Origin of the sequence: Hathewaya histolytica, assembly GCF_901482605.1 — a bacterium.
GTDB classification, from domain to species: domain Bacteria; phylum Bacillota; class Clostridia; order Clostridiales; family Clostridiaceae; genus Hathewaya; species Hathewaya histolytica.
Genome location: NZ_LR590481.1, coordinates 1,038,087 through 1,153,429, shown reverse-complemented (window position 1 = coordinate 1,153,429; position 115,343 = coordinate 1,038,087). Strand labels below are relative to the sequence as shown.

At 29.0% G+C, this 115,343-nt stretch carries 127 protein-coding genes, 1 tRNA gene and 1 other RNA gene (2 of these 129 cut by a window edge); 6 read left to right on the top strand and 123 right to left on the bottom strand.

What is annotated here, in order from left to right; translation table 11 throughout:
• The 47 genes from FGL08_RS05480 to murG all read right to left on the bottom strand — a co-directional run.
• On the bottom strand, positions 1–1,135 hold the 5' portion of the coding sequence (locus FGL08_RS05480) for a fused FliR family export protein/FlhB family type III secretion system protein (protein ID WP_138209823.1). It extends 695 nt beyond the left edge of the window; the window shows 1,135 of its 1,830 coding nt (coding positions 1–1,135); the start codon lies at positions 1,133–1,135; its stop codon lies off the left edge, out of view.
• An 11-nt stretch (positions 1,136–1,146) separates the two neighbouring features.
• The gene (gene fliQ / locus FGL08_RS05475) at positions 1,147–1,416 is read right to left on the bottom strand and encodes a flagellar biosynthesis protein FliQ (protein ID WP_138209822.1); all 270 of its coding nucleotides are present in this window, start codon (positions 1,414–1,416) and stop codon (positions 1,147–1,149) included.
• Positions 1,417–1,425: 9 nt separating this feature from the next.
• Entirely contained in the window at positions 1,426–2,262 is an 837-nt protein-coding gene (fliP, locus tag FGL08_RS05470; RefSeq protein WP_138209821.1) for a flagellar type III secretion system pore protein FliP, read from the bottom strand.
• Between the two features lies 1 nt (position 2,263).
• Positions 2,264–2,611, bottom strand: coding sequence for a flagellar biosynthetic protein FliO (locus tag FGL08_RS05465; protein WP_138209820.1), 348 nt, complete (start codon positions 2,609–2,611; stop codon positions 2,264–2,266).
• Positions 2,612–2,620: 9 nt separating this feature from the next.
• The gene (locus tag FGL08_RS05460; RefSeq protein ID WP_138209819.1) at positions 2,621–3,112 is read right to left on the bottom strand and encodes a flagellar basal body-associated FliL family protein; all 492 of its coding nucleotides are present in this window, start codon (positions 3,110–3,112) and stop codon (positions 2,621–2,623) included.
• A gap of 4 nt (positions 3,113–3,116) precedes the next feature.
• Complete coding sequence (locus FGL08_RS05455) at positions 3,117–3,857, bottom strand: OmpA family protein (protein WP_138209818.1); 741 nt, start codon at positions 3,855–3,857, stop codon at positions 3,117–3,119.
• On the bottom strand, positions 3,850–4,659 hold the full coding sequence (locus FGL08_RS05450) for a motility protein A (RefSeq protein ID WP_138209817.1): 810 nt from the start codon (positions 4,657–4,659) through the stop codon (positions 3,850–3,852). Before FGL08_RS05450 ends, FGL08_RS05455 begins: the two co-directional genes overlap by 8 nt.
• Positions 4,660–4,698: 39 nt before the next feature.
• Positions 4,699–4,893 carry a flagellar FlbD family protein gene (locus FGL08_RS05445; protein ID WP_138209816.1) on the bottom strand — a complete coding sequence of 65 codons (195 nt, stop codon included), beginning with the start codon at positions 4,891–4,893 and terminating at the stop codon, positions 4,699–4,701.
• Between the two features lie 56 nt (positions 4,894–4,949).
• Complete coding sequence (locus tag FGL08_RS05440) at positions 4,950–6,323, bottom strand: flagellar hook protein FlgE (RefSeq protein ID WP_138209815.1); 1,374 nt, start codon at positions 6,321–6,323, stop codon at positions 4,950–4,952.
• Between the two features lie 24 nt (positions 6,324–6,347).
• Complete coding sequence (locus FGL08_RS05435; RefSeq protein WP_171011985.1) at positions 6,348–7,295, bottom strand: flagellar hook assembly protein FlgD; 948 nt, start codon at positions 7,293–7,295, stop codon at positions 6,348–6,350.
• A gap of 11 nt (positions 7,296–7,306) precedes the next feature.
• Complete coding sequence (locus FGL08_RS05430; protein ID WP_138209814.1) at positions 7,307–8,659, bottom strand: flagellar hook-length control protein FliK; 1,353 nt, start codon at positions 8,657–8,659, stop codon at positions 7,307–7,309.
• Complete coding sequence (gene fliJ, locus FGL08_RS05425; RefSeq protein ID WP_171011984.1) at positions 8,656–9,102, bottom strand: flagellar export protein FliJ; 447 nt, start codon at positions 9,100–9,102, stop codon at positions 8,656–8,658. The genes FGL08_RS05430 and fliJ overlap by 4 nt, the downstream gene beginning before the upstream one ends.
• Positions 9,103–9,135: 33 nt before the next feature.
• A complete protein-coding gene (gene fliI, locus FGL08_RS05420) occupies positions 9,136–10,479 on the bottom strand; it encodes a flagellar protein export ATPase FliI (protein WP_138209812.1) in 1,344 nt (447 codons plus the stop codon).
• A gap of 14 nt (positions 10,480–10,493) precedes the next feature.
• Complete coding sequence (locus FGL08_RS05415; RefSeq protein WP_138209811.1) at positions 10,494–11,240, bottom strand: FliH/SctL family protein; 747 nt, start codon at positions 11,238–11,240, stop codon at positions 10,494–10,496.
• Positions 11,224–12,237 (bottom strand): flagellar motor switch protein FliG, encoded by a 1,014-nt coding sequence (gene fliG / locus FGL08_RS05410; RefSeq protein ID WP_138209810.1) that lies wholly within the window; start codon positions 12,235–12,237, stop codon positions 11,224–11,226. The genes FGL08_RS05415 and fliG overlap by 17 nt, the downstream gene beginning before the upstream one ends.
• A 6-nt stretch (positions 12,238–12,243) precedes the next feature.
• Positions 12,244–13,806, bottom strand: a complete 1,563-nt coding sequence (gene fliF, locus FGL08_RS05405) for a flagellar basal-body MS-ring/collar protein FliF (RefSeq protein ID WP_138209809.1) — start codon at positions 13,804–13,806, stop codon at positions 12,244–12,246.
• A gap of 25 nt (positions 13,807–13,831) precedes the next feature.
• Positions 13,832–14,131, bottom strand: coding sequence for a flagellar hook-basal body complex protein FliE (gene fliE, locus FGL08_RS05400; protein WP_138209808.1), 300 nt, complete (start codon positions 14,129–14,131; stop codon positions 13,832–13,834).
• A 10-nt stretch (positions 14,132–14,141) separates the two neighbouring features.
• On the bottom strand, positions 14,142–14,573 hold the full coding sequence (gene flgC, locus FGL08_RS05395) for a flagellar basal body rod protein FlgC (protein WP_138209807.1): 432 nt from the start codon (positions 14,571–14,573) through the stop codon (positions 14,142–14,144).
• Between the two features lies 1 nt (position 14,574).
• Positions 14,575–14,985: a flagellar basal body rod protein FlgB gene (gene flgB / locus FGL08_RS05390; protein WP_138209806.1), complete on the bottom strand. Its 411-nt coding sequence runs from the start codon at positions 14,983–14,985 to the stop codon at positions 14,575–14,577.
• Between the two features lie 348 nt (positions 14,986–15,333).
• Positions 15,334–16,179 carry a flagellin gene (locus FGL08_RS05385; RefSeq protein WP_138209805.1) on the bottom strand — a complete coding sequence of 282 codons (846 nt, stop codon included), beginning with the start codon at positions 16,177–16,179 and terminating at the stop codon, positions 15,334–15,336.
• A 17-nt stretch (positions 16,180–16,196) separates the two neighbouring features.
• Entirely contained in the window at positions 16,197–16,571 is a 375-nt protein-coding gene (locus FGL08_RS05380; protein WP_138209804.1) for a hypothetical protein, read from the bottom strand.
• Between the two features lies 1 nt (position 16,572).
• On the bottom strand, positions 16,573–18,189 hold the full coding sequence (gene fliD, locus FGL08_RS05375; RefSeq protein WP_138209803.1) for a flagellar filament capping protein FliD: 1,617 nt from the start codon (positions 18,187–18,189) through the stop codon (positions 16,573–16,575).
• A gap of 14 nt (positions 18,190–18,203) precedes the next feature.
• Positions 18,204–18,590, bottom strand: a complete 387-nt coding sequence (fliS, locus tag FGL08_RS05370) for a flagellar export chaperone FliS (protein WP_138209802.1) — start codon at positions 18,588–18,590, stop codon at positions 18,204–18,206.
• 34 nt (positions 18,591–18,624) lie between these two features.
• Positions 18,625–18,963, bottom strand: coding sequence for a flagellar protein FlaG (locus tag FGL08_RS05365; protein WP_138209801.1), 339 nt, complete (start codon positions 18,961–18,963; stop codon positions 18,625–18,627).
• A gap of 9 nt (positions 18,964–18,972) precedes the next feature.
• Positions 18,973–19,200: a carbon storage regulator CsrA gene (csrA, locus tag FGL08_RS05360; RefSeq protein ID WP_138209800.1), complete on the bottom strand. Its 228-nt coding sequence runs from the start codon at positions 19,198–19,200 to the stop codon at positions 18,973–18,975.
• Entirely contained in the window at positions 19,200–19,631 is a 432-nt protein-coding gene (gene fliW, locus FGL08_RS05355; RefSeq protein WP_138209799.1) for a flagellar assembly protein FliW, read from the bottom strand. The genes csrA and fliW overlap by 1 nt, the downstream gene beginning before the upstream one ends.
• A 20-nt stretch (positions 19,632–19,651) precedes the next feature.
• Positions 19,652–20,656, bottom strand: a complete 1,005-nt coding sequence (gene flgL, locus FGL08_RS05350) for a flagellar hook-associated protein FlgL (protein ID WP_138209798.1) — start codon at positions 20,654–20,656, stop codon at positions 19,652–19,654.
• A 16-nt stretch (positions 20,657–20,672) separates the two neighbouring features.
• Positions 20,673–22,589: a flagellar hook-associated protein FlgK gene (gene flgK / locus FGL08_RS05345; protein ID WP_138209797.1), complete on the bottom strand. Its 1,917-nt coding sequence runs from the start codon at positions 22,587–22,589 to the stop codon at positions 20,673–20,675.
• 4 nt (positions 22,590–22,593) lie between these two features.
• Positions 22,594–23,007, bottom strand: coding sequence for a flagellar protein FlgN (locus tag FGL08_RS05340; protein WP_138209796.1), 414 nt, complete (start codon positions 23,005–23,007; stop codon positions 22,594–22,596).
• 13 nt (positions 23,008–23,020) lie between these two features.
• The gene (locus FGL08_RS05335; RefSeq protein WP_138209795.1) at positions 23,021–23,299 is read right to left on the bottom strand and encodes a flagellar biosynthesis anti-sigma factor FlgM; all 279 of its coding nucleotides are present in this window, start codon (positions 23,297–23,299) and stop codon (positions 23,021–23,023) included.
• A 158-nt stretch (positions 23,300–23,457) separates the two neighbouring features.
• Complete coding sequence (gene fliY, locus FGL08_RS05330) at positions 23,458–24,633, bottom strand: flagellar motor switch phosphatase FliY (protein WP_138209794.1); 1,176 nt, start codon at positions 24,631–24,633, stop codon at positions 23,458–23,460.
• The gene (gene fliM, locus FGL08_RS05325; RefSeq protein ID WP_138209793.1) at positions 24,626–25,621 is read right to left on the bottom strand and encodes a flagellar motor switch protein FliM; all 996 of its coding nucleotides are present in this window, start codon (positions 25,619–25,621) and stop codon (positions 24,626–24,628) included. Before fliM ends, fliY begins: the two co-directional genes overlap by 8 nt.
• Positions 25,622–25,655: 34 nt before the next feature.
• Positions 25,656–26,060 (bottom strand): chemotaxis protein CheW, encoded by a 405-nt coding sequence (locus FGL08_RS05320; protein ID WP_138209792.1) that lies wholly within the window; start codon positions 26,058–26,060, stop codon positions 25,656–25,658.
• A gap of 10 nt (positions 26,061–26,070) precedes the next feature.
• Positions 26,071–26,433 carry a response regulator gene (locus FGL08_RS05315; RefSeq protein ID WP_138209791.1) on the bottom strand — a complete coding sequence of 121 codons (363 nt, stop codon included), beginning with the start codon at positions 26,431–26,433 and terminating at the stop codon, positions 26,071–26,073.
• Between the two features lie 14 nt (positions 26,434–26,447).
• On the bottom strand, positions 26,448–27,047 hold the full coding sequence (locus FGL08_RS05310) for a chemotaxis protein CheC (RefSeq protein WP_138209790.1): 600 nt from the start codon (positions 27,045–27,047) through the stop codon (positions 26,448–26,450).
• A gap of 11 nt (positions 27,048–27,058) precedes the next feature.
• Positions 27,059–29,074: a chemotaxis protein CheA gene (locus FGL08_RS05305; protein ID WP_138209789.1), complete on the bottom strand. Its 2,016-nt coding sequence runs from the start codon at positions 29,072–29,074 to the stop codon at positions 27,059–27,061.
• Positions 29,075–29,086: 12 nt separating this feature from the next.
• On the bottom strand, positions 29,087–29,854 hold the full coding sequence (locus FGL08_RS05300; protein ID WP_138209788.1) for a CheR family methyltransferase: 768 nt from the start codon (positions 29,852–29,854) through the stop codon (positions 29,087–29,089).
• 2 nt (positions 29,855–29,856) lie between these two features.
• Positions 29,857–30,930 carry a protein-glutamate methylesterase/protein-glutamine glutaminase gene (locus FGL08_RS05295; RefSeq protein ID WP_138209787.1) on the bottom strand — a complete coding sequence of 358 codons (1,074 nt, stop codon included), beginning with the start codon at positions 30,928–30,930 and terminating at the stop codon, positions 29,857–29,859.
• A 19-nt stretch (positions 30,931–30,949) separates the two neighbouring features.
• Positions 30,950–31,438: a chemotaxis protein CheD gene (locus FGL08_RS05290; RefSeq protein ID WP_138209786.1), complete on the bottom strand. Its 489-nt coding sequence runs from the start codon at positions 31,436–31,438 to the stop codon at positions 30,950–30,952.
• Between the two features lie 9 nt (positions 31,439–31,447).
• On the bottom strand, positions 31,448–31,897 hold the full coding sequence (locus tag FGL08_RS05285; RefSeq protein ID WP_415578638.1) for a chemotaxis protein CheW: 450 nt from the start codon (positions 31,895–31,897) through the stop codon (positions 31,448–31,450).
• Between the two features lie 36 nt (positions 31,898–31,933).
• Complete coding sequence (locus tag FGL08_RS05280; protein WP_138209784.1) at positions 31,934–33,691, bottom strand: flagellar assembly protein A; 1,758 nt, start codon at positions 33,689–33,691, stop codon at positions 31,934–31,936.
• A gap of 130 nt (positions 33,692–33,821) precedes the next feature.
• On the bottom strand, positions 33,822–34,652 hold the full coding sequence (locus FGL08_RS05275) for an aminotransferase class IV (RefSeq protein ID WP_138209783.1): 831 nt from the start codon (positions 34,650–34,652) through the stop codon (positions 33,822–33,824).
• Positions 34,653–34,682: 30 nt separating this feature from the next.
• Positions 34,683–35,324: an HAD-IB family hydrolase gene (locus FGL08_RS05270; RefSeq protein WP_138209782.1), complete on the bottom strand. Its 642-nt coding sequence runs from the start codon at positions 35,322–35,324 to the stop codon at positions 34,683–34,685.
• A 70-nt stretch (positions 35,325–35,394) separates the two neighbouring features.
• Positions 35,395–35,781 (bottom strand): DUF1292 domain-containing protein, encoded by a 387-nt coding sequence (locus tag FGL08_RS05265; protein ID WP_138211277.1) that lies wholly within the window; start codon positions 35,779–35,781, stop codon positions 35,395–35,397.
• Between the two features lie 252 nt (positions 35,782–36,033).
• Positions 36,034–39,573 (bottom strand): pyruvate:ferredoxin (flavodoxin) oxidoreductase, encoded by a 3,540-nt coding sequence (gene nifJ / locus FGL08_RS05260; RefSeq protein WP_138209781.1) that lies wholly within the window; start codon positions 39,571–39,573, stop codon positions 36,034–36,036.
• Between the two features lie 493 nt (positions 39,574–40,066).
• On the bottom strand, positions 40,067–41,581 hold the full coding sequence (locus FGL08_RS05255; RefSeq protein ID WP_138209780.1) for an MBL fold metallo-hydrolase RNA specificity domain-containing protein: 1,515 nt from the start codon (positions 41,579–41,581) through the stop codon (positions 40,067–40,069).
• A gap of 24 nt (positions 41,582–41,605) precedes the next feature.
• Positions 41,606–42,682 carry an undecaprenyldiphospho-muramoylpentapeptide beta-N-acetylglucosaminyltransferase gene (gene murG / locus FGL08_RS05250; protein ID WP_138209779.1) on the bottom strand — a complete coding sequence of 359 codons (1,077 nt, stop codon included), beginning with the start codon at positions 42,680–42,682 and terminating at the stop codon, positions 41,606–41,608.
• A gap of 240 nt (positions 42,683–42,922) precedes the next feature.
• Between murG and FGL08_RS05245 the strand changes: the two genes are divergently transcribed.
• Both FGL08_RS05245 and FGL08_RS05240 read left to right on the top strand, forming a co-directional pair.
• Entirely contained in the window at positions 42,923–43,120 is a 198-nt protein-coding gene (locus FGL08_RS05245; protein WP_138209778.1) for an alpha/beta-type small acid-soluble spore protein, read from the top strand.
• Between the two features lie 132 nt (positions 43,121–43,252).
• The gene (locus FGL08_RS05240; protein WP_138209777.1) at positions 43,253–43,438 is read left to right on the top strand and encodes an alpha/beta-type small acid-soluble spore protein; all 186 of its coding nucleotides are present in this window, start codon (positions 43,253–43,255) and stop codon (positions 43,436–43,438) included.
• A 108-nt stretch (positions 43,439–43,546) separates the two neighbouring features.
• Here the strand turns inward: FGL08_RS05240 and recJ are convergent, their stop codons facing one another.
• Positions 43,547–45,319, bottom strand: coding sequence for a single-stranded-DNA-specific exonuclease RecJ (gene recJ, locus FGL08_RS05235; protein ID WP_138209776.1), 1,773 nt, complete (start codon positions 45,317–45,319; stop codon positions 43,547–43,549).
• A 143-nt stretch (positions 45,320–45,462) separates the two neighbouring features.
• Here recJ and FGL08_RS05230 point away from each other — a divergent pair, with 143 nt between their 5' ends.
• Positions 45,463–46,281, top strand: coding sequence for a TIM barrel protein (locus FGL08_RS05230; protein WP_138209775.1), 819 nt, complete (start codon positions 45,463–45,465; stop codon positions 46,279–46,281).
• A gap of 140 nt (positions 46,282–46,421) precedes the next feature.
• On the opposite strand, the gene FGL08_RS05225 is transcribed toward FGL08_RS05230, so the two are convergent.
• The 12 genes from FGL08_RS05225 to FGL08_RS13665 all read right to left on the bottom strand — a co-directional run bounded on the left by FGL08_RS05225 (position 46,422) and on the right by FGL08_RS13665 (position 55,778).
• The gene (locus FGL08_RS05225) at positions 46,422–47,702 is read right to left on the bottom strand and encodes a M16 family metallopeptidase (protein WP_138209774.1); all 1,281 of its coding nucleotides are present in this window, start codon (positions 47,700–47,702) and stop codon (positions 46,422–46,424) included.
• Positions 47,703–47,711: 9 nt separating this feature from the next.
• On the bottom strand, positions 47,712–48,737 hold the full coding sequence (gene mnmH, locus FGL08_RS05220; protein WP_138209773.1) for a tRNA 2-selenouridine(34) synthase MnmH: 1,026 nt from the start codon (positions 48,735–48,737) through the stop codon (positions 47,712–47,714).
• A gap of 133 nt (positions 48,738–48,870) precedes the next feature.
• Entirely contained in the window at positions 48,871–49,284 is a 414-nt protein-coding gene (locus tag FGL08_RS05215; RefSeq protein WP_138209772.1) for a hypothetical protein, read from the bottom strand.
• A gap of 184 nt (positions 49,285–49,468) precedes the next feature.
• On the bottom strand, positions 49,469–49,906 hold the full coding sequence (locus tag FGL08_RS05210; RefSeq protein ID WP_138209771.1) for an endonuclease NucS domain-containing protein: 438 nt from the start codon (positions 49,904–49,906) through the stop codon (positions 49,469–49,471).
• A 198-nt stretch (positions 49,907–50,104) separates the two neighbouring features.
• Positions 50,105–50,191, bottom strand: a tRNA-Leu gene (locus FGL08_RS05205).
• Positions 50,192–50,257: 66 nt separating this feature from the next.
• Positions 50,258–50,833 (bottom strand): lytic transglycosylase domain-containing protein, encoded by a 576-nt coding sequence (locus tag FGL08_RS05200; RefSeq protein ID WP_138209770.1) that lies wholly within the window; start codon positions 50,831–50,833, stop codon positions 50,258–50,260.
• Positions 50,830–51,456 carry a dephospho-CoA kinase gene (coaE, locus tag FGL08_RS05195; RefSeq protein WP_138209769.1) on the bottom strand — a complete coding sequence of 209 codons (627 nt, stop codon included), beginning with the start codon at positions 51,454–51,456 and terminating at the stop codon, positions 50,830–50,832. Before coaE ends, FGL08_RS05200 begins: the two co-directional genes overlap by 4 nt.
• Positions 51,457–51,473: 17 nt before the next feature.
• Entirely contained in the window at positions 51,474–54,128 is a 2,655-nt protein-coding gene (polA, locus tag FGL08_RS05190) for a DNA polymerase I (RefSeq protein ID WP_138209768.1), read from the bottom strand.
• A 148-nt stretch (positions 54,129–54,276) separates the two neighbouring features.
• A complete protein-coding gene (gene glsA / locus FGL08_RS05185; RefSeq protein WP_138209767.1) occupies positions 54,277–55,194 on the bottom strand; it encodes a glutaminase A in 918 nt (305 codons plus the stop codon).
• 142 nt (positions 55,195–55,336) lie between these two features.
• Positions 55,337–55,477 carry a hypothetical protein gene (locus FGL08_RS13345; protein WP_171011983.1) on the bottom strand — a complete coding sequence of 47 codons (141 nt, stop codon included), beginning with the start codon at positions 55,475–55,477 and terminating at the stop codon, positions 55,337–55,339.
• A gap of 13 nt (positions 55,478–55,490) precedes the next feature.
• Positions 55,491–55,619, bottom strand: a complete 129-nt coding sequence (locus tag FGL08_RS13670) for a hypothetical protein (RefSeq protein ID WP_279232941.1) — start codon at positions 55,617–55,619, stop codon at positions 55,491–55,493.
• Positions 55,620–55,643: 24 nt separating this feature from the next.
• Entirely contained in the window at positions 55,644–55,778 is a 135-nt protein-coding gene (locus tag FGL08_RS13665) for a CPC_1213 family protein (RefSeq protein WP_279232940.1), read from the bottom strand.
• Positions 55,779–55,909: 131 nt separating this feature from the next.
• Between FGL08_RS13665 and FGL08_RS05180 the strand changes: the two genes are divergently transcribed.
• Positions 55,910–56,392: a DUF4883 family protein gene (locus FGL08_RS05180; RefSeq protein ID WP_138209766.1), complete on the top strand. Its 483-nt coding sequence runs from the start codon at positions 55,910–55,912 to the stop codon at positions 56,390–56,392.
• A 44-nt stretch (positions 56,393–56,436) separates the two neighbouring features.
• Here FGL08_RS05180 and folK read toward each other — a convergent pair whose 3' ends face one another.
• The 6 genes from folK to FGL08_RS05150 are packed head-to-tail and all read right to left on the bottom strand — an operon-like array spanning position 56,437 to position 61,416.
• The gene (folK, locus tag FGL08_RS05175) at positions 56,437–57,255 is read right to left on the bottom strand and encodes a 2-amino-4-hydroxy-6-hydroxymethyldihydropteridine diphosphokinase (protein ID WP_138209765.1); all 819 of its coding nucleotides are present in this window, start codon (positions 57,253–57,255) and stop codon (positions 56,437–56,439) included.
• A 10-nt stretch (positions 57,256–57,265) separates the two neighbouring features.
• Positions 57,266–58,075: a dihydropteroate synthase gene (gene folP / locus FGL08_RS05170; protein WP_138211276.1), complete on the bottom strand. Its 810-nt coding sequence runs from the start codon at positions 58,073–58,075 to the stop codon at positions 57,266–57,268.
• A 43-nt stretch (positions 58,076–58,118) separates the two neighbouring features.
• Positions 58,119–58,670, bottom strand: coding sequence for a GTP cyclohydrolase I FolE (gene folE / locus FGL08_RS05165; RefSeq protein ID WP_138209764.1), 552 nt, complete (start codon positions 58,668–58,670; stop codon positions 58,119–58,121).
• 14 nt (positions 58,671–58,684) lie between these two features.
• Positions 58,685–59,452 (bottom strand): aminotransferase class IV, encoded by a 768-nt coding sequence (locus FGL08_RS05160; RefSeq protein WP_138209763.1) that lies wholly within the window; start codon positions 59,450–59,452, stop codon positions 58,685–58,687.
• 11 nt (positions 59,453–59,463) lie between these two features.
• Positions 59,464–60,819 carry an aminodeoxychorismate synthase component I gene (gene pabB / locus FGL08_RS05155; protein WP_138209762.1) on the bottom strand — a complete coding sequence of 452 codons (1,356 nt, stop codon included), beginning with the start codon at positions 60,817–60,819 and terminating at the stop codon, positions 59,464–59,466.
• The gene (locus tag FGL08_RS05150) at positions 60,820–61,416 is read right to left on the bottom strand and encodes an anthranilate synthase component II (RefSeq protein WP_138209761.1); all 597 of its coding nucleotides are present in this window, start codon (positions 61,414–61,416) and stop codon (positions 60,820–60,822) included.
• A 169-nt stretch (positions 61,417–61,585) separates the two neighbouring features.
• On the opposite strand from FGL08_RS05150, the gene FGL08_RS05145 reads away from it, so the two are divergent.
• Positions 61,586–62,413, top strand: a complete 828-nt coding sequence (locus FGL08_RS05145; protein ID WP_138209760.1) for a PHP domain-containing protein — start codon at positions 61,586–61,588, stop codon at positions 62,411–62,413.
• 76 nt (positions 62,414–62,489) lie between these two features.
• Here the strand turns inward: FGL08_RS05145 and FGL08_RS05140 are convergent, their stop codons facing one another.
• The 28 genes from FGL08_RS05140 to FGL08_RS05005 form a co-directional block, all read right to left on the bottom strand.
• The gene (locus tag FGL08_RS05140) at positions 62,490–63,905 is read right to left on the bottom strand and encodes an aminopeptidase (RefSeq protein WP_138209759.1); all 1,416 of its coding nucleotides are present in this window, start codon (positions 63,903–63,905) and stop codon (positions 62,490–62,492) included.
• 681 nt (positions 63,906–64,586) lie between these two features.
• A non-coding RNA gene (gene ssrS, locus FGL08_RS05135) (6S RNA) lies at positions 64,587–64,778 on the bottom strand.
• A gap of 58 nt (positions 64,779–64,836) precedes the next feature.
• A complete protein-coding gene (locus FGL08_RS05130; RefSeq protein ID WP_243117944.1) occupies positions 64,837–65,232 on the bottom strand; it encodes a hypothetical protein in 396 nt (131 codons plus the stop codon).
• Positions 65,233–65,365: 133 nt separating this feature from the next.
• A complete protein-coding gene (locus FGL08_RS05125) occupies positions 65,366–66,538 on the bottom strand; it encodes an FprA family A-type flavoprotein (RefSeq protein ID WP_138209757.1) in 1,173 nt (390 codons plus the stop codon).
• A 330-nt stretch (positions 66,539–66,868) separates the two neighbouring features.
• A complete protein-coding gene (locus FGL08_RS05120; protein WP_138209756.1) occupies positions 66,869–68,290 on the bottom strand; it encodes a lipopolysaccharide biosynthesis protein in 1,422 nt (473 codons plus the stop codon).
• A 1-nt stretch (position 68,291) separates the two neighbouring features.
• Positions 68,292–68,984 carry an acylneuraminate cytidylyltransferase family protein gene (locus FGL08_RS05115; RefSeq protein WP_138209755.1) on the bottom strand — a complete coding sequence of 231 codons (693 nt, stop codon included), beginning with the start codon at positions 68,982–68,984 and terminating at the stop codon, positions 68,292–68,294.
• Between the two features lie 10 nt (positions 68,985–68,994).
• Positions 68,995–70,128, bottom strand: coding sequence for a UDP-N-acetylglucosamine 2-epimerase (gene neuC, locus FGL08_RS05110; protein WP_138209754.1), 1,134 nt, complete (start codon positions 70,126–70,128; stop codon positions 68,995–68,997).
• Between the two features lie 101 nt (positions 70,129–70,229).
• A complete protein-coding gene (locus tag FGL08_RS05105) occupies positions 70,230–71,273 on the bottom strand; it encodes an N-acetylneuraminate synthase family protein (RefSeq protein WP_138209753.1) in 1,044 nt (347 codons plus the stop codon).
• Between the two features lie 29 nt (positions 71,274–71,302).
• Positions 71,303–72,400: a polysialyltransferase family glycosyltransferase gene (locus tag FGL08_RS05100; RefSeq protein WP_138209752.1), complete on the bottom strand. Its 1,098-nt coding sequence runs from the start codon at positions 72,398–72,400 to the stop codon at positions 71,303–71,305.
• Positions 72,401–72,412: 12 nt separating this feature from the next.
• Positions 72,413–73,021 (bottom strand): O-antigen ligase family protein, encoded by a 609-nt coding sequence (locus FGL08_RS13340; protein ID WP_171011982.1) that lies wholly within the window; start codon positions 73,019–73,021, stop codon positions 72,413–72,415.
• 626 nt (positions 73,022–73,647) lie between these two features.
• On the bottom strand, positions 73,648–74,595 hold the full coding sequence (locus FGL08_RS05090) for a glycosyltransferase family 2 protein (protein WP_138209750.1): 948 nt from the start codon (positions 74,593–74,595) through the stop codon (positions 73,648–73,650).
• A gap of 75 nt (positions 74,596–74,670) precedes the next feature.
• A complete protein-coding gene (locus tag FGL08_RS05085) occupies positions 74,671–75,258 on the bottom strand; it encodes a phosphoribosyltransferase (protein WP_171011981.1) in 588 nt (195 codons plus the stop codon).
• Positions 75,185–75,931: a PHP domain-containing protein gene (locus FGL08_RS05080; protein ID WP_279232939.1), complete on the bottom strand. Its 747-nt coding sequence runs from the start codon at positions 75,929–75,931 to the stop codon at positions 75,185–75,187. The genes FGL08_RS05085 and FGL08_RS05080 overlap by 74 nt, the downstream gene beginning before the upstream one ends.
• Positions 75,932–76,104: 173 nt before the next feature.
• Positions 76,105–76,578 (bottom strand): peptide deformylase, encoded by a 474-nt coding sequence (def, locus tag FGL08_RS05075; RefSeq protein WP_138209747.1) that lies wholly within the window; start codon positions 76,576–76,578, stop codon positions 76,105–76,107.
• A gap of 46 nt (positions 76,579–76,624) precedes the next feature.
• Positions 76,625–76,981, bottom strand: coding sequence for a hypothetical protein (locus tag FGL08_RS05070; protein ID WP_138209746.1), 357 nt, complete (start codon positions 76,979–76,981; stop codon positions 76,625–76,627).
• A 93-nt stretch (positions 76,982–77,074) separates the two neighbouring features.
• Entirely contained in the window at positions 77,075–77,716 is a 642-nt protein-coding gene (locus tag FGL08_RS05065) for a V-type ATP synthase subunit D (protein ID WP_138209745.1), read from the bottom strand.
• A gap of 2 nt (positions 77,717–77,718) precedes the next feature.
• The gene (locus tag FGL08_RS05060; RefSeq protein ID WP_138209744.1) at positions 77,719–79,101 is read right to left on the bottom strand and encodes a V-type ATP synthase subunit B; all 1,383 of its coding nucleotides are present in this window, start codon (positions 79,099–79,101) and stop codon (positions 77,719–77,721) included.
• Entirely contained in the window at positions 79,094–80,869 is a 1,776-nt protein-coding gene (locus FGL08_RS05055; RefSeq protein ID WP_138209743.1) for a V-type ATP synthase subunit A, read from the bottom strand. Before FGL08_RS05055 ends, FGL08_RS05060 begins: the two co-directional genes overlap by 8 nt.
• An 18-nt stretch (positions 80,870–80,887) precedes the next feature.
• The gene (locus FGL08_RS05050; RefSeq protein ID WP_171012079.1) at positions 80,888–81,202 is read right to left on the bottom strand and encodes a V-type ATP synthase subunit F; all 315 of its coding nucleotides are present in this window, start codon (positions 81,200–81,202) and stop codon (positions 80,888–80,890) included.
• The gene (locus FGL08_RS05045; protein WP_138209741.1) at positions 81,189–82,190 is read right to left on the bottom strand and encodes a V-type ATP synthase subunit C; all 1,002 of its coding nucleotides are present in this window, start codon (positions 82,188–82,190) and stop codon (positions 81,189–81,191) included. The genes FGL08_RS05050 and FGL08_RS05045 overlap by 14 nt, the downstream gene beginning before the upstream one ends.
• A gap of 19 nt (positions 82,191–82,209) precedes the next feature.
• Positions 82,210–82,776, bottom strand: coding sequence for a V-type ATP synthase subunit E (locus FGL08_RS05040; protein ID WP_138209740.1), 567 nt, complete (start codon positions 82,774–82,776; stop codon positions 82,210–82,212).
• 39 nt (positions 82,777–82,815) lie between these two features.
• A complete protein-coding gene (locus tag FGL08_RS05035) occupies positions 82,816–83,295 on the bottom strand; it encodes a V-type ATP synthase subunit K (protein WP_138209739.1) in 480 nt (159 codons plus the stop codon).
• Between the two features lie 12 nt (positions 83,296–83,307).
• Positions 83,308–85,257: a V-type ATP synthase subunit I gene (locus tag FGL08_RS05030; RefSeq protein ID WP_138209738.1), complete on the bottom strand. Its 1,950-nt coding sequence runs from the start codon at positions 85,255–85,257 to the stop codon at positions 83,308–83,310.
• Positions 85,244–85,564, bottom strand: a complete 321-nt coding sequence (locus tag FGL08_RS05025) for an ATPase (RefSeq protein ID WP_243118003.1) — start codon at positions 85,562–85,564, stop codon at positions 85,244–85,246. The genes FGL08_RS05030 and FGL08_RS05025 overlap by 14 nt, the downstream gene beginning before the upstream one ends.
• A gap of 220 nt (positions 85,565–85,784) precedes the next feature.
• Positions 85,785–87,473 (bottom strand): B12-binding domain-containing radical SAM protein, encoded by a 1,689-nt coding sequence (locus tag FGL08_RS05020; RefSeq protein ID WP_138209736.1) that lies wholly within the window; start codon positions 87,471–87,473, stop codon positions 85,785–85,787.
• A gap of 3 nt (positions 87,474–87,476) precedes the next feature.
• Positions 87,477–87,980, bottom strand: coding sequence for a hypothetical protein (locus FGL08_RS05015; protein WP_138209735.1), 504 nt, complete (start codon positions 87,978–87,980; stop codon positions 87,477–87,479).
• Positions 87,981–88,058: 78 nt separating this feature from the next.
• Positions 88,059–88,793 carry a zinc dependent phospholipase C family protein gene (locus FGL08_RS05010; protein WP_138209734.1) on the bottom strand — a complete coding sequence of 245 codons (735 nt, stop codon included), beginning with the start codon at positions 88,791–88,793 and terminating at the stop codon, positions 88,059–88,061.
• Between the two features lie 11 nt (positions 88,794–88,804).
• Positions 88,805–90,013, bottom strand: coding sequence for a PQQ-dependent sugar dehydrogenase family protein (locus FGL08_RS05005; RefSeq protein WP_138209733.1), 1,209 nt, complete (start codon positions 90,011–90,013; stop codon positions 88,805–88,807).
• A 162-nt stretch (positions 90,014–90,175) separates the two neighbouring features.
• Between FGL08_RS05005 and spoVB the strand changes: the two genes are divergently transcribed.
• On the top strand, positions 90,176–91,681 hold the full coding sequence (gene spoVB, locus FGL08_RS05000) for a stage V sporulation protein B (protein WP_138209732.1): 1,506 nt from the start codon (positions 90,176–90,178) through the stop codon (positions 91,679–91,681).
• 119 nt (positions 91,682–91,800) lie between these two features.
• Here spoVB and FGL08_RS04995 read toward each other — a convergent pair whose 3' ends face one another.
• The 29 genes from FGL08_RS04995 to FGL08_RS04860 all read right to left on the bottom strand — a co-directional run.
• A complete protein-coding gene (locus tag FGL08_RS04995; RefSeq protein WP_138209731.1) occupies positions 91,801–93,432 on the bottom strand; it encodes a putative polysaccharide biosynthesis protein in 1,632 nt (543 codons plus the stop codon).
• A gap of 19 nt (positions 93,433–93,451) precedes the next feature.
• The gene (locus FGL08_RS04990; RefSeq protein WP_138209730.1) at positions 93,452–94,408 is read right to left on the bottom strand and encodes an RluA family pseudouridine synthase; all 957 of its coding nucleotides are present in this window, start codon (positions 94,406–94,408) and stop codon (positions 93,452–93,454) included.
• 122 nt (positions 94,409–94,530) lie between these two features.
• A complete protein-coding gene (locus FGL08_RS04985) occupies positions 94,531–95,694 on the bottom strand; it encodes a M20 metallopeptidase family protein (protein WP_138209729.1) in 1,164 nt (387 codons plus the stop codon).
• Positions 95,695–95,835: 141 nt separating this feature from the next.
• The gene (locus tag FGL08_RS04980; RefSeq protein ID WP_138209728.1) at positions 95,836–96,132 is read right to left on the bottom strand and encodes a hypothetical protein; all 297 of its coding nucleotides are present in this window, start codon (positions 96,130–96,132) and stop codon (positions 95,836–95,838) included.
• A 147-nt stretch (positions 96,133–96,279) separates the two neighbouring features.
• A complete protein-coding gene (locus FGL08_RS04975) occupies positions 96,280–96,717 on the bottom strand; it encodes a 3'-5' exonuclease (RefSeq protein ID WP_138209727.1) in 438 nt (145 codons plus the stop codon).
• A 1,060-nt stretch (positions 96,718–97,777) separates the two neighbouring features.
• Positions 97,778–97,963 carry a hypothetical protein gene (locus tag FGL08_RS04970; protein WP_138209726.1) on the bottom strand — a complete coding sequence of 62 codons (186 nt, stop codon included), beginning with the start codon at positions 97,961–97,963 and terminating at the stop codon, positions 97,778–97,780.
• An 11-nt stretch (positions 97,964–97,974) separates the two neighbouring features.
• Complete coding sequence (locus tag FGL08_RS04965; protein WP_138209725.1) at positions 97,975–98,727, bottom strand: N-acetylmuramoyl-L-alanine amidase; 753 nt, start codon at positions 98,725–98,727, stop codon at positions 97,975–97,977.
• The gene (locus FGL08_RS04960; protein ID WP_138209724.1) at positions 98,728–99,042 is read right to left on the bottom strand and encodes a hypothetical protein; all 315 of its coding nucleotides are present in this window, start codon (positions 99,040–99,042) and stop codon (positions 98,728–98,730) included.
• An 82-nt stretch (positions 99,043–99,124) separates the two neighbouring features.
• Positions 99,125–99,691 carry a type III toxin-antitoxin system ToxN/AbiQ family toxin gene (locus tag FGL08_RS04955; RefSeq protein ID WP_138209723.1) on the bottom strand — a complete coding sequence of 189 codons (567 nt, stop codon included), beginning with the start codon at positions 99,689–99,691 and terminating at the stop codon, positions 99,125–99,127.
• A gap of 270 nt (positions 99,692–99,961) precedes the next feature.
• Positions 99,962–101,458: a hypothetical protein gene (locus FGL08_RS04950; RefSeq protein WP_138209722.1), complete on the bottom strand. Its 1,497-nt coding sequence runs from the start codon at positions 101,456–101,458 to the stop codon at positions 99,962–99,964.
• Positions 101,459–101,460: 2 nt separating this feature from the next.
• On the bottom strand, positions 101,461–101,613 hold the full coding sequence (locus tag FGL08_RS13335; protein ID WP_171011979.1) for a hypothetical protein: 153 nt from the start codon (positions 101,611–101,613) through the stop codon (positions 101,461–101,463).
• Positions 101,603–101,977 (bottom strand): YomQ N-terminal domain-containing protein, encoded by a 375-nt coding sequence (locus FGL08_RS04945; RefSeq protein WP_138209721.1) that lies wholly within the window; start codon positions 101,975–101,977, stop codon positions 101,603–101,605. The genes FGL08_RS13335 and FGL08_RS04945 overlap by 11 nt, the downstream gene beginning before the upstream one ends.
• An 11-nt stretch (positions 101,978–101,988) precedes the next feature.
• Positions 101,989–104,169, bottom strand: a complete 2,181-nt coding sequence (locus FGL08_RS04940) for a phage tail spike protein (protein ID WP_138209720.1) — start codon at positions 104,167–104,169, stop codon at positions 101,989–101,991.
• A gap of 48 nt (positions 104,170–104,217) precedes the next feature.
• Entirely contained in the window at positions 104,218–105,018 is an 801-nt protein-coding gene (locus FGL08_RS04935) for a distal tail protein Dit (RefSeq protein ID WP_138209719.1), read from the bottom strand.
• Positions 105,018–107,480 carry a phage tail tape measure protein gene (locus FGL08_RS04930; RefSeq protein WP_138209718.1) on the bottom strand — a complete coding sequence of 821 codons (2,463 nt, stop codon included), beginning with the start codon at positions 107,478–107,480 and terminating at the stop codon, positions 105,018–105,020. The genes FGL08_RS04935 and FGL08_RS04930 overlap by 1 nt, the downstream gene beginning before the upstream one ends.
• A 51-nt stretch (positions 107,481–107,531) precedes the next feature.
• The gene (locus FGL08_RS04925) at positions 107,532–107,666 is read right to left on the bottom strand and encodes a Com family DNA-binding transcriptional regulator (protein ID WP_341472373.1); all 135 of its coding nucleotides are present in this window, start codon (positions 107,664–107,666) and stop codon (positions 107,532–107,534) included.
• Positions 107,667–107,732: 66 nt separating this feature from the next.
• Positions 107,733–107,969 carry a hypothetical protein gene (locus FGL08_RS04920; RefSeq protein WP_138209717.1) on the bottom strand — a complete coding sequence of 79 codons (237 nt, stop codon included), beginning with the start codon at positions 107,967–107,969 and terminating at the stop codon, positions 107,733–107,735.
• Between the two features lie 54 nt (positions 107,970–108,023).
• Positions 108,024–108,626 (bottom strand): bacteriophage Gp15 family protein, encoded by a 603-nt coding sequence (locus tag FGL08_RS04915; protein WP_138209716.1) that lies wholly within the window; start codon positions 108,624–108,626, stop codon positions 108,024–108,026.
• Complete coding sequence (locus FGL08_RS04910) at positions 108,626–108,970, bottom strand: DUF6673 family protein (RefSeq protein ID WP_138209715.1); 345 nt, start codon at positions 108,968–108,970, stop codon at positions 108,626–108,628. Before FGL08_RS04910 ends, FGL08_RS04915 begins: the two co-directional genes overlap by 1 nt.
• A gap of 18 nt (positions 108,971–108,988) precedes the next feature.
• The gene (locus tag FGL08_RS04905; RefSeq protein ID WP_138209714.1) at positions 108,989–109,474 is read right to left on the bottom strand and encodes a hypothetical protein; all 486 of its coding nucleotides are present in this window, start codon (positions 109,472–109,474) and stop codon (positions 108,989–108,991) included.
• 22 nt (positions 109,475–109,496) lie between these two features.
• Positions 109,497–109,928 carry a chloramphenicol resistance protein gene (locus FGL08_RS04900; RefSeq protein ID WP_138209713.1) on the bottom strand — a complete coding sequence of 144 codons (432 nt, stop codon included), beginning with the start codon at positions 109,926–109,928 and terminating at the stop codon, positions 109,497–109,499.
• Positions 109,925–110,302, bottom strand: coding sequence for a minor capsid protein (locus tag FGL08_RS04895; protein WP_138209712.1), 378 nt, complete (start codon positions 110,300–110,302; stop codon positions 109,925–109,927). The genes FGL08_RS04900 and FGL08_RS04895 overlap by 4 nt, the downstream gene beginning before the upstream one ends.
• Positions 110,303–110,713, bottom strand: coding sequence for a DUF6751 family protein (locus tag FGL08_RS04890; protein ID WP_138209711.1), 411 nt, complete (start codon positions 110,711–110,713; stop codon positions 110,303–110,305).
• Between the two features lie 11 nt (positions 110,714–110,724).
• The gene (locus FGL08_RS04885) at positions 110,725–110,991 is read right to left on the bottom strand and encodes a hypothetical protein (protein ID WP_138209710.1); all 267 of its coding nucleotides are present in this window, start codon (positions 110,989–110,991) and stop codon (positions 110,725–110,727) included.
• Between the two features lie 50 nt (positions 110,992–111,041).
• On the bottom strand, positions 111,042–111,872 hold the full coding sequence (locus FGL08_RS04880) for a major capsid protein (RefSeq protein ID WP_138209709.1): 831 nt from the start codon (positions 111,870–111,872) through the stop codon (positions 111,042–111,044).
• A 122-nt stretch (positions 111,873–111,994) separates the two neighbouring features.
• Positions 111,995–112,585, bottom strand: a complete 591-nt coding sequence (locus FGL08_RS04875) for a DUF4355 domain-containing protein (protein WP_138209708.1) — start codon at positions 112,583–112,585, stop codon at positions 111,995–111,997.
• 121 nt (positions 112,586–112,706) lie between these two features.
• Positions 112,707–113,420, bottom strand: a complete 714-nt coding sequence (locus FGL08_RS04870) for a minor capsid protein (RefSeq protein WP_138209707.1) — start codon at positions 113,418–113,420, stop codon at positions 112,707–112,709.
• Positions 113,420–114,694, bottom strand: coding sequence for a phage portal protein (locus tag FGL08_RS04865; RefSeq protein ID WP_243117943.1), 1,275 nt, complete (start codon positions 114,692–114,694; stop codon positions 113,420–113,422). Before FGL08_RS04865 ends, FGL08_RS04870 begins: the two co-directional genes overlap by 1 nt.
• A 16-nt stretch (positions 114,695–114,710) precedes the next feature.
• Positions 114,711–115,343, bottom strand: partial view of a terminase gene (locus tag FGL08_RS04860; RefSeq protein WP_138209705.1) — the end only. It continues 1,089 nt past the right edge of the window; only the last 633 of its 1,722 coding nucleotides appear in the window; its start codon lies beyond the right edge, outside the window — the gene reads right to left on this strand; the stop codon is at positions 114,711–114,713.

Below are 115,343 nucleotides of genomic sequence, written 5' to 3'. Positions count from 1 at the left end.
TTATAGTTTCTCCTGTAAATAAAAAACCTGACTGCAATATATTACTAACTATACCTATTACCATAATGGGTAACGCTATAGGCATAATTCCCATAAGTAATCTTTTTAAAGAAATAACAGTTATTGCATCTAAGCTATTATAGGTAATTTCAGTATTTAGATAATTATTTAAGAATATATTTAAAGTATTTTTCATTTGCTTAATGAAACTTTCTCCAAAAGTAACTATTATAAAGGATATACATATTAAAGATGAAGTCATATTAAGGTCCTTACTCTTAGGTATTTGTCCCTTTTTTCTACTATCCCTTTTTTTCTTTTCAGTAGCCTCCTCAGTTTTATCGCCACTATCTGCAAATATAAAAATAACAGGGCCTATCTTAAGTAAATTTGTTAAGATTTTAGGTATTTCATTAAAACCTGAATTAAACATTTTAATTATTATAGGCAAAGTTATTATTATTCCTGCTATTCCTGCCAAAATTTTAATAGGCATACCTAATATCATGACATTTAACTGAGGTACTGTTCTTGATGCCAATCCTAAAATAAGGTTTATAACTAAAATTATTAAAGTTATAGGTAAAGATATACGAATACCTGTAGTGAAGAAATATGTAAAGGCTTTTAGAATAATTGAGAACTTTTCAGTAAATATTATTGATTGCCCTATATTAACTGATTTATAACTAAAAACTAATGATTTTATTAATATGTGATGACCATTTATTAAAAAGTATAAAAGTACTGAAATCATATAAAATAACTTTTGTATTAATGTAATATTTTCATTTGAATATGGATCAAATAGAGTGTTCATCGCAAATCCTATATGAACATCTAAATATTGCCCCCCCATTTTTATGAAATTAAAACATAAGTTTGTTATATAACCCATCATAAGTCCTATGACTATTTCATTAGCCCCGTAATAAAATATAGAAAACATATTGTTAAACTGTATACTCGAAATACCTTTTACTGTAGGTAATATTAAATACGCTATTAAGGAGGAAAATAATAGTTTTGCATATTTAGGAGTCCCCTGTGGAAATAACACAGGCAGCACACCAAAGAAAGCTGTTATTCTTAGCAATACCATTATAAAAATTAGTATAAGATCTAAATTTAACAAGGTATGTCCTCCTATTTTGTAATATTTGCTATTATTTCAAATATTCTTTTAGTAAAATCTAAAGACTTATGTAACATCCATCCACTACATAAAAGTCCAACTAAAGCTGCCACAAGTATTTTAGGAACAAAAGTCAAGGTTTGCTCTTGTATTTGAGTGGTAGCCTGCAAAATAGCAATTATAAGTCCAACTACAGTGGCTGTAATTAGTATTGGTGCGGAAATTAGAATTCCCGTAGTAAGTGCATCTTTTAAAATCGAAATAATCATATTTTCAGACATTTAACCACCTCATCTAAAACTTAATATAAGAGCTCTTACAAGTAAGTGCCATCCGTCTACCATAACAAATAAAAGCAATTTAAATGGTAAAGAAATCATAACTGGAGGAACCATAAACATCCCCATGGACATTAATATACTTCCAGTAACTATATCTATAATCAAGAATGGTATAAACAATAAGAAACCTATTTCAAAGGCTATCTTAAGTTCACTTATAATAAAAGCAGGTATAATAGCATAGGTTGGAACATCACTATAATCATAAACCTTTCCTCCACTATCGCTTATCTCTTTTCCTTTATCATCTACCTTTACTTTTACTTTATCTTCAAGATTTCCAATTTCTAAAAACAACTTCAAATCTTTTACTTTTGTTTGTTTAAGCATAAACTCCCTTAAAGGTTCTGTTCCCTTGCTCCATGCTTGTTCATTTGTAAGTTTATTATCTAAATATGGTTTAATAGCTTCATCATTTATTTTATTATAAGTAGGTGCCATTATGAAAAATGTTAAAAATAAAGCAAGTCCTATTAATACTTCTCTAGGAATAGATTGTTGAGCACCTATGGCATTCTTGAAAAGCGACAATACTACAATTATTCTTATAAAAGAAGTAGTCATAATAACTATAGAAGGTAAAAGTGCTAGTACTGTCATAAGAACAAGTATTTTTATATTATCTACATATTCTTTAGGAGTATTTGCCTTATCTACAGAAAAATTTATTTTAGGTATTGGTAATGTATTGCTTGTATTAGGTTCAGCCATTACTGTTTTTGAACCTAATATAACTATAAATAAGGCAAAGAAGATAAAAATTAAGTATTTAATTTTCTTTTTCATTTCACTCTTCCTTTTTAGGTAAAATTTTAACTAATATATTATTTATATATGCATTTTCCTTGTTACTTTTTTCTTGTAATAGATGTTCTACCCTTTCTCTATCTATCTCCTGTAATATTTCATTTTTACTATTAGTAGTAGATATTAAATAGTATTTATCTACTATCTTTGCTACAACTAAAAAACCTTCCTTAGAAATTTGTGTTCGTTCTATTATGTTTATAACCCTTCCGTTATTAAAACTCTGCATCTTGTTGCTACCATATTTTACTATAGTATAAATAAGAAACAATGTAACAGGCAAAAAGATTACAATCTGAATTATCATTTTAAACACACTATAATTCATAAATATCACCTATTGGATCAATATTTCACTAAAATACACATTGTCTACTAAACCCTCATTTAAATAAGTATTAATTTTAGTGTTTATTTCTTTCTTTATAGAATCTATACCAATTCCATTAAAATTATCTGCAGTTTTATTTCTAACAACACTTACTATACTATCTGATATTATGTCTTTCTTTTTATCTAGTTCTTCCTTTAACTTATCATTTTTTTTATAGCCTAATGCAACTTTTATTTTTACGTATCTTTTAGAATCTTTATCAGCTAAATTTGAAGTCATATCTGAAAGTGAGTAGACTTCTTGTCTTTTTATATCTACGGTTCCACTAGCCTGTTCATTTTTAACTTTATTATTATTTGGACCTTTGTATAAAAACATATATGTTCCAAAAGCTATCATTCCAATTAATATTAGACTAAGTAAGGCTACATTTACTATTTGAAGTTTATTTTCACCTTTTTCATTATTAAGTTTTTCATTTTTATTTTGTGCCATAAACTTACTTCCTCTCTTTCTTTGAATTACTTACAATAAGAACATTAACTCTTCTATTTTTTGCTTTATTTCCATCAGAATCATTAGGCACTATAGGGTGATATTCTCCGAGCCCCATAGATTTAAGTCTTTTAGGGTTTATATTTTTATTTTGTATAAAATACCTAGTAACATTGTTTGCCCTGTCAGAAGAAAGGTCTAGATTATCGTTATATTTATAATTTTTTATAGGAATATTATCCGTATGCCCCTCCACCATTATCTCATTATCAATGTTAGCTATATATTTGCTGATGAAATTTAAAATAGGCATACTTTCTGACTTTAAATCGGCTTTGCCAGTCTCAAATAATATCTTATCTTTTATTTCAAATATATATCCTCTAGAATCTACTTTTACTTGTAGGTATTCGTCTAATTTTTCATCTTTTATTTGTTTTTTTAGATTTTCATAATTTTCTTTAACATCTTCTTTGGGTTTCATGTTTTTTCCATTAACATTGTTTTCTAAACCCACTATAGGATTCTCACCTTCACTTATATTAAAATCTAAAATTTTATCTGAACTCTTACCTGTAAAAGCTCCCTGTAATGCATTAGATAATTGTTTAAATTTTTGTGCATCTACATTTGAATAAGAATATAATAGAACAAAGAAAGTCAAAAGTAAGGTTATAGTATCGGCATAGGTACCAAGCCAACTATTTGTATCTACACTATCTTCTTTAACCTTTTTTCTAGACATTCTCTATCACCTCATTGTAATTAGATACTTTTTTATAATCTAATTTTTCATTAGGTGATAAATAAGAGGTAAGCTTTTCTTCAATTATTCTTGGATTTACACCTGATTGTATGGCTAAAATACCCTCTAGCATCATTTCCTTATTAACTGCTTCCAAATCAGATTTATAAGTTAAATTTGATGCTAGTGGAATTAAAAATAAATTCGCTAAGACAGAACCATAAAAAGTAGTAATTAAAGCTACAGCCATACCACTTGCAAGTGTTGATTGATCTGAAAGATTAGCAAGCATTTGTACAAGTCCTATTAAAGTACCAATCATACCAAATGATGGAGCATAAGCTGCCCAAGATTTTAAAACCGTTGCCGAATTAGAATGCCTTCTTTCCATTTCTCCTATTTCTAATTCCATTATGTTTTCTATAACCTCTGGCTCTATACCATCCACTACCATTTGTAATCCTTTTTTCATGAAATTATCTTCTATATCACTTATTTCATCCTCCAAAGAAAGGAGTCCTTCCCTCCTCGCCTTTCTAGATAAAGTTATAAAATTTTCTATTATTTCTATTCCTGATTTTGATTTATTCTTAAAACTTTGAGCTATTACTTTGAACATATTTTTTATTTGACTTATTGGATAATTTATAAGTAGTGCTGAAAATGATCCCCCCATAGTAATTGCTAAACTAGGTGCATGCCAAAATATACCTAGTCCACTTTTTCCTGAACTCATCCCCCATATAGTAAGTCCTATTCCAAATAGTAGTCCTAATGAGGTTGTAATATCATTTTTTTTCATGAAAATTCCTCCTGTATAAAGAGAAAGTTTGAACTCTCTTTACTCAATATTCCCTGTATAAATGTTTTTCTTGAAATCTTTTATTTTTTTTAATATTTCATTAATACTTTCCTTCACCAAGTATCTCTTATCATTTATAAGAGTTATAACTGTTTGCGGTACTTCTTCCATCTTTTCTATATTATCTTCATTTAAATAAAACTTTTTATTATTTAATCCATGTAATTCTATCACTAAATCACCTCTTTATAAGATATAGAGTATATTTCATATACTCTATATCTTCCTAATTATCTTTTTAAATTTATAATATCTTGAAGAACTTCATCTCCTGTAGATATCATTTTAGAACTAGCTTGAAATGCTCTATTTGCAACAATCATTTCTGTAAACTGTTCTGCTAGATCTACATTAGACATCTCTAACATACCTTGTATGCAATCCCCAAAACCATCTTCGTTACTTATATCTGATCCAATACCACTCCTTATCACAGCTTCTCCAGAGTTAGGAGAATTTCCATATAAGTTTTTACCCATTCTTTCAAGTCCTTCTGAATTCTTAAAGGATGCTAGAGCTAATTGTCCAAGTACTCCAACCTTACCGTCTTCTAAAACTGCCTTTAGTACTCCATTTTTTTCTACCATAAATGTTCTAACCCTTTTATTTCCTTCTGCTGAAATATCTGTACTCCATGAGTATTTAATTTTTTCATCATCGCTTACACTAGTATTTAGACTAGGTGCTGAAGCATTTAATGTACTATTTACAGTAGTAAATCCAAGTGCTTTAAGATCTATATTTTCACCTGTCTTACCAGCATGCTCACCATTTACATAAACTCTCCAAGCTAAGGTTGTATCCGTATCAGTTTTACCATACTTAACTTCAACTTTTATATCATTATCCCCTAAGTATTGATTGTTAGGAGCATTTATAGTTATCTTTGGTGTACCATTATTATTTATATATCCTCTATCGCCTTTTCCAACAAAAGACATAGCTTCTCCATTTACTATAGAAGCCTTTACATGCATACTATCAGGTATCCTAAGTGGTACCAAAGTAGAACCTGCTTTTATACCATATTTACTATTTGCATCTACAAAAGAGCAAAGTCCATTTTTATTGTAATCAATACTTAATGTCTCAGCGTTATATCCACCCTTTTCATTTACTGCATATCCTAAAATTCTATATCCATCAGAAGTTAACAAATTGCCCTGCTCATCTAGTGCTAATGCGCCATCTCTTGAATAATTAATTGACATACCATTGGTAGATTTAATAGTAAAATTTGAACCATCTATAGAAACTCCTTCAGCGTTACTTTGTGGAAGTTCTCCTGCACCAACTAACAAATATCCTAATCCATCTATTGCAACATCTAGATTTCTGCCAGTAGGTTGCATCATTCCTTGAGTAACTATAGAATCAATTCCTGATACCTTAACTCCTAAACCAACTTGTCCAACATTTACTCCCCCTTGATTTCTAGAAGGTGCAGATGCATGAATAAGACTTTGGCTTAGCATGTCTTGAAATCTAACCCTTGACCCCTTAAAAGCTGTAGTACCAACATTGGCAATATTGTTTCCAATTACATCTAATTTTGATTGATTTACTTTCATACCTGAAATTCCAGAATACATGGATCTTAACATATAAATTCCTCCTTAAATTATGTATTAAGAATTTTTAATTAAAAGAACATCTAAAGAATTAACATCTTTTTCTACCTTAGGTACTCCTTTTAAGGAATAATTCCATATAGTATCGTAATCAGGATTCTCATTTGGAAGACCTATCTTTATTCCTTTAATTTCTTCATCTTTTTTATACTCTTTCCATGGTTCTTCATCTATTTTATAGTTATATTTACCTTGTTTTTTATCATATTTAACTTGTAATAGTGAATCTTTTTCACTATTATAAGGACCAAAAACGCTTGGATGTTTCTTTGAAAAACCTTCTTTTAACTTCATTTGGTCCTTTACATATTTACCATTAATGTCAATAGTTAAGTTTATATAACCCGAATCTTTATAAACTGATTTTACCTTTCCTACATAAAGCCCATCTGGTTGCACTACTTCAACATTTTTACCTATAAAAGAAGAGCTTAAAAGAAAATTCATATTATTATTTAAATTTAGCATTTCATCTGGTGCATTAATTACGTTACTTATTTCTTTTATATCAAAGTCTTTTTTAACAACTTTACCTTTCTCCTGTACGTTTACTTGAAGCATTACGGAGTCACCTTTCTTAACCACATTTTGTACGACTCCTCCATACTGTCTTCCATACATATCATATCTATTAAAAGCAAGAGTTTTGCCTACTAAGGAATAAGCACTAAAACTTGTCATAGTAGAATTTAAGTTTGTCATCTGTTCCATAGATGCAAATTGAGCCATCTGGGATACATACTGGGTACTATCTTTAACATCAAAAGGATTTTGGTTACTTAATTCTGCAGTTAATATTCTTAAAAAAGCATTTTTATCTAATTCACTTCTATTCTTTATTATTCTTGTACCCCTATCTGTGGCTCTAGAATTTTTTTTACTCTCCTCTAAAGTTTGGTTATTAAGATAATTATTTTGATTATTTTGTAAACTTATATCTGGCAAATTTCTCCCCCCTAAGCTAGCTTATTTAAAACTTCGTTATTTAGAATATCTTCCTCTTTTTCAGGTTCATTCCCAACACCTTCAATACTATCTATGGACTTTCTACCATCTTTCCTCTTAAAAGATTCATTTGCATTATTCTCTTTAAATCTCTCTCCTTCTGCACCCATATAATCCTCACCATAAATGTTTACAGACACTTCTTGTATTTTTACTGACTCATTTTCTAGTTTGTTTGTTATATCTAAAATATTATTTTGTAATACTTTATAAGTATCTTTATTATTAGATAAAATCTCAGCCTTCATTGCTCCAGATTCTAAACTAACCTTAAGTACTATCTCTCCTAATTCTTTTGGTATAACTTTTAAACTAATTTCTTTTACATTATTTAAGTCCATATATTTCATCCATTTTATAATATCATTTTGAAGAAATTCTCCCCTTACTATTGGTTGCTTAGGTATACTAACCTCTGAACTATTACCTTTTAACCCTTCGAGTTTCATTAAATTAAGATTTACCTTATTAAAGAAACTTTCTTCTTTTTTGTCTTTACTTATATCTTTTAAAAATTTTTCCCTACTATCATCAGAACCCAAATTCATATCTTTAAGAAGTTCTTCACTTTGTTTTATGCTGCTACTCTTTTGTATAGAAGTATAATCTGCAAGAAAATTACCATTACTATTCTGTATTTCAGGCTTAGTATTCTTATTAGCATGTAAGAAATTTTTTATTTCCTTTGTAATCATTTCTAAATTATCATCATTTATGATACTTTCTCTATGATTTATAAGCTTATAATTAAAACTTTCTTCATTAGTCATAAATCCTTGAGAATGTAGGTTTTTTACTTCATTTAAAATTAAACAAATTTCTTCCTTTATATTTCTCATATACTCTTGATTATTGTTATAAACAAAATCTTTGTCATTTAAATTGCTTGAGAGTTTTTCTAAATTGTGATTATCTAAATTTATATTACTTTCAAAATTATCTGTGCTCAAAAACACTTCTATATCTTCATAACTTAACTTCTCTATACTGTTATTTAAATCCTCATATACTTTTTCTATTTCACTTGAAACCTTATTTTCTTTACAATTTATGAGATAGGCACTTAAAGACTGTAACGCAATAGTAACTTTATCTAAATCTTCACTATCATCTAACTCCCTATTACTCTTCTTCCATGGATTTCTAGGTACAGTGATATCCTTTTCACTTTTTGATTCATATTGACTTTTTAAAAGTGTATTAAATTTCAGATCATTTTCGCTACAATCCTTATTATGCAACTTATCATTACTAGATAAATTTTTTACTATTGGAGTATCCAAACTTACGCTATTAACCTTCATTTTACCAACTCCTTATTTTTTCTCATAAATCCATAAAGTGCAAGTTCATCATTAAGTTTTTGTTGAAAAAGTTTCTCTTCTTTTAAAAATTCACTATAATCATTACATTTTAAAGTTTCCACTGTCTTTCGTCTAATTTGCTTTTTATTAAGATCTACTCTTTTGATATTTAAAATTTCAGTTTTTTTATTTAATTCTATATTAGCCTTATCAATAGATGATGTTAAAAACTTTAGATATGATACTTTAAGTTTTCTATCCATTAAGTTATCTTCAGTACTAAAAATATTATATTTACTATACGTACTTTCAAGCTCATCTATTTTATTTGCTATCATATTCCTATCTTCAAGTGCTCTTTTAAATTCCATCTTGCTGAAGTCTTCTTCCTTCATCCTGATATCTAAAAGTTTCTGAAGTTTAAATTCAAATTTATTACCCAATGAAAAATGCCTCCTGTAATAACTCATAAAATATTATAGATTATATAAATATTCTTTTCCTTTAAATAAACCTATGAGTTCTTCTAAAGATTGTTCTAAAGCACTATTCTCTTTTACACCTTGTTTTAAATATTTCATTAAAATAGGATAGTACTCTATTGCAAAATCCAGTTTTCTATTACTTCCTTTTGCATAAGCCCCAATATTTATCAAATCTTCAGAATCCTTATATGACGCTAAGAAATCTCTTGCTAAGGAAGCTGAATTTTTATGTTCTTCCGTTGTAATCTCATTCATTAATCTACTTACAGAATTTAAAATATCTATAGCTGGATAATGATTTTTAGCTGCCAAACCTCTTGAAAGTACAATATGACCATCTAATATACCTCTAACAGCATCTGCTATAGGTTCATTAAAATCATCTCCGTCTACTAATACTGTATAAAAAGCCGTAATTGATCCTTTATTGGAAGTTCCAGATCTCTCCATAAGCCTTGGAAGCATAGCAAAAACTGATGGAGTATATCCTTTTGTGGCTGGTGGCTCTCCAATTGCCAGTCCAACTTCTCTTTGCGCCATAGCAAATCTTGTAACCGAGTCCATCATTAATATTACTTTCTTCCCTTGATCTCTAAAATATTCTGCTATAGCTGTTGCTGTAAATGCTCCTTTTAATCTTACTAGGGCAGGTTTATCTGATGTTGCACAAACTATTACAGATTTTCTTAATCCTTCTTCTCCTAAATCTTTTTCTAGAAAATCTTTAACCTCTCGTCCTCTTTCTCCTATAAGAGCAATTACATTTACATCTGCTTTAGCCTCTCTTGCTATCATGCCTAAAGTTGTACTTTTACCTACACCACTTCCAGCAAATATTCCTATTCTCTGTCCTTCCCCGCAAGTTAAGAATCCATCTATAGCTCTAATACCTGTAGGTAATATATCTTTTATTCTTCTTCGCTTTAAAGGATCTGGTGGTGAAGTATCCATAGGATATAACTGGTAGGTAGAGTTTATATTATCTTTCTCTTCATAATTTAAGGGCTTTCCGAGCCCATCCAAGACCTTTCCTAAAAGAGAAGATGAACATTTTACACCTAATGGTTTTCCTGTAGGTACAACTATACATCCTCTAGATATACCTATAAGTTCTCCCAGTGGCATTAATATAACATTATCTTCTTTGAATCCAACTACTTCACATTCAATTTTTGTATCGTGTTTATCATTATATATATAACAAACCTCTCCAACGAAAGCTTTAATTCCTGTTACCTCAATGGTTAAACCTATGACATTTTTAACTTTTCCTTCATAATAGATCATATTAGTACTTTTTATTTTTTCTTCTAACTTCCTGAAATCCATATTCATAATTAACTCCCGTATTAAACGATGCTAAATATTTCTTCTCTTATTTTTTCTATAGCATACTCAATTCTCATACTACATTTTCCGTTATCCTTCTCTATTAGCACCTCTCCAAGCTCCATAGATTCATCAGGAAGTAAAAATATATTTTGTGTATATCCTAAAGAAGTTTTGAAACTATCAATATTTTTCTCCATTTCATCTAAATAAAAAGGATTAAATTTGATTAAAATAGTTTTAGAATTGCGTATTTTGTTTAATTCTTCATTTATCATATTTAAAATCGAATCTTCATTTTTAACTTCATTTTTTAAATAATTAGATGCAATATTGCAAACTGCATCTAATATTTCAGCTTCTTTTTTCTTAAAAAATTCCTCATATGTTTTTTGAGCATTATATAATATACTGTTGGCATTATCTATAATCTGCTTACTTTGTTCTTCACCCTTCTTTAGAGATTCATTCATGCCACATTCATATCCTTGTTCATATCCATCGTTATACCCTTTATCATAGGCAGAATCGTAAGCTTCCTTTTGTATAGATTCAGATTTATATTCAGCTTCTTCTATGATTCTCTTAGCATTTAATTTAGCATTTCCGATTATAGCTCTTGATAGATTATTGTACTTTTCTATAATAGAAGAATCTTCTTTCTTTTCTTTTTCGTCAGGTTTTATAGGTATATACTGAGTTTTTATAACCTTATCACCCTCTACATCAACTTCAGGCCCCTTTATAATCTTACATAATGATTGCATCTTCTCCACCTCTTGACATTATAATCTCACCTGACTCATCCAGTCTCCTAATAATAGCAACAATATCTTGTTGAGCTTTTTCAACATCCAACAATCTTACTGGGCCTAAGAATTCCATGTCTTCCTTCAATGTAGCAGCTGCCCTCTTAGATTGGTTTCTAAATATAGTTTCTTGAACCTCTTCTGAAGATCCTTTAAGTGCAAGTGCAAGCTCTTTGTTATCAACCTCTCGTAAAATTCTTTGAATGGAAACATCGTCAAGAGTAATAATGTCTTCAAATACAAACATAGATTCCTTAACCTTTTCAGCAAGTTCTGCATCTTCTTTTTCTAAACCTTCTGTAATATTTTTTTCTGTTGTTCTATCAACTTGGTTAAGAATATCTACAAGGGAAGGAATACCACCAATATTGGTAGATTCAGTTCTTATAACAGAAGATAGCTTATTGTCTAAAACCTTTTCAATCTCTTTTACCATAACTGGAGAAGTGTTATTCATTGTTGCTATTCTAAAAGCAACTTCTGATTGAAGCTCCTCTGATAAAGAAGACATTATTTGTGCTGATTTATCTGGTTGAAGATAACACAGTACCAAGGCTATGGTTTGAGGATGCTCGCTAGATATTACATCTAAAAGCTGATGAGCATCTGCTTTCCTTGCAATGGAAAAAGGCCTAAATTGTTGAGTAGCCTCACTTACCTTCTCCAAAATTTCTTCTGCTCTTTGAACTCCTAAGGCCTTTCCTAGCAACGCCCTAGCATAATCAAGTCCACCTTCTAAAATGTAATCTTTAGCCTTATTCATTTCTATAAATTCATCTAAAATTTCTTGCCTTTGTTCTGGATTCACAGAACTTATATTTGCAATTTCAAAAGTTATTTTTTGTATTTCTCTCTCAGGCAACCTTTTAATAATGCTCGATGAAGCTTCTGGACCTAAGGTTATAAACAAAATAGCCGCTTTTTGAACTCCACTTAACCCTTCTTTTCTTGCCATAACTTATCACCTCTCATCCTCTGCTATCCATGATTTAACAATTTCAGCAACTTGATCTGGTTTACTCTGAGCATATTTTTTAACCTCATTTTCCATATGACTCTTTTCATTTTCTTTTTCGAAAATTATAGGTTCAAAGCTAACAGTATCCTTCGGCATAACACTGTCTTCTATTAGATTGTCCATTAAATCTTCCTCTTGATCTTTATTAAACTTTCTATAAACAAGGAATATACCTAATAAAATAATTATACCTGTGATTGCCACACCTATTCCCATGCCTATCTTATTTCTCTTTTCCTGCATTTCAGATTTTTTTAGTTCTTCATTTGCAGTATCCATTATATCCTTATTGTTATTCTTAAAATCAAACCCTTGTACACTTATAGTATCGCCTCGTTTTTCATCAAATCCTATAGCAGAGGCTACTGTTGACCTAATCTTTTCCTTGCTTCCATCATCTAAGGCTCCCACAGCTTCATCAACCGCCACAGAAACTGAAACCTTTTCTACTTTTCCAGGAGCTTGTATCTCTTTTTTTACAACTTCAGGAACATTATAATTCTTAGTACTTTCTTTATGCTCCGTAGTGTTATCGTTTGCACTATTTCCAGCTCTGTTAGACATATTATTATCTACAGGACTGCTAGTTACGTTACTATTAGAATTTCTATCTTTAGTGTCAATATTATGTTCACTTACAACTACACCTTGTTTATAATCTTTTGTCTCTGTTTGTATAGCATCAAAATTTAAATCTACATTTACAGCTACATTTACCCCATTACCATAAATAGGATTCAATACATTTAGAACATTCTTCTTTAAGGTTTCTTCCTTTGCATTTTTTATGTCTTGCTGATTACTTGCTAAAAGTCCCTCTTCGCCTTCTTTTTCGTACAAATTAGAGGTAGCAAGCTTCATGCCATTAACCGCAATATGTACATTTTCCTTTTGTAAATTTTCAACTGCTCCTGTAAGGAGAGATACAATAGTTTTTGTTTGTTCCGTTTTTAAATCTTTTATTCCTGGCTTTAATTTTATAGAAACTGCTGCTGAAGCTTTATTAGTATTTTGTTTTATGGCAAAAGCATCTTTTTCCGGCAATTTAAGAATGACTTTACTTTCCTTTACTTCTTCAAAAGCTTTTATCATTCTTTCAATTTCTCCTTGAAGTGCTTTTTGATACTTTATTTGGTTCTCAAAATCTGTAGATACCATACTATCATTGTTAAAAATTTCAAAACCCTTACTATTTCCAGTAAACTCGACTTTAGATAATACCTCCATTTTAAGAGGGGCTACCTGTGCTTCAGGTACTAATATAGAGCTTCCTTGAACTTTATAATTAACTTTCTTTTCTTTTAATATCTCTACAACATTTCCTGAATCCTTAGGATCTAGATCAGAAAAAAGCACTGAATACTTAGGTTTTGAAGCACTAATTCCTATATATATCAAAATTGTTATTGTTCCTATAACTAATGAAGATATAGCAATCTTTTTTCCCTTGCTAAGCATTTTCCATCGCTCTAGAAGCCTTATAAAAATATCTTGTAGCTTTCCCATTGCTCGCACCCCTAACTAATTAAAACTATAGTTGCATCCTGTTTAATTCTGTATATGCATCTAATAATTTATTTCTTATTTCTATTGCATATTGCAAGGATATCTTAGCCTCTGATGCTCCAAGCATTAATTCATGCATGTCTATATCTTTTCCACTTAAAAAATCACTTGTATTTACCTGATTCTTAAGTTGAACTTCATTAACATTATCTAGCTCTTCTTTTAAAGTTTTAGCAAAACCTGATTTATTATCACTTACCTTTTCTTCTTTATTACTTTGCAACATATCTATAGTTTTTATAGGTATAAACTCATTTATCTTCATAATAATTCTCCTATCTTCCTATCTCTATACTTTTAAGAAGTATTCCTTTTTCAGCATTTATAGCTGTAATATTAGCTTCATAAGCTCTTGAAGCTGATATTAAATCTGCCACTTCATTAAGTATATTAACATTTGGCATAGTTACATATCCATTATCATCAGCGTCCGGGTGTGAAGGTTCATATACCTTTCTTAAAGGTGATGGGTCTTCTTCTACTCCAACGGATTTTATACCCATTAACTTTTTATTTTTTACTCCAGTTTCTCTATCAATTTCATTTCTTAAGTTTTCCTCAAATAAGGCAACTTTCCTAACATAGGGCTTTCCATTACTTCCTCTTGTAGTTCTATGATTAACAATATTCGATGATATAGTATCCATTCTGAGCCTTTCTGCAGAAAGACCGCTAGAGCTTATTCTCATATTACTAAAAGCCTTCAATTTATCTTCCTCCCTTTATTACATTTGTTTTCATAGAAAAATCATTATTTATATGTGTTACTAAAGCATTATATAATATAGAGTTTGATGCTAAATTAGTCATTTCTATATCTACATCTACATTATTTCCATCATTTCTCATAGCACCGTTTTCATCTCTAATAACCTTATATCCTTTAGAATTAAAATTGTCATTGATATGTTTTTTATCTGTATTCTTCATATCAACTTTTCCTTTACTTAATTTTTCTTCTAGAACTACATCAAATCTTTTATAACCCTTAGTATTAATATTGGAAACATTATTTGATATAACCTTACTTCTTTCATAAGAAGCGCTTATACCATTTTTTAAATTTTTATAAACATCTCCACTTGAACTGTTATTAGAAAAACCTATTAAAGTACTCATTATTCTCACCTCTTTCTTTTTGATTTTTTTAACACTCAATATATTTAATTTAAAATTTAAATATTCATTTAATTATAAGTTAAGTTTAAATCAAGTTTAAATTAAACATCTTTTACCTACAATTAATTATACCTAACTGTAAATCAAAAATAAACCTTTTTATATAAATTTTACAGTGATTTTAATATTTATTTGAGTAAAAATATAACTAATATTTAAATATTAATATATTTCCTGTATATTACGTATTTATATACATAAATATGAAAAGAAAAGAACATAATTCATAACTGTAAACATTAGAATATATGTTCTTTAAAAATATTATAAATTTAATATTATTAAGTTTTACTTCGCATTTTCCAATATTCTTAAAACTTCAAGTGGAAATTTATTAGTTTGAACCATTATTGCATTTCCTGCCTCTATTAATATAGAACTTTTAGTAACTTCTATAATTTCCTCTCCTATATCTGTGTCTCTTATAAAACTTTCCGCTTTTTGCACTGTATTGTAAATCTCATTCATATTATTAAAATTTTCTTCTAATCTACTCTCAAGGGCACCATATTTAGATCTAATTGAATTTATAGCTCCTATAGAATTATCTATAAGCATAAGAGTTTTTGGTATATCGTCAAAATATATATTAACTTTATCTTTTTCCTTTAAACCTAGGGATTCTGTAGTTATGTTGTATATGGGTATATCTACTTTATCTTCCTTACCATTCCCTATCAAACTTTTAATTATTTGAGGATTTTTAATATCTGTAGATTCTTCATTACATAAGAGTTTTATACTATTAAATTCAGTGTTCTTACTTGTATAGTCTATGCCCTCTAGTATAGATTCTATTTCATTCATTATATGTGCTTTATCCTTCTCAGTAGAACCTCCACCTGAACTAACAACTAGAGTTCTAATTCTATTTAAGCTATCAGAAATAGAATTCATACCACCCTCTGCCGTTTGTAACATACTAATATTATCTTGAATATTTTTAGCGGCACTGGTGTAGGATCCTAATTGTAATCGAAATTTCTCACTTTGTGCATATGCTATTGGATCATCCTTAAATGAATCAAATTTACTCCCACTGCTAATCCTAGCCATACTTCTACTCTGATTCTTTAAATTATAAAGATGGTTTCTATATACATTTAAAGAAGCTAAATTCTGGCTTAATCTCATTAAATAATCACCTCTACTTACACTCTTTTATTTAAAAATCTTAGACTATGATTTGTATTTTTACTATAATTCTCATTAGCTATTACAGAGTTTTTAATTTTACTTATTTCCTCTTTTATATTTTTCATTTTACTTTTTATTAGCTTGTCTAACTTATTTTCTAAATTAAAAATTTCATGTTTATCACAGGCATTTATAAAGTCTTCCTTAGGATAATCAGAAGCTTTCATATATAAAATTATTTTATCCCTTTTGTCTATTAGACCTTCTATCTTATATATCTTTTCTTCATTCAATTCCTGTTCTTCAAGTAAACCTATGGCTTCTTTTGTGAAATTAATATAATTCTCTAAGTTTTCTCTTAAGCTAATACCATATTGTAAATTATTCATGCTATTTAGCTCCCATACCTAGTTGCCCCATAAGCCAATTTGATTGGGCATTCATCTTATTCATAATAACCTCTAATCTAGAAAAGTGATTATAAAAGTATTTTTCCTTTAAAGCTACATCTTTTTGCATCCTTATAATCATCTTATCTTTTAATTTTATTTCTTTTGATAAAAGATTTGTAAATTCATTAAAACTTCCATATTCATCTTTCATCCCTGCTTTTTCTATTAATATACCTTTTTTATCACTACCATATCCTAGAGTTCTTGTATAGTCTAAAAATACATCTCTTACTCTTTGAAAAATCCCTTCTTCCTTATACCTTTCACTTCTTTTCTCCTGATTTGTAGCAGAATATGGAATATCACTTTTTTTCGTAAATAAGCTTAGCACCTTTTCCGTATCTTCTTTTAGTGCTTCCTTAAACTTAAACTCATTTATCTCTATCTTACCTTGCTTAGAATAATCTCTTGATGTAGATACTCCTATAGACTTCCCGAACTTAGAAGTTACACCTTCTACATCATCAAAGAAAGCTCTTCTAAGCCTTGTCATCATATTTTGAAGATCAGCATCACCCCTTAGAATTCCTTCCTTACATTTATCTTCCCATTTTTTAATTTCCTCTTGTTTTAGTTCTTTCCTTTGCTCCTCTGTAAGAGGTTTAAAATCCCTATTTTTATTTTCACTAACCTTTATATTAACCTTATATACCAATTTATTGTATTCATCTACAAATCCTTTTATTCTATTGTAAATATCATCCACATTTTTATTTAAATTAAATGTTGTTACTCCAGTATCTATAAAATTATATACAACTCCATCTGCTGTATAAGTGTTTTTGCTAGATTTTACTCCAGTAACTAGATTCCCCCCAGGAAGAACTACGTCGAAAACTGCATCTTTAGATTCTTTTCTCTCAATTCCTAACACTTCTAAGAACCCTGATTCCCCTGTCTTCCCTATAGTTCCATCCGCCTGTTTAACTGATACCTTTGAATCTATATCTAAATACATATTAGCTCCAGTATCCTTAGTTTCTATAGATATACTCTTTGTTAGTTCAGAATATTTAGCAACTACTTTTCCTTTTGTTTCTTTTTCTATCTTATTAAAAATAGTTTTTAAGGAATCTCCAGCATTAAGCTCTACAGTAATTGTATCTTTAATTCCATCTTTTCCTTTACTACCATAACTTATTTCTAATATCTCATCTTTTTCTAATTTAAAATCCTCATGATTGTTAACTTCATCCTTAGTTAAAACTTTGGCACCACTAGCCACACTTTTTACATCTATCTTATATCTACCACTCATAGCTGACGTATTTCCTTTAACAATTGCAGATGTGCCTTCTTTATCTTCCATAGTATGAATATAGGCTTTTTCCAGGTTGCTTACGTTTTTTTCGCCCCCAATTATATCTAAAAAATCATAATTAATCTTATTTACATCTTTAATTATATCCCTGTATAATTCTTGCCTCCAGTTGATTCTTTGTCTATCAGCGCTAACCTTCTCCATTTTCATTACATAAGGTTTCATCATTTGCTTTATCATATTATCTGTATCTAAACCAGTTGCAAGACCTGTAAGTCTCATATAATCACTCATTTATATCCCCCTCCTTATTTTGCCACCTTACTAACCTTATAAGCCTCATACCAAATTTCTTTAACATTCTCTATAAGAGGAATTGTCTCGTTTAATATTTCAATATCTTTTTTAATATTAGCGTTTATTAAGTTTTGCACTATGAATTCATAAATGCTATATAAGTTTTTTGCCCATTCACCACCTAAATTAGTGTCTAGTGATGTCATGAGCTCATAGAAAATATTTTGAGTTTTAATTATATTAGTATTTGCCTTTTCAAAATCATTCTCTAAAATTCCTTCTCTTGATATTTTGGAAAACTTAACAGCTCCATCTACAAGCATAAGTAGTAGTTGTTCTTTAGATGCGTAATTTATACTATTATTTTTATAAGTATTATAGGCATTTGCATAAGTCATATACTTTCCTCCCATTTAAAATAGGTTAAATATTTTAGGCCTTCTCATCAATCATAAGTCCTACCATTTCACACATAGATGCTACCATATCTAGGATTTTTTCTGGTGGAATTTCTTTTATAACATCTCCAGTTTTAGAATCCACCAACTTAATCATAGTAATATATTTAAATTTTTCATGATTTCTATACTCTAATCTACAATCATCTTTTTCTAGAATTTTACTAATTATATCTCCTGCATTTTTAATATCTTCATCAGAATATCTACTTATCTTACCGTTTAATGATATATCTACTGATTCTCGTTTTTCAGTACATATAAATCCACTATCTAATGATAGATTACTATTTATTTTGCTTATTCCCATCATAGCACCACCCTATTTTTCTTTCAAAAAGGATATGTTTTTTAAAGCTTCTATATCAATATTAATAGCATTTTCATTTTCGTATTTTACTTCTTCTATTAACTCTTCTCTTAATACAGATAACTCTTTAGGAGCATTAATACCTAATTTTACAGACCCACCCTCACTGGATATAACAGTAATTTGAATATCCTCACCTATCATAATTGACTGCCCTTGTTTTCTTTTAATAACTAACATTACTTAATCTCCTTAAAAATAGGTGTTTTTATAGAATATTCTTCATTGTTTAGGATTATCTGTTGTCCTAATTTACTTTTGATGTTTATTATTAAGGGGGCTCTTAAGTTAACTGTTGTCTTTTTTATATCTGAATTTATAGTTAATATATTCAGAACTAAAACTTCATTGCTGTCCTCTATGTTTAATTCTTCTAAAGTATTTTGAGAAAGTCTAAATTCATAATTTTTATTTATATTAAATGGAGAAGAAACAACAAAACCTATGCCTGTATCTTCGATAGAATGAACCACATTAAAAACTTTATTGTCCTTAAGTGGAAACACTATAAATTTTTTTAAGTTTTGAAATCCTAGTAACCCCTTTTTAAAGATTATAACCTCATGGTTATCATAATTTATTTCTCCATGATATTTTGTTTTTAAAATCATATTTTTCTCTCCTTGTAGGATTATCTTAAGAAATCTAGAAGTGATGGTTGAATAACTTTTGCACTAGCTTGTAGGGTGGATATAAGTACAGCGTAAGCTATATTAAACTCTATACTTTTTTCAGTTACATCAATATCCTCTGTATTACTTAATATTTCTTTTAGGTTAAAATTCTGCTCATCATTCTTCTCTTTTGCAGAATCCATTCTATTTTGTTTAGCCCCTACCTCTGATCTTATTTTAAGTAAATTACTTATGCTATCCTTAATTCCTTCTAAATCATCTGTAAGTAATTTATCTATTGCATCCTTACTATCTGCAGTTCCATCAGAATCTTTCCCATCTAAATGATTGGTAATAGACTTAAAAATTTTCATTAAATCTCTTTCTTCACCCTTATCTGTTTTAAATTGCATAACTTCTATGGAAGTTGCATTATAATCAAGAACAACACCTTGAGAAATTTCCATTTTAAGTTTTTGATTTAAAGTATTAAATTGCTCTAAATCTTCTGGTTTGCTAAGATCTAGATGCCCACCTTCTTTTTTAAAATATTTTAATTCAATCTTTCCATTTTCTTTAATCACTTCTATAGGTTTTGTAGTACCCCTAGAACCGCCAAAAACATATTTACCATCAAAGTTAGTGTTAAGTATTTGCCCAAATTCATCCACCTTTTGCTTTATTTCATCATTAATAGCTGATCTTTCTCCAGAACCATAAGGAGCATCTCCTGCAGATACTAAAAGTTCATTAATTCTTTTAAGTACATCAACACCTTGACCTAAAGCTGTATCAGTAACATTAAGATAATTTATAGTATCTTTAATATTCTTATTATACTGTTTATTTATATTTATATCTGTGTGCAGCTGCATAGCTCTTGCAACTTTAAATGGATCATCTGAAGGTCGTCTAAATTCTTTCTTTGACGTAACTTGCTCGTTAATTTTATTAAAATTATTTATATTAACACTTAAATCTCTTAAAAAATTATTTGAAAGCATTTTATTTGTAATCCTCATAAAAAGACCCCCTAAATTATCTAATTAAACCGTTTATAACTACATCCAATAATTGATCTACAACAGATATCATTCTAGCACTTGCTTGATATGCATGTTGAAATTGGACTAAGTTTGCCATCTCTTCGTCTATAGAAACACCAGATACAGATTCTCTTGCATCTGAAAATCCTGATAAAAGTTCTTTTTGATTTATAACTATTCTATGTGCTTCAGAAGTTTGAATTCCAAGCTCATCAACTATATCCTTAAAATAGGCATCTATTTTCATACCATTTATATTATTTTCTATAACATCTAAGCCTAAATCACTCCTTATTAACTTAGAATTTTCTCCAGTTCCAGTTAAACTTTTTATAAACTCTTCTCTAGTGGTAGTATCCTTAATTCCTTGAATCTTTATGAGAGTATACTGTAACCTTGATATAGCTAAAGCTCTATTGCCATCGGATTCACCATCTTTTTTATTATCCCCAGAATATGCATACTCATCATCATGAGTTTTCGTTTTAATTTGCATAACATCTGACAAGATCCATTTATTTAAAGATATATTACCAGCATTAATCTCCACTTCTTTATCCAATACCTCTTTTAAATTATCTCCCTGTAATTTATTTTCTAAATCATATTTATCTCTAGCTACCTCTCCATTCACAAAAAAAGGCATATAGTCTGCATCTACAGTTCCTACTACTTTATCTTTGGGAGAACCAGGATTTATTTTCCCGCTATGAATTGTATTTACTGATAAAGCTATTGATTTTGCTAGTTTATTCAGTTGATCCATGTATTTATCTACGTCCTTTTGAACAGACATAAATCCTTTTAATTCTCCACTATCAGGAACAAATAATCCTAATCGTTCTGTAAACATATCCATATTAATACTGCCACTTTCCCTAATGGCATTTAAATCTATGTCTTTTCCTTCACAGTAGGATTTTCCATCTTTATCCGACCAGATAACCCTGCATTCATCTATATATCTTGTTATCTCTTTTAATTCTTCTTTATTTTTTATACCTTTTATTATTATTGGCTTTCCTTCTTCATTAGCATTTCCTTTTTTAAAATAGCTTATCTTTAAGGAATATTCTCCACTTGCCTCTTGTGTGCTTTCTATTCCCTTTACGTATGAAAACCTGCTAACATTAAAATTAGGTTCTTTTCTCACTAAGAGAGGTTCCCCATTTCCAGGCACACCTTTTAATGTTCCAGGACTTAAATTATAAGAATTAAATTCCTTTTTATCTATATTAATATTGAAATCCTTACTTAAATTATCAATTAGTAGGTCTCGCCTATCCATTAAATCATTAGGCTCCATACCTGATATTTTTACACTCATTATTTGTTGATTTAAGTCATCTAACTGAGCTAAGACATTATTTATATTAAAAACTTTTTCTTTTATTTCACTTCTTACATTTGCTTTTAAATCTTTTAATTGATTGTAGGTATGGTTTAACTCTTTTGCCAAGGCATCTGATTGTTGAGCTGCTACAGTTCTAGCATTGGAATCTTCTGGTTGTTTTGAAACACCATACCAAGCCTCAAAAAATTTCCCAATCATAGTTGACATTCCATACTCTGTAGGTTCATTAAATATACTCTCTATCTCATTTAGATATTTCTCTCTAGATTCATATCTTCCTAAAGTACTACTTTCATTTCTAATTTGGTAGTCTAGAAAACCATCTCTTACTCTTTGGATTGATTGCACATGAGAGCCTGTCCCTAGTTGTCCCGGGCTTATTGAAGAAGTCATATCAGGCATTCCAAAAGGCTTTGTAGTTTGTATTTCTGCATGTTGTCTTGAATATCCTTTTGTGTTAACATTTGCAATGTTATGAGATGTAACACCTATTACCTTTTGATGAGTATTCATTCCTCTTTTAGCTATATTAAAAATTGACATTAAATCTGACATATAATCACCTCGTAACTTTTCCTATAGAATTATAAGTTTTAAGATTTGTTTTAGATGGATTTAATAAATTTAGAAGCTGATTTGTAAATACTAAACTCTGTTTAACTAAAGTTTCATTTGTTTCTTTTTGAAGCTTTAATTCATATACTAATTTTTTAACATCCCTGTATAATAGCTCTAGTTCTTCATCTTCAGATCTTTTCACAAAATCCAGCATAGATTCATCCCCTAAATGGGACCTTCTCTCTAGTTCTATCTTTGCTACTTCCTTATTCTTGTCTCCTATCTTTTCTAGAATACTTTCTAGGTCAAAGGATTTATTTTTTACGATAAATATATGTTGCTCTTCTAAAAGTCCTAATAATTCTTTAAATATACCTTTTTCCCTTTGTAATACATCTTTTAGTTTCTCTTTCATCTAGGCAACCTCTCTATATATTTTTACCTTTTATATTATCTAATATCTTTTCTGCTATTAGCCTTGAGTCCCTATTATAAGTACCTTTTTCAATTTGATTTTTAATTTCCCTTATCCTATTTTCTCTTTCTTTATCGATAATCTCGTTTCTATTTTCAACACTTAACTTTTTTCCTATATCTGATAACTCTATTCTATCTCTTTCCAAAGTACTTTTTTTAGTATTATTATATTGATTTTTTCTATCATATAAGTTAATTAACTTATTCATTGAAATGTTGTTCACTTTCATGTTCTCACTCCTCTACTCCATCTTAAAATTCCTATATTCCCCTTTTTTCTTACCTTAATTTAATTATCGATTTTTCTATAGAAAAGTTTATAGAATTATTCCATTTAAAAATAAAAAATAAGGCATATAACTACTATTTGCCTTACTTTTAAATGTTATTAATTATTTCGTAAACTTTTAACTCTATCTTCACCACTTATTATACTTGTAATTCTAACTCCAAAATTCTCATCCACAACTACAACTTCTCCATAAGCAACTTTTTTTCCATTCACAAGAACTTCTACAGGCTCTTCTGCTAATTTATCAAGTTCAATTAAAGAACCCACGCCTAATTCTAAAACCTCTTTAATACTCTTTTTAGTACGACCTAAAACTACCGATATATTAAGAGGTACATCTAAAATTAAATCTATGTTTCTAGGTGTGTGATTGGAATTTTCATCATTTAAAGTTTCAAATGTAGCTTGTTTAATATTGGCTGGAGCCCCACTCTCTATAGGTTTTTCATCCATAGATTTATAGGCATTACTTAAATTGCTATGATTTTCATATTCTAAGTTCTCTGAGTTATGATATGTAAAATCTTCTACATAAGACTCTTTATCTATTTGATTATTATTCAAGGAAGAATTTTCTTCTATATACTCATCTGAATTAGTCATAATATTTACTATGGTTTTTGCTGTTGATACAGGTAGTATCTGCATTATTTTACTATCTACTAATTCACCTATGGTAAGTCTAAATGCAACTCTTACAATAGTCTCATCATCATCTATACTTTCGGAAAGTTTATCACCAATATCTCGCCAAAGCTTAGAAGTTGGAGGAGATATATTAACTTCCCTTGTAAACATAGTAGCCATTGAAGTTGCTGCAGAACCAATCATTTGATTCATAGCCTCAGATACAGCACTTATTTCTATTTCTGATAGATCTAAGGTGTTTTCTACATGTCCATCTCCACCCATCATTAAACTTGCAATAACAGCTGCATCTGTTACTTTCATAACAAGTAGGTTTGCACCTATAATACCACTAGTATACTTTACATCTAAGGCTATATTAGGTATCTCAAAACCACTTTTCAGTTCTCTTAAAGTAGTAATTGCTACATTCGGCGTAGTTATATTAACTGGTTGCGATATTATGGTAGAGAGGGCAGTAGATGCGGACCCCATAGAAATATTTCCTACCTCACCTAAAATATCCTTTTCTATATCACTTAATATTTCTGTATCACTTGATTCATTTTTTGAAGATGTATCTACATCATTATTTCCATTTAAAAGAGAATTAATCTCCTCTTGTGATAGAAATCCATTATTCATAGCTTTCCACATCCTTATCTATAATATCAAGAACTTGTACTCCTCTGTTTTTACCTATAATACCTGGTTTTGCATAATAATACGGTCTATCCCCTATATATATTTTTACTGGATCCGAAGATTTTGTATTTAAACCTATAACATCCCCAGTAGAAAGTTTTAAAAACTCTTCAACAGATAGAGATACATCACCTAAGACTGAAAGCATTTCTATAGAAACTATATCAAGTCTCTTTTTAATTTTCGTATTACCTTCAGTTTCTTTTTCTTCAACATTTCCTCTAAACCAATACTTAATTTCTAACTTGTCTAAAAATTTCTCTACACTAAGATAAGGTATACAAATATTTAAAAAAGTGCTGTTATTCCCCATCTCAACGGTAAAAGTTATTAGAGCTACTGGTTCATTAGGAGCTAGAGTTTGATTTAATGCAGGATTAGTTTCTAACCCTTCAATTTCAGGTTCAACATCAAGCACATCTTCCCATGCAAGTTTTAGATTATAGATGAGTCCATCATTTATTCTTTTCATGATGTTTTTATCTATATCTGTAAATTCTCTACTCTTATTTTTCCTGCATCCATTTCCTCCTAAAAGTACATCTGTTATTTGATACACAAATTCTGGATTAGTCTCAAACAACAAGGTCCCATTTAAAGGAGGCATCTTAAATATAGTGAGCATAGTTGGATTAGGAATTGAGTGAATGAATTCTTCATAAGTTATTTGTTGTATTGTTTCAATCTTAACTTTGACATTATTCCTAACTTGTCCTGTTAAATAGGTAGATATTATTCTTCCATAATTATCATGTATAAGTTCTAAAGTTCTTAAATGTTCTTTAGAGAATTTCTGAGGACTCCTAAAATCATAAAGTTTTATTTTTTGTTTTTCTTCTTCTACCTGAAGTTGTTCTGGCTCTACCTCACCAGAGGACAAGGCAGACAAAAGAGCATCTATTTCACTCTGGGACAAAACGTCAGCCATACTCTTACCTCATTTCTATTCACAAAAATCTTAGTTAATAATTAGGTATTAACTTGCAAATATTAATTAAAGTTATTAATCTATCACCTAAATTTATAATTCCCTCAATATATGGTTTTTCTTTATTTTCTTCTAACTTTTTTATTATATCTTCCTTTATCTCTAGTACTTCATCAACCTCATCTACTTCTATTCCTACATCCTCCTGATTTAATTCTAATATAATAATTCTACCTTCTCCCTTATTTTCCTCTTCTAGTTCTAAAAGTAGATGCATATTAAGGAGAGAAATTACATTTCCTCTTAAATTTATAAGTCCTTTAATGTAATCAGAAGCCTTTGGAACTCTAGTTATTTGCATTGTATCAGTTATACTCTTAACTTTTTCAGTTTCTACAGCAAATTGTTCCTTACCAATTTTAAAAACCACAATTTGCATTTTACCCCTCCTATCCTACTACCTTATTAATTGCTTCTAAAACCCTGTCTGCTTGAAATGGCTTCACTATAAAATCTTTAGCCCCTGCCTTAATTGCATCCATAACCATGCTCTGTTGTCCCATAGCACTACACATTATAATTTTAGCCTGAGGATCCATAGCTCGTATAGCTTTCACAGCCTCTATACCATCCATATCTGGCATAGTAATATCCATAGTAACTACATCTGGTTTTTCTGATTTGTAAAGTTCGACACCTTTTAATCCATTACTTGCCTCTCCCACAACTTCAAATCCATTTTTTTCTAATATATCCTTAATCATCATTCTCATAAAAGCAGCATCATCCACTATTAAAACTTTTGTAGACATAATTATTACCTCCCTTAACCTATTCCTAATGAATTTAAAATTTTTTCTAAAGACCCCGGCATTGGCACATAATAAAAGTGCCCACTCAAGGCTGTTTCATCTTGTATAAATGAAGTTTCTATATCTAGTACATACTCATCGTATTGCCCAGATTCAATAAAAGTTGTTGATAATATAGCTCCAAGCATATCACAAGTTACTGCTGGTACGGATGGCATTATGGCTAAATTAGTAAATTTACTAATAGCATTCATATAAGAACTTGAAATTATATTTCCAATTTCACATAATACTGAAGCACCCATATCAGTTAACTTATTTTCATATACTCCTGTTAAATCCTTAATAATATTTCCTGCTGCACTTTTGCTGAATATAAAAAGTATATTTCCTGGAGTATCACCTAGAACTCTTACTAAAATACCAACTACTACTTCTTCTGATCCTATTTTATTGTATATTTCTTCAAATGAAATTACATTGATATTAGGTACTGTCATATCAATTTTTTTATTTAAAAGTTGTGATAATGCTGTGGCAGAATTACCAACACCAATATTCCCCACCTCTCTTAAAGCATCCAGTTGAATAGAAGTTAAATCTTTGTAGCTCATAAATCCTCCTCCTAAATTAGAGCAGACACATCTAGAATAAGGGTTACAAGTCCATCTCCCAATATAGTAGCTCCTATATACTCTTTTACACCTTTAAGGGTTTTTCCGAAAGGTTTTATTACTATTTCTTGCTGACCTAACAAATCATCAACTAATAATCCTACAGTCTTTTCCCCTACATTTACAATAACTATATATTTTTTATCGGACTTAATTTCTTGTAAATTTAGTTTTTTATCAATTCTAATTAGTGGAATTACTGAATTATTATAAATTATTACCTCTTTATTATTAGTTCTCTTTATTAAATCTTCTTTAAAATTAATAACTCTATCAATATAACCTAAAGAAATAGCTAAAGTTTCTTTTTCTACCTTAACCAATAGGGCTTGTATTATTTGAAGGGTAAGTGGAAGACTTACAATAAAACTTGTACCTACACCCATTTCTGAAATTACATCTACTGTTCCACCAAGAGCTGTAATCTTAGTTTTTACTACGTCCATTCCAACTCCCCTGCCAGATATATCTGTAACTTCTGTATTAGTACTAAATCCCTGATGAAAAATCAGATTTTTAATATCATTTTCACTCATACCTTCAGTGTTAATTCCCTTTTCCTCAGCCTTTGATCTTACTCTATCAACATCTATTCCCCCACCATCATCTTCAACCTTTATAATAGCTTTTGTTCCTTCAGGATAAGCAGATAGCTTAATTTTCCCTACTGGATTTTTACCATTTTTAATCCTAGTTTCTTTCTCTTCAATACCATGGTCTGCAGCATTTCTTAGTAGATGGATTAATGGCTCACCTATTTCATCTATGACGGTTCTATCTAGTTCAGTTTCTTGTCCTTTTACTATAAAATCAATCTCTTTTCCTAAATCCATAGAAATATCTCTTATCATTCTAGGAAACCTATTAAATACTACCTCTAAAGGAAGCATTCTTATTTTCATTACTAACTCCTGAAGATCCGATGTTGTTCTTCCAATTTGTTCTATGGTTTCATTTAGATCGTTTAACTTATGATTACTTGCTAACTGTTCTATTCTTGTTCTATGAATAACAAGTTCTGAAACCATGGTTAAAAACTTATCCAACCTCTCTAAATCTACCCTAACAGACTGATGAGATTTTTTATGTTGCATATCTTTATTAGGTTTCTTTTTTGTAGCACTATTTTGGGAAAGATTTTTTTCAATACTTTTTTCTTTTATAATACTTTCTTTATTTTTAGTATTAAACGAAACCTCATTTACTTCTATTTTTTTAACTTCAGATATTCCATTTAATATATTATATATTTCTTCAGAACTTTGAGTTGTTATAAATACAAGATTTATTTCAAAATCAAACTTCTCACTTTCAATATCGTCTGTACTAGGTGTAGACTTTATAATTTCTCCAAATTCCTCTAAAGATTTAAATATTAAGAAAGCTCTTGCAGATTTTAATATAGTGTTTTCACTTAAATTAATAAAAATAGAATACACATTAAATCCTTTATTTCTAGCCTGTTTTACAATACTTATATCATATTCATTCAATTCTATAGTACACTCATCGTTCTCTACATTTTTAATTGAACTTTTGCTATTATCTTTTATTTCTATAGACTTTTCATTATTAGAATTTTCATTATTGTTTTCTGATATTCCTTCTAATTTATTTATTAAGACATCTATCTCAATAGTATCATCTATACCTTCAGATATATTACTAACCATAAGTTCTAGGGTATCCAAACATTTAAAAAGTAATGTTACAACTTGTGCATCTACATTTAATTTCCCATCTCTAAATTTAGATAATACATCTTCCATTTTATGAGTAAGTTCTGCCATTTCTGAAAACCCCATAGTAGCCGCCATGCCTTTAATTGTATGTGCTACCCTGAAGATTTCATTTAACTTATTTTCATCTTTTGGATTTTGTTCCAGTTCTAAAAGAGCTTCATTTAAAACTTGTAGATTGTCCATACACTCTTCTAAGAACATAGATAGATATTGTGATGTATCCATATTGCATTCCTCCTATAACTTTCTATAAATAAAGGTAGAAGCTTTTTCAAAACCAAACTCTCTATAGTTATATATACTTTCAGTAGCACCTACAAATAATAAACCTCCACTTTTTAAAGATTCACTAAATTTTTTGTATATCCTATCTTTTACTTCCTGATTAAAGTATATAACTACATTTCTACACACTATAACATCAAATTCTTTCTCATAAGCTCCTAATATTAAGTCATGCTTTTTAAATGTAACCATAGACTTTAAGGTATCGGATATAATAAACTTATCTTCTTTATTTATAAAATACTTACTTAAAATATCTGGTTTAATACCCTTTACCTCATCTTTGGTATATACTCCTTTTTTTCCTCTTAATAAAATGGTATCATCTATATCTGTTGCTAAAATTTCATGTCTAAATTTATAAGGCATTTCTTTTAAAATCATAGCTATTGAATAAGGCTCTGCTCCTATAGAACATGCGGCACTCCATACCTTAATAGCTTTATTTTCCTTTAACATATATTTTCTTAATAATTCCTCAAACTCTTTAAATATGTCTGGATTTCTAAAAAACTCTGTAACATTAATCGTTATGAAATCCAAGAACTTTTTCTTCTGAGATGGATCTGATTTTAAAAGCTTAATATACTCATCTACTGAACTAACGTTAACTCTATCCATTAAACTATTTATTCTTCTATGAAGCTGATTGGATTTATATGCTGATAAATCTATGTTAAATTCTTTCCGAACCCACTTTTCAAAATAAATTAGATCCATCACTAAACTCCTCTCTTAATTACTATCTCAGTTATTCTATCTGCAATTTCGTTAAGAGGTAATACCTCATCTATCTTACCAGTTTCAAAAGCAGCCTTAGGCATACCATATATAGTACAAGTACTCTCATCTTCAGAAATGGTAAATCCGCCCAAGCTTTTAACTTGAACAGTTCCTTCTGCTCCATCTTTACCCATACCAGTTAGAACTACACTTAAAAGCTTCTTCCTATATACCTTTGAAGCAGATAGAAAAAGCTTGTCTGCTGCTGGTCTAACTCCCCACATAGTAGGATCTAGATTTAAATGTATTTTTTTATCTAATCCAATTTCCATATGATATCCACCCTTGGCTATATAAACTGTATCCTTATCAATTATAATGCCCTCATCAGCTTCTACTACTTTTAATATAGAGTTACTATTCAACCTCTCTGAAAATGCTTTCGTGAATCCACTAGGCATATGCTGAACTACAAATATTGGAATACCTAGTTTGGGTAATTTCGTTATTACTTTATATAGTGCCTTTGGCCCTCCTGTAGACGCCCCTATAACGACAGCGTCTATCTTATGATTTAATTCTTTCCTTCTGGAACTCCTTCGTGGCATAGCCTTTTCTTGTAAATCTATATTTATACTATTTCTAGAAATAGATCTTTGATTTGGTTTTTTAATCTTAAGATAAGCTATCCTTATCTTACCTACAATATCCTCTTTTACTTTATTTATGTCTAAAGAAATTGCACCTGAAGGCTTTGCTATAAAATCAAAAGCTCCCGACTCAAGGCATTCCATTGTAAGCTCTGTTCCTCTTTTCGATACACTACTTAACATGATAACAGGAATATTATTTCCACTGCTCTTAATTCTCTTTAATGCTTCAATTCCATTTAAAACAGGCATTTCTACATCTAAGGTTATAACATCTGGTTTCTTATCTAACTTTTTAAAAAGATCTTCTCCATTTTTAGCTGTATCTATAACTTCCATATCTACTTCTTCATTTATCATGTCAGATATTATTTTTCTCATTAAGGCCGAATCATCAACAACTAATACTTTAATATTTTCCAATAAATATCACTCCACAATATTATATTTCTTTAACACCTACACCAACAGTTCTTATTTTAAATAATCCATTTGATGTATCAAACGTAACCGTTCTGCCTTTATTTCCACCAATATCCTCACTAATTATAGGTATGCCTGATTCTTTTAAAGTCTTTTTTACAGCAATACAATTTCTGTTTCCAATATCCATAATCATACTTTTATCAGCAAAATTGAACATTGAAGCACCACCAGCAATTTTAGCCTTTAAATTTCTTTTAATAGCTCCCTTATATAGAAGTTTATCTATTAAAATAGGAATAGCTAGATTTGCAAATTTCATTTCATTTGTAACATTTAAAAATTGAGTACTATCTGGCAACATTATATGTGCAAGTCCACCTATTTTCTTATATCCGTCATATATAACAATCCCAACACAGGATCCAAGTCCTACTGTAATTAATTGGTCTGGATTTTCTCCAACATTTAAATCAGCAATACCAACCCTAATTTCTTTAAATTTCATAATCTTCACCTAAACTTTTAAAAATTCTTTTTCTTCTTCAGTTAAAATACTATTTAGGTCTAAAAATATGATAATTTCGTCCTCATGTTTTATCAAACCTCTTATATAACGGTTAGATATTCCTGAAACTATATTTGGAGGCATTTTTATATCATCTAGGCTCACATCCCTAACCTCAGATACAGAATCTACTAACATACCAATCTTATTATTTTGAGATTTTACGACTATTACCTTAGATTCTTTTTTTGCTCCATTAAATTTAATGTTAAATTTTGTACACAGATTAACTATAGGTAGTATATCTCCTTCATAATTTATAACACCTTCTATAAAGCTTGGTGAATCTGGAAGTTTTGTTGTATCTTCATGTCCAAGTATTCTTTCTACTTCCATAATATCAGTTGCATAATACTCTTCATCTATTTTAAAAATAAGAACTTTAATTTCACCAGCAATCACTTTAGCCCCTCCTCCTAAGAATAATAATACAAATTATAGTTTTAACTTTTCTACTACTAATTCACCTTTTTCATCTAAATAAGCATGAACATCTTTACAAGGATATTCAATAATATGTTCTAAAGTTCCAACCGCAAATCTAGTATTTTGAAAAGCAACTTTAGCCCAAATTTGCCCTTCTCTTTCTACTTTAAGCTTAGTAGAAACTCCTGCGTCACTTCCTACATACATACACTTTATCTCATTTTTAGCTTTTAAAATTCCACCCCTTGCAACAGAGTTTATTCCCGTAAAATATATACTACCATTTGCATCTATGTTAGTTATATATTCACCTTTTCCCGTTATATATATATCTCCAGAAGATTGTATAATACTATTTTGTGCATATCTAAAATCTACATCTGAAAAATTTATTTTTTCATCTTTTATAATTTCAATTTCTTCTTTAAGTAATTTTTCCATATACATAATATCTTCCGAACTCTCTATAGATAAAGTACCTAATCCCAGTAGACCCTTCTTCAATATATTAATAAAGTTTTTATAAGTCCCCTTTTTTGCATATGACTTTTCTATACTAGTTATTATTACTGGTACATTTTTGAATTTATTTTCAATAAGGACTTTTATGATTTCTCCGGGCTTTACATCTTTACCCAAAAGGTTCTTATTTATTATCTTTTCCATAGTTAACCTAATTTCTCTTAGAATATTAGAAAGTAGTGTTAAGTCCTCATTCACCTTTATATTTACATTATCTTCTCCACCACAAATCACTTTGGAATATATAATATTCCCTCCAACAGAAATATTACCTTTAGATATAATTTCTGATCCCGATACATTTTTATAAACTTCAATTCCAGCTCCACTTTCTATTTTCATTCCATCCGATACAGCACCATAAACAATCACTGAACCACTAAAATTTATATTCCCAGTACTCAGATCAACATTCCCTTTAACTTCATGTACATGGTTAACTTTAAAAGTATTCCGTTTATACATGGGTTTACCATCTATAATAGCTATTATAGAGTCACCTTTAAGTTCACATCCACTACTACATTTAACTTTTACCATATTTCTTTTTTTACTCTTCACTATTTTTCCAAAAACATTTACTCCATCTATTCCTTCTTTACCCTTTATAATAGTAGCTATTACGTCTCCGCTTTTTACATATTGTATATTTCCTATAGATTTATAATCTATATTACCCTTAGAATCTTCTTTAAAACTTTTCTGAACTATAAAATTTAATTTAATAGTATCATCTGTACCATCTACAGGTTTTTTCCCTGTAGCTATTATGCAGTCTTTAACATACTCTTCTTTTATACATTTTTCTATGTTATTTCTTAAAATTCCATATAGTATACCCTTATCTAATAATACTTTTTCGATTTCCTCCCTAGAGAATTTTGGAGGAAGTTCCTTGTCTAAAACTTCATATTTTAAATTTACGATTTTATCTTCTTCTTCATCTCTTAAAGTGTATATTAGCTTTGGTTCATATGAAATATCCATATAAGCTTTCATTTTATCTAATGATAAACTTATATTTAGATTTCTTTTACCTACAGTAGATGGGAAAAAAACTTCAATTTCACTATTAGCGAAAACTTCTTTTTTAAAAGTAACTTCTTCTTTATCCACCATGAGTTTTAGTCCTTTAGATGGAGTTATAACAGCTGGCTTTCCATTTTCCTTAGGATTAATTACAAATATCTTGCCTTCTTTAATATATACCTTTCCATCTAAGTCAATAGTATTATTATCCTGCATTATATTTCACTCCTCAAAATCAATGTTTTTAGAGAGAATTAAAATTATAAATTAGGATTGTGCCTATAACACAATCCTATAAGTTTTCCTATTCTATTATCGTATAACTTTTTAATTACTTTATTTAAAATTATTTAAAATAATTATTTTTTATAAACTTAATGTCCTCTTCTATTACTTTATTAAAGAATTTCATAATATCTATAATAATTTTATTTTTAGGATTAAAACTAATAGTTTCAACTTTATTTATAGGAAGGACTTTAGGTGATGTTCCTGAAATAAATAATCCCTGTAGAGAATTTATTTCATCATCTTTAACATATTTTTCTTCAAAACTTATACCTAGATCCTTTATAACATTTATGATTTTATTACGGGTTATTCCTGGAAGAACGCCTTCTACAGGTGCAGTTAATACTACATCTCCTTTAACCATAAAAATATTTGACTTACTTCCTTCGGTAATATTTCCGTTCTTATCTATTAATATAGCCTCATAAGCATTTTCTTTCTTAATTTTTTCTGTAACAGTTTTTCTAAAACTCATATCTACAATTTTGGCATTAGGATTTTTTCTTTCCCCATTATATAAAATAGTTTTTACCCCATCTTCATATTCTTCTTCTGTAGGATAGTAGTGTGGTATAAAATATATTGCATATTCTAAAGAATTGGAGTTTAAAACTATCTTAATATTACCGAAATCTATTTCATTACTAGCTGAAAGTTCCCTAATATGTCTAAATACTTCTTCCTGTTTTATAGGACATTGAATATTTATTAGGGAACATGAATTATGTAACCTATCCATATGTTCCTTTAAAAAAAGAGGAAAACCTTCTATAATTCTTATAACCTCATATACAATATCTCCCTGATTAAGAATCTCTTCTAGATTTTTTTCTTCTTTTTCTAAACTTCCATTAAAAATATAAAATTGCTTTCTAGCAGAAGACATTTTAATACCTCCATTTTTATTGATTTTTTACTATTTCCAATTTAATATTTCTATATCATCATATTTTTTATTATAGTTAATTAAATAGGGTTTTCCTACTAATTTAAAAAGAGGTAAATCTGCTAAGGAATCTGAGAACATATAGGAATTTTTAAAATCAACATCTATATTCTTTTCTTTTATATAGCTCTTAAGACGTCTAACCTTTTCTTCTCCCTTACAGTTTTCACCTTCTAGCTTATTTTGGTATATGCCATCTTTTTTACTAATCCTAGTGCCTATTATCTTATCAACTTCTTTAATATTATATAAAGATTTTAAATAAAATTCTGGAGATGCAGAAATTAATATAACTTTACATCCCTCTTTCTTTAGTTTTGCTATCATATCTATAGAATCCTTATATATTATTCTACATAATACCTTTTCATAAAATTCCTTTACTATGTCTTCCATATCCTCTTCTCTTATACCTCTTATAAACCTAGTAAATATTTCTTTTGTTTTTTTCTCATCATGAAACTTTAATACATAGAATAACCCTGAGAACACAGTTCTTGGTATATATATTAAAAATTTAGGATGTTTCTTAAGCATAAATTTATAAAATTCCAATAATGTTTCTTTTCTTGTTAAAGTAAAATCTACATCAAAGATTGCAAGTTTCTCCAAAGTAATCACTCCATATAATATAATACTCCATATAAAAAGCCGCTGCGTATGCAACGGCTCATTTATTATCTTATTCTTCTGCAGCAACTAAATTTTCGTAGTACTCTCTAACATCTTCAAATTCTTCTTCTGAAGGTACTACTAATTCACCGTCTTCATCGTCTCCAACTACTTCAAATATATAATAAGTATCTTCCTGTGGATTTAGTAAAACTGCATATTCTTTATCTTTATAATCAAAACCATCGATTATTTCACAAGTAATAACATTTCCCTCTTCATCTTCAAGTTCTACAGTTAATGTTTCAATTTCATCTCCACATCCACAACCACATGATTCGTGAGAATGTTCTGCTTCCTCATGACAACCACATGATTCATGAGAGTGTTCTATTTCTTCGTGGCAACCACATTTATTTACTTCACCATTGCAAGTGCACTTGTTTTCTTTATCCATCATATTTAATTACCTCCTATTTTGGTTTATGGTATAATAATACCCTTTATTTAAGAATATTAAAAGAGTTTTTTATAAAATTTTTTCTTTTTAACAAAACTTTTTATATTATTCTTTTAAAAGCTTCCTACTTTAATAATTACCAAAACTATTTTATTTATTCCTTATAATTATTTATAAGCCTTTATAATAAAAAACATGAGATTAAAATAGGAGACATAGAATTGTTCCATGTCTCCTATTAATTATATCTTATTGATCTTTTGCAAGTTTTTTATAGTTTTCTAATCTTTCCATTGCATCTTTTTCAGTTTTCTCAAATAATTCTTGAGCTAACTCTGGTTTGATTTTTTCAAGTGATGCATATCTTACTTCACCTTTTAAGAAATCTATGAATGATTCTTTTGGTTCTTTAGAATCTAAGACAAATGGATTCTTACCTTGGTCTTTTAATGTTGGGTTATATCTATATAATGACCAATATCCGCAGTCCACAGCTCTCTTTTCTTCTAATTGGCTACTACCCATACCAATTTTAATTCCATGATTTATACATGGAGCATATGCTATGATTAATGATGGGCCTGGATAATTTTCAGCTTCTGTTATTGCTTTAATAGTTTGGTTCTTATCTGCACCCATAGCTATTTGAGCAACATAAACATATCCGTAACTCATTGCCATCATACCAAGATCTTTTTTCTTAGTTCTCTTACCACCAGCAGCGAATTTAGCTATTGCTGCAGTAGGTGTAGCTTTTGAAGATTGTCCACCTGTATTTGAGTAAACTTCTGTATCAAATACAAGAATGTTTACATCTTCTCCAGATGCAAGTACGTGGTCAACTCCACCAAATCCGATGTCATATGCCCAACCATCTCCACCAAATATCCATTGAGATTGTTTAACTATGAAGTCTTTCTTTTCTAAGATTTCAGCAGCTATTTTATTTTCTTTTTCTGCTTCTAACATTGGAAGTAATTTATCTCTTAACTCTTTAGTTTTTTCTCCATCGAATCTATTACCTAAGAATTCTTTTAATGTATTCTTTAATTCATCACTTAAATTACTTTCTTGAGCTTCTTGAGCAAGTCCAAATATTCTTTCTCTCATTTGGGTTGATCCTAAGAACATACCAAAACCAAATTCAGCATTGTCTTCAAATAATGAGTTAGCCCAAGCTGGTCCACGTCCGTTTTGATCTACTGTATATGGAGTTGCAGGAGCACTTCCACCCCATATTGATGAACATCCTGTAGCATTAGATATCATCATTCTATCACCAAATAATTGAGTTATAAGTTTCGCATATGGAGTTTCTCCACATCCTGCACAAGCACCTGAGAACTCAATTAACGGAGTTTCAAATTGGCTTCCTTTTACAGTGTTTTTATTCATTGGATTTTTCTTAGCTGGAAGCTTAATAGCATAATCAAATGCACTTTGTTTTTCTAATTGTGGCTCAATTGGTTTCATAATTAAAGCTTTTTCTGGTGCTGGACATACTTGTGCACAGTTACCACATCCAGTACAGTCAAGTTGGCTTATTACTATTGAGAATTTGTATTCTTTAATTGTTGGTCCACCATTAGCTTGTTTAACCTCTAAAGTATCTGGTCCATTACTTACCTCTTCTTCTGTCATTAAAGCTGGTCTAATTACAGAGTGTGGACAAACATAAGCACATTGGTTACATTGTATACATTTATCTACTTGCCACTCTGGAACATTTACTGCTATTCCTCTTTTTTCATATGCAGCAGTTCCTGGAGGGAATGTACCATCAACACCTTCTGTAAACGCACTTACTGGTAGCATGTCTCCTTCTTGTCTATTTATAACTTCAACTATATCAGTTATAAATGCTGGTTTTTGTTCTTTTGATTCACAGCCACATTCACAAGAATCAGATTCAGTAGCTTCTTTCCAACTTTCTGGAACATTAACTTTAACTATAGCATCTATTCCTTTATCTATAGCATCATGATTCATTTTAACTATAGCCTCACCTTTTTTACCATAAGAAGTTACAACAGCTTCTTTTAGGTATTTAATAGATTCTTCTAGTGGAATGATATTCGCTAGCTTAAAGAAAGCAGCTTGCATTATCATGTTAATTCTTCCACCTAAACCGATTTCTTGAGCTATTTTAACTGCATTAATTGTGTAAAGGTTTATATTATGTTCTGCAATATATTTCTTCATTTTTACTGGTAAATGTTTGTCTAATTCTTCTTCATTCCATATACAGTTAAGTAAGAATGTTCCTCCGTCTTTAATACCAGCTAAAACGTCATATTTGTTTACATAAGATTGGTTATGACAAGCTACAAAGTCTGCTTTATTTATTAAATAAGTAGATCTTATTTTATCTTTACCAAATCTTAAGTGAGATACTGTTATACCACCTGACTTTTTAGAGTCATATGAGAAGTATCCTTGAGCATACATGTCTGTATGGTCTCCAATAATTTTAATTGCTGATTTATTAGCTCCAACAGTACCATCTGATCCAAGACCCCAGAACTTACAAGCTCTAGTACCTTCAGATGCTACATCTAATTCTTCTCCAACTGGTAATGATGTGTAAGTCACATCGTCAGTGATTCCAATTGTAAATCCATTCTTTGGTTCATTTGATTTTAAATTCTCAAATACAGAAACTATTTGAGCTGGAGTTGTATCTTTTGAACCTAGTCCGTATCTTCCACCAACTATAAGTGGTTTCTCATTGCATCCATAGAATGAATGAGTAACATCTAAGAATAATGGCTCCGCTATTGAACCTGGTTCCTTAGTTCTATCAAGTACTGCTATTCTATTAACAGTCTTTGGTATGTATTTATGGAAATGTTCAATAGAGAATGGTCTATATAAATGTACAGAAAGTAAACCTACTTTTTCACCTTTAGCATTTAAATAATCTATAGCTTCTTCTATAGCTTCACAAGCTGATCCCATAGCGATAATCATTCTATCTGCATCAGCAGCTCCATAGTAGTTGAATAGGTGATAATCTGTACCTATCATTTCATTAACTTTTCCCATGAAGTGTTCTACAAGTTCTGGTAATTGCTCATAGTATTTATTTGAAGCTTCTCTACCTTGGAAATATATATCTGGGTTTTGAGCAGTACCTCTTGTTACAGGGTGTTCTGGATTTAAAGCATTATTTCTAAACGCCTTAATGTCATCTTGAATTTCTTCTGCAAGTTCTCCAAGTTGCTCATAATCCCAAGCTTCAATTTTTTGAAGTTCATGAGATGTTCTGAATCCATCAAAGAAGTGCATGAATGGTACTTTTCCTTTTATTGCAGAAAGGTGCGCAACTGCTGCTAAGTCCATAGCTTGTTGTACACTACTTGATGCAAGCAATGCAAATCCTGTTTGTCTAGCCGCCATTACGTCTTGATGATCTCCAAATATTGAAAGTGCATGTGTAGCTAATGCTCTAGCACTAACATGGAATACCCCTGGTAATAATTCACCAGCTATTTTGTACATATTTGGTACCATAAGAAGTAATCCTTGAGATGCTGTAAATGTTGTAGTTAAAGCCCCCGCTTGAAGCGCTCCGTGAACCGCCCCTGCAGCACCCGCTTCTGATTGCATCTCCATAACTTTTACTGGTTGTCCAAATAAATTTTTCTTTTCTTGTGATGACCATTCATCAGCTTTTTCTCCCATTGGAGAAGAAGGCGTGATTGGGTAAATGGCAGCTACATCAGTAAATGCATAGGCTACATGAGCAGCGGCAGTATTACCATCCATAGTTTTCATTTTTCTATTCATCGCAAACCCTTCTTTCTGAATGTTTTATAAATATTTGTTTTCTATAATACAAGTATACCTTATTTATTGCAGTATACAAAAATTATTATAATTATAATTACAATAGAACAATTTTGATTTTTCAAAACCTTCTACCATTATTAAATATAACACTTAAACTCACCTCATGTAAATAGTTAATATAATATTTATTACTATTTTTGAAGGTTATTTATAAATGATAATGTCTATCATTCTATATGCTATCTTGCGTATATATTATATAACACTTACTTCATTATTAAAAACTTGTTATTTAGGTATTCCATGCAATTATATAAAAATGTACTATATTTAAATATACAAACCTTATTTTATCTTCTATTCTAACTACATACAGATTCTTTATTATAAATCCTCTGCTTATTAATCATGATTAATAAATATACGTAAAAAAGATTGAGCTTTATAATTACTCAATCTTTTTTACTATCTTAATTAATATATTTAAATATTATTCTTTTAAAATACTCGATAATTTATCTAATAAAATACTCTTATTAATTTCATTTACCTCACCAAAGTCTTCTAGTTCTTTTAAAATAGCATTTTTAATCGAATAATCTCTAATTTCTTTTTCATTAATAAAGTAAGTTTCACCTAAGCTTGCTATCCTAACTTTGTATTCTTCACCTTTTAGAAGATTATAAAAACTCTCTTGTTCTACTTTTTCTCCATGAACTAAAATAACTTCTTTAGGTTTCTTTTTCATATTATCTATAAATTTATAAAGACCTGCCCTATCAGCATGGCCAGATAACCCTGGAAGATTATATATATGGGCATTTACAGCAATTTCTTCTCCGAAGAGATTAACTTTTTTACTTCCATTTAAAAGAGATCTCCCTAACGTACCTTCTGCTTGGAAACCAACAAATACAATAGAAGATTCTTCTCTCCAAAGATTATGTTTAAGATGATGTCTTATTCTACCCGCTTCGCACATTCCACTTGCAGATATTATAACTGCACTTTTATCTATTTTATTAATAGCCATGGACTCTCCTGGAGTTGTGGTAAATTTTAGACCTTGAAACTTAAATGGGTCATCTCCATTTAGTATTTTTTCTTTTACACCGTCATTAAATTGGTCGTAATTTTTTTCAAAAATTTTTGTAGCCTGTATGGCAAGTGGACTATCTACATATACATTTATATCCTTAATTATATTATTTTCAACATAATTATTTAATATATATAATATCTCCTGGGTACGCCCTACTGCAAAAGATGGTATGACTACATTGCCCCCCCTATTAAATGTATCTTTAATTATATTTGCAAGTTCTACATATTCCCTTTCTATAGCCTCATGATATCTATTTCCATAAGTTGTTTCCATAATTACATAGTCCGCATAATCTATTGTTGAAGGACTCTTTATAAGTGGAAGCTCCTTATTCCCTAAATCACCGGAGTATACGAGTTTGAATTCTTCTTTTCCATCTTCTTTAATAAATAATTCTATTATAGAAGATCCTAGAAGATGCCCTGCATCTTTAAATCTAACTTTAAGACCAGGAAAAACTTCTATGATTTCATCGTAGTTATATCCAGTAAATAAATATGTTGAAAGTTCCGCTATTTTAGACGTATATAAGGGTTCCTCTGGAGGAAGACCCTGTCTCTTTCTTTTTCTATTTTTCCACTGAACATCCATCTCATGTATATACCCACTGTCAGGTAACATAACAGTACATAAATCACGAGTTGGTTTAGTACATAAAACCATTCCTTTGAATCCCTGTTTATAAAGTAGCGGTATTCTTCCACTATGATCTATATGAGCATGTGATAATATGACAAACTCAATTTCTTTAGGATTAAAATTAAATCTTTGGTTTTCTAATTCACTTTCATCTTTTCCTTGTAAAAGTCCACAATCTAAAAGCACTTTCCTATCATTTATAATTAACATATGACAAGACCCTGTAACTCGTTTTGCAGCCCCAAAGAACTTAATTTTCAATATACTACCCCCAAATAAATTTTTCTACTTTTTAAGAGCATAATTTTTAATTAATTCTACAATGTCATCAACAGCTTTAACACCTTTACTTTGTTCCATATTGTCTATATATGTTTTTTTATTATTCTTAAGCTCCATAAGTTTCCCAAATAATACTTCTTTATTTAAATCTTCTTCCTTTATAACCATACTATATCCCATCTTTTCAAAAGAGTTAGCATTTAAAATTTGATCTCCTCTACTTGCCTTTTGAGATAAGGGTACTAAAATATGTGGCTTTTTTAGAGCTAAAATTTCAAATATAGTGTTAGCACCTGCTCTTGATATGAAATAATCTGCAGTATTCATAAAATGCTTTAATTCCTCACTTACATACTCAAACTGTCTATAGCCTTTTATATTATCCATACTGCTATCTAAATTCCCTTTTCCACATATGTGAATTATATTAAAATTTTCTAACAGCTTATAAATAGATTCTCTAATAGCTTTATTTATTACAATCGAACCTAAGCTTCCGCCTATTACAAGTAGGACAGGCTTTTCTTCGCTAAAGCCACAAATCCTATATCCTTCCTCCCTTTTACCTTGAAAAAGCTCTTCTCTAATTGGAAGTCCTGTAACTATTCCTTTGTCTCCTTTAATGTATGGTAGAGTTTCTGGAAAAGTTACACACACTTTATTACAAAATGGAGTGGATATCTTATTTGCAAGCCCTGGAGTCATGTCACATTCATGAGCTATAACTGGAATCCTATTAAGTTTTGCTGCCATAACTACAGGTACTGATACAAATCCACCTTTTGAAAAAACTATATCAGGTTTTTCTTTTCTTATAATCTTAACAGCATCTACCATTCCCTTTAAAACTTTAAATGGATCTGAAAAGTTTTTTAAATCAAAGTATCTTCTTAGTTTACCACTTTCTATAGCAAAATATGGAATATTCTCCTGTTCTATTATTTTTCTCTCTATTCCATTCTTACTTCCTATATATTTTACTTCGAATCCCTCTTGTTTTAATTTAGGTATTAGTGCTAAGTTGGGTGTTACATGTCCTGCTGAACCGCCACCTGTCATTATAATTTTATACTTTTTCATATGATCACCCTATCTTTTATTTAAGAAAAATATTTTTATTACTCTTCATTATATCATTATATATTCACATTAATAATAAGTTCTTTTCAATATTATTTCAATATTAACTTTTACAATCGCATTTTTTCTATTCATTGGAATAATAGGTATATCATATCTTTCATACCGTGAAAAACCTAAAATAAAATTTCTATATACGGTTAAAATAAGACTACAACGAAGCAAAGGAGGTGAAACAACATGGCATCATACTCAAACAAAACTTTAGTTCCAGAAGCTAAAGGTAAATTAAACCAATTCAAAATGGAAACTGCTAGAGAGTTAGGTGTTCCACTAAAAGAGGGATATAATGGAGATCTAACTAGTAAGCAAAATGGTTCAGTTGGTGGAGAAATGGTTAAAAAAATGGTACACCAATATGAAAATAACTTAAAATAGTTTTAGAAACAAATTCCTAAACTAACATTACAAAACTAGTAAAAGTGCTAATAAATCAAGATTTAATGGTAATACTAATAATGCAACACAAAATAGTTTAAAAATTAGTTATGGTAAAGGGAGGAATTTAAAATGGCTAGAAATAAAAATTTAGTACCAGAAGCAAGACAAGGATTAAATAACTTTAAAATGGAAACTGCAAAGGAATTAGGAGTAAACTTTACTGAATATAACGGTGACTTAACTTCTAAAGAATGTGGTTCTGTTGGGGGAGAAATGGTTAAAAAAATGGTTGAACAATACGAAAGAAATCTTTAATTCTAGGATTGTAAATCATTTAAGTTAATAAAATTAATTACTAGATGTAGATAGGTAATTAATAATTTAAAGTAGGATGCATAGCTTATAAGAAGCTATACATCCTACTTATTTTTCTATTCTAAAATCCTTTATTATTAATTGAACGCTTTTCTTTCCTAAAAAGTTATTTATGTCAAGGGAAAAAACAAAATCCATATAAACTCCCCTTACTTCTTGGTTAAGTAAAGATTGTAAAATATCCTCACCATAATTTCTTCTTATGGATTCCATAAAACTATCTATATTATTAAACATTATAGCACTTAAAATATCATACCCGACTTTTAAATTCATTTTTAAAACATTTTTGTTTTTTCCAATTAAACTTAATTTCAGAACTTCTATATTTTTTTCTCCAAATAAGGGTTTGGAATTACCCTTGCCATAAGGTTCTAGAATCTCTAAATAAGCCATGAATTTTGAATTATTAAAGTTTCTTGGTAATGTACTGTCTAATTTAACCTTAGGCATAATATCATTTTCCTCTAAACTACAATTGGCATTGAGGGTTTCTCTTAATTTATCTATGTTCTCTTCCTCTATAGATAATCCGGCAGCCATAGGATGGCCTCCAAATTTATGAAGCAAATCTTTACACTTAAAAAGTTCTTCAAACATATTATATTCCTCAATAGACCTTGCTGACCCTTTCGGCATTTCTTTTCCATCAGTTAAAACTATTGTAGGAAGATTAAAATGTTCCTTTACCCTTCCTGCAACTATTCCCGCAATACTCTCATGAACTTCTTTTCTATATATAACAATCACTTTATCTGTAGAGTCAGTTTTTAAGTTTAATTCCTTTATTATAGCTTCTACATTTTCACTTGTCATATCTTTTCTTTTTTTATTTAACTCATATAGATTATTTGCCAAATATTCGGCTTTTTTCTCATCTTCACATAAGAACAATTCTATGGCTAAAGCAGCAGTTTCTAATCTTCCTGTTGCATTTATACAAGGCCCTATTTGAAACCCTATATTATATGCTTTAACTTCTTTATCTAAAATACCTATTGATTTTAAAAGAGCTTTAAGTCCTATACTTTCAGTTTTATTTATTAATTTCAAACCTTCTTTTACAATAATTCTATTCTCATCAATCAGATCTACTACATCACAGACTGATGCTATAGCAGCATACTGCAAAAGCTCATAGGTTTCATTATTATTTATATTAAAAAGTCTATATAGTGCTTGAATGAATTTGTAAGATATGGTAGCTCCACATAATAGCTTAAAAGGATATTCACAATCCCTGCGATTAGGATTTATAACTGCATGAGCATTGGGAAGAATATATTCTTTTTCCCCATTCTCCAATTGATTGAACGGTGGTTGATGATGATCTGTAACCACAACTTCCATTCCAAGTCCAACAGCATACTTTACTTCCTCTAAAGCAGAAATACCATTATCACAAGTTATTATAACTTCTACGCCTTCATCTTTAAGCTTTTTAATCCTTTCTATGCTCATACCATACCCTTCGTCTTCTCTATCAGGCACGTGATACTTAACCTTAGCGCCACAGCGTTTAAGACCCTTATATAAAATCACAGTACTACTAACACCATCTACATCGTAATCCCCATATACAGCTATACATCTCTCCCTTTCTATAGCATTTTTAATAATACTTATACCCTTTTCCATGTCTTTCATTAAGTAAGGCTCATAAAGACTATCTAAATCACCTTTAAAAAACTTTAAAATATCTTTTTCATCCTTTATTCCTCGATTAATTAATATCTTTATAAATAATGGATCTATACCTGTTCGTTTTACAAGGGGCGTAAGATCTCCATTTATTTTCTTTATAGTCCATATACTCTGCACATTATCACCTATTCCTAATTAGTCATAATTATTATATAATATTAAATTCAAATTATAAATACTATTTATGGCAATATTTCTTTACTATGATATAATAAAAATATAATATATTTATTATATCATAGTAGAAATGGAGTGATTTAATGGAAAATTTATTATTTGGTATTTCAGGACTTCCCATTGGAGATGGAAAAACTAAATTTACATATAAAACAGGTATAAGTTACTTAAAATCTATAGGTCTAGATGCTATGGAACTCCCATTTATACGTTCTATAAATATAACAGATAAAAATAAGGATGGTGTACTAGAATCTAAGGAGAATAATAAACTTTATCTTTCTGCTCATGGATCTTACTTTATAAATCTTAATTCAGATGAAGAGGAAAAAATAGATAAATCTATTGAAAGAATTATAAATGGTGCAGAAGCCTTAAAAAAAGTTAAGGGGAGAAGTTTAATATTCCATCCAGGATATTATTTAAAAGATTCAGCGGAGGAAACTTTTAATACTATAAAAGATAATCTAAAAAGACTTCCTGATTTAGGTGTTACATATAGACTTGAAACTACAGGAAAACCTACTCAATTTGGTTCTCTAGAAGAATTAGTTGAAATATGCAAAGAGGTTAAAACTTGTGGACTTTGCATAGATTTTTCGCATATACACGCTAGATATAATGGTTGCCTAAAAACTTACGATGATTTTAAAAATATACTACAACATATAAAGGATAACCTAGGAAGTGAAGCTCTATCTGACCTTCATATGCATATATCTGGTATAAATTATGGGGAAAAGGGAGAAAAAAATCACCTTCCACTACTAGAAAGTGATTTTAAATACATGGAATGTATGAAAGCTTTGAAAGATTTTAATGTAAAAGGATGTATAATATGTGAAAGCCCAATCTTAGAAAAAGATGCCCTTCTTTTAAAAGAATATTATATGTCTTTATAAAAGATTAAATTAATCTACACATTGAATAAACACTGCATATAAATTACATATATTACTCTTAATTATAAAAATCACTATTAGATTTTCTATAGTAAATCTAATAGTGATTTAATTAAATACTATATATAAATAAGTAATATCTATGCTAATATTTGAATAGTGTCATTTTGAAAAACTTTATTTATAACCTTTAGTATCATATCCTCATCTATTTCTTTTAGATTTCTAAGTTCTAAATATAAAGGTGAATTATAAGAATTCTCTAATATATATTCCCTATCTATAAGTTTTTCTCCACATTCTCCATACATTATTTCATACACACTTAAGCTAACACTTTGTTGTATAGACTTTTCTAATGCTATAGCTCTTTTAAGTTCTAATGATTTAATTAATGTATCAACTTTTTCTTTCGTAAAGAATCCTTTGTTTTGTTTTATCTCTTCAATTTTATTTTTTATAATGCTAATTGATTGCATTGTCTTACTTTTGGAGGTACCTAAAAAAATCTTATATACCTTTATACCCTTTTCATTCTTTATAGTAGTTCCTACTTCGTAAGCAAGAGCATTTTTAGTTCTAATCTCATCGTATAAAATTCCACTGGTCCCTTCTCCAAAAGCTACATTAAATATTCTAAGTGCCTTTACCTCATCATCAGATAAACTATCTATAGGAAACAAAATCTGTACTTTCGCTCCCTCTAACCCATCTATATTCTTAACATATATCCCTTCATTGTTATTTTCATATATGTTCTTTTCTTCTATACATTTGCTCTTTTCTTCCAAAACATTATACCAATTACCATATATGCTATTTATTATGTCAAATACTCTTTCAAATTCTAAAGAAGATACTACGGATATAACGCAATTATCCGCCCTATAAAATTTATTATAAAAGTCCTTTACTTGATTTAAAGTTATAGTTTTTAAGATATCTTCTTTTCCTATAATACGTTCTTTAATTCTTCTTCTATCAAAAGAATTATATAAAAGTTCATCTTCACAAAATTGATGTGTATCCTCTTTCCATTCTTTAAGCTCTTCACAAATAACATCTATTTCTTCTTTAAATCCCTTATTTGGAAAGGTGGGGTTTAAAATTATATCTGAATAAAGTTCAAATCCTTCTGCAAAATCCTGTGATAATAATGTTCCATAATAAACTACATAAGGATAATTTGTCATGGCATTGTTAAACCCAAATAATTCATCTAATTTTTTGTTAATTTCCTCTTCTGTATAATTTTTAGTTCCTTTATAAACCATATGCTCTGCTACATGCGCTATACCATACTCTTTTTCATTGATTTCTACATTTGCTCCTGCTTCAAAAGATACAGCAAAAGATGTTAAATTATTTTCTACATGTTTATAAATAAATCTTAGGCCATTTTTAAAAATAACCCTCTTCATAGAATCACCCTACTTAAAATTATTTTTATAGAAATTATATATTTGAGTGGATGCATCTTCTATACTTTTTACTTCTAATTCTAGACTATAATCATAATTATTAGACGTATGTGTATACATAGGATCATAATATTTTTCCATTAGTTCTCCTACTACATCATGATAATTTCCATTCTCTATTAAATATTTATACCTATTTATATTTTCTTTTGATATATATCTTTCTAATTTCTCTAAACATTGAAGTATTTCTTCTTTAGCATTGCTCTCTTTTAAATATTCTTCTAAAATCACATTTATTCTAAATTCTAAAGAGGCATCTACAAATATATGTTTTCCTAACTTCATTTTATCATGAATATAATCAGGTATAAATACATTTCCTATTCTTCTACTTTCTGCTTCTACAAAAACAAATTTACTGTTGATATTTTTTAACGAATCATATACATTAGACTCGAATTGTTTTTGCGTTTCTATTCTGGAAAGACCAACTCCACCTAAAATTGAACCTCTATGATTGGCACATCCCTCAAGATCTAATATATCACACCCTAAACTATGTAAAAATTTAAGAATTTTAGTTTTACCTACTCCTGTATTCCCATGTAGAACAATATAATTAATATTCTCATTTAATTTCGGGAGTTCTTCAATAATATATTTTCTATAAGCCTTATATCCACCTTGAACTTTATATACTTTAAGTCCTAAAGCCCCCAACATGGATGCTAGTATGCCACTTCTCATACCACCTCTCGCACAGTAAAATACAAGTCTCTTATTGCTTTTCTGAAGTTTTAATACTTCCTCAAATATCATTGATAGCTTTTTTGAACCTATATTAACGCCTTCTATTTTTGCTTTTTCTACGTCCTCTTTGTATAAAGTACCTACTATTTTTCGTTCTTCATTATCAAGTATAGGAATATTTAAAGCACCATTAATTTTATACTCTTCGTATTCTTTAGGACTTCTAACATCTATAAGTAAATCTCCTTCTTTAATATCACTATATTCTATTAATTGAAGCATTTTACCTCCTCCAAACTATTTGTTATATCTATAGTATTTTATATATCAATAGTTAAATATAATAGCATAAAAAAATAGAAATTGCAAAGTTACTACTAACCTTGCAATTTCTATTTTTATTAAACCAGTTCTATTATTTATTGTTTTTCTTATCCTCTCTAAACTCCCTAAACTCCTGTTTAGATGGAAGCATAGCTACACTAATACGTATTAAATATCTGATACTTATATCATCTATAGGACTTTCAAAACCAGCCTCTTTTACAAGCTCATATACTAATTTAACTGCCTCATCTTCTTTTTTATCATTAGGTTCATTAAAATATTCTATCTCTATATATTTAACAACTTCACCAATTATTTTTAATATGGTTTTTATATTACTTCTATTACATTCATCACTTTTTAAAGTATTTAATATAGAATAGTTAAATCCAAAATAGTCATTATGAAGTTCAATACTTTTATCTTTAATTAAATAAAAAACATATCCAATACCAATAACTAGAAATATAATTAGCATATATTGAAGTAAAATCGCTCTCAAAATATCACTCCTAATTACTTCTTATATAATCTTTATATGCTAATATATACAATTTAGCTACAATAAATAAGGTATTTAAGATGTGATTTAATAAGTGAGTGAAATTTTATTAAATATTAGATAGATATTACTAATTTATCTAATAAAACTTAAAATAATATAATATCTAAAATTTAATACTTTTTTAATTAATTTCTGCCGGTCCTATATTAAAATCTAACTTATATTGGAATAAGTTCACGTTCTCTACCTGAGTTACTGCATACTTTAAATTTTTATCAAACTCTTTAGCAACTATAATCCCTAAAACTTTTTTTTCTTTAGCTAATTCATTTTTAACCCATCCCATATACTTTAAAGTTTGACCTATAGTTCCTTCATTTGCTTTGTTTAATCTTATATGAAATACTACAAAATGTTCTTCTTCATCTGTAGCCAACACATCTATAACTCCAACATCTGTATTTAAAGCTATTCCACTTTCTCCATTTTCACCTTCATATAGTTTAAGTGCTTTCCCTGCTATATTAATAGTATCCAAATTTTCTACTATAAAATCTCTTAGATAGTTGTCCAAAGTTAATAAATTCTCTTTATTTCTTATCTTTTTATTGTTTTTCATATTTATTCACTCCTTAAAGTTATATATTAAAACAAATCTTTCACATATATGTACACCATTCATTGACTTATATATATTTTAGCATACTTTTTAATTAATAAATATGTATAATTAAAAAAATCATAGAAAAGTTATTCTAAAAAACTTTATATATAACTTAAAAAGACATTAAAATTATAAATTAATTTTAATGTCTTTTGGTGCAGATGATGGGACTTGAACCCATACGAAGATACCTTCACTACCCCCTCAAGATAGCGCGTCTGCCGATTCCGCCACATCTGCATAATAAAAAAACAAGTTATTATCTACTTTAATTATAATAACTTATTTTTTTATGCTATGTCAATATTATTTTTTTTCTTGTTCTAAATTTGTATATATTTTTTTATACATTTCATAGTTTACTTTTATCTTTTTAACATACTCATCAGTCTCTTTAAAAGGTATAACTTCCAAATTCTTTCCATCTCTAGAATATTGAGAGTTTTTAAGCCACTTACTAACATTTCCTCTTCCGCCATTATAAGCTGCTAAATATACCATTTGATTGCCATTAAACTCTTTACTAAGATTATCTAAATACCAGCATCCCATTTTAATATTTGTCTGGGGATCATATAAATCGCTTTCTTCAAAAGACTTAATACCCATTTTAGTTGATATCCATTTTCCTGTAGATGGTGTTATTTGCATTAGTCCCCTAGCATCTTGAGAAGAAACAGCATCTGGTTTAAAAGAACTTTCAGTTTTTATTACTGCAAGTACAAGATATGGATCTAAATCATACTTCTTAGAATTCTCAAGTACACTACCTAAATATGTAATAGGATATAAATTCTTTTGAATTTGTTTTTTATTTATGTATATAGCCGCAGTTATAAGAGATATTATTATAATTGTTATTATAAATACTTTTTTCTTCATAAATTACCTATACCTTTCCTTTCATTAGAGCTTTGTTTAATATCCTTTAACACTTCATCTACTTCCCTAAGCGTCTCATCCAAAGCTTTATTATTGTTTATAATATACTGCACCTTTTTCTTCTTCTTTTTTAAAGGTAACTGAGAATTTATCCTCTCCAAAGTTTCCTTATAAGTTAACTTATCCCTTTTCATCACTCTATTTATTTGGATTTTTAAGTCCACATATACTAATATGTTCATATCCATTTTCTTATGAAGATTATTCTCTATTAGTGTAGGGGCATCTAGTATACATATGTCTTTCCCCTTTAACTCTTCTTCTTTAAATCTTTTAAATATCTCTCTTTTTATATAAGGAATTACTATTCTCTCTAGTTTATTTCTTCTTTTCTTAAATTTAAATATAAAATTACCTAAATCTCGTCTTTTTAGATTGTTATCTTTATCAAAAAATCTTTCTCCGAAAGCAAGTTTAATCTCATCCTTCAATTGTGGATAAATATCATATATTTCTCTACTTATCTTATCCGCATCTATAATGGGTATTTCTTTTTTTAAAAGATAGGAAGAGATAGTGGTCTTACCACTTCCTATCCCTCCTGTTAAACCTATTTTAATCATATTACCACCCTAAACTTCTACTTAGATTCATACCAGTTATTGCCTACATTGATATCAACTTCTAAAGGAACACTAAGCTTTATAGCATCTTCCATATTATTTTTTACTATAGATTTAACTTCCTCTAATTCGCTTTCATCTACATTTACAATAAGTTCATCATGAACCTGTAATATTAATTTTGATTTTAAGTTTCTATTTTTTAACTCATTATAAACTTTAACCATGGCAAGTTTTATAATATCCGCTGCACTTCCTTGTATTGGTGTGTTCATAGCAAGTCTTTCCCCTAAAGATACTATCATTTTCTTTGATGAACCAATTTCAGGTATAAATCTCCTTCTATTTAAGATAGTCCTAACCATTAAATTTTCTTTTGCCTCGTATATTGAATTATCTAAATAATGTTTAACTTTTGGATATCTATCAAAATAAGTATCAATGTATGTCCTTGCTTCTTTTCTACTTATGTTAAGATCCTTTGCCAAACTAAAATCACCAATACCATATACTATACCAAAATTAACTGCCTTTGCATTACTTCTCATAATAGGTGTAACTTCTTCAATAGGGACTTTAAATACTTCTGAAGCTGTTTTCCTGTGAATATCACTATGATTTTTAAAAGCTTCAATTAACTTTTCATCACTAGAAATATGAGCCAATACACGAAGTTCTATTTGTGAGTAATCTGCAGACAAAATTAAGTTCCCATCTTCCTCTGGAATAAATACCTTTCTTATCTCTCTACCCATAGCATACTTTATGGGTATATTCTGTAGATTCGGCTCTGTACTAGATAACCTTCCTGTAGTTGTTATAGTTTGGTTAAAATTAGAATGGATTTTTCCATCTTCATCAATAACATTTCTAAGTCCTTCTACATATGTTGAATAAAGTTTGGTTAATTGCCTGTGATAGATTATTTTTTCTATAATTTCATGTTTATCTTTTAGTGCTTCTAAAACTTCTGCATTAGTAGAATACCCTGTCTTTGTCTTCTTAATTGCAGGTAGGTCTAATTTTTCAAAGAGTATTTTCCCTAGCTGTTTTGGAGACTTTATATTAAATTTCTCTCCTGAAAGAGAAAATATTTCTTCCTCAACTAAAATTATCTCTTTCGTAAATTTATCTCCTAACTCATTAAGGATTTCTTTATCTACCCTAAATCCGTCAAATTCCATAGAGGATATAACAAAAGTTAAAGGAATTTCTACCTCATAGAAAAGTTCTTTCATATCTAACTCTAATATTCTTTCTTTAAAAACATTATAAAGTTCTTTTAAATAAACTATCTTGAATAATTCCTCTTGTTCTTCAAAGTTTACATGAAATAAACTTTCTTGTAAAGATTTAAGTTCGTATCCTTTTTTACCTGGGTCTATTAAATAGGCTGCTATTTCTGTATCAAAATCCACTGTTTTAGGATCAAGATTGTTTTTTCTTATAAATGTATAGAAACTTTTAACACCATGTCCAATAAGTTTAACTTTATCAGAACATAATACTTTTAAAAGATCTTTAGCTTTTTCTCCGGCTTCCTCTTTTATATCCTTATAATTAATACTATATATGTTATTGCCATTAAGTATTGTTACACTTGTCATTTCCATCTTAGATAGTATGTTTTCATTTTCCATACTATATATGAAATAAACTTCCCCAGATAAATTTAAAGAATCTAAATCTTTATATGTATCTATGAGTTTAATATTATATTTTGTTAAATCTAAAAGTTCTCTATGCTTATTTCCACTCTCTTCTTGTTTCTCTGATTGCTCAGATTGCATAGGTATATCTGAAATTTCAGGAAGCTTTTTTATTAATGACTTAAACTGAAGCCTAGAAAACAACTCTTCTATTCCCTTAAGATCTAAATCTGATTTTGATCTTATTTCATCTAAATTTATTTCTATTGGAACACTGGTTATTATAGTTGCCAGTCTTTTGCTTAAAATAGCTTGCTCTCTATATTCCATTAAGTTTTCTTTAACTTTTTTACCACTGATATTTTCTATATTTAATAATAAATTTTCTATGGATTTATACTCTTTTATAAGCTTATACGCGGTCTTCTCTCCTATTCCAGGAACACCTTTAATATTATCTGACTTATCTCCCATAAGTCCCTTTACATCTATGAATTCTTTTGGAGTAACCCCCATGTCTTTTATAATTCTTTCCCTATCATATACCTCAATTTCACTGATACCTTTTTTATTTATAACTATTTTAACATTATCTGTAGCTAATTGGAGTGCATCCCTGTCTCCTGTAACTATGTATACTTCCATATTATTCTCTTCTGCATATACAGAAAGAGTTCCAATTAAGTCATCAGCCTCATATCCATCTATTTCAAATATATTTACAGCATATTTTTGCAGAAATTCTCTTAAAAATGGGGTTTGTTCCCTTAATTCCTCAGGCATCTTTTTTCTTCCAGCCTTATATTCATCATATTCCTTATGTCTAAAAGTAGGGGCTTTTTTATCAAAAGTAGCAACTATATGGTCTGGCTTAAACTCACTCTTTATTTTAAGTAACATATTTATAAATCCATATATAGCATTAGTATGTAAACCTTCTGAATTGGTAAGATCGGGCATTGCAAAAAAAGCTCTATACATTAAACTGTTTCCATCTAAAACAACTAATTTTTCTCTATCCAAGGCACTCTTCCTTTCTTTAGATATATATAACTATTATATAGTATTACCTTTAATCCTTCAAATATATTAAATTCGATTGATTTACTAAATTTATACTGATTATATAAAATTAAAAGCTGTCTTTAAAAATTAAAGACAGCTGGGTATTTTAAAAAATACTTAAGTCAAACTCTTTAGATAAATCCTCTAAAACCTTTATACCACCTATACTATTTCCTTTTTGATCAAGTGATGGTCCTACAACACCTATTCCCATGCGTCTAGGCACTGTTGCAAGTATTCCACCCCCAACTCCGCTTTTTGCAGGTATTCCTATATGTACTGCAAAGTTGCCCGATTCATCATACATACCACAAGTAACCATTATGGTTTTTATTATTCTTGCAACTTCTCTAGATATAACTCTTTCATTGTTCCAAGGCATTACTCCCGCATTTGCTAACGTTGCGGCAATTCTAGATATGTCTCTACAAGTTACTTCAAGAGAGCATTGTTTAAAATATACATCTAATATATCTTCTACATCCCCCTCCATAGATCCAGTACTTTTCATATAATACGCTAAGGCTCTATTTCTATCTCCTGTGGCCTTTTCAGATCTATATACTTCTTCATTAATATTTATATCTTCATTTCCTGTAATTTTTTTTGTGAATTTTAATATTCTCTGAAACTTTTCTTCTGCTGAATTCCCTGAAATCAAAGATACAACCTCAATAGCTCCTGCATTTATCATAGGGTTTAATGGTTTGTTATGGTTATGCATTTCAAGATTTGTTATGGAGTTAAATCCTGTTTCTGTAGGTTCCATTCCTACCTTAGAAAATACATAGTCCTTTCCATTATCACATATAGCTAACATTAGTGTTATAACCTTAGACATGCTTTGTATTGTAAATTTTGTTTCAAAATCTCCTGCAAAAAATTCCTCTCCATCTAATGTAGTTACACAAATTCCCAAAGCATCTGGATTCGCTTTTGTAAGCTCAGGAATATATGATGCTACTGTCCCCTTTTTAGTCCACTTTTTATTGTTAGATATAATAGTATCAAGTATTCTTTGCATGTTAACCCACCCTTTTTATAATTTAAATCATTTAATTTCATTATAAACTTTAATAAGTATAGTGTAAACATACTATATACTAACATAGGACATATTATTTAACTAATATGCCCTATAACAAAACAAGCTATATTTATAAAAACTATTCTATTTCTTCTCCTTCAAAATTCTCATAAGTTGGAGGTAATTTTTTATTTCCTTTTTTATCTTTTGAGCTATTTGGCTTATTTACTTCTACATGCTTACTACTAGCTCTATTTTTTTTGAATGCACTCTCTTTCATAAGTTCCACCTCTTTACTCCTCGCCTCTAATAAGCCCCTTAGATTTATGTTTTTGCATTTGATTGTCTTCTATAATCAAAGGTTTATCACTTCTTATTTTAGCTTTTTTAGCCTTTCTAGTTTCTTCTTTATTGTATGGCATATATATCACCTATCTCTAATTATTTTAATCATTACTTTCTGATTCTATATTTCCAAATACAGTTCTAGCACTTTCTTTTCTTCCATGTTTTATATTTTTCTTTTTAAATTTCCCATCCTCATTTTTATTTTGCTTTGTATTCCTTAACTTATTATCCATATTTCAAACTCCCCTTTCAAAATATAGCTTATCCTATATTGCTTATTTATATCCGATATAATTTTTAGTAATAATACTATTTTTTTATTCATAACTTTAAATATAGAATTTTATTATTAGGAGTGAATACTATGAAAAAATATAAAAGCCTCCTTATTTTAATACTGTGTTTTTCCCTTTTTTTAAGTGGATGCTATATAAAAATAGATACTTCAAAATTTAAAAAGAAAAAACCCTCAAAATCCTATTATACAAATGAAATGCTAAATTGTTTTAAAGCAGAGGATCCAACTGAAATAAATATCCTATATTTAAACTTTTATAAGGGTAAAAGATTAGAAGAAGGTGAAATTCTTACTACTAGGAAATTTTTTAAATATCTAAAACCTGAAAATTATATATATAAACCTAAAGACCTTCCTCAAAATCCAGAGTATAAGATTTTCATAACTTTCTCAGAAAGAAAATTTGTTATAGATGTTTATAATGAAAATTATATTTCACTATATCCTTGGGATGGGGATTATGAGAAAGACTATATATATATGAAAGATACATATACTTCATATAATTTATTTAATCTTTGTAAATATATAGTTCCAAATACAAAATAAAAAGCTAAAGCAGGAAGTGAGTTTTTCCTTACTTTAGCTTTTTTCTAATTTTTTTCAAGTTCTTCTTTGATTTCAAAAATCCTTTTATTTAAAAGAGGGTGCAATGCATAGGGAGCAATTTCATACAAGGGTTCTATAACAAATAATCTCATATGCATTCTTGGATGAGGAACTACAGCTTCTTCCTTAGATAGTACTATATCTTCATACAGTATTAAATCTAAGTCTAGAGTTCTAGGTCCCCATTTTATAATTCTTTCCCTTTTTAATTCTTTTTCTACAGAAAGTAGATACTCTATAAATTCTACAGGCTGAAGAGTAGTTTCAACTTCCATAGCACCATTTAAAAATGTATCCTGTTCAACATATCCAACAGGTTCCGTACTATAAAAACTTGATACTTTTAGAACTTTAGTATGATTAGATTTTTTAATAATATCTATTGCTGTTCTTATATTTTCTTCCTTGTTTCCCATATTTGAACCCATAGCTACATATGCCTTTGCCCTTTTTCGTTCTATTTCAACAGCGGCATATTTAAGTGGTTTTCCTATAGGTGCCCAAGGTTTTTTGACTTTAACCTTAATAATTTTTATTTCTGCATATTTATTTAAAAGATACTGAGTTATATGTTCTGCAGCCTTCTCTATTAAATCAAACTTTTCTTTTTTAAATTCTCTCTCTACATCTTCACAAAGAATTCCATAATGTATAGTCTCATTTAAATCATCATTTTTAGTAGCTTTATTAAAATCTAGATCTACCTCCAAAGATATTACAAACTTTTGTCCTAAGACCTTTTCTTCCTGAAAATATCCATGATGTGCAAATACTTCTAAACCTTTAACTATAATTTTGTCCATATACTTTCTCCTATCTTCCTAAAATGGCATCAGTCATTTTAGCTGCTCTATAATTTTCACAAACATCATGAACTCTTATAAAATCACAGCCCTTCATAACACCAAGTACAGTAGTTGCAATTGTCCCCTCTACTCTTTCAGATGTTTCAAGGTCTAAAGCTTTTCCTATAACAGACTTTCTTGAGGTACCCAGTAATACGGGATATGGAAATTCCTTTTTAAGTATTTCTAGGTTATTTAAAAATAATAAATTTTGCTCTAAAGTTTTGGCAAATCCAATACCAGGATCTAAAATTATATTTTCCTCTTTAACACCAGCTTTTATGGCAATTTCCACAGACTGCCTCAAGTCTTCTATTACATCCTCTAAAAAGTTATTATAATTCATATTTTCCCTATTATGCATTAAGCAACAAGGTACTTTATAATATGCAGCTACTTCCTTAATCTTAGGATCCTTTTTAAATCCCCAAACATCATTAATAAGATTGGCACCAGATTCTAGTGCAAGTTCAGCTACTCTTCCCTTGTATGTATCTATAGATATAGGAATATCTAATTCTTTTCTAATAGCCTTAATTATAGGCACTATTCTCCTTACCTCTTCCTCTTCACCCACTGGTGTATGATTTGGTCTTGTAGATTCTCCTCCAATATCAATAATAGTAGCCCCTTTTTTAACCATCTCTTTAGCATGGTCAACAGCCATTTCTATACTATTAAATTTACCACCATCAGAAAAAGAATCTGGAGTTACATTTAAAATCCCCATAATATATGTTTCTTTTCCTATATAGAACTTTTTATTTCCTATTGTTATTTCTCTTTTCAATAAAATCACCTTCAAATAATATTTATAAAATTTATTTTATTAAAGTCAATATATGATTTTGCATATTTATATCTTTTTCTAGGGAACCTTTAACAAACATACTTACAGTTTTACTTCCTGGTTTTTTTATTCCTCTCATACTCATACATAAGTGTTCTGCTTCTACAACTACCATAACTCCCTTACAATCTAAATTATCTAATAGAGCATTGCCTATTTGCTCAGTTAATCTTTCTTGTAATTGGGGTCTTCTTGCGAAAACTTCTACAGTCCTAGCAAGCTTACTTAATCCAACTACCTTTCCATTTGGTATATATGCTATATGTGCTTTACCAAAGAAAGGTAAAAAATGATGTTCACACATAGAATAGAAATGAATATCTTTTTCTATAACTAAATTATCATTATCTACTGTAAATGTTTTACTTAGGTGATCTTTAGGATCTTCGTTTAGTCCCTTAAATATTTCTTCATACATTTTACTTATTCTAAGAGGTGTGTCCTTTAGCCCCTCTCTATTTGCATCTTCTCCTACAGCATCTATTATAACTTTTACAGCCTCTTGAATTTTAATTTTATCCATTATAAAACACTCCTTTAAAGTCCTAAAGATTTCATATATATTTCTCTGATTTTGTCTATTTCATTATTTTTAATAATAAATTTTTTATCTATAGTATTAATCCTAATAACTCCCAAGAGACTATTGGTTAAAAAGGCCCCCTCTGAATTATAAATATCCTCTAATACATATTCCCCTTCTTCTACTATATAAATATCTTTTAGAATATCAATAATATAACGCCTTACAATTCCAGGCAATATTCCACACTGCATCTTTGGTGTACATAATTTATTATTCTTTATAAAAAACAAATTAGTTGTAGCTCCCTCTGCTATTTTTCCTGCAGTATTTAAAAACAAAACTTCATCATATCCATTTTCTTTAGATGATTTCTTTTCTATAAGATTATCATAGTAATTTAAACTTTTAATATAGGTAGTATGGGAATAAGGATTTCTTTTAAGATTACTAATGTTTACATCGAAACCATTTCTATAATTCTCTTCTTTATAGAGAATTTTTCTATCTGTTATTATAATATTAGTCTCAGAAACTGCTATTTTTAAGGCACAATCACTATAATGTCCCTTTGAAATCATTTTAAGGACGTATTCTTCTGTTATACATTTATCTATAAAAAGTTTTTTAAGAGATCCATTAAGCCTTGTTAAATGTTCCTTTAATAAAATTGGAATAGTACCTTTAAGAAGTATGGTTTCAAATACACCATAACCAAAGAAAAATCCATTATCTAAATTTATTATAGATTCATTTTGCACTTTTCCATTTATAATATACATAGTTATCACTCCTAGCTTAGAGCTTGCATTATAGCTTTTGCCTTATGAAGAGTCTCCTCAAATTCAAAGTCCTTATCTGATTCATAGGTTATGCCCCCACCTACTCCAAAATAGGCAACATTATCCTTATATAAAATTGTTCTAATTACAATATTAAAATCAGCATTTCCATCAAATCCAATATATCCTATAGAACCTGTATATATATTCCTTTTTAGCCCCTCTAACTCCTCTATAATTTCCATAGACCTAATTTTAGGAGCACCGGTAATTGAACCGCCTGGAAAAGTAGCATTAATACAATCTACAGCATCCTTGTCTTCTTTTATTTCTCCTTTAATTGTAGAGACTAAATGAAAAACTGTACTATATTCTTCTATATCAAATAATTGTGTAACCTTAATACTTTTCTCTTTACATATTTTGCTTAAATCATTTCTTTCAAGGTCCACAATCATTAAAAGTTCAGATTTATCTTTTTCACTATTCATAAGCTCTAACTTATTTTTATCATCTTCAGCTCTGTCTCTTCCTCTAGGTCTTGTACCCTTTATAGGTCTAGTTTCTATAAATCTATCCTTGATTCTTATAAACCTTTCTGGTGATGAGCTTATAATCTTAAAGTCTTCATAATTTAGATAAGCTGAAAAGGGTGCAGGACTCAACTTCCTTAATTTTCGATAAATCTCATAGGGATAATCTTCAACCTTTTTCGAAAATCTTTGAGTTAAATTAGTTATATAAATATCTCCCTCTTCTATATATGCCCTTACCTTTTCTACAGTTTTTATATATTCATCCTGTGAAAAATTAGACTCAAACTCTTTTAAATTATAATCATAATTTATATTAACACTAAAATCTTCTATATTATAATTCTTTATGGCCTTACAAATATTTCCTATGCTCTCTTCCTCTTCTTTTAATACTCCAAGCGCTGAAATATACATTTTCTTATTTTTATGATCAGAAATTATTATATTATCATAAAAATTAAACATGAAAAGAGGAACTTCTACATCTTCTATAGCAGTACTTTCAAATTTCTCTAAAGTTCTTCCGAAATCGTAAGAAAAGTATCCTATACCACCAGATAAAAAAGGAAGCTCTGTTTCATTATTTATTTTATATTTCTTAGTTATATTCTTTAAAAGTGTAAATATATCCTCTTTACTCTCCTCGTTATTCACTAAGATAGCATCTTTTTTTCCTATAATTTTTATAAAAGGATTTAACCCTATAAAGGAATATTCAGAGAGACTTGAGTCTTGAAGTGAACTATCTAAGAAAGCACTTCCCTCCTCTTCTTTAAAAATACTATATATTTCGTATAGGGTGTGACTGGTAGTTATTTCTTTAAGTATCACTTAGTTATCCCCCTTATTCCTAATATATTCTTTGCTCTCTTCAATAAAATTTTTTAACATATTATGACCAAGTTCTGTTAAAAGGGCCTCTGGATGAAATTGAACACCCTCTATAAAATATTCCTTATGTCTAATACCCATAACAACTCCGTCCTCTGTCATTGCTGTAATTATAAAGTCATTATTTATGCTCTCTTTATCTACTATAAGAGAATGATATCGAGTGACTTTTAAAGGTGATTTTAAATTTTTAAAAACCCCTATGCCCTTATGAGTAATTGATGATACCTTACCATGAACAGGATATTCCCCTTTTATTATCCTACCTCCAAAGTTATATGCTATACTCTGATGCCCTAAGCATACGCCTAGTATTGGAATATCTCCCTTAAACCTATTTATTATAGCTAGAGAATTCCCAGACTTTGAAGGCTCTTTTGGACCTGGAGAAATTATTATTCCTTCTGGATTTATATCTTCTATTGTTTTTATGTCTATTTCATCATTTCTATATATTTGAATTTCTTCTCCCAATTCCTTAAAATACATAACTAAGTTATGGACAAAAGAATCATAATTATCAACTATTAAGTACATTGTATCCCCCTATATTTAATCACGAAAAGTTTTACTAATTAATAATTTTAATTTATATATGATATAATAAATTATGTCACATTATGTTTTAAATTACAACCTATGTCACATTATAAGTATTTTTATTTTCAATACTAAATTTTAGACTTATTTAAAAGAGGTGTTTATAATGATTAGAGCGGATTTACACATGCATACTACTGCCTCTGATGGTGCATTAGAGGTTGAGAAATTAATAAAAAAAGCAAAAAAATCTCGCCTTGATATAATTAGCATTACTGACCATGATACAGTAAATTCTGTAAAAACAGCACTATCTCTTCAGTCAAAATACAATATAAAAGTAATACCGGGAATTGAACTTACTACTAAATTTAACAATGAGAGTATTCACCTTTTAGGATACTTTAAAGATGATTCTTTTTTAGATAATGACTTCTTATATTTCTTAGAATATATAAAGCAAGAAAGATATGAAAGAGGAAAAAAAATTGTAGAGGGATTAAAAGTACATTTTAATATAGATATAAATTTTGATAACCTTATAAAAAACTCAAAGGGTACCCTTGCAAGACCCCATATAGCAAAAGCAATACAAGACTTAGGTTATGATAAGAATTTCTCTCGTATATTTGATTTGTATTTAAGCAAGGAGAGTCCAGCATATGTTCCTAATAACAGTGTATCTTTAGAGAAAGGATTAAAAATTCTAAAAAAATATAATGCCTTAAGAATTTTAGCTCATCCTGTCCTAATAAAGAAAACTCCTTTAAATTCCTTCTTATCTCTTGACATAGAGGGAATTGAAGCTGACTATCCATTAAATAAAGGTGGTGATTTAGAGCTGTATATTGATATATGCAGGGAAAATAATTTAATTTATACTGCTGGTTCAGACTATCATGGCATAGACGGTGATAAAAAACATGGTGATTTAGGTCAGTGTACCTTAAATTCTGAACCTTTAGATAGATTCCTTCAAGCGTTAAATATATAATATATTATATATAAATAAAACAAAAATACAAAAGACCTTCTTTAAACTAGAAGGTCTTTTGGTATATAAATTTATATTAAGCTTCTTTTAAGAATACTTTATAAGCTCTGTAAGCTTCATATATATCAGCTTTGCTTGCTACTTCGTATGGAGCATGCATATTGTGTAATGCTACACCAGAGTCTATAACTTCCATTCCATATTGTGCTAGGATGTAAGCTATAGTTCCTCCACCACCTTGATCTACTTTACCAAGTTCTGCTGTTTGCCATGAAACATTGTTTTTATCTAACATATCTCTTAATTGTGCTAAGTATTCAGCATTAGCATCGTTACATCCGCCTTTTCCTCTTGCACCAGTATACTTATTGAATACTATACCTCTACCAAAGAAAGCAGAGTTTTTCTTTTCATAAGCACTTGCAAAAGTAGGATCGTATGCAGCACTAACGTCTGAAGATAACATTTTTGAGTTTGCAAGTGATCTTCTTAATTTAAAATCACTGTAATCTTCTTTTAAGTTAATAACTTCAGCTAATGCATTTTCAAAGAATTTAGATTGCATTCCTGTAGCTCCAATGCTTCCAACTTCTTCTTTATCAACAAGTAATGTAACACAAGTCTTGTCAGTGCTTTCTACTTCTAACATAGCTTCAAATGAAGTATAAGAACATACTCTATCGTCATGACCATATGCCATAACCATTGAATTATCAAGACCATAATGTCTAGCTCTTCCTGCTGGAACAACTTCTAATTCAGCTGATATAAAGTCATCTTCAGTAACTCCATATTTTTCATTTAATAGTCTTAATACATTTAATTTAACTCTATTTTTAGCTTCTTTGTCTTCTACAGGCATAGAACCGATACATACATTTAAATCTTCACCTTCTATACCTTTAGCTAAAGTTTTTTGCATTTGATCTGCAGATAAGTGAATTAATAAATCAGAAATTCCTATTACTGGCTCATTCTCGTCTTCACCAATTACAACTTTAACAACTGTTCCATCTTTCTTTGCAAATACTCCGTGAATTGCAAGTGGTATAGTTACCCATTGGTATTTTTTAATTCCACCATAATAATGAGTCTTTAAGAATGCCATATCTGAATCTTCATATAATGGGTTTTGTTTTAAGTCTATTCTTGGAGCGTCAACGTGAGCACCTAATATTCTTAAACCTTTTTCAATTGGTTCAGAACCTATTACAAATAGAACTAAACTTTTTCCCATGCAGTTAGCATAAACTTTATCTCCAGCATTTAATTTAGTTCCTTCTTTAACTAAAGTTTCAAGGTTTTTGTAACCTTTCTTTTCAGCTAGGGCTATGAACTCATCAACGCACTCTCTTTCAGTTTTACATAGAGACATAAAATCTATGTATCTTGATGATAATGATTGAACGTTCTCTAGTTCTTCCTTTGTGTACTTGTCCCAAGCTAACTCAACTTTTTTTTCTAAGTCTTTAAGATTTAAATTTTCAGCCATTACTTAGCCCCCCTTAAATTTTAACTCTATAGCCATTTTACTAGATATTTCATAAAATTTCAAACAAATTTTTCAGAAAATAAGAAGTTTTTTGTTAAATGATTATGAATAATGAATTTAAAAAATCATTTCGACACTTACATTTTATTCCAATGTACTTTTTTCAACACTTATACCTATTTCCAAAAATTTTAAAACTATCATTTTTGATTTTTTTTACACTAAAAGTGTTAAACTTTATCAAAATATGGAGAAAAATAGATAATGAAAAAATTTAACAAATACATTTATTTTTGGTAGAATGTATTTATAAAGATTTTCTTATATAGTTTAATATATATATTTGTATTTATTGTTTATTATTCATTATTTTATTTTATTTTTTTATTCAGAGAGGGGTCATTTAAATGAATAGTCGTATTATCTCGTTAGAAGTAAGAATTAATTTTTACAAAAGAATGTTAAATTTTTTACTTAACTTTATATCAACTAATAATTTTATAATACTAAAATTAAGTAAAAAATTGGACAAGTATATTTCCCAATATCAAAAACTGAAATTAAAGAATATCATAAAGACTTCTAGTCTTGCAGCTTAAAAAATAAGGTTGTACCATAATGGTACAACCTTATTCTATATATAGCTTATAGCATTTTATAACTATAAAAATATACTCATATGTATAACCCGAAATGTCGTACCCTTATATGTTCAATACCCGCCGTCTCGCAGGTGGGTTTCTCTCATCTTTCTTCTGCCTTCTTCTGCGGACTTAATCCTAAAATGAAGCCTGGCATATAAAAGATTGTTGAGAATCCCTTGTATCTTATGTCGGTTGAACATTATAAGTTACTCGATCATCTCAGGCCTTTATATTATTATATCATATATTTTTCATGTTTCAATATTTTAATTTGGGTAATTAAAAATTTATATTATTTCCGTTATATAGTCTTCAAGATCAAATTCTTTATCTCTTTCATAAAAAGCAATTATAAATGTATTGTATTCACTTTCCTCAACATCTATATCAAAACTAATTAATTGATATTCTAGGTCTAATTCCTCACACACATCTCTCACTATATCCTCTACATTATCTACAGCAGAATCGCTTAGGTAAGGAAGTATAAAATCTTCATAAAACTCTATACTTTCTTCTCCTTCTTCACATTCATCTTTCGCATAAGAGTTTGCACCTTCTATTTCTAAGGAATCAAAATAATAATTAAGTTTTAGAACAAAAACATCTTTTTCAGATACTTTTATCTCTTTAATATCATCTAAGTCATTGTCATTTAAGTAGTCTATTATTTTACTCTTCATTATTTTCCTCCAGAATTATAGTTTATTTATCTATAAGTCACTAATTACAAATTAGGGGAGTATTAAACTCCCCTATATGTCTATAATTATATTATACTATTTTTGACTTAGTTTTAAACCATATTTATAAAAATTATAACAATTCTAGATATTTTTCTATAAATTCATCTGCTTCTTTATATTTTTCAGTATCCGGAACAAATTTAAATCTTAATCCAGGTTCTACAACCTTAAATTTAAGCCCCTTTAATCTATCTGTAATCATACCTACACCTTCTCCACTCCATCCAAAAGATCCAAAAGCTGCCGCCGCCTTTCCTCTGTTAGCAATTGGGCATATAGAAGATATTAGGTCCCAAGCAGGTTTCACAGCATCTTGATTTATTGTAGGAGAACCTACCAATATACCAGATGCACCTTTAATTAAAGAAGATAGTTCTTCTTGAGATGTAGATGTTATCTCATGAGTTTCTGCCCTTATTCCTTTTTTGTTAATAGTTTCGCATATATATTTTGCCATTTCCTCTGTGTTCCCATAAGCAGAAATATAGAAAATTTGCACATTTTTCTCTATTATTTCTTCGATTTTTGCCCATTCTCTGTATAAGTTTTTATATTCCTTTAAGTCTTCTATATGAATCGGTCCATGACTTGGAGCTACTATATCAAATTCTAATTTATCAATTTTATCAAATGCAAGGTTAACGAACTTTTTAAATGGTCCCATTATAACATCGAAATAATATTTCATTTCTTCGCAATAATCCCCAGAGCATTGATCTGTTATACAGTTTTTAGGGCAATAGTGACATCCCATTACATCACAAGTAAATATTATTTTCTTTTTCTCAACATAAGTAAATATAGTATCTGGCCAGTGTAAATTAGGTGCAGAAATAAATTGTAATGTATGCTCTCCTAAGTTTAGTTCACCTTCCGCATATTTAAATTCAAATTCCTTATTTACTATATTTTTTAAATAGTTTATAGCAGCTTTTGAACCCACTACTACTGCTTCTGGATAAACTTCTAATAATCTTTTTAAAGAACCACTATGATCTAATTCTGTGTGCTGCACTATTATATAATCGACTTTTCTATCTCCAATTACACCTTTTATATTATTTGTAAATTCTTCAAAAAAACCATCTTTAACAGTATCTATAACAGCAATTTTCTCATCATTAATCAAATAAGAATTATAGGTTGTCCCTCTTTTAGTTTCCATTATTATATCAAAAACTCTTAGTTTAGGATCTTCCACGCCAACCCAATATATATTCTCTTTTAGCTCCTTATAAGTCATAATATACCCTCCTTAATAGAATTCCACAAAGTCATAGTGAAACTATTACTATGATACAATTTTATCATAATAGAAAACTGCTTTCAACTGATAAGATAGTTGTTATTTAATTATTCTTTATTTTTAAAATTATCTTTAACTTATTTTAAAATATATTTTATATTACTAAATAAATTGAAATTTATAATTAACAATGATTATTGATGCTAGAAGTAAAATTTGAAAATCCAATGGGAATAATAGTATATTTATTAAATTATCATCTTAAAAAATAAAAAAGCCTGGTCCTAGAAAGTTATAAAAACACTATCTAAAACCAAACCCCTTAAATCATATGAAAATTATTTGCTTATGTATCTCTATAACTATTAATACAGCTATAATAACTGATTTTATCATAATTAAAATAATTGTATTATCAATTATATGTGTAATTATAAAGTACACACTAATTACACATATAAATTTTATCAAATCAAATTTAAATATGCTTAGAGGTATTACTTTTGCCTTTAATATATATTTAGAATTTATATAATGTAATAAAAACAAAACTATATAAGAGAACAATGTAGTATATGCTGCTGCTAAATAACTCCATTTAGGTATAAATATATAATTAAGAATGATATTAATAATTCCAGCTATAAAAGTATTTATTGAAATCATATATGTATTGTTATAATAAAATGCATAATTTGCATATAACACATAAAAAAATATCATTAAGTTTCCTAATATAATAATAGGAATTATATTAATTCCTTTATAATACTGCTCTGTTGATACAATCATAGTAATTTCCTTTGAAAATAGAATTATTATAGTACAACATAAGCATATAATTTTAAAAAACCTTTTAGATAAATCTTGTAGATACAAATATTTTTTATTTCTGTAGTTTTCAAAAAAAATAGGGACCCATGATGAATTCAACGAATTTATTATAACTGTAATTATCATGCTTATATTATAAGCAAAGGAATATACACCTGTAGAATGTGCTCCTAAAATTTGATTTAATATTATTTTATCAAATTGCGCTAAAATAAAATTTGATAAATTATGAGGAATTAATGGTATTGAATAATCTAGACTATACTTTAAATACCCTAAATCAAATTTAAAATCTGCAATTTTTATAAGCTTGTATAAACAAATAACAGCAAATATACTAATAGCTATTATCTGCCCATATATAGCTGAATAATACTTATTACTACTAATTAAAAAAAGAAAAGATATACATAAGCTAGTCTCTATTATTTTATTAGAACAAGATATTTTCAAAAATTTAAAACTTTCTTGTTTAGCTTCTAAATAATAGATGTATATATTATAAAACATTAAAAATATACAAACTACTATAGAGAGTTTAAAAACTTTAGCAGGAACTTTAAAAAAATCACTAATTTCATTACTAAATATAAAATATACTATAGCTATTGGAAGTGTAGTAAGAACTATGAATATTAAGTTTGTTCCAAGTATCGCTGAAAATTCCTTTTCTCTCTTTAAGTAACTTTGTTTTATAGCTGCAGGAATATTTAAAGATATTAAAATACTAAAAATACTAACTATTGTTACATAGATAGAGTAAGTTCCATATTCACTTGGAGTTAATATACGAGTAAATACAGGTATCATTAAAAATACTAACCCTTTTGAAAAGAAATTTGCTATTATATAATTAAATCCATGTTTTAAAAAATCTAGTTTAAAAGCCCTGTGAAAAATCCCCTTTATACTCATTTTATTTCTCCAAATTCAATTTAAACATCTGTAAATCTATTGCATCATCAATATCTAAATCGTATTCTTTTTCCATAATATAAGCTAATATATTATCATTCATACTAGTATCCTTATTCAAATTGCTATTTATCTTATTTATATATATAGCTCCATTAACCTTATACATCTTAGGAAATTCTTGTCTTCTAACTGTGCTGTTTACATTTAACAAACTTATAGTTCTTTCATTTTCATCTAAGGTTCTCATTAAAATAGGATGCTCCTTAACTTCTGAAATACTAACTAAACTATCTTCATTTTTTTTAACAATTTTCTCTATGGCTTCATCTATGTGATAAGCTAATCTTAGTGGTTGTGTCGGTTGCAATAAAACTACATAATCATACTTAAATCCATTTTCTTCAAATTTATTTATAGTATATATTATGGAATCTATAACCTTGGATTTATCCTGTGCTAAGTATTTAGGCCTTAAAAAGGGAACCTCTGCACCAATTGTCCTTGAAATTCGTGAAATTTCTTCATCCTCCGTTGATACAATAACTCTATCTAAATACTTTGATTTCTTAGCTTCATCAATTGTATATTGAATAAGTGGCTTTCCTTTTATTTTAACTATATTTTTTTTATAAATCCCCTTACTCCCACCTCTGGCAGGTATTATAGCTAAAAACGTTTTATTATAGTACATATTTTCTCTCCTAATGCAATATATCAATAAATTTTTTTTGAATGTTTAAATTCCAAATATAATCATCTTCTAGAATTTCTAAAAACTTTTCATCGCTATTTCCGTGTCCAAATGTTTTTGTATAACTTTTTTCCTTTATTTCTGCTAATTTTATAGCTTCTAAAATATGTTTCTTATCCTCATCCACATGTATTATATTATTCATCTTATATATATCATATCTTCCCTGTTGCCTATTTCCAAGATCTATAGATGTTATACCGTATACTCCACTTTCCCTTATTCCTGCACTAGAGTTTCCTATTATAAACTCACTATGCTTTAATAAAGTTAAAAAGTATTCAAATCGAATAGATGGAAATATCTTAAAATTATCATTGTTTATTAATCTTTTATACTCATTAAAAATTTCAGAACTTCCTTCATCATTATTAGGGTATATGACAACATAGTTTTTTCTAGACTCTATAAGAGCATCTACTAAAGCTTTAACATTTTTTCTTATTTTATCTATTTCAGTGGTAACTGGATGATATATCAATATAGCATACCTATTAAAACCTATATCATATCTATTCTTAGTTTCTGTTATTGTAGGTAAGTTTTTTGAAGCCATTATATCCACATCTGGAGAACCTATAATAAATATATTCTTCTCTTCTTCTCCCATTTGGACTATTCTCCCTTTAGCTTCTTCATTGCTTACTAAATGAATATGACAAAACTTAGTTATAGCATGTCTTATAGATTCATCTATAGTTCCGGATACCTCTCCACCTTCTATATGTACTACTTTTATATTATTAAACGCTCCAACTATTGCACCAGCTAGAGCCTCTAATCTATCCCCATGTATAACAATCATATCTGGTTTTAATTCGCATACATAATTACTAAATCCTAAAATTGTATTACTTAATGCCATGTCCATATGACAATTTCTTTGTTGATTTATAAACTTATATATGTTTTTAAAACCATCCTTTTCTATTTCTATCCAAGTAGAGCCATATCTTGATAACATATGCATTCCCGTAGCAAATATATGTAACTCAAATTTCTCACTGCTTTCAACTTTATTCATCAATGATTTTATTTTCCCATAATCAGCTCTAGTACCTGTAAGAAAGACTATTTTTTTCATTAAAAACCTCCCTATGTAGTATCTTTTCATTTGTCTAGTATAGTATATAATGCTACACCATCTAAAAATATCTGGTGTTGTTATATTCTATTTAAGAACCATTATTCTATATCACTCCATTTTAGATGGCTATCATTTAAAATATTATTCTTAGCTTTTTTCCCTAATAATGAATTAAATTGTTCTGCCTTTATTTCACCTGTACCAGGTCTCTTTACCCAAATATTTTCTTTTGTAAGAGGATCTCCAGACTTTATATCCTTAATTGCCACAACTGTTGCAAATGCAAAGTCAATTGTTACTTGCTCTTCTATAGCAGCCTTTTTAATTCCACCTCTCATTTCAAAAATCTCACTACTTCCCTTAATTAATTCTTTTAATTCAGCTGTATCCATAGAGCATAAAATATCTGGTCCTTTTCTTTCTTTAGAATCCGTAAAATGTCTCTCTAATATTGATGCCCCTAATGCAGTTGCACCTAGACAAGCATTATTATTAATAGTATGATCCGATAATCCAATAACTGCATTAGGAAAATTGTCTTTAAGTTCTTGCATAGCTCCCAATCTAACCAAACTTGCAGGAGTAGGATATAAATTTGTACAATGTAACAAAGCATATTGAACCTTGTATTTTTCTAGAATTTCTACTGTTTTTTTAATGCTTTGAATATCATTCATACCTGTTGAAACTATCATAGGTTTACCAAATGCTGCTATATGCTCTACTAAAGGATAATTATTACATTCCCCTGAGCCAATTTTATAAGCTACTACTCCCATTCGCTCTAACCTATCTGCTGCAGCCCTTGAAAAAGGAGTGCTCAAATAAACCATACCTTTAGACTCTACATATTCTTTTAATTCTATTTCATCAGCTTCATTTAATGCACATCTTTCCATTACATCGTAAATAGATACATTAGTGTTTCCCGGAATCACTTTTCTTGCTTCACTACTCATCTCATCATCTATAACATGAGTTTGATGCTTAATGATTTCAGCCCCTGCACCATATGCAGCATCTACCATCTCTTTTGCAATCTCTAAGCTACCTTCATGGTTAATTCCTATCTCTGCAATAACTAAAGGCTTATATTCTTCCCCAATTCTTCTATTGTTTATTTGAATATCTGGTTTTTTCATAAATCATTCCCCTTACTTCTTAATTTCTTTTAAAACTTCTGATTACCTAAATCATTCAAATCTTCACATAGCTCTTCAAAACTTGAAGGCATAATCATTCCTAATTTATTAAAAAACACTGTGAAATTATTATCTTTAAAACCTAAGACATTAATTAGTGATATAATTTTTATGTTATTGCTCATTTTAATTAAGGTATATAATGATGTGGATTTTAAAGAAATAATATAAACTTTTTTATCTAATGCCTTGCTACATAACACCTCTGCTGGTGCATCTTTATCTAGAAAAATTATATATTCTTCTTTTTTTATATAATCCATGTATCTATTAACTTCCCTAGGGTGATACTTAATGTAAACATTGATATTAGCCATCTTACTATAATTTACTATATTGTATATAAGATCACTATATTTGTTAAAATCCATAACTCTCGCATCAAATAATTCTAACAAAATAATAATTGAATTATTCTTAATATGTACATCATTAAACTTATTACTATAAACCTTATTTATACTACTTAAAAGCAATTCCCTTTCTATCTCATGTATAGGTTTACTTTTTAATTCTTTTCTTGCAAACTCAGGCCATAAAAGTCTTAAGTGGTCTAATTTACTGTGTGTTCCAAGAATCTCAATAAATTCATAAGCGTCTTTTATTCCAAAAACTGTTTTACATATAACTTCTTTAATAGATTGTTGTATTTTACCCTTAGGTTTTATAGTTTCATAATCACAGTAACAAAAAGATCCATCTTCCAAATATATAAATTTACATTGGCTATTATTTCTTAAACATATATCTATTGTCTTTTGATCAATGGGGGTATCATCATGACATAAATAAACATAATTATACTTAGTTTCTTTTATACAAACTTTTATTTGATTAATTACTAAAAGATTATTTTTAATCTTTTCCACAAAACTTTCTAAATTGTTTTTTTTGTCTACAATAACTACCCTATTAAATATGAAATTTATACTATTTAAATCTAATTTATTAGTATCAAATGTATTCATTATAATTAAGTCGTTCTGTTCCTCACAATTTTGACCTATGACTATAGTTGTAGCTAAAATCAAATGATATGGTGTATATACTAAAAATAAATTTTTCAAAGTTTTCACTTCCTAAGTTAGTTTTTTATCGAAATTGTATGCTTTATTTTTTAAAATATATACAATACCTAAAAAAAGTACAAGATCATTATCATATCCTAAATATTGTAAAGATATAATAACAATAAACGGTATTATTATAACCAAAATAGTCTTTATTTTATTGCAAGATTTATATAAAAAACTTTTTAATATACCTAATAGCCACATTAAATATAAGCCCAAGCCTAGAATCCCAAACTCTAAAGATATATTCAAAATAAAATTATGCATATTAGTGTTTACATGAACTGAACCATATTTAATTAAAAACTCTTTTGTTTTTCCTATACCATATCCAAATATAAAATTTTCATGTAAAAAATTCTTTATAAAGGTTCTCCACATTATTATTCTAGTGAAACCTCCATCTTCCATGTTAAATTTTATATGAAAAAATTTATAAATTATGAAGCAAATTAATAATGCACTTATAACTATACTTGGTATAAAAATAGATATTTTAATGTGTTTTTTTAAGTTTATATATATATCATATATCACATAAAATATACAAAAACCAAAAGCTAATTGAGCAGTCCTTGAAAGCAATAAAACAATATTTAAAATTGATATGAACATAAAGATATTTTCTTTTAGTTTATGCCTTTCATAATAAAAATACATATATATACACTGTATAAATACCAGCTTGGTAGCCCATATATTTTTATTATCATGCCCGATAAATATATATCTATCTCTAAAAATTTTATATGCATCAGATGAACTATTAACTTCTAAGAAATGTAAAATCGATGTGTTAGTTGAAAAATATATATACAATATTTGTATCAAATTGCATATAATAATTATTCTTAACAAGTATTTTATCCTTAAATATAACTTGTCATTTTGTTTATTGGTAGCATAAATCCCACAACTTATTAAAAATAATAAATTTACTATTAGCTTTTGAATTAATACCATGTTTTCACCGGAAAAGTTCATAAGATAATTAATTATGGCCCATATTAAGAACCCTAAACACCATTTTTGCCAATTATGGAACTTTTCACCTTTTTTCAAAGAAATAAAACTATGTATATTGTTAATATATTTATTGTGTTTAAAAATGAAAAAATTATATATTATAAAAGCACTGAAAAATAATACATAAACCTTTTTTACTAAAAATATTGAAAAAATACTTACTAATAATATACTTTCTATTAACATTTCTAATATCCTCATTTCTTAAAAAATGTTTAAATAACTTTAAGTATACTCTTCCCTATCTTTTTATATAGTTTAGGATTTAATTTTATTAAAAGTAATGCTATATTATGTTTTAAAGGTAAACTTAAATTATTATAAGAAAATTTAGGTTTAAAATTAGCCTGTCTATCTGTCTTCAAACAATAGTTATAATTATATATCTCCATCCTAACCTTCAAAAGTTCAACGCCTTTTAAATACGATTCCTCTTCTTTAAAGAAATCAATCAATAACTTATATGTATCACTAAGAGATTTCCTAATTATAGGATTATAACTTTGCGTAATAGACCCTTCTCTTTGAACATAGTAATAAAGTTGATCCTCTATCCATGTTATACTATTACAATAGTATAAATATCTAGGCATAAAACCTAAATCCTCAAAAAAAGCCTTATTTTTAAAATATATATTGTTATTCTTTATAATTTTCAACTTATATAATTTATTCCATGCAACAACAAAAGCTTCATAATGCTTACATAAAAAATTCTGTACTATATCTCCTCTTAATATATTAGTATTTAGTTTTATTTTCTTACTCTCAATTTCACCACTATTTTTTCTTTCCCATACTTTATAAAAAGAACATATAGCTAAATCAGATTTCCCTTTTTCTATTTCTCTATAAAGAAGTTCATACATTTTATAATCGGCAAAGTCATCTGCATCCATAAAAGCTATATATTTACCTCTAGCATTTTTTATGCCTAAGTTTCGTGCAGAACTAAGCCCTAAATTTTTCTGAGATATTACCCTAAACCTTCTATCATCTTTTTCAAAGTTTTTTGCAATTGCCAAAGTATTATCTGTTGATCCATCATTAATTACTATGACCTCAATCTCCTTAAAGGTTTGATTCTTTAAACTCATTAAACATCTTTCTATATAAGTTTCCACATTATATGCAGCAACTACAATACTAATCTTTATAGCCATATTCACTACTCCTTATTAACATCCTACTTAAAAAATAATTAATAGCTAATCTTTATGCCCTTTATATTGCTATTATTAAATGTTTCTAGTGTACATGTTTATGAATTTTTTATATTCCCTAGAGTCCTTTGACCAAGGATAAGTAATTATAGTATCCTTATATATATAATAATTCGTAGTCACTTTTTCATCACTCATATTAAACTTGTTTAATGCTGCAACTTGAATTTTCAAACTTTCCCCGTAATTCTCTTTTATAAATCTTATGGCAGACACTATTGAATTTCCAGTATCAATAGAGTCATCCACTAATAACACATTTAATCCTTGAACTAAATTTCCATCTATTTGTGTTACTACCCTTTTATTATGTATTTTATGTACCTGTAATTTTATTTCTAATTCTCTTAAGAAGTTTTTTAAGAAACTTGGAATTATTCTAAATAAGAATTTTATCTTTGTTTTTAAACCATTACCCCTTCTTGAAATCTTTATTCCGTTAACTGGAACCTTAAAGTAATTTCCCATTTCTTTTCCTACTAAATATCCACCATTTTTTATATAAACTATACAACTAGGTTGAAATCCATTACTTTCTATATACTTTTCTAAACGCTTTAAATCTCTTTTTACATCCTCTATAGATAAAGTTAAATGCTTCATCCAGTTTACCATCCTTTATTAATTTCTTTATCTTAATGTACATTGTATAATAATGTATAATTTTATTATTTCTTTTTTGTAATATTTTAAAATGTTTAAGCTCTTCTAATATATTATTTCTAGTGATTTTATTTCTAAATTCCACATAATTAAACTGGACTTCATAATAACTATGTGCATCGCTACCAACTATGCCTCTCTTATTTAGTTCTCTTGCTAAACAATCAGCTTTTTCATTATATGAATTTTGTATACATCTACCATTAAATACTTCTATAACATCTATATTATCTTGCAATTCATTTATAAATTTTTCATCTAAGCAAGTTTTTTTCCTTTTATCATCGAAGGGATGAGGTATGTATACAATTCCATCCTGCTCTTTTATCCTTTTAATTGTCTCCATTGGAGATAAACCCTTAGGAATTTCCTCTTCTAAGAATAATCCTATTATTTCTCCATTAGTTGTCATTATTTCTTCCCCAATTACTACATCAATTTCCTTGCCATACTTTTCTTTAAATTTAATTGCTCCTTTAATAGAGTTATGGTCCGTTATAGCAATACCATCTATATTATTTTTCTTTAACTTTTTATATATTTTTTCTATTCTCATGTCACTATCCTGTGAATATTCAGTATGTACATGAAATATATATCTTTTTATATACATCACCACCATTGTTCATAATTTACTATTAATATTAGATTAAAATTATTAATTTTAGATTTTAAATATAATATACTTTAAATGTTAATGTCAATATTTTTTTGTATAAAATAAAGAGTATAGAAGATAAATTTAAATTATCCTTCTATACTCTTATAATATTTAAGTTTATAAAATTATTCCTCTGAACTCTCTTCTTCGTATATATATCTAGTTCTATCTGTATATACAACTCCATCTAGGTGGTCTATTTCGTGACAGAAACATCTTGCCAGGAATCCATCCGCCTTAATGTTTACCTTTTCACCTTTAAGATTAATACCAAATACTTTAATAGCTTTTGGTCTCATAACTTCCCCTGCATATCCAGGATAGCTTAAACATCCTTCTATAGATGTCTCTTTACCACTCTGAGATGTTATTTTAGGATTTATAAGAATAATTGGATCCATCCCATTTCTTAAATCTACTAAAATCATTCTTTTTAAGACACCTATCTGAGGTGCTGCAAGGCCTACTCCGTCTGTAGAATATAGAGTATCTTTTAGGTCTTCTGCTAATTGAAATACCTCTTCGTTTATTTCTTTTATCCTATCACAAGGCTTATGTAATTCCTCATCTGTAAAATGTAGTATTTTTCTTACTGTCATGTCTTATTATAAAGTTATCTAACTTTATAATTCCTCCCTCCTAAATTTAAATGTATCTATCATTGTATTCAGTCTTTATATAAACTTCATATAACCTTCTAGCTTCTTCATTACTTATTTTTTCGTCCTCTAACTTTCTATAAAGCATATATAGTTTCACATTTAGATCCTTGTCTTTCGTGGACTTCATCTTATTATAAATCAAATCAAGAAGTTTTTCTTCCTCATCTTTAGACGCATTTTCATTATAGATAATATTATTATTTTCTAGGATACAATTAATTTCTTCTAATTTATCCATAACGGGTTTATCTTGTGATAAAATCTTTATTTCTTCTAATATAGATTTTATCATTTTTACAGTATCAACATGAAATAAAATTTTATCACTTTTACAATCCATTAAAATCACCTACTGAATATATCTTACTATGATAATATCATAAGTTAATTACTATTTCAAATAAAAAAGCTGAGGAAAACCCCAGCTTTTAATTTAAGCTTCTTGTTGAAGCATTGCTTTTACCTTCATAAGTCTTGTTAATGCGCCTCTTTCATTTTCATCTAATTTCATCCTAATATACTTTATAGTCTCTTGTAATTGAGGTATAGTCATATATTCTAGAGCATTTACCCTTCTTCTTGTCTTTTCAATTTCATCAGCCATAAGTTGACATGATTTTTCTACTTGAGCAAGTTCTAATAGACTAGGAAGTATATTATAAAGTTTTTCAAGAGAACCGTCTAGTTCAGAAGAAGTATTTGCAAAACCATATGGATATATACTTCCTCCATCACCTTCTAATTTTCTTTTAAACTCCATCTCAGGAACATTAACACTCATTATATTCTTCTTTGTAACATCTACGGAAATACTTTCTTTTGGATACATAATAGCCTCTTCTAAAAATTCTGATGACATTAAAGCTCTAGCCATAACAAAATCCTTAAAAGCCCCAGAAAGTTCTTCTTCTACGCTCTTTCTAAGTTCGTTATTATGCTTTACAAGGTCTATAAATCTTCTCATAAGTTCGTCTTGTTTATCTTTTAAAAGCTTATGACCTCTAGTTGCTGTAACAAGTCTCTTTTTTAACTTAGTGAGCTCCATTCTGGTGGGATTTACATTAAGTTTTGCCACCTTTACTCACCCTCTCTTTTAGGTAGGTATTTTTCTATATACTCATCTCTAATTCTCTTAAGTTCTGATTTAGGTAAAATACTTAGAAGCTCCCATCCTAAATTAAGCGTTTCTTCAATTGATCTATTTGTATCGAAGCCTTGAGCTACATATTTTCCTTCGAAAGCTTCTGCAAATTTTGCAAACATTTTATCAGTATCTGAAAGTGCAGATTCACCTAATATAACAGCAAGTTCTTTAGCTTCTTTACCTTGTGCATAAGCAGAGAAAAGCTGGTTCATAGTATCTGCATGGTCTTCCCTTGTTTTACCTTTTCCAATACCTTTATCTTTTAATCTAGATAGAGATGGAAGGACATCTATAGGAGGCATTATACCTTTTTTGTATAATTCTCTAGATAGTATAATCTGTCCTTCTGTGATATATCCAGTTAAGTCTGGTATTGGATGTGTTTTATCATCTTCAGGCATTGTAAGTATTGGAATTTGTGTAATAGAACCTTCAATACCTTTAAGTCTTCCTGCTCTTTCATATAATGTAGAAAGGTCAGTATATAAGTATCCTGGATATCCTCTTCTACCCGGAACTTCTTTTCTAGCTGCAGAAACTTCACGTAAAGCTTCACAGTAATTTGTAATATCAGTCATAATAACAAGTACGTGCATTCCTTTTTCATAAGCTAGATACTCAGCTGTAGTTAATGCCATTCTAGGAGTTGCTATTCTTTCTATAGCAGGATCAGATGCTAAATTCATAAATAGAACTGATCTATCTATAGCTCCAGTTTTTGTAAACTCTTCAACAAAGTACTCGGCTTCTTCAAAAGTAATACCAATAGCTGCAAACACAACTGCGAATTTTGAGTCTGAGTTTAAAACCTTCGCTTGTCTTGCAATCTGTGCAGCTAGTTGAGCATGTGGAAGTCCTGCCCCTGAGAATACAGGAAGTTTTTGTCCTCTAACTAGAGTGTTTAGTCCATCTATTGGAGATATACCAGTTTGAATAAATTCTGATGGATAATCTCTAGCAAATGGATTTATAGCTTCACCATTTATATCTTTTTTTGCTTCTGGAATTATTCTAGGTCCACCATCTTTTGGTCTTCCAAGGCCGTCAAAGACTCTACCTAACATATCTTCAGATACTCCAAGTTCTAATGGTCTACCTTGGAACCTAACTTTAGTTCCTTTTAAGTTAATTCCTGAAGATCCTTCAAATAACTGAACTAAGGCTTTATCTCCATTTATTTCAAGAACTCTACCATTTCTCTTCTCACCTGTCTGCATTTCTATTTCAACAAGCTCGTCGAACTTAATATTCTCAACACCATCAACTAACATTAGAGGTCCAACAACTTCTCTTACTGTTCTATATTCTTTAAGCATTTACTACACCTCCTTCTGCAATTAAGTTATCTATAGCCTCTTCTAATTCAGTGTAGATATTATTTATTTCATCTTTCTTATCTTCACTTATATATTTAGCTCTTGCTATTCTTTCTCTTACTTCAAGCTTAACTATCTTATCTAAATAAACTCCTGCATTTAAAGCTTTTTTTCCTAAATCATAGAAAGCAAGAACTACTTTTAACATCATATACTGTTTTTCCAATGAAGCATAGGTATCAACTTCATGGAAAGCATTTTGTTGCAAGTAATCTTCTCTTATAGATTTAGAAGCTTCTAGCTTTAATCTATCTTCTTCAGAAAGTGCATCTATACCAACAAGCCTTACTATTTCTTGAAGTTTCTCTTCTTCCTGTAATAATAACATTGCTTGTGTTGTTAATTTAGTCCACTCTGGAGCTCCATTTTCATTTATCCATTGACCTATTTTATCTAGGTATAGAGAATAAGATGTAATCCAGTTAATTGATGGGAAGTGTCTTCTGTATGCAAGTTGAGAATCTAGTCCCCAGAATACTTTAACTATTCTTAGTGTAGATTGAGTTACAGGCTCTGAAATATCTCCTCCTGGAGGTGATACCGCACCTATTGCTGTAACCGCTCCTTCTCTTCCATCATCTCCCAAACAAATAACTTTACCAGCTCTTTCATAGTAGTCTGCAAGTCTTGAACCTAGGTATGCTGGATAACCTTCGTCTCCTGGCATTTCTTCAAGTCTACCAGACATCTCTCTTAGGGCTTCTGCCCATCTTGAAGTTGAGTCTGCCATAATTGAAACTGAGTAACCCATATCTCTGAAGTATTCAGCTATGGTAATACCAGTATAAATTGAAGCTTCTCTAGCTGCAACTGGCATGTTTGAAGTGTTGGCTATAAGAACTGTTCTCTTCATTAAGCTTTCACCAGTTCTTGGGTCTTTTAGTTCAGGGAATTCATTAAGAACATCTGTCATTTCGTTACCACGTTCTCCGCATCCAACGTAAACAACTATTTCAGAATCTCCCCATTTAGCTATTTGGTGCTGAACAACTGTTTTACCAGCTCCAAATGGCCCTGGAACAGCAGCAGCTCCTCCCTTTGTTACTGGGAAAAAGGTATCTATAACCCTTTGTCCTGTAACCATTGGTTCCATAGGATTTAACTTTTGAGCAAAAGGTCTTCCTCTTCTAACAGGCCATTTTTGCATTAAAGTTAATTCTTTTTCACCTTTTTCAGTAGTAACAATAGCTACTACATCTTCTACAGTGAATTCGCCTTCTTTTATTTCTTTTATAGTACCTTCTATTCCATAAGGAACCATTATTTTATGAAGTACTACAGGTGTTTCTTGAACTGTACCAATAATATCACCAGCTGAAACTTTGTCTCCTACTTTTCTTGAAGGCTTAAATTCCCACTTTTTAGTTCTATTTAATGATGGCACTGATACACCTTTAGTTAAAAATGAGCTTCCAGCAGCCTCCATAAATTCATCAAGAGGTCTTTGAATTCCATCAAACATTGACTCTATAAGACCTGGTCCAAGTTCAACACTAAGAGGTTCTCCTGTAGTTACTACTGGGTCCCCAGGACCTATACCTGCAGTTTCCTCATAAACTTGGATAGAAGCTCTATCATCTCTCATTTCAATGATCTCGCCTATAAGACCTTTTTCTCCAACTTTAACAACGTCAAATACGTTAGCTTCATCCATATCCATAGCTACAACTAATGGACCTGAAACTTTAATAATCTTTCCGATCTTCAAGTTCTCCTACCTACCTTTCTATAATATATTCACGCCTACAGCCTTTTCAACATTATCACTTATTCTCTTTAATCCAATGTTCAGTGAACCTTGGTTACTTGGTATTAAAATCACGGCAGGAAGCATTTGTCTATTATATCTCTCTATTGTTTCCTCTATTTGTGCAGCCACCTGTTCTGTTACAAATATAACTGCATATTCTTCCATAGCTAATCTATCTATGGTCTTCTGAGCTTGAACTGGCTCAATTACAGGAAAAGTATCTATCCCAATAGCTTTAAAGGCCAGTATTGAATCCTTATCGCCTACAACTCCTATTTTATACATATATATCACGCAACCTTTCTCTGATTACGCTACTTTGAACATTGTTTAATTTTGCTACCATTATTATTCTTATAATCTTAATTTCAGTTTCCTTTGCCAAAATATAAGCAAATAATGGTTCTGGTCCAAAGTGAACATATTTAGCATTCTTTACAAGATTCATCAAATAATCTTCAAATAATTTTTCAAATAGAGTAAGTTTGCCACTTGATAAGAATTCCTCTAATCCTTCTTTTACAACAGCCTTATATTTTGTAGAAGATAATTTTGATATTATGTTTTCAAAAGTATCACTATATACATTTAGAAGGGTATCTAATTTAATCATTCCACCTTCTAAAAGTACACTCTGTAAAAACTTCAAAGGTTTCTCTTGAGTTTTTACTCTTATAAGAGTTCTTATATTAATTAAATCTATATTTGATTTAACATAGTCTATTATAAATTCCTCTTTTAAGATTTCTGCTCTTTTTAACATATCTTCATACATATATTTATCTGTAATTATATCTATAACCTGTGGGTCTTTTGACTCCTTAAATTTGTCCTCTACTTCTTTTATAACCCCTTGAATTTCCTCTGATAGACCTTTAAAAATGCCTGTGTTTATAGCATCTTTAAGTTTATCTATTTCCTGGGTACCCATAGTAGTTAAAAGTTCAGGGAACTCTTTATTTAAAGCTTTAGCTTTTAAAAGAACCTTGATATTATGATAATCATACTTTATCTTTAATATCTCTATTAAAGAATTATCCGGTGTAATTTCACTAATAAGAGAGTACACCCTTTCAAGTTCTTCTTGCAAAAGTATTTCATAGTCCTCTGCTCTTTTCACATTTCCCATTAAACTTGAGTATTCTGTTTCATTAAGCACTTTAAGAGCTTCATCCGCAGAGGAACTATCTATCATTCTTTCGATCTTAACTTTATTAAGGAGTCTTTTCTCTAGAACTCTGAGTCTAGATACTGCCTGAGTAAAATCCATTCTATCCATAGGGCTATCCTCCTTAAGGCTAATTGAATAATATACTTGCCACCTCATATTCTAGTTCTTCTCTTAAAGAATGAACTAAGGCCTCAAAAGTATAGTTAAATTCAATACCATTATTAATTATAATAAATCCTGACGGAATCTCTCTCTCTTCTTTTGCAAGTCTTAAATTTAAATCTGTAAGTAATGAAGTATCAATTGACTCCCTAAAATCCTTAGAAACTATAATTTCTTCTCCACCTTTCAATTGTAAAGAAGATATATTTCCTCTTAAAAAGCTCACAAAATCTTCTTGGCTCATTTTAGAAAGTTTACTTATAGTTTCATTAAAAGTTCTATTTATAACTTCTTGTTTAGCCTCTAATTTTTCATTTCTAGCTTTAAGTTCTGCACTAGAAACTATCCTATCCTTTTTACTCTTAGCTTCTAAATTTGATTTTTGTATTAAACCTGATTTAATCTTCTTTGCAGATTCTTCTTTAGAGTTCATAATATCATTTGCTTCTTTTTTAGCACTTTCTAATATTCTTTGAGCTTCTCCTTTAGAATCTTCCATAATTTTAGAAGTTAAGTTTTCTATATTAGACATATCTTCACATCCTTAAAAAGGTACTTTAATTTGTTATAATTAAATTTGCTTAAACACTAATAATAGAGAAATAACGAATCCTAAAAGAGCGTAAGTTTCAACCATTACTGATAAAACGATACCTTTTGTAGTATGCTCTGGATTTTTAGCAAGTATTGCTATACCAGCAGCTGCTGTTCTAGCCTGTGCTATAGCTGATTTCCATCCTGCAAAAGCAACTGGAAGGCAAGCCATAAAGTAGTATAAACCTTGACCTAATGTCATATCACCAGTTAATTTTAAAAATACCATAAGTCCAATAACGAAGCCATATAAACCTTGTGTACCTGGTAATAATTGAAGAACTAAGGCCTTACCAAACTTTTCTGGTTCTTCAGTTAATAGTCCTGCAGCAGATTCACCAACCATACCAACACCTCTAGCTGATCCTATACCTGACATAATAACTGCAAGTGCAATACCAAGTGTTGCAAATACAAGACCCCCGTTTTGCATTAAAAATTCCATGAATCCTTTCATATTTTATTCCTCCTACTTGTTTTTAATATTTATGAATTTATTTTTAGATTTAAAAGGTTTAAAGGCTTTACCTCCACCCTCATAAAATTTACCGAAATATTCAACATACTGTAATCTAGCAGTATGAACATATGCACCTAAGGCACTTAAAAGTAAATTGAATATGTGTCCTGCAACAAAGATTAAAGGAGCAAATATCCATTTAGCCACCCCATTGCCAAGCATTCCAACCATTATGTTGAATGCTGAACCTATGAATCCTCCTGCAAGACCTAAAGCCATAAGTCTTGAATAAGAAACTAAGTCACCAACATATCCTGATATTCCATATAAAGAATATAGTCCAGCACCAAGTTTTGCTCCAACACTTTTATTTTCTCTACCATGTGTTAGTACAATAGTAGCCATTCCTATTATCATTATCCACTTTCCTATAGTACTTACTGTTTGTGATAAACCAATAGCTCCAGCACCCAAGAAAAGGAAGGCTCCTATTAAGGAAGCATACCATGCACCTACATCAAATAATGCACCTACATAGTCTTTTTCTCTAATTAACATATAAGCTTTTATTCCAAGTCCTGCAAAAATCTGTACAACACCAAGTATAATAGATGCAATAAGTATTACTATAACATCCTCCCCTGGGTCAACTAATTTAGGTAAATTTATAATCCCACCAAAGAAACTTCCATATACTGCACCAGCAATCATAGTTGGTATACTTAGAAATAAAAAGAATTTAACAAAACTCTTTTGTTTATCATCAAGATTAAATGCTTTAAGTGCAAAAATGGTTCCAAGTAACATTAAAAGTCCATATCCAATATCCGCAAGCATCATTCCAAAGAAAACTAGGTAGAATGGTGTTAATAATGGAGTTGGGTCTATTTCATTATATCTTGGTAAACTATACATTTCAGTTATAGATTCAAAAGCTGAAACAAGTTTATTGTTTTTAAGAAGTACAGGAACTTCACTATCATCTACTTCTGCTCCTTCAGTAGTAAAATAATAATCTTCTCCCACTACTTCTTTAATTTCTCTCTCTAGATTAGAGACTTCTTTAGTCGGTACCCATCCTTCTATAGCCACAACATTTTTACTCTTTAAAAAGTTTTCTGAAGCTTCTGCTTTATCTTCTAATGTAGAGTAATATTCATAAGCTATTTTAAGTTCTTCATACTGACCTTTAAATTCTTTTATAGAACCCTTAATATTTTCTTCTTCTTTTAAAATCTCTTCTTTTCTTACGTTTAGAGATTCAACTATTTTACATGGTACATCTTCATAATTTAAAGTAATGCTATTAAATCCAAAAGATTTAAGAATGCTTTCTGCTTCTTTTTCCTCTTTATGAACTATAACTAATAGGTTAAGGTCTGCCTTAACTTCACTTATAACTTCAATATATGAACTTTCAACCTTTGAATTAAATTCTTCTATAAAGGATTCCTTGGCAGCCTTTGGGATACTTCCTATAAAATACAAAGAAGTTTTCATTCCTTTAAGATCTATAATTCTAGTATCTAGATTAAGCCAAGGTTTAAGAACTTCTACTTCTGAATTTAACTTTGTATATTCATTTTTAATTTCATTTAAGCTCTTTTCTTTTTCCTTTAAGGAGCTATAGTACTCTCTCCAAGTTTCACTAGTTCCAACTTCAATAAGTCTTTCGTAAGAAATAGTACTCTTACCTTTTTTAAGTGCCTCAATAGTTCCTTCTTTATCAATATATTTTTCTATGAAATCCAAAGAAAATTTCAGCTTTGCAAGGTTCTCCTCTATTTCTGATAACTTAATTTTTTCTGAGTCCTTTTGGAAAAACTCCAAATCCTCTGTATTCTTATCTTGAAGATTTATAAATTGAACCTTTCCAAACTTATGAAGAGCATCTAGTAAAATCTCTTTTTTAGTCTTAAAAGAAAATAAAGAGAATTTATTCATTTTAACTATTGCCATGAGACTTCACTATCCTCTCATAGATTAAATTTACTGCCTTATCTAATTTAATACTATTCATATTTAATATTGCTTCTTTTTCGCTTTTCCCTTTTTCTAAAATCGGTTCAGCTACTTTTCTTCCTTCTTCCTCCGCTTTTTTAATTAAGCTTTGGGCTTCTTCTTTGCCTTCTTTAATAATATTTTCATACTTTAAAGCGGCTTCTTTTGTGACCTCCTTTATAAGATCTTTAGCTTCAGATTTAGCTTTTGCAACTATTTCTTCGCCCTTTTCTTCAGCCTGTTTTATTTTTTGTATAGCTTCCATTGCCAAGTTATCACCACCTTTAAAAATAATAAAAATAATATTATTTTATCTTAAATAATACTTAATGTAGTATTAATTACAACATACACATATTATACTCACTTTTTAATATGGTTTCAAGTCATTTAACATTAAATTAATAATTATTCCCCATTATACATGATAGTATCCTATTTTTTTTTGTTATTTTAGTATTTAACTTAATATTCTTTCAAAATTCTTAAAAACTCTTATCTATATTTGTTATAAATTTAACCTTGTATTTATTTTCGTAAAAAATCACATATACTTCAGCCTTTTTTAAAACATTTTCTTGTATATATAATTCCATGTCTAAATTAAACTTTTGTATATGTACTTTTGAAAAGTTTATGTTTACATCATCTTGTTTTAAAATTTCCTTTACTTTATCTATTTCATCTCTATTCACATCTTCTCTTATAAAGTCGGGAACCCAACTTCTTTTGTTGTAAGTTAAGTAATCATACTTTATAATTTCTTTTAAACTGTTATTATCTCTTTTTAATATTTCCTTATTAAAATCTAGAAATACTTTGTAATACTCTGTAGAGCTAATATTCCTATTAAGATATCCCTTATGTTTAAAAAACTTTGATAGTTCTAAATAAAAATCAAAAGGATTTGGGAAAATATTTATAAAATATTTTATTATGTTATGGAATTTTCCACTATTATAATATTTATCTACCATAGCTTCTACTCTTTTTAGTATTACTAATTCCTCGTAACTTATGCTAGATGTTTTTAAAATTTCATAAGGTGGATATGGCGAATATTCCATTCCCCACATACCTGCTTCCTCCCTCATATTAGAACCTTTTAATAATTTTAAAAACCCTAGTTGAATCTCTTCTGGTTCTATTGAATATACATCGTTAAATGAATTAATAAAAGAACTTAAATCTTCTCCTGGTAATCCTGCTATTAAATCTAAATGTTGCTTTATATTTTGAAGATTTTTAATCTCTACAACTTTTTCCTCTATAGAAGAAAAATTAACCATTCTATTTATATGTTTTAAAGTAGTATTATTGGTACTTTGAACCCCAACCTCGAACTGAAATAAGCCACTAGGTGCACTTTTTAGTAATTCAATCTCATCTTTTTTTAGTATATCTGCTGATATTTCAAAGTGAAAAGAAGTTTCTTTAGCATTTTTAATTAAATACTCCCAAATAGCCATGGCAAAATCATGATTAGCATTGAATGTTCTATCTACAAATTTAACTAATTTTACTTTCTTATCTATAAAAAATTGTAGTTCTTTTTTTATTCTCTCTATATTTAAAAATCTTAAATTTCTATCTGTAGATGAAAGACAATATTTACAGCGGAAGGGACATCCCCTAGAACCTTCATAGTATACAATTTTATTTTCGAGATTTTCACATTCCTCGTAAGGAAATACAATTTCGTTCATATCCATATTTTCACGATTCCCGTTAAAAAATATCTCTCCATTTTTACTATAATAGAATCCCTTTATACTATTAATATTTCTAATCTTAAGCTTATATTCTATAAATTCACGAAAAGCTTTTTCTCCCTCACCCTTTATTACATAATCCCCGTTACTTTCTTTTAAAAATTCTTCACTATCAAAGCTTACTTCAGGTCCTCCATATAATATTTCTATTTTACTGTCAATCCTTTTAATTAAATGGCTTAGAGCCTTTACCATATCTACATTCCATATATAGGTTGAAAAACATATAAAGTCTGGTTTTTCTTCCATAATACCTTCTAATACTTGTTCAATTCTATTGTTTATAGTAAATTCTTTTAAAACACAGTTATAATCCATATCTTTTGTGTATGCTCTTAGATATCTTATAGCCAAATTTGAATGTATGTACTGCGAATTTAGTGCAACTAATAATGCCTTCATATCTTATCTCCCTTTCTTCCTACATTTAATATAATATACTCCTCTATCTTCTTGAAAAGTAACTATAGTAAAATGTTCTTGTACTAATTTTAACATAGAATCCATGGAATTATCGTTTGCTATTCTGAAATTTTTAATAGAGATAATCCTTCCCTTTTCATTATTTGAGTCTAAATTAATTATTATATCATCTTTAAAAATTTTTCCATACCCTTTATCAATGTCCCATATGTGAAGATACCCATTTTTCTTTAAATATGAACTTATTTCTTTTAATAATGCTCTTTTTCCCATTCTAGAATTTATACTTTGGAGAGTAAACATTAATATACCTGTATCAAAATTTTCAGATCCAATATTTTTTTTCCCTCCTGCTCTTTCGTAATAATCTACTTGAAGTTCCTCTTGTCTCTTAAACATAGGATATAAAACAGAAAAATCTCCATAACTTAGATCTAAGACATCTCCATTAAACATATCTTCTGAAATATTAATTATAGTACCCATTTTAATATCACCTCTTCAATTCCTTTTTTTACTATTTACATTATACTAATAATGTAAAAAAAAGACAAATAACCTTAGTTATTTGTCTCTTCTCTTATTCTTTATTTCCTCTTCATAAAATTTTAAAAGCACACCAGCAGTGGTACTTTTAGCACGCATAATTATGCTTGATGCCACTTTATCATATCTTTCATCTATATTATATATATTGTTGCATTTTAAATAAGTATCATAGGCCATTTTAGCATTTTCTTTTATACAACTCTCTAAACTTTCACACTTAATTATACCATCTAGATGTCTAAACTTTTCTTCATAAACAACTTTATAAATTATCCATTGCTCAAAATGTCTATGTTGTTTTAACAACTTGTTACTCACATGATGAGGTACTGTAGAATCTTGAATTAGATGGCAAGCAGCTCCAAGATAAAAAATACTATCATATAAATCATCTGAATCTAATTTCTCTCTACTTAAATTATAATATTCTAGACAAAGAGTTAATGCATCAGAAAATCCATAAAGACCTTTATATTCTGTATAGTGAAAAAAGTGATTTATACTTTTAAAATCCTGATCTGCCCATACTGCACCTTGATTTAAGAAATGTAATAATTCTTTATAAAATAAATATACCTCATCATAGTCTTCTAGCTTTAGTATTTCTAAAGCTTGCTCGTTTATAAATTGATGTACTATACATGGTGTTCTAACTAGTTTCTTCTTAATTGGATTTACCACTTTAAAAGCTTTATTTGCAGTAACACCGTAAGCACTTTCAAATTTCTTTTTTATTGTAGTTCCGTTCATTTTACCATCACTTATCCTTTTTTATTTCTGCTTATTTTATACATAATTCCATTCCCACTATCTAAGAGAATTAAGTTTCCATTGCAAAACTTCATACTAGTAACATTACTTTTTATAGGAAGTATAAATTTCTTCTCTATAACTTTATTTTTATTTACCTTATATATAATATTATCTTTTTTTTCATAGAAATATATACTGTCTTTTTCCTCCAAATGTCCATCTTTGTCTATAACTAAGTCCCCCAATGAATCAAGACTCTTATGTTGTATAAAGGGAGCTGGTGGGTTAGTTGTAGGATGTTTATCTAATATAAAAGAATTATCTTTCCCCTTAAATCTAGGTGATGTTATTGGATCTCCGCCACTATAATCTGGCCAACCATACCATATAGATTTTTTAATTTGGAATATATAGTCTACATCACCCTTAACAGGTCGATACCCTCTATCTTCCATACCACCCACTGTTGCAAAAAGCTTATCTCCACTATTAAAATCCATACCCTTAATATTTCTAATTCCCCAAGCAAAAGTTTCTCTACCCTTAGTTTTAAGATTGTAAATAACTATAGAAGAGTTTCCTGGAAAACTACTTGTTAAAATCTGCCCTCTTATATTTTGAGTTTTATATGGTACAAAGGCTCCTGTCTTCTCTTCCCCAAAATTTTCTCCCCTTATGGTAATAGATTTTGGTGTAATATCATAATTATGAGGGTAGTCTTCTACCCACTTATTATCCTTTCCAACTACACCAGAATTAGTAGCTGAACCTATAGTTACATATAAATATTCCCCTTTTAACTTTATAATACTATCTTTATAGTCACCGTAATTTGGAAGTTCTTTTAATAGAACTTTTCTATCCTTAGTTTTTAAGTTATATTCATATACCTTATTTTCGGATGCAAAATATAGTTTACCTTCTTTATACTCTAAACTGGTTATCTTCAAACTTTTATCCTTTAATATTATATTGCTCCAACCATTTTCATTTAAAACCTGGATTCTATCTTCAAAAGCTACAAAATATGTATTCTTACCATCAAAAGCAAAATCTACTGAACCTTTAAAGCCTTTGAACTTCTGATCTGATTCTAAATTATCTCCTTTTATTTTTAAATAAAAGCTAGTAAAGTCTAAACCATAAAAGATAATCACTATAATTAACGTCAAAACACTTCCTACTATTAATATATTGTTTCTATTTGGTTTTTTCAATATTTTCACCTCATTAAATACTTAATCATATTTAATATATATTTTTATAAAGGTAAATATATGAAAAGAAACCACCTTAATTTTAATCATATATATTTTTTATATTCATATTATTATATATGTATTTTTTTAAGGTAACACTTCATTCTTAAGGAGGATTAAATGAGTAGGGATGACTTTTATAGAAATTCTTTTATACTAACACTTTCAAACCTTACTACAGGAGTTTTAAAATTTCTATTTTCAATTATATTATCTAGGGAACTTGGGGCAGAAGGCCTAGGCCTTTATGCGCTTATAATGCCTATATATGATCTATTTTGTTGTCTTATTTGTGGTGGAATGGTAACTTCCTTATCTAAAGAAGCATCTTTTTATTACAATAGAAATGACTATGCAAACTTAAGAAAAACCGTTCGGATTTCATTTATTTTTGATTTAATATGGGCATTTATAATTAGTGGACTATTTTTATTATTTTCCCCATCTATTTCAAAATTCATTATACGAGATAACAGAAGTTTATATTCTCTTTGGGCCATTGCCCCAGCATTAATTTTTGTAGCTTTATCATCTATTTATAAAGGATACTTTTTTGGTATATCTAAAGTAAAGGTACCAGCGTACATAGATGTTTTTGAAAAAGCCGTTCGTATGATAGCCATAGTAGGACTTATTAAAGTTCTTTCGCTTAAAAACATAACTTATACCGTAACAGTAACTTATATTGCCTTAAGCCTAGGTGAACTTTTGAGTTTTATACTTTTATTTATTTATTATAAAACAAATAATAAGATTCCAAATACCCCTAGTACTAAAAATATAGAAACAGGCTTTCAGCTTTTATTTAATATATTAATTTTAGCAATTCCACTATGTATAAATGGTTTTTTAACCACAGCAATATCCTCTTTTTCTACACTATTGATTCCTAGAAGATTAGTATCTGCTGGCATAGATTATAAAGTGGCTCTAGGTATGATAGGTAGATTTTCTGGTATGGCTCTTACTATTGTATTTTTTCCTATGACAATAATTTTTTCAATATCAACACTACTTATTCCGGATATTTCTAAAAGCATAGCTGTAAATGACTTTTATGCATTAGAAAACAGAATAAAGGAAGTTATGCAAATTTCTCTTTTACTAGGACTTGGAAATCTAATTATATGTCTTACCATACCAAATAATTTAGGAATTATGTTCTTTGGAAGAAATGATCTCGGAGAATATATAAAACTTGCATCCCTTTCCGCTCCTTTTACCTATATGGCTGCCTCTGGTTATAGCATATTAAATGGAATTGGAAAACAGAAAAGAGTACTTATTAATTCTCTTATTACCTCTATTCTTCAAGTATTCTTATTTTATATATTATTAGGTATTCCTTCTATAAATATATATGGCTATGGAATTACATTTTTAATAGTTTCCATTATATCACTTATTTTAAACTTTAGAGATATTTATAAGTTTTGTCCTATAGAATTTAATTTTGGCAATATAGTTATAAATATACTTTTAACGTTTTTAATATACTTTTGTATTCAATTATTAGACTCTATTATACCTAACAGTAATATGATTTTTAAAAATACACTTATAATTTTTATGGGTTTTTCTATATTCTTTTTATCTGTATTTTTAATACAAAAGCAAGAATCTTAATGTAATTATAATAAAAATAGCACTTTAATTTATCAAAGGAAATTCAAAGCTCCACAATGATAAAAAGTGCTATTTTTTTATTTAAAATTATTAAAATAAGTTTAATTTTAAAAAACCAATTATTCTACTAAATCTTGTATCATAAATTTTGGAATCATCCTAACTACTTTTGCGGGGAATATATTTAAGTCTCTTTTTCTAATTCCACCAGTTAAAATAAGAACATATAAATATATAAACGCTCCCACTATTATAGATATAAATGTGGCTACAGCATTTATCAAATATCCTCTTCCAAAAACCATGATTGATAATGTATGTAATATGTAGTAACTAAGATACACAACAAGTCCCATAACTGCAGATGCGAAAAATATCTTCTTAGATTTTCTTAATAAGTTAAATTTAACTCTTAAACTTTTTCTTATAGCCTTAGCACTTAATATAATTGGTATTAAGAAACATACAAAGTTGCCTAATAGTATTCCTTTTATCCCTATAAACGGTATTCCAATAAAGATATAGTTAACAACTATTTTTCCTAGAAGACCTAAAACACTATAGAAGGTTACAAGATAAATTTTACCTATACCTTGCAATATAGATGTTTGAATCTGCAAAACAGACATTAATATTAAATTAAATGCTCCTATAGATAATAGTGTTGCTGCATGACTACTATATCCCAAAAGCATACATATTGGCTCACTTAAAACAAGAAAACCAAAAGCTGATGGTATAGAAAGCAAGAAACATAATTTAAAGGCATAATTTACATTGCTATTTAGTGCCTTACGATCTTTTAAAGCGGCTGCACTGGATATAGCTGGCAGTATAGCTGCTGCAAGTGACATTATTATAATTATAGGTACTCCAATAAGTGTAGTATATTGATATATCCAACCCCACATAATATTCGCAGTCCTTACATTATATCCAATATCTAAAAGTCTGAATTTAGCTATTTTACCATCTATAATGAGCCCTGCATTTTGCATTGCGATGCATATGGTCATAGGAAGAGAATATGCTATTATATTTTTTAGAAGCTTTTTAGAGCTCTGTCTTTTAACATTTAAATTCCCAACCTTCGGCATCTTTATCTTTTTATTTTTTTTATAATAAAAAATTAATATACATACAGCAACTAAAGCTCCTACAAAAGTTCCTATTGTACCCCCTGCAACTCCTGCCTCTAACCCAAAGAGTAAGTTAAGATAGTACGCAAAAGCTAAACTAAATAAAATATTAAAAATCTGTTCAAAAACTTGAGATACTGCTGTTGGAGTCATATTTCCTCTACCTTGGAAATATCCTCTATATGTACTTAAAATCGATGTTACTAAAAGTGTAGGTGCAAGAGACATTACAGCAAGCCTTGAACTAGGGCTTCCTATAAATTCACTTAACCCTTTAGCATATATAAACATAAATAAAGATAAAACTCCACCAATAAAAAATAAGAGTCTTCTTGCAATTTTAAAACTTCTAACAGCATCTCTATAATTACCTACGGCTATTAACTCTGAAATATTTTTTGAAATAGCAACGGGTATTCCTGAGTTAGTTATAACATAAAGAAATACATAGATATTGTAAGCATAGCTATATATACCTATGCCCGCATCCCCTAAAACTCTTCTTAGGAGCGGTGCATAAAAAAGAGATAATACTTTAACTACAAGGCCTGCCATAGACAATATGGCAAAACCTTTGGTAGTTGATTGTTGTTCTACCGCTATATCACTCATAATCCACACCCTTTAACTTTTAAAACTTCATTATATCCTTTTTTATCCTTTTAAATATTGGAGGTAAGCTTTCTGCTATAGTCTTGTTTTGTAAATACTCAAGTTCCCCACTACATTCTTTAAAAATAAGCTTATAAGAATATAAGAATTGATAATTTAATCCGTATTTATTATGAAAATAATCATTTATCTTCTTGTCTCCATACTTAGGATCTCCTAAAATAGGATTACCAAGTGTACTTAAATGAGCTCTTATTTGGTGGCTTCTTCCTGTTAAAAGTTTAATTTCTATAAATGAATAAGAGCCAACAGTTTCTAAGGTTTTAACTTCCATAGCAATTTTTTTGCTATTAGCTGCATTGTTAAAAGTTACCTTAGATGTATTACTTGTATGATTTTTTTCAATATAAGCTTCTTTTAAACCCTCTTTTATTCTACCTTTAACTATGGCTACATAATATTTATCTACTTTTCTTTCCCTTAACATTTCATTCATAGCTTTTGTAGCTGCAAATGTCTTTCCAAAGATAACTATACCAGATGTATTTTTATCTAATCTATTGCAAGATGATGGTCTAAAAACTAATTCGCTTTCTTTAGCATAATCCCCTTTCTCATGTAAATAAGAAAGTACATGATCAGTTAAGGTTATCTCACCTACGTTTTTATCTGAATGAACTAAAATTCCTGGCCACTTTTCAACTAATAGTATATTACTATCCTCATATGTTATTTTTAATCCATTCTTTTCTACTTTTATAAAGTCTTTTTTCTCACTTTTATATTGTATGTTTCTGATTTCTAAAGTATCTCCTACATTTAGAACGTATTTTTCTTTTGATTTCTTGCCATTTATCTTAATATCGCCTTTTCGTATTCCCCTGTAAATAGCGCTTAAAGGAACGTCTTTACATAATTTTCTACAAAATTTATCTAATCTCTGATCTGCTTCGTTAATTCCTATTTCTACTTTCATGTTTTTCCTCCTAGAGTTCCTTTGTTTTTACAAGGACTTAAAATATTATACACTATAAAAATTTTTAATTCTATACTTCATAGTAAAGTTAATTATATTATAATAATTTACATATTTCCATACTATCTATTTAAAAAATCAGCTACAGCCTGACAGTGTATTGCCGTACCTATAGTTAAACAATCCTCATCAATATTAAATTTATCACTATGTGCAGGATATATTATTCCTTTTTCTTCATTTCTGCAACCTAAATAATAAAATACAGAAGGCTTTTCCATAGCAAAATAAGCAAAACTCTCAACCCCCATACTTGGAGCATCTAGAATATCTATATTCTTATTACCTATAACCTTTTCTGCTGAATTAATTAAAATATCATACATTTCATCATTATTATAAAGACAAGGATAACTTTCTTCGATTTCGATTTCACATTTTCCTCTCATGGGCTTAACTATGCCCTCTGTAATTTCTACTAATCTTTTTTTCACATATTCCCTGTGTTCTGTTCTAACTGTTCTTATTATTCCATTTAAAATAACTTCACTTGGAATTATATTTTGAGCTGTTCCTCCATGAATAGAACCTATGGTAATCACTCCTGCATCTGTTGGTGGAAGTTCTCGACTTATTATATTTTGAAGATTTATAATTACATTTGATGCAATTACTATAGGATCTACTGTGTATTGTGGAGCTGCCCCATGACCACCCTTTCCAGTTATCTTAATAGTAAATGGATTAGATGCGGCATTTACCACACCTTTTTTTATACCTATTTTACCTTTTTCAAGCCATTCTTCTACATGAAGTCCAATTACTGCATCTACATCTTCTACTACTCCTTCTTTAACCATAACTTTTGCTCCACCAGTAGTCTCCTCTGCTGGTTCAAATAAAAGTTTTACATTACCATTTAAGGAATCCTTAATGGAATTTAATATTTTAGCCGCTCCAAGAACCATTGTAGTATGTGCATCGTGTCCACAGGCATGCATAACTCCATGATTCTTTGATTTATATTCACAAGAGTTATTCTCTATTATAGGTAAGGCATCCATATCTCCTCTTAAGGCTACAGTTTTTTCACCTCTACCTCTAATAGTTGCACATATACCAGTTTCTGCGCATTCGTAGTATTCTATACCTTCTTTTTCTAAAAACTCTTTTACCTTCCCACTAGTTCTGTATAGCTGAAAATCTAGTTCAGGATTCTCATGAAAATCTCTTCTTGTATCTATTAAAAGTTCTTTAATTTCTTGCGCCTTTTTTAAAAAATCCATATTATTCTCTCCCTTTAGGAAATAGTAATTAAGCCCATATTATAAAAATATGAGCTTGATTAAAATATTATATAATATTAATTTTTTTAAAGCAACTTTTGAAGTGTTTATAATATGCTTATATGTGTAAAAGTCTTTTTATTACTTTATTATTTTTAATATACCTGAATTATCATCTATATATGGAAGCTTCCTTAAAATATTATAAAGATATCTTTCCTTAGGATTTGTATTATCTTCTAAATTTATAGGAACTTCATTATAATATAGCATTTTACACCAAAGATCTACAAAGTCATCCTTAGTTATAAATGTAATATTATCTTTTTCTTTTACAGTAAAACCTGTATTATATTTTTCTATTATATCGATTTCTAATTCTCCGCCTTTAGAAATTAATTCTTTAACATCTTCCCACATAACTTTGAAAGATATCATTTCATCGCCTCCCATCTACAACAACCCATTTTAAGTATATCACATTGTATAATCAAGTCAATTATTTTATGTTTTCCTAGTATTATTACATAATAAAAAAATAAATAATGTAACACATTTATTGATTTACTATGATAATTTTTATATTTATTCAATTTTTTCTATAAGTCCACCATAATAACTTACAGAGAAATCCAACTTTCTTTCTATACCATCATTAAATAAAATATTTATAATGTTTTCATTTACGTTAAGCACTTCCCCTTGTCCTAAAACTTTGTGATTAATTTTAGAACCCACTTCGAAATTGCCGATTTCCTTTCCTTCAATATCCATTTCCTTTAAAAATCTTGATGGTTTAATTCCTTTTCCTTTAATAGTTCTTAATGTTCCTATAAATAAATTTTCCATAGTACGAGTAACTCCCACATAAAACAGTCTTCTTTCTTCTTCTATATTTTCCTTTGATTCCATAGAATTACTATGTGGGATTATTTCTTCATTTATATTTATTAAAAATACGTTTTTAAATTCCATGCCCTTAACACCATGTATTTCAATAATTAAGCCATCTAGGAAGGTCATTGGTCACATTTATATATTCAATTATCGATTTTATTCCATACACATATTATAAATTATACCATAAAATAAATGTGTTATACTATAAAATTAAATATTACAATATATTTTTTTATTTTATTTAGGATGCTGATGGATCATCATAAGTTAAACTTATGATGCTTGCAATTTTACTCATGAGAATTTTACCTTCATTCAAAGCTAATTTAGCTTTCAATTTTGATTTCTGTACAGATTTTTATCTAACATTATAGTTTGATTAATAATTTACACTCTAATTACCACTATAGTACACACTATTAATCAATTGATAGTGTGATTAGCGTGGCTAATCAATTCGACCTCTATAAACGGCACGGTTGAGCCATTTTAAAAAGCCAATAGGTAAGGGAATATTATGACCTAAAATGAGCATACTAAGTTAAACTTAAGATGTTGAAAGAGGATACTAAGTTAAACTTAGTATGTTTAAATCTCACACCCATTTTGGGAATGTGGTAGAACGCTACATCCGAATTTTTAATACCAAGGGGAAATTCCACGTGGTTAATTAGTCCCACTCACCATAAAATTATGGTGACCTTTTTAGTCGTGCAACTGTGAGTGGCACGTTGTCGTAGCGGATTTTAAATGTGAAGATATAAACTCCACGTTAGGTAAGTGCAAAATTGTACCTACCTAAAAGCAAAATCACCTTTCGCCACTTGTGTCGAATTGTTAATGTATTCATTATCAAAATCCAATATTGGACTTTGTTAACTATGAGGTAAATCCAATTTTGGCTTTACTAATTAAAGTTTAGTAAAAAGCAATATTGCTTTTTAATTTATGATTAATTTTATACCACTATTGTAATACTACAATGCCATTATAATAGTACTACAATAGTGGTATATCTATAATAATTGCTATTGAGTTACTATAATAGTATTAAAACAGTACTAAAATAGTGGTACAATAGTACTGTTTTAGTATTACATTAGTACTACATATATAATTAATTATACAAAAAAGAAAAAAGGGATATTTTACATTAATATATAACGTAAAATATCCCTTAAAGTTATTTATTCTCTTTAATAGCCTGTCTTGTACTACTAGCTCCAAAATATGTACCTATAACCATGCTAAATATGGTTAAAAATTCTACACTTGATATATCTCTTCTTAAACTTAATATCACGAACACTATAGTTAACATTAAAGCTATTATCTTTTTAATCTGTAGAAAATTCTTAACAAATTCCATATAGACCTCCCTTAATATTTAATATACTTGGCATGAACATAACCACCATGAGGCGGATAATAGATATGCATCCAATCTCCCTCTTTCCTAAACAATTTAACCTTGTCACCCCTATATAAATGTCCTAAAATGTGATCTCTATTTCTGGCATCTCTGATTCTTACATCATTACCTGTACAATATCCAACTTTACCATCTAAATTAGTATTGTTTATACTTCTATTTTGTGTTGTATTTGAAACACTTTCTCCTACTAAACCTTTAACGATTGCATCTGCTATTTTACTAACACCTAAGCTCCTATATAAATTCACATCTGATAATGTATCAATAAAACAAACTTCTATAAGCATTGATTTCATTCTAGTACCTCTTATAACTGCTAGATTAGATCCATTCTTAATACCACGATTATAAAATCCTAAGCCTTCTAAATTCTTCAATATATTATTAGCTTCTACTAATTGTTTACCACCATATGTATATATTTCACTACCCTTGCCACCACCAGCATTTATATGTATAGATACAAACATATCAACATTTGAGTTATTCGCAGTGTTAACCCTATAATTTAGACTTTCCCTTACACTTCCTGCACTATTTCGAGTACAATTAATAACTTTATGTCCTAGTGATTGTAACCTCCTACTAACCTCATTTGCAATTTCTCTAGTCATTAATTCTTCTCTTAATCCATTACCTTGTGCTCCTGTATCTGCACCACTTAAACAATGCCCAGCATCTATTCCATATATAGACATTTAAACCACCTCTCTATCCTTTTTTAAACTCATATTCCCAATCCCAATTCCAATCTTAATATCCTCGACATCTTTTTTTATATCAGTAGCTAAAATTCTATTAGTCTCCAATAACTCCTGGTTAACTTCCCTATTATAGCTAATTTCTTTATAAAGTCTTTCCTTATCTTCTTTATTTACTTCATACATTTTTTCTTTATCTTCTCTATTACTTTCCATCATTTTTCCAAATAGGATATATACAAACCACCCTAATCCTAATGTACATGCGATTGGAAATCCAACCGTTGATATTATATCTGTTATTTCTTTCATTTTTTCAACCTCCTCTTTATTTATTTCAAAAAATAAAAAAACTCCTAACTTTTAATTTGTTAGCAGTTTTATTGTAAATATATTATGTAGTTTTCTTTAACTTTGTAGCAGCAACTTCTTTGTCCACTTCAATTTCTTTATGTTGTATGTTGTTCTTAATACAATATTCTATACATTTTTGTTCTAATAATTTAAAATCACAACTATTTTTTAATAGGCTTGGACTAAGTTTATTAACAACCTTTTTATAAGTCCTCTTTGCTTTGTTTTTGATTTCTTCTTGCTTTTCTACACAAAATTTATATTCTGTAAATAACAAGTGTTTATATGATTCAGATTTTTCTTTTGAAAAATCTTTGCATTTTAAACACGTATATGGGACTGGAAACATATAATTAAACCTTATAGAACCTTTTACCTTACCTTTTTTGTCTTTTATTAAAATATTATCCTTTTGTTGTATTGAATAAGAAGAAATTGGAGCATAATAATTAAAATTTTCAAAACTAAGTACTACTCCACACACAAACTTATTATTGTTCTCATAGTTATGATATGGAACTTTGGTAAAACCCCGTTCATCTATTTCTGACTTCTGCAAAAAATCTAAATACTCACTGTCTACTTCATAAAACTTTAGCCTTCCCATAACTTCCCCCATACATGATAAAAGAGGTGAGAATATTTAAATTCAAACCTCTTTACAATCATTAAAATTCACATTTAAAGTAGTGAAACACTCAACATTAAAATTCGCACTTCTCATAAGTGGCGAAACACTCAATCATTAAAATTCACATTTAAAGTAGTGAAACACTCAACATTAATTTTTATTATGTCTATAATATACTACAATTATAAGCCAATGTCAAGGGATTATATGTAAAATATTCTAAAGATTAATATATGATATACATTATTATTGTACTAATTTTAGTTCTAAATCTGAAAATGTGAATGTACCTTGTTCTCTGTTACCACAGTTTATTCTAACAAGATTACAATTTCTAGGTGTAATAAACTCTATAATATTTTCGTTTTTACTCGAGTTGTCCAATGCAATTATATTATTATAATAAAAATCTACATCAAAATAGGCATTTTCAGATTTTACACTAGTTAATTTATATTTATTATTAGGGAAAATTGGTAACATTATATAATTATTTGCCCATGGTATTGTTGTATTTACCACAATAGAATTACCATCTTCACTAACAGTAGTATTAGGATTTATACTCCAAAGTGGCTTACCATTTTCATCTTTTTCATTAAATTTAGGAATCAGATTTTTACTCTCCCTTAATATTTCTTCCATTTCAGATTCGGAAAATGTTTGGTTGCTATATAGCTTAAAATTATCTATAAAGGAATTACTGTAAAATGTTCCACCAAGAACTGAACCTATATCAAATTTTAAATTACCTGTTATAGCATCATCTTTAGTAGTAAATTTTTGTGTTTTAAGTTCTCCATTGATTAGTATACAAACTGTAAATTCTTTTTTATTCCTTTGTAAAACAAATCTAATATTTTGCCATTTTTTAAAATTAACATCAAATACTGCATTACCTATTCCCTTATAATTTAACATAGCAGCCAAAGTAAGCTTAGTACCATCTCTACTTAATTCAAAATAAAATCTATTTACATTATTAGTATTTCTAATATCAAAAATACCTCTTACTTTATCAGATGTTTGTCCACTTTCAAAACTAGGATAAAATTCACCTTGTATTGCCCACTTATCAGTTAACTCAATATCAATGGATTCTACTTTGTCAGGATCTCTTTTGAATTCTAGTTTGATATTGAAGTAATCTAAAGATAAGGTACTAGTAATGTTAGTATCTGATGGATGTAAGGATTTAATTAGAATATATATTTTATTATTAGTTTGAATGTATTGAAATCTGTCTACTCCAAATGTAATTTCTTTTATTTCATTTGTGTGATTTTTATTATCTCCATTCCATTTATCCCAACCATATACATAAACTTCACAGCCATATTTAACTGCATCTACTACTCCACTACCCATAGCATAGGTAGTAATAGTAGCTGATTTAAAGTTTTCTCTTAATAAATTGTTATTACCATTAAATCTATCTTGGCAATATTGAGTTAAATCAACTTCTAGCATTATTTGAGCATATCTTCCTGATTCTCTTACTCCATCATGACTAGAAGAATTGTACTCATAATAATCATTGTCTAATTTACTAATTTTATCAATAACACCTTGATCTTTATCATAATAGTCATCCCATCCATCATTTGGTTTACCTGTTTTAGAAGGTGGTATTAATTCTTTTGCACATGAACGCCATATTTTAACTGGATGTGGCTCATTTGCTTCTTTAAATAACGTTGAGTATTCTAAGGTTTCAGTATCTCCGCCTATATAAATCGCCATTTTTATATCACCTCTGGATTAACTTTACTCATTAATTCCTTATATTGCCCCATAGTGATTTGATTAAATGTTAAAAATACATTTAGTTTATTGGTTATATCTTCTTTTTCAAAATAATTATTGGTGATTAAATTATTCAATAAGTTATAAAGCATTGCTCTTACCTCCTACATTAATTAAATTTACATATTCTTTAGATATTATATAGTTCTGTAAATCTAATAATTGTTTTTTTATTTCTTCATTTTTTACTTCTTTTTCTTTTTCAACTGGCTTATTATACTCCTCAATTTCTTCATTCGTAAGCGATTCAACCCATCTACCTAACTCAAAATCATACTTAGGTGTAAACCATCGTTGTTCTGGGTTTTGATGCATCCAACTATACTCAACATAACCTTGTGGAATATTGATAATTTTCGTTGTTTCGGTATCAAAATCAAGTTCCATTCTTTCATAGTCCTCAAAAAAGCCATTTTCATCTAATTTATATAATCTAACTTCTTGCTTAATAATCATTTACTTACCTCCTACGTATATACCTTAAAGCTAATTCCATCAAGTTGTATCCATTCAGCTGCGTTTCCAAACCTAAAAATAATATTTCCTTTCCCGTCTATATCTATTCCAGCTGGTGTTGCCGCTCCACTCCTCACCAAAAATCTCATGTAGGCAGCTTGATATGGATTACCATCAATTGTTGCAATTATACTATCTACTTTTCCATAATACACTCTACCCATTAAATGCATAACACCAGATGAATCTACAAAATAACGTGGACTATAAGGGTATGAATCTTTACTAATCCAACCATTTTTTAAATCTAACATTTGAATGTCGCTTGACCTCCAAGCATAAAACACTGGGTCCATATGACTCACTTGCCTAGGTGATGCAACCGTATGTTCAGCTTGAATCCAACTGTGAGTTTTAAAAACAGTATCATCTAACAATAATTCACCTGTTTTTAAGTTTATCCCTTGTGATGTTTTTATGGTTATCCCACCACCTTGATTATTCAACGGTGAACCGTCAACCTGTGTACCAGAAACATTCAACACACCACATTTATATTTATCTGATGCTGGGGTTATATTTAACCCTTTGTAACTACTTGTTTTCAAACCAAATCCACTAATACTAAGTTCTAATTTATCATCGAATACACTACCGACCATGTCTCTACTGTTAAAAATTAAACCTCCATTTGTCATTTTACAAACATTTGTTGATTTTTGCCATAGCTCACCACCATCCCATGTGGGTCTATCAACACTCATTATCTCAACACCTTGTAAGCTAACTCCTCTTATAATTTCACCTTGTAGGAACTTACCAATAATTTTACCATCCATAGTTATTGCAGTTTCAAACTTTCCATTATATCCATTGCTTGAATACCCTAATCCATTCATATTCCATCTCCATACCTTAGTGGCGGTGTTTATATCAGTAGTATCCATAATAAGCAATTCATCATTTTTCTTTACTACATGTCCACCTAATGCATTATTAAGTTTATTCGTTGCATCTTCTATAGCCTTATCTAAACTTCCTTGATTTTCTTCTATTATTTTCGCAGTTTCAGAAAGTGCTTTTTGTAAATTATCTGTAGCTTGATTTATTTTTTTATCCTGTTCACTCATGGAATCTGCTATATTTTTTATGAAGTTTCCTAACTCTAATCCAATATATCTATTAGAAATACAGTCATATTTATAACTGATAACTTTAGATTTTAGATTAATACCTAGTCTTTCATGCTTAACTGTTATTATATCTCCTAACCAAACTCTCTCTAGTATCTGATATTTTTCATATTCTTTTGTTTTGCTTAGTTCTATAAAATCAACTTTGTAATTTACTATAGGAATATCTACTTTCTGTACTTCGTATAGCTCTTTTACTTTTTCCCTTAGCATTTTAATTACATCATTCTTAGTCACTTTTTCTTCTGAATTAACCTTTAATTCAGTAAAGTGAAAATGTTTAATCTTTGGATGTACATATTTATTAATCAAAGGTGAATCTATATACTTTTCAGATAACATTATAACCGTGTCATTCTCTTCTAACCCTGTAGGCATAATTCTAGTTATTACATTGCTTTCGTCTATTTCTTCTTCAAGTCCTATAAGGTTCTTTCCATATCTAATAGTAACCCCTCTATCTTCACCCCTGTGAGCTTTCATAGATATATTAAAATTATCCCTAACTATTTCTCCACCCCATCTACTCAAGAATGAATTATCATCGTCGCTCAATAAAGCTTCAATGGGGTTTTTTCTTATAATATAAGCCGTATTAACTCTACTTATATCACTAGATACACTAAATTTATGTTTGTATTGTGTACCCTTAAATAAATCTTCTATTGCACTTGCGCCAGTAGCATTCGTTGGTCTGGTGTCCTCTATAAAGTTGTCAAGCAAATCATAAAAGATATGAAATGCTATACATGAAATACTATTTAAATTTTTCTTTTTCTTAAATATCCTAAATAACTGATCTCCTTGTAGCGTTGGAACTTTTATAACATTCCCTTCAACAATATTTCTCCATTTATCCCTGCTATCCAATGGATACTCTAATTCTAGCTTGTATATCCCATTTAACTCTTCTTCAACTTCACATTTAATACAACTATCTAATATACATAGTCCATTGTGATTAAAGTCAGTTTCAGTTTTATCATATATTCTTATCAATTTATCACTCCCCTTAAAATAAAATAAGAGAAGTAATAAGCACCTCTCTTATAAAAATCTAGTATTCTTTTTTATATCTATTGTTTTTATATCTCCTTCCCAACTTATATTATTTTCACCTACTTCAAACCTAGGGAATTCACCATACATTTTATTGTTACAAGGCATTGTATTTTTGTAGCACTCCATCATTTCAGAATTGATAGTTATCTTATCTTCTACGTTCTTTAGTTTTATAGTTTCTTCATTAATATATATAGTTATATCTCCTGTTCCACAAATAGTTATAGTTGGTTCTGAATATATAGTTCCTGTATTGTTTATTATTATCTGCTTAGCTGCTAATTCTTTATATAATGTGATAGATTCATTTTCTTTATAAACTGTTCCACCGCTATAATTCAATGATTCTAAAGGATTTATTGACTTACTATCTCTGGAAAATTTATAATCTATTATTTTAAATATATTAGATTCATCTTTTAGATATCCAAAAGGCTGACAATCAAATTGCACTACTCCACTATGAAACTTTTCTAATACCCTTATTAAATCTACCTTATTTACAATTCTAGCTTTGTAGTATCTATCCATTTCATTTGAAAAGATAACCTCTCCACTACCATTAAGCCATTGTTTCATATCATCAAAGTTATTATGCTTTATGTCAAATTCAACTGTTTTTACTTCACCTTCGTAAGTATTATCATCTGTAGTTAAATATCCATTCCTTCCTGGAACTACTATCTTTTCTACTCTTTCTTCTGGAGTACTTATATTAGGAAGGGATATAATTTTCAACCCCTTCTCACTACTATGTATTCCTTTCCATATAAATCCTGTTTCCATTATACCCCTCCCCTTGCTAATCTATTTTGTTTTCTGTAAAACTCTAATTCTTCCATAAGTGTTTGTGGATCTTTATCTGTATTATTTTCAAACTTTTCAATATTTATTTTTAAGCCATTATCATTGTTATTTGTTATTGTAGATATGCTATTTTCTTTGTTCGCTCTATTACTTATACACATAGTTGCTTTAGATGTTTCCAGTCCCACTGTTGTTTGCATTTTACCAATCAAATCATTCATATTGGTATTTATATCATCTTCTAGGTTAGGAGTTTCTACGTCTACACCTACTCCAATACCTTTTACTATGTTTCTACCTATCAAATCTCTCATTACCCTACTTGGAGAATGTATTCCAAAAATACCTTTGATAGATTTAATAATACCCTTAGCAAATCCTTTTACAAGTCCCAAAACCCAATTTGTCATTGCGTTTATACCATTCCACAATCCTTTTACCAAGTTTTTACCTATATCTGCACCACCACTAAATATACCCTTGAAAGCTTCCATAATTCCATTTCCTATACCTTTAGCTATTCCACCTATATTCCCTTTCATGGAAGATAATCCTTTTCCTATATTAGATATTACATTCTTACCTGCACTCGCCCAGTTAAACAATGTAATAGCGTTAAATATAGCTTTTATAATAGCTGGTATATTGGCGATTAAAGTTGGAATTGCTTTTATTAAACCTTTAATAAGTGCTAGTATAATTTGTACTCCGCCCTTAAGTATCTGTGGTAAATTAGCCATCAGTTCATCCATAAAGCTATTAATTATTCTTGGTATATTTTCTATCAAATAGGGTAAATTATCCATTAACCCTTGTACTAATCCTTTCAATAGTTCCATACCAGCTTTTATAATCTTAGGCATATTCTCTATTAGCTTGTCACAAATCTTTACGATCAGTTCTAATATCTTAGTTAGCATTGCTGGAAAACCTTGACTAAATCCCTCTGCTAGTTTGACTATAATATCTGCTGCTAAATCAATAAGTTGTGGTAAATGTTCCATTAATAAATTTAATATTTGATTTATTCCTTCTGTAATTTTCGTTATAAGATTTGGTATATTGTCAGTTAACCCTTTTCCGAACTCTTCCATAAGAAGAAATGCAGTTTCTAATAGCTGTGGTATGAATTGCATTATTCCTTCAACAAAACTTTGCATAAGATTAAATGCACCCATTGCTATAGAGTTTCTATTATTTTTTATACCATCTAGAAAACTTTTTAATACTTCTGTACCTAATTTAACAAATTCTGGTGTCTTTTCTGCTATACTAGTTATTATTTGTGCAAATATATTTCCTACTGCCCCAACCATTCCAGTAAAGCCACCCTTGGAAAAAGCAGTAGATAGTTGTCCCACAAAACTATTTGCTGATTTAATTATATCTTTCATAGGATTGTTAACGGATTCATACAACTCAATTCCAAGCCCTTCAGCGGCTGACTTAAGTAATGTTAATTGACCCTTAACATTGTCATTCATGGTATCAGCCATTTTTTGTGCAGCACCTTCACAGCTAGAAAGATTTTCATATAGCTTTTTATAATCAGAATCACTTGCGTTAATTATTGCTAACATACCACTCATCGCTTCTTTACCGAATATAGTAGCTGCGTATTGTGTCTTTTGTGCGTCAGAAAGCTTAGCAAATTTTTGTCTTAGTTCATCATATAATACTTTACCCTGCTTAACTTTACCATTACTATCTGTTATACTTATTCCTAGATCTTTCATTGCTGCTTTCATTTTATCCGAAGGTTTAACCAAGTTGGTTAATGCACCTCTTAATGCAGTACCAGACTGACTTGCTTTAATACCGCTGTTTGCCATTAATCCTAATGCAAAAGCTGTATCTTTAGCACTCATCTTTAAAGAACCTGCAACTGGGGCAACATATTTAAAAGACTCTCCTAACATGCCTACATTAGTATTGGAATTACTTGCGGCACTAGCTAGTAAATCAGCAAATTTAGCACTATCTTTTGCTTGCATTCCAAATGCCGTCAATGCATCAGTTACTATATCAGATGTAGAAACTAAATCTTCACCACTTGCAGCAGCAAGGTTCATTATACCTTCTATACCACCAAGCATATCTTTAGTTTTCCAACCAGCCATAGCCATATATTCCATAGCTGCAGCCGACTCAGTGGCACTAAACTTAGTCTTAGCACCCATTTCCTTAGCTTTCTTACCCAACAAATCTATATCTTTTTGTGTTGCACCACTTATTGCTTGCACCTTAGACATGCCCTCTTCGAAACTACTTCCAACTTTATAGGCATATGTAGCAATTCCTGTCATTGCAGCACCTACACCAGCTAAAGACTTGGTGAATATGCTTACACTCCCCTTAGCTAAACTACCTAACTTCTTCAGTCCTTTAGCGGCACCACTTTCATCTATCTTAGTGTCAATTATAATTTTTCCATCTGCCATATATATTACTCACCTGCCTTTTATATAAAATAAAAAAGACAGGCTCACTCACTACTCTACGGTGTGGTTTGGCTCTGTTCTCTGATTAATTTCTAATTTAATTATTTTTTTACATCTAGTACATTTTATTTCTCCTCTTATATAATCAGCTTTTAATAATAACTGATTACAATAAGGACATCTCACTTCTTTAATTTTTATCACCTCATTTTTGGCATTAAAAAAACACCTACATAAGTAAGTGCTAATAATTTATACTCTCCATGTTTTACCACAATTTTGACAAACTGCTTGACTATGGGTTTTACTTGTTACTTTATTAGGTTTAAATATTTTTATTATTAACCATGGTATTGTTAAAAATATCCACATAAGCAACTCTAACCACCAACCGATTAACAACCAATATATTAAACCATGCTTTTTATTTTTAATATGTGTTACAGCTTGTATATTTACATTATTACTTCCACATTTAGAACATTTCACTACAACCACCCCTTTATGTAATATATTATAATTATATATCATAATATAACTTTATTACAACACCTTGCTAATATCTCCACCATTAAGTAATATTTCTTCTATTTTATTAAGCTTTTCTTTTTCATTTTTACTTATATTAGTTGGAATTTTATAAAGTTCTTTCATCTTTTTATAATAATTCTTTTGTTCTTTATCTTTTATTTTACTTAGATCCATTGCCCTATAACCCATTATTTTAACTAGCTCATTATCTTCTTTAAGACTTTTAAACATAGCTTTAAACTTCCACCAGTGTAAATACTCCATATCCTGTAGATCAACTCCATATTGATCTAAAAATGCAGAATAAATATAGTCATCATCATGCTCAAAAGAGTATATTTGAGTGACACTCTTACCCTTACCAGTACCTTTACTTTTAACTTCATTTTTACCACAACGGTAAAACCATAACATCTGTTCTATGGCTTCATTTATGTTTTGTGGTATAGTTGTATAATATAACTCTAAAGCCATGTATATTTTTTCTTCTTCTCCTATTGTAGAATCTTGCATAAGTAATTCAAAAAGAATAGAGGTGCGAAAATCACTATTAATAGCATATTCCACACCCTCTATATTTACTGTAGTAGGTAAAATATCTATAAGAATATTCATTACTTTTTAGCACGTCTACTTGCTCTATTAGGAGAATATTTATTCTGCATTTTTTCTATCTCATTTTTTTGTTCATTTATTTGTAGCATTAGCTCTTCAAAGGCTTTCAAACAAACAACTAAATTTGCTTTGTTACCAAATACTTTCTTATCAGTACCTTCTCCAAATAAAGAATTAAATACTTCAAAAATAGCATTACATTGAGTTCTTATACTTTCAGAAAAAGTTAACCCCTCTACCTCTTTTCCTATATTCTCTACTTTTTTCATAGTCTTTTCATATTTTTCTGCTACTTCTACATCAAATATATCTATATCTTGTAATTCTACTCCATTAATTTTCATATATTATCAAATCCTTTCTTACAGTATTGTTTTTGCTTTAAATCCTTCTGTAAATTTCTTAGTTTCTGTATCAAAAGTTCCTTCTATTGGATCACTAATACCTAAGAAGTTTCCAGACACACCTAATTCTCCATCATTGTCATCGAAACTATCTACAGCTATAGCTATTTTAATCATTCTCGCCCTAAATCCCTTAGTTTCGGCAGCTTGGTCTAAATCTACAATTATATATTCCGTTTCTGTTTCTTCACCTAACTTCTGTAGTTCTCCTATTTCTCTTATATAATCAATAGCTTTTTCACTTAATATTTGATCGGCATTAAAGCTTGTACCCCACTCATATCCTGTAACGGATTGTGAAGCACTAGCTTGATTTATATATCTTTTACTAGTTGTTTGTGCAGAAGGGCTTTCATTTAATTCTGTAAAACCTGTACCTAATAATTCAAAATTCTCACCTATTTTTAAATAGTTTGCTTGGATTTTTCTTTTTCTAATTGCCATTATTAAATCATTCCTTTCAAATTTATATTTTCTTCTTGTAATATTTTAATTTTAATTGTATCTGATATTGTGCAGTATCTTCTGTTACTGCAAAAGCGTATCCAGTTGTTATCACTTGCATTTTTATAGCTTCCATCCCATTATTTAATTTAGGAAATATATTATTATCATTATTATTTTCTATCCATTCTGCAAATTTCTCATAGAATCCACTATTATCTATATTTTGTAATACATTTGATCCATAAGGTTCTCTACTTGTAAATACAAAAGCATATTGTCTTATAGAATCACCATTAACGTATTTTTTTACTATAGGTTCTATTGGCACTTCTTCTATAGAATAAGTATCCGCATTAGGTTCGAGGTAGTTAATATTTACTTTTATAGCATTATTAAATTTATCTAAGTGTGGGCATTTTCTTATATAATTTCTAAGACTATCTATAATCATTTGCTCCTACCTCCTACAAATTCAGCTATTGTTTGTACTATCTTATCTCCTCTATCTGTCCAACAACGTTTATCCCAATATTTACCCCTCAATCCACCTATACTATTCCCTTGCTTTCCCATACCTACGTTTGTATAATATTGGAGTTCAGCATACGGTGCGTGGTAGATTATCCTACTAGTTTGCAACTCAACCATCATGTCTTTAAGCCTTCCTGTATCATAAGGCACATAATTATTAAAGGTTTTAGCACATTCTTGTGTAAATCTTCTTTGTGCCTTCCCATTCTTTCCTATATATCTTCTCATCAGTATTTTTTGAGTGGCATCCATTTGTATAGTTGCTTTCCCTGTCCATTTAACTAATTCCGCCATCTATACCCCCTCCACTTCCATATGTGTGTCCATTATACTTACGGATTTAACATCTATTACATCATCAAAATTTTGCTCTAAATCAGCTACCCTATAGGGTTTAACACCTGTTATTTCAAAATAAACCTCACCTTTTACAATTTTATCTCCTTGAGTAAAAGTAAAATAATTTGGTCTTTCTGGATCACTTAGTTTAGCAAATTTTTTAGGACTTATGTAATTATCCAACTTATCTATAAATATCAATGTACTATCTGCTAAGAGTAAACCTTTATCACTTACAGTGGCATGTTTCTTCCCTTGCCAATTAACACCTTTAATAACTGTTCTTTGGTATTTATCAATGTCATCTTTTGTGGAATAGTATTTGTTATATATTGTTATTGTGTCTTTTTTAAATAAAACTCCCATAATATCACCACCTAAAATAACCTAGCATAAGGTGTTGGAAGTAATAACTTAATATCTTCAGTTATAGTCCATGCTTCTGCTCCACTTTCAAAAGTTATACTTTGGTTACCTTCGGACATGGATTTAACTCCTGTAGTTTTTTTATTAGATATATTCTTAGCATTATCAATCAATTGCTCTATAGCTAAATCAAAATTTTCTAATATGTATTCATCTGTAAAATCTTTATTAAGATAATTTCTAATTAAATTTATTGCTTTTCTTTGTTCTTTAGTCATTATTATTCCCCCTTCATTAAAATAAGAGGGAAATTAATCCCTCTATGTTATTAAACTATTGATTTTTGTTGTACTGTTAAACAAGCTAAAGCATCTGGCTGTACTACTTTAGCACCATATACATATAATCCTTTACAAGCATCAGAAAAACTCTTTTCAGGTCTATATGCTTCTATTTCTGTTACTTGTCCAGCGAAAGAAATAGCCATATCAGTTCCAGCCATAATAGAATATTTTCCAGTTGTTACAGGTACATTGTTAGACATTCTTAATTCAAATCCACTAACTGTAGCACCTTCGACAACCCCATTTTCTAATATCTTATATTCCTTTGTAAATCTCGGATCTTTTGCTAATAATCCTAAATAAAATGCTGGTAATATAGCAAATCTACCTGCCCTTGGTACATTATTCTCATCAAGTTTAACTCCCAAATCTACTAAAGTATCATAAGCATTTGCTACTGTTACATCAACAGGTGCAGAAGCTGAACCCATTTTTATCTTAGCATCTTTTACAAATGCTGCTATGTATTTGTCTATTATATCTTGTATAGCTATTGATGCCCTATCCATTCCTTTATCTACTAGAGCCACATTACCTTGAGCCTTATCCACATCATCTACCTTAAAGTTAAAATACTTAGCCTGGTCTATTGTAAGTATTGTTTGTGTAGAAGTTAATTCCTCTGGGTCTTCTATAGTGCCTTTATAATCTTTAACTGTTACATTTCCCATCTGATTAATTTTAACAGTATCACCAAACTTCTTAATTTCACCTTCATAATCTCTATTTACAGCTCCAGCATAAACAAAGTTCTTATCTAAGTTAGCAAGTAGTCTAGCACTCCATATTTGTGGTATAAAATTTTTAACTGACATATATATTACCTCTTTCTTTTTTCAAATATAGTAGTTGTTTTTCTTTAATGTCTAATTCAAACTTTTAAAAAGACAATAAAAAATAGCTAGTAGGCTTTGTATCATTTCAAGTCCTTCACTAACTATTTAATACTTTTTATTTGTTCCCAATTTTTATTTATTTCTTCTGGTGTCATATTTTTTAAATCTTCCATAGAATATGTTTTAGCAATTTCTGTTTTTGGTGGTGTATATCCACCCTTTAATCTTTCCTGTACTTGTTTTTCTACAGCACTAGAGAAATATTCTTCAAAAGTTTTTATATTTTCCATACAAGTTTCAGCATTTTCACCTATCAGATATTTACTAAAATCTGTAGGTAAATTTTTATTAGTTAATTCTTTTATAACCTGTAATTCTAATTGTTGTTTTAAGAAAGATTTTCTTTCCTCTTCAAACTTTTGTTTTTCTTTTTCAAATTCAGCCTTGGCTCTTTCTTCTGCACTCATTTTTGCAAGTCTTTCAGCTTCTACTTTTTCTTCATCTGCTTTTTTTCTTTCTCTTTCCAAACGTTTAGAAATTATTTTTTCTAATTCTTCTTGTGTAAATATCTTTTCCTTAGTTGTTTCTGTTTTATCTGTAGCTACATCTGTTTTAGTAGTTTCCTTAGAATCTACTGCACTAGATTCATTTGTGTTATTATCTATATTTTCCATTATTTTATTGTCTTCCATTATTTAACCTCCATTTTTAAAGTCTTTGTAGACTATATACTTTATCCATGTTATTTTTTAGCGTCTTTAACAAGTAAAAAGACAAAATAAAAAAGTCTTATTTTAAGACTTAGATTTATAATTATTCTTCTATAGTATAGAAACATCGGCATAGCGGATGTCTTGGTAATTCTATTTCTTTCCCAAAATCATATACATTTCCATCATATTTACTACAATCATCACAAGTTCTATTATCTAAAGTAGCATTATATCTTAATTTTTTAACACCTGTTTCCTCGCAGAACCTAGTAAACGCTTCATTAGAACATCTATTAACTTCTGTTTCCACAAGTCTTTTAGCACTGTAAACATTGGTATTAAATGTTTTTTCAATCTCTTTTTTAATCTTATTTACATTTATTTTTCCATTAAGAAATCTATCTATTTCCTTATGTAGTTTCTTAGCAACTTCTTGCTCATTTTCCCATACTCTTTTAGAAAAATGTTTTCCTTTAAAACTTTTATCTATAACCTTTTTAACATCTTTTTGTTTAGCATTATAATTATAAAAATCACAAGTCTTTTTTACTGTATTATCCAATATATCTTTTATAACTTTATTTTGTGTTTTAGCTTGTCCTCTAGTCATATTTATTATTATTGTAGATAATTTAGCATATTCTTTATTTCTCTCCTTAGATGTCATATTCATTACATTGTCGAGAATAGTGTAAGTTAGCATTATTAAAGCTATATCTTGGAGTAGTTCATCTCTATTTTTCTTCTGCTCTTTATAGACCTCCTCAATTTCATTTTCATATAAACTTAGCATAAATTCTTCTTCTCTAGTCATTATTCTTCACCTTCATCAAAGATATTTTCTAAACTCATAGGTAGTAAGTTCTTGTTTTCTTCCTCAATTTGCTTAATTTCAGCATCAGCATTTTCAACAAAACTTAGCTGGCTTAATCCTGTTTTCAAACTAATCTTGTCACCCAATTGAGAAATAATTTGACTCATCATTAAGTCATCAGAAGGTATTACACTATTAAATTTAATAGCGATATTTCTATAATCATAATCTTTATTTTTCAATATTTTTAAATATATAAATAAGAATTTAATTCTACTAACTATTACATTCATTAAAGCTTTATTATTAAGCTTAGTTTTCTGTTCAAGATTAATTAATCTACTTCTCAAAGCTAAGCTTGAAGTATTCGATTGCATTTTTTCTTGATTATTAATATGAAAACTTAATTGATACATTTTATCTTCTAAAGTTTCTAACATTAATTTCTGATATTCTGCATTAAGATTTTTTAACAACCAATCTAAATCTGATTCCTTACCCTTAGGCAAATTAGCAAATCTATATTTTTTTAAATATTCAATTTGTTCTGGATCTAACTGAAATCCCTTGCCTTTTAATATAGCCGCTCTAGTATTAGTTATTTCATTAACTCCATCACTTCCTATGATTGAATAACCATCTTGAATTTGAACTATATCATTAAATAATGTATCATTTTCTAATTCTTCACTTAATATTCCGAGTGATACGGGTACTTGCCCAAATATATGTGTATCAGCTTTTCTTATTGTGTTAAAATCTTCGTCAAAATGTAATATTTCATTATCTGTATAAATATCAATATATGTTTTATCATCAAATTTAAGTTTGTACGCATGAAGAAAATATAATATATTACCAAAATCATCTGTATAAGCATATCCATTACGAGGTGTTATTACTTTAGCATTAAATTGTCCATTTTTATCAATGTAGTACAACTCATATACTGTACTGTAAAGTAACATATTTTTCATGAGTTGTGTATCATGGTTTTTATCCCAATGATATGTATAATAATCTATTTCTTGTATTATATTATCATCATTGGTTTTGCTAATATATCCTATAGGAGTTCCCACACTATAACTAACCTCTTCTTTTATAAATTTCTTTAAATAGTTAAAATTCATTTTATGACTTTCTTGATATTCCATAGCACTATATTTCCTTATAGCATCAGAGTCTCCAATATAATATTGATACATTTTATCATATTTGTTTTTATTTAATTTAAAATCTTCATAGCATTTTTTTAATAATTCTATATCCAAAATATCACCTACTTTCTTATAATCCTAGTTTTCTAATATCAAATATCTGTAGTTTTCCTATAATTTCTATCGTGTCTAATCTAATAACACATTCAGCAGTAGTATCAGCACCATCGTCATGGATACTGTACTTTTGACCAGAAAAATCTAATATTTGTTGTATAAACTCTTTATTGTTATCTACAAATATTACTTGTCCACTATTAACAGAATCTAGAATACTACTTATTTTATTGTCCTTGTTTTTTCTTTGCATTTCATTTATAAACTCTATTTCTCTACCTTGTAATTCTTCATCATTTTCTATTATTTCTTTAATTTTTATTAAATCAGCACCTTGATATGTATTCTTTTCTATGTATACATGAGTTATATCTTCATACAGTTTTATCAGTTCAACTACTTTTTTACAATAATTATCAAAATTAAGTTTGTCTAATATTAATTCTCTCATATACTTAAATCCATTTTCAGCACCAGAACCAACTACCATAGCAGTATAGTCGCTTTTTGCTTTAGTTGTGCTTGCTGGGTCTACACACAACATAGTTTTAATAAATGTATTATCTTCTACCTGTTCTTTTGGTTGAGTTCTAACTGACTTAAACCATTTTTCACCTATATTTTGACAATCACACATTAATTCTTG

Bases quoted from the DNA above. Each gene is read 5' to 3' on its own strand.
- fliQ (WP_138209822.1), bottom strand. From the start codon at position 1,416: ATGTCTGAAAATATGATTATTTCGATTTTAAAAGATGCACTTACTACG.
- fliP (WP_138209821.1), bottom strand. From the start codon at position 2,262: ATGAAAAAGAAAATTAAATACTTAATTTTTATCTTCTTTGCCTTATTT.
- FGL08_RS05465 (WP_138209820.1), bottom strand. From the start codon at position 2,611: ATGAATTATAGTGTGTTTAAAATGATAATTCAGATTGTAATCTTTTTG.
- FGL08_RS05460 (WP_138209819.1), bottom strand. From the start codon at position 3,112: ATGGCACAAAATAAAAATGAAAAACTTAATAATGAAAAAGGTGAAAAT.
- FGL08_RS05455 (WP_138209818.1), bottom strand. From the start codon at position 3,857: ATGTCTAGAAAAAAGGTTAAAGAAGATAGTGTAGATACAAATAGTTGG.
- FGL08_RS05450 (WP_138209817.1), bottom strand. From the start codon at position 4,659: ATGAAAAAAAATGATATTACAACCTCATTAGGACTACTATTTGGAATA.
- FGL08_RS05440 (WP_138209815.1), bottom strand. From the start codon at position 6,323: ATGTTAAGATCCATGTATTCTGGAATTTCAGGTATGAAAGTAAATCAA.
- FGL08_RS05430 (WP_138209814.1), bottom strand. From the start codon at position 8,659: ATGAAGGTTAATAGCGTAAGTTTGGATACTCCAATAGTAAAAAATTTA.
- fliI (WP_138209812.1), bottom strand. From the start codon at position 10,479: ATGAATATGGATTTCAGGAAGTTAGAAGAAAAAATAAAAAGTACTAAT.
- FGL08_RS05415 (WP_138209811.1), bottom strand. From the start codon at position 11,240: ATGCAATCATTATGTAAGATTATAAAGGGGCCTGAAGTTGATGTAGAG.
- fliG (WP_138209810.1), bottom strand. From the start codon at position 12,237: ATGGCAAGAAAAGAAGGGTTAAGTGGAGTTCAAAAAGCGGCTATTTTG.
- fliF (WP_138209809.1), bottom strand. From the start codon at position 13,806: ATGGGAAAGCTACAAGATATTTTTATAAGGCTTCTAGAGCGATGGAAA.
- fliE (WP_138209808.1), bottom strand. From the start codon at position 14,131: ATGAAGATAAATGAGTTTATACCTATAAAAACTATAGATATGTTGCAA.
- flgB (WP_138209806.1), bottom strand. From the start codon at position 14,985: ATGAGTACTTTAATAGGTTTTTCTAATAACAGTTCAAGTGGAGATGTT.
- FGL08_RS05385 (WP_138209805.1), bottom strand. From the start codon at position 16,179: ATGAGATTAAGCCAGAATTTAGCTTCTTTAAATGTATATAGAAACCAT.
- FGL08_RS05380 (WP_138209804.1), bottom strand. From the start codon at position 16,571: ATGAATAATTTACAATATGGTATTAGCTTAAGAGAAAACTTAGAGAAT.
- fliD (WP_138209803.1), bottom strand. From the start codon at position 18,189: ATGAGTGATTATATGAGACTTACAGGTCTTGCAACTGGTTTAGATACA.
- fliS (WP_138209802.1), bottom strand. From the start codon at position 18,590: ATGACTTATGCAAATGCCTATAATACTTATAAAAATAATAGTATAAAT.
- FGL08_RS05365 (WP_138209801.1), bottom strand. From the start codon at position 18,963: ATGATGGGAATAAGCAAAATAAATAGTAATCTATCATTAGATAGTGGA.
- csrA (WP_138209800.1), bottom strand. From the start codon at position 19,200: ATGTTAGTTATTAAAAGAAAACAAGGGCAGTCAATTATGATAGGTGAG.
- fliW (WP_138209799.1), bottom strand. From the start codon at position 19,631: ATGATTTTAAAAACAAAATATCATGGAGAAATAAATTATGATAACCAT.
- flgL (WP_138209798.1), bottom strand. From the start codon at position 20,656: ATGAGGATTACAAATAAAATGCTTTCAAATAATTTTTTAAGAGATTTA.
- flgK (WP_138209797.1), bottom strand. From the start codon at position 22,589: ATGTCAGATTTAATGTCAATTTTTAATATAGCTAAAAGAGGAATGAAT.
- FGL08_RS05340 (WP_138209796.1), bottom strand. From the start codon at position 23,007: ATGAAAGAGAAACTAAAAGATGTATTACAAAGGGAAAAAGGTATATTT.
- FGL08_RS05335 (WP_138209795.1), bottom strand. From the start codon at position 23,299: ATGAAAGTGAACAACATTTCAATGAATAAGTTAATTAACTTATATGAT.
- fliY (WP_138209794.1), bottom strand. From the start codon at position 24,633: ATGAATAATGGATTTCTATCACAAGAGGAGATTAATTCTCTTTTAAAT.
- fliM (WP_138209793.1), bottom strand. From the start codon at position 25,621: ATGGCTGACGTTTTGTCCCAGAGTGAAATAGATGCTCTTTTGTCTGCC.
- FGL08_RS05320 (WP_138209792.1), bottom strand. From the start codon at position 26,060: ATGCAAATTGTGGTTTTTAAAATTGGTAAGGAACAATTTGCTGTAGAA.
- FGL08_RS05315 (WP_138209791.1), bottom strand. From the start codon at position 26,433: ATGTCTACAAAAGTTTTAATAGTGGATGATGCTGCTTTTATGAGAATG.
- FGL08_RS05310 (WP_138209790.1), bottom strand. From the start codon at position 27,047: ATGAGCTACAAAGATTTAACTTCTATTCAACTGGATGCTTTAAGAGAG.
- FGL08_RS05305 (WP_138209789.1), bottom strand. From the start codon at position 29,074: ATGGATACATCACAATATCTATCTATGTTCTTAGAAGAGTGTATGGAC.
- FGL08_RS05300 (WP_138209788.1), bottom strand. From the start codon at position 29,854: ATGGATCTAATTTATTTTGAAAAGTGGGTTCGGAAAGAATTTAACATA.
- FGL08_RS05290 (WP_138209786.1), bottom strand. From the start codon at position 31,438: ATGAAATTTAAAGAAATTAGGGTTGGTATTGCTGATTTAAATGTTGGA.
- FGL08_RS05280 (WP_138209784.1), bottom strand. From the start codon at position 33,691: ATGCAGGATAATAATACTATTGACTTAGATGGAAAGGTATATATTAAA.
- FGL08_RS05275 (WP_138209783.1), bottom strand. From the start codon at position 34,652: ATGTCTTCTGCTAGAAAGCAATTTTATATTTTTAATGGAAGTTTAGAA.
- FGL08_RS05265 (WP_138211277.1), bottom strand. From the start codon at position 35,781: ATGGATAAAGAAAACAAGTGCACTTGCAATGGTGAAGTAAATAAATGT.
- nifJ (WP_138209781.1), bottom strand. From the start codon at position 39,573: ATGAATAGAAAAATGAAAACTATGGATGGTAATACTGCCGCTGCTCAT.
- murG (WP_138209779.1), bottom strand. From the start codon at position 42,682: ATGAAAAAGTATAAAATTATAATGACAGGTGGCGGTTCAGCAGGACAT.
- FGL08_RS05245 (WP_138209778.1), top strand. From the start codon at position 42,923: ATGGCATCATACTCAAACAAAACTTTAGTTCCAGAAGCTAAAGGTAAA.
- FGL08_RS05240 (WP_138209777.1), top strand. From the start codon at position 43,253: ATGGCTAGAAATAAAAATTTAGTACCAGAAGCAAGACAAGGATTAAAT.
- FGL08_RS05230 (WP_138209775.1), top strand. From the start codon at position 45,463: ATGGAAAATTTATTATTTGGTATTTCAGGACTTCCCATTGGAGATGGA.
- FGL08_RS05225 (WP_138209774.1), bottom strand. From the start codon at position 47,702: ATGAAGAGGGTTATTTTTAAAAATGGCCTAAGATTTATTTATAAACAT.
- mnmH (WP_138209773.1), bottom strand. From the start codon at position 48,737: ATGCTTCAATTAATAGAATATAGTGATATTAAAGAAGGAGATTTACTT.
- FGL08_RS05210 (WP_138209771.1), bottom strand. From the start codon at position 49,906: ATGAAAAACAATAAAAAGATAAGAAATAAAGAGAATTTATTAACTTTG.
- FGL08_RS05200 (WP_138209770.1), bottom strand. From the start codon at position 50,833: ATGAAGAAAAAAGTATTTATAATAACAATTATAATAATATCTCTTATA.
- coaE (WP_138209769.1), bottom strand. From the start codon at position 51,456: ATGATTAAAATAGGTTTAACAGGAGGGATAGGAAGTGGTAAGACCACT.
- glsA (WP_138209767.1), bottom strand. From the start codon at position 55,194: ATGCAAAGAATACTTGATACTATTATATCTAACAATAAAAAGTGGACT.
- FGL08_RS13345 (WP_171011983.1), bottom strand. From the start codon at position 55,477: ATGAAAGAGAGTGCATTCAAAAAAAATAGAGCTAGTAGTAAGCATGTA.
- FGL08_RS13670 (WP_279232941.1), bottom strand. From the start codon at position 55,619: ATGCCATACAATAAAGAAGAAACTAGAAAGGCTAAAAAAGCTAAAATA.
- FGL08_RS13665 (WP_279232940.1), bottom strand. From the start codon at position 55,778: ATGGATAATAAGTTAAGGAATACAAAGCAAAATAAAAATGAGGATGGG.
- FGL08_RS05180 (WP_138209766.1), top strand. From the start codon at position 55,910: ATGAAAAAATATAAAAGCCTCCTTATTTTAATACTGTGTTTTTCCCTT.
- folK (WP_138209765.1), bottom strand. From the start codon at position 57,255: ATGGACAAAATTATAGTTAAAGGTTTAGAAGTATTTGCACATCATGGA.
- folE (WP_138209764.1), bottom strand. From the start codon at position 58,670: ATGGATAAAATTAAAATTCAAGAGGCTGTAAAAGTTATAATAGATGCT.
- FGL08_RS05160 (WP_138209763.1), bottom strand. From the start codon at position 59,452: ATGTATATTATAAATGGAAAAGTGCAAAATGAATCTATAATAAATTTA.
- FGL08_RS05150 (WP_138209761.1), bottom strand. From the start codon at position 61,416: ATGTACTTAATAGTTGATAATTATGATTCTTTTGTCCATAACTTAGTT.
- FGL08_RS05145 (WP_138209760.1), top strand. From the start codon at position 61,586: ATGATTAGAGCGGATTTACACATGCATACTACTGCCTCTGATGGTGCA.
- FGL08_RS05140 (WP_138209759.1), bottom strand. From the start codon at position 63,905: ATGGCTGAAAATTTAAATCTTAAAGACTTAGAAAAAAAAGTTGAGTTA.
- FGL08_RS05130 (WP_243117944.1), bottom strand. From the start codon at position 65,232: ATGAAGAGTAAAATAATAGACTACTTAAATGACAATGACTTAGATGAT.
- FGL08_RS05125 (WP_138209757.1), bottom strand. From the start codon at position 66,538: ATGACTTATAAGGAGCTAAAAGAGAATATATATTGGGTTGGCGTGGAA.
- FGL08_RS05120 (WP_138209756.1), bottom strand. From the start codon at position 68,290: ATGAGTATAAAGGGGATTTTTCACAGGGCTTTTAAACTAGATTTTTTA.
- FGL08_RS05115 (WP_138209755.1), bottom strand. From the start codon at position 68,984: ATGTACTATAATAAAACGTTTTTAGCTATAATACCTGCCAGAGGTGGG.
- neuC (WP_138209754.1), bottom strand. From the start codon at position 70,128: ATGAAAAAAATAGTCTTTCTTACAGGTACTAGAGCTGATTATGGGAAA.
- FGL08_RS05105 (WP_138209753.1), bottom strand. From the start codon at position 71,273: ATGAAAAAACCAGATATTCAAATAAACAATAGAAGAATTGGGGAAGAA.
- FGL08_RS13340 (WP_171011982.1), bottom strand. From the start codon at position 73,021: ATGTTCATATCAATTTTAAATATTGTTTTATTGCTTTCAAGGACTGCT.
- FGL08_RS05090 (WP_138209750.1), bottom strand. From the start codon at position 74,595: ATGGCTATAAAGATTAGTATTGTAGTTGCTGCATATAATGTGGAAACT.
- FGL08_RS05085 (WP_171011981.1), bottom strand. From the start codon at position 75,258: ATGAAGCATTTAACTTTATCTATAGAGGATGTAAAAAGAGATTTAAAG.
- FGL08_RS05080 (WP_279232939.1), bottom strand. From the start codon at position 75,931: ATGTATATAAAAAGATATATATTTCATGTACATACTGAATATTCACAG.
- def (WP_138209747.1), bottom strand. From the start codon at position 76,578: ATGACAGTAAGAAAAATACTACATTTTACAGATGAGGAATTACATAAG.
- FGL08_RS05070 (WP_138209746.1), bottom strand. From the start codon at position 76,981: ATGGATTGTAAAAGTGATAAAATTTTATTTCATGTTGATACTGTAAAA.
- FGL08_RS05060 (WP_138209744.1), bottom strand. From the start codon at position 79,101: ATGCTTAAAGAATATAGAACAGTAAGAGAAGTTGTTGGACCTCTAATG.
- FGL08_RS05045 (WP_138209741.1), bottom strand. From the start codon at position 82,190: ATGGATAGAATGGATTTTACTCAGGCAGTATCTAGACTCAGAGTTCTA.
- FGL08_RS05040 (WP_138209740.1), bottom strand. From the start codon at position 82,776: ATGTCTAATATAGAAAACTTAACTTCTAAAATTATGGAAGATTCTAAA.
- FGL08_RS05035 (WP_138209739.1), bottom strand. From the start codon at position 83,295: ATGAAAGGATTCATGGAATTTTTAATGCAAAACGGGGGTCTTGTATTT.
- FGL08_RS05030 (WP_138209738.1), bottom strand. From the start codon at position 85,257: ATGGCAATAGTTAAAATGAATAAATTCTCTTTATTTTCTTTTAAGACT.
- FGL08_RS05025 (WP_243118003.1), bottom strand. From the start codon at position 85,564: ATGGAAGCTATACAAAAAATAAAACAGGCTGAAGAAAAGGGCGAAGAA.
- FGL08_RS05020 (WP_138209736.1), bottom strand. From the start codon at position 87,473: ATGAAGGCATTATTAGTTGCACTAAATTCGCAGTACATACATTCAAAT.
- FGL08_RS05015 (WP_138209735.1), bottom strand. From the start codon at position 87,980: ATGGGTACTATAATTAATATTTCAGAAGATATGTTTAATGGAGATGTC.
- FGL08_RS05010 (WP_138209734.1), bottom strand. From the start codon at position 88,793: ATGAACGGAACTACAATAAAAAAGAAATTTGAAAGTGCTTACGGTGTT.
- spoVB (WP_138209732.1), top strand. From the start codon at position 90,176: ATGAGTAGGGATGACTTTTATAGAAATTCTTTTATACTAACACTTTCA.
- FGL08_RS04995 (WP_138209731.1), bottom strand. From the start codon at position 93,432: ATGAGTGATATAGCGGTAGAACAACAATCAACTACCAAAGGTTTTGCC.
- FGL08_RS04990 (WP_138209730.1), bottom strand. From the start codon at position 94,408: ATGAAAGTAGAAATAGGAATTAACGAAGCAGATCAGAGATTAGATAAA.
- FGL08_RS04985 (WP_138209729.1), bottom strand. From the start codon at position 95,694: ATGGATTTTTTAAAAAAGGCGCAAGAAATTAAAGAACTTTTAATAGAT.
- FGL08_RS04980 (WP_138209728.1), bottom strand. From the start codon at position 96,132: ATGATATCTTTCAAAGTTATGTGGGAAGATGTTAAAGAATTAATTTCT.
- FGL08_RS04975 (WP_138209727.1), bottom strand. From the start codon at position 96,717: ATGACCTTCCTAGATGGCTTAATTATTGAAATACATGGTGTTAAGGGC.
- FGL08_RS04970 (WP_138209726.1), bottom strand. From the start codon at position 97,963: ATGGAATTTGTTAAGAATTTTCTACAGATTAAAAAGATAATAGCTTTA.
- FGL08_RS04965 (WP_138209725.1), bottom strand. From the start codon at position 98,727: ATGTCTATATATGGAATAGATGCTGGGCATTGTTTAAGTGGTGCAGAT.
- FGL08_RS04960 (WP_138209724.1), bottom strand. From the start codon at position 99,042: ATGAAAGAAATAACAGATATAATATCAACGGTTGGATTTCCAATCGCA.
- FGL08_RS04955 (WP_138209723.1), bottom strand. From the start codon at position 99,691: ATGGGAAGGCTAAAGTTTTATGAAGTAGACAGTGAGTATTTAGATTTT.
- FGL08_RS04950 (WP_138209722.1), bottom strand. From the start codon at position 101,458: ATGGCGATTTATATAGGCGGAGATACTGAAACCTTAGAATACTCAACG.
- FGL08_RS13335 (WP_171011979.1), bottom strand. From the start codon at position 101,613: ATGCTTTATAACTTATTGAATAATTTAATCACCAATAATTATTTTGAA.
- FGL08_RS04945 (WP_138209721.1), bottom strand. From the start codon at position 101,977: ATGATTATTAAGCAAGAAGTTAGATTATATAAATTAGATGAAAATGGC.
- FGL08_RS04935 (WP_138209719.1), bottom strand. From the start codon at position 105,018: ATGGAAACAGGATTTATATGGAAAGGAATACATAGTAGTGAGAAGGGG.
- FGL08_RS04930 (WP_138209718.1), bottom strand. From the start codon at position 107,480: ATGGCAGATGGAAAAATTATAATTGACACTAAGATAGATGAAAGTGGT.
- FGL08_RS04915 (WP_138209716.1), bottom strand. From the start codon at position 108,626: ATGAATATTCTTATAGATATTTTACCTACTACAGTAAATATAGAGGGT.
- FGL08_RS04910 (WP_138209715.1), bottom strand. From the start codon at position 108,970: ATGAAAATTAATGGAGTAGAATTACAAGATATAGATATATTTGATGTA.
- FGL08_RS04905 (WP_138209714.1), bottom strand. From the start codon at position 109,474: ATGGCAATTAGAAAAAGAAAAATCCAAGCAAACTATTTAAAAATAGGT.
- FGL08_RS04900 (WP_138209713.1), bottom strand. From the start codon at position 109,928: ATGATTATAGATAGTCTTAGAAATTATATAAGAAAATGCCCACACTTA.
- FGL08_RS04895 (WP_138209712.1), bottom strand. From the start codon at position 110,302: ATGGCGGAATTAGTTAAATGGACAGGGAAAGCAACTATACAAATGGAT.
- FGL08_RS04890 (WP_138209711.1), bottom strand. From the start codon at position 110,713: ATGGGAGTTTTATTTAAAAAAGACACAATAACAATATATAACAAATAC.
- FGL08_RS04885 (WP_138209710.1), bottom strand. From the start codon at position 110,991: ATGACTAAAGAACAAAGAAAAGCAATAAATTTAATTAGAAATTATCTT.
- FGL08_RS04880 (WP_138209709.1), bottom strand. From the start codon at position 111,872: ATGTCAGTTAAAAATTTTATACCACAAATATGGAGTGCTAGACTACTT.
- FGL08_RS04875 (WP_138209708.1), bottom strand. From the start codon at position 112,585: ATGGAAGACAATAAAATAATGGAAAATATAGATAATAACACAAATGAA.
- FGL08_RS04870 (WP_138209707.1), bottom strand. From the start codon at position 113,420: ATGACTAGAGAAGAAGAATTTATGCTAAGTTTATATGAAAATGAAATT.